The following is a 93,191-nucleotide window of genomic DNA, read 5'->3' as shown; positions in this document are numbered from 1 at the left end:
ATCGGGCTCGCGCTGGCGGTGGGCTTCGGTCTGCTGGTTCTGGTGGGCGGAGTCCAGGTGGCGGCCGGTCCGACCACCTACGCATCCCTCGGCTGACCGCCGAGCGGAATTCCCGCGCAAGCGCGGGAATCGAATTCCGCAAGCGGAATTCCCTTGCTTCGCAAGGGCCCTGCCCTTCGCTGCGCTCCGGGCAGGGCAGTACGCCTCCGCTGCGCTTCGGCGGGATTCCCGCTGCGCGGGAATCGAATCCTCGCGCAAGCGAGGATTGAATTCCGCAAGCGGAATTCCCCTCCGGCAAGCCGGAGGTAGGACACGCAAGCGGGGGAACTGAATTCCGCAAGCGGAATTCAGTGAGCTAACCGGCAGCAGTGCATCACTCCTGCGCTGTGTAAACGCAGGAACTCCGGTCCACATCCCACCATTTGACCTCCCCCCACCTCACAACAGGTCAACACCAACGCCCTTCTATCCTCCTGTCGAGCCTGGTGGACTCCGCTTCGCTCCGCCCACCCTGAGCGCCCGTCACCATTCACCCTGAGCCGTCGAAATGGGGGAAGCGTGCCACCCGAGTTGCGGGTGGCACGCTTCGGTGCATCGCAATGATGCACCGTGTAGGTTCAGTGTTCCTGCCTGGTGTCAGTACTGGACGTCGATCGCCTGGATTCCGGTGAACTCGACTTCGAGTCCGGCGGCGCGTCCGCCGTCCTTGAAGTAGGTTTCCTGGAATCCCTCGGCCATGATGGCGCGCATCTGTTGGTCACCGGCGCCCTGGTCCTGGGCGGTGAAGAGGCGGCCGGCGTAGGCGGGTGGGAGGTGGACGGTCAGGTGCCGTAGCCGGGCCTCGTCGGTGGTGCCGACGGGGGCGGTGTAGCCGAAGTAGGCCCACACCTCGACGGTGATGCCCGTGCTGGTGGCGGCCCTCTTGCGGGCCCGGCGGCGGATGCCGGGCTGCCACACTCGTTGGACCTCGCGCTTCAGGGCTTCGCGCAGTGCGGCCCTGGGGGTCTTGCGTTGGCCGGCGAGGTAGCGCTCGACGGTGCGGCGACTCACGCCGAGCCGGGCCGCCAGGGCGGCGGTGTCGCCCTTGGCCGCCTTGGCGAGCAGCCGCATCTGGGCCTGCGCGCTCTTGGGTGGCGCCTTGGTGAAGTGCTCGGGCGCGGCCCGGTCGATCGCGTCGGTGATCTCCTCCACAGCCTCCTACTTCCCTTCGATGGTGCTGCTGTCGTAGCCCTTGATGTGGCGGGCCGGGTTGATCGGCTGGTCGCGCTCCAGCCAGTCCACGACGGTGAGCATCTGCTGGATGCCCTCGACCTTGGCCAGGCCGGGGGTGGCGCCGAGGCGGAAGGTGCCGGGCAGCACCTTGCCGGAGCCGGTGAGCGGCAGGAAGCCGAGCGGGTCCGTGGTCGGGGAGGCGTAGACGACGCAGTCGTTGTTGACGCCGAGCGGGTAACGGCCGTTGGCCTTCGCCACGTTGGCCATCTTGCGGTGCATGTTGACGCGGGCCTTGGCGATGACCGCGGCCCGGATGTCCGGGCGCCAGGTCTCCCGCTCCAGCGCCGGCCACGGCTCGCCGGGCTTGTAGGTCAGGCCCTGGGGGCGCTCTCGCAGCTTGCCGATCCCGAACTTCACCGTCGACTTCACCGCCGAGAGGACCATGGCGATCTGATGGTGGCGCCAGGTGGCCGAGGCGAGCTGGTCGTCGCCCATCGCGGCCAGGTGGCCCAGGCCCTCGCCGGCGAGCGCGGCGCGCAGCGCGTCCAGGTCGGTGCCCGCGTTCTTGAGGAGGCGGTGGGCGGTCATCGCGGCGAGGAAGGCGCGTTCGTCGGTGTCCTTGTCGGTGGGGATGCCGGCCTCCGCCATGGTGGTGACGTAGGCCTCGCGGAGGCGGTCGTGCCAGGGGTCGAGGTAGGCGCCGCTGTGCTCGCGCAGGTAGGCCTCGGTCGGGGTGACGTCGTGGCCGAGTTCCTGGGCGTAGGCGACGGTGGGGGTGGTGTACCAGGCCGGACCGGTGGGGGGGGTGCCGGTCGGGGTGAACGGGCTGGGCAGGCGGGGGTCGGTGGGGATGTGGGACAGGTCGACGAGCCAGCTGCCCGGGGTCTTTTTGTCGAAGTGTGGGTTGGTGACGTGGAGCGGGCCGGACAGGCCGACGTTGAGGCGGGCGGCGGCGGCGAGGTAGGCGGTGTTGATGTCGATGCCGACCGCGAACGGTTCGATCATCTCCGCTTCGGAGAGGGTCTCGACCGGGCGGATCCACTGGTAGGACTCCTCGTCCAGGAAGCCGCCGGTCCAGCCCTGTGCGGCGGGGTGCTCCGGCGGGACCTCCGGTGGCGCTGCCTGGACGACTTCGGTCAGCGCGCCCGGGTTCGGTCCGGACACCCACCCGCCGCTCTGCTCGTCGCGTACCGCCCTCGTGGGCGGGCGTAGCGCGGTCATCAGTTCCAGGCCGCTGGTGGCGCTGGAGCCGCGGGGGGTGATGACGCGTTGGGCGTAGACGCCGAGGACGCGGGCGAGGTCGGGGGCGGGCAGGTGGGCGGCGTCGCCCCAGGCGCGGGTGTCCAGGGCGCGCCAGGGCAGGACGGCGAGTTGTACGCATTGGCGTCGGCCGTCTTTGACGGGCTTGTAGATGCGGGCCCAGGGGCCGAAGCCGCGGCGGGTGAGCTGCCATTTGGAGCGGGCGAGTGCTTTGACGATCTTGTGGTCGTCGGGCAGGCGCTGGGTGCGGCGGGTGGCCGGGTCGTCGTCCAGGGTGGGTGGCAGGCCGAGTTTCTGGGCGGCGGCGGCGGTGAGGACGATCAGGGGGTCGGAGTCCTTGCCGTTGCGGTGCAGTCGTGGGGTGCCCAGGCCGGATTCGGTCAGGGCCCAGGTGACCAGTTGTGCGAGTGTGGTGGCGGGGCAGTCCAGGAGTAGGCCGCCGACTGCGTAGGCGGTGCCGTCGTCGTCCAGTACTGCGAGTGGGCCGTGGGGGTATTGGGCGTCGCTGTGTGGTGTGGGGCGGGCTGCGGGGCGCAGCGGTTGTGGTTGTGGTTGTTCGGCCGGTTCCGTCGGCGGGATGCGGTCGGGGCGGGGGCTGTCGTCGTCCGGATTCGCGGTGTCGTCGGTGGTGGGTTTCGGCTCGGCCTTTGTGGGGGTGGGGGTTGGGGCGAAGGCGGCCGGGACTTCTTCGACTGTGCGGGCTGCGGGGGCGGGGGTGGGGTGCTGTTGGGCCCAGCCTTCGAGGAGGCGTGCGTAGGCTTCCAGGCGTGGTGGCCTCGGTTCGGAGCGACCGGCTTCCCAGTTCTTCACGGATTGCACCGTTGACTTCAGTACCTGGGCCAGTCGCGCTTGGGTGACTCCAGCGGCCTCTCGGAGGCGTGCTCTTTCGGTTGGCTCCGGCAGTTGTGGGCCTGGGTCGTTCAGTAGTGCGTCCACTGCTGCGAACAGTTCGTCCTGTGTGGGCATCGGAACTCCACCTCCTCGCCCTACACTAGTTCATTTTTAACCCTGGAATTGAAGCTCTTTGGCGGTGGTGTGGCCTTGTCTATGTGGCTGTTCCATGGGGTTTTTGGCTGTCGGGTTGTTCGTTGGCGGAGGTGCTCTTAGCCCTGGAACATCTGGTGTTCGGGGTGTGGTGGCGGCGGTGGTGGTTGGGGGGTGTGGGGCGGGGTCGGGGTGGCTGGTGGTGGGGCGCTGCGCGAGGCGCACGCGGTGGCGCTGCGGCTGGCCGCGCCCGCTCCGCAGGCCGGGCAGGCGCCCGCCGCCGGTCGCCTCCTCGACCTGACGGCGGGGGCGTTGCGCGAGGGCGGGGTGCGCAACAGGAACGGCGGGCACGCGCTGACGCCCGCCGAACGGCGCGTGGCCAAACTGGCGGCGGCGGGGCACACCAACGCCCAGATCTCCTCCGCGCTGTGTCTCACCCGCCGCACCGTGGAGACCCATCTCACCAACGCCTACCGGAAGCTGCGGATCGCCCGGCGTACCCAGCTGGTGGCGGTACTGGGAGGGTGAAGGCGGTAGGCGGCAGGTAGGGGGCGCGGGCGGGCCCGGGGCCACGGCAGGGCGGTCGGCGGCGGGCCGGGGCCGAGCGCCCCCGCCCGGGTCACGGATGGACGTGACCCGGGCGGGGGCGCTGGTTCGGCCCGGCGTGATCAGGACTTCGACAGGTTGAAGGAGATCGCGGTGTTGTCGCCGCTGCCGCCCTGCCAGGTGCACTTGTACCCGGACGGGGCGGAGCAGCTGTAGCCGTTGCTGCCGGTGTAGGGGTTGTTCCAGTACACCCTGACCTTGTTGCTCTCCCCGGACACGTCGAAGGTGACCTCGCCCTCCGTGCCGGTCATGAAGCCGTCCGACTCGCTCGCCCACTTCGCGGTGACACCGGGCTGGACCATGGACGGGGGCAGCATGTTGTCGGACCAGATCCCCCACCGCAGGCTGGAGCCGGAACGGACCAGCAGCTTGCCCGAGTTGTTGGTCAGGTTGATGCTCGTGCTGCGGGCGGCGGTGACGCCGGGCACCACCGCGTCGGCGGTGTCGGCCCCGGCCGACCGGGACGCCGGCCAGACGTCGAACTTGACGCCGGCGTTGTTCCCGCTGCCGCCGCTCTTGTAGCAGGCGTACCCGGCCGGGACGGAGCAGCTGTAGCCGTTGCTGCCCACGTAGGGGTTGTTCCAGTAGATCTTGATCTCGCCGCCGGCGAAGCCGTAGGTGATGTTCCCAGCACGTAGTACGCCGCCTGCGCCTCGACGAACGAGTCGTACCGGCCGGCCCAGCGCCAGATCGCGGACGCCGACGCGCCGTCCTGGGCGGCGGGCGACGCGGAGGCGTGTGCGCGGGCGGGGGAGGCCACGGCGGCGTGCGCCTGGGCGGTGCCGCCGGCCAGGACCGCGGCGGCGATCGCGGCGCAGAGCGAGGCTGAACGAATTTGCCTGTGCATGACAAATATCTCTTCTGGGCGTTCCGCGTGAACGGCCGGCCACCTGCGGCGGATCGGCCCCGCCCCGACCCGGCTGCGGGATGCGGTGGCAGTCACAGGCTGACACGTGACCACCACGCTCGGGCATCGTGGAAAACCGCGAACTTGGCACGGTGTACGTACCGAGGGCCTGCGGACGGGACGGGGCGGGGACGGAGCGGGGACTGAACGGACGGGGCGGAGCGGGGGCGGGGGTGGCGTCCGGTCACATCCCGGCGGCGGCCGGCCAGACGGTCGCGGCCGCGGCCGCGAGGAGCCCGGCGTTGAGCGCGACGCGGCGGTCCCCGCCGGTCAGGTGCACGGCGATCGCGCCGGTCTGCAGGAGCACGAACCCGACGGCCGCGGCCGGGGCCAGCCCCGGCGCGACACCGACCCCCGGCGGCAGCAACAGGCCTGCCGCGCCCAGGAGTTCGACCGCTCCCAGCGCCCTGACGGCGGGCAGCGGTACGCGGTCCACCCAGGCCATCATCGGGCGCAGCCGGTCGCGGTCGCGGGTCGCCTTGAGTGCGCCCGCGTAGAGGTAGAAGGCGGCGAGCGGTGTGGCGAGGAACCAGTAGGCGATGGTCATGACGTCCTTTCACGGTCACCGCCGGCGGGTGACGCGTGGGCTTCAGGCCAGGTCGGCGGCGGGCTCGGTGACGGGCTTAGTGACGGGCTCGGTGGCGGGCTCGGTGGCGTAGCGGCTCATCGTGCGCAGGCCGGCCTCGGGGGTCGGCGGCCCGCCGTCGGCGGCCATGTCCCGCAGGTCCCGGAAGTACTGCAGGTACAGGTCGGGGGTGAACACGCTGAGCATGACGGCGCTGTGGTCGCTCACGTTGGCGAAGGTGTGCGGGGCGCCGGGCGGGACCATCACGAACGTGCCCGCGCTCGCGTCGTGGTGCTGGTCCCCGACGGTGAAGCGCACCGTGCCAGAGATGACGTAGAAGCCCTCGTCGTGGCGGGCGTGGCGGTGCTGCGGCGGTCCGGGGGTGTGCGGGGCGAGGAGGGACTCGGTCATCGCCAGGCGGTGCCCGGTGTGGCTGCCGTCCTCCAGGACGCGCATGCGCGTGGTGCCCATGACGATCGTCTCGCCCTCGCCGGGGGCGACCACCGATACGGTGGGGCCGGCCTGCGGTTCACTGGTCTTCGCTGTGTCGGTCATGTTCCGAGTGCACCGCCGGGGCCCCGCCGGTGTCCAAGACCCGTTCCACCACGCCGATACCCGGCGGGTATCGTCGCAGCGTGGAGCTACGTACCCTGCGCTACTTCGTGGCGGTCGCCGAGGAACTCCACTTCGGCCGGGCCGCCACCCGCCTGCACATGAGCCAGCCGCCGCTGAGCCGGGCGATCAAGCAGCTGGAGAAGGAGAGCGGCGCCCTGCTGTTCGCCCGCTCCCCCGCCGGCGTCACCCTCACCCCGGCGGGAACCGTGCTGCTCGACGAGGCGCGGGCCCTGCTCGACCGGGCCGAGCGCCTGCGCGCGCGCGTGGCCGCGGCGGCCGGCGCAGCGACCCTGACCGTCGGCATCCTGGGCGACGGCACCGACCCCGGCATCACCAGGCTGGCGGCCGCCTTCCGCCGCAGCCACCCCGGCGTCGAGATCCGCGTGCGCGACACCGACCTGACCGACCCGACCTGCGGACTGCGCGCCGCACTGGTCGACGTCGCCCTGACCCGCGCGCCGTTCGACGACACCGCCCTGGCGGTGCGCGTGCTGCGCACCGACCCGGTCGGCGCGGTCCTGCGCGCCGACGACCCGCTGGCCCGGCGCGGCCGCCTGGAACTGGCCGACCTGGCCGAGCGCCGCTGGTTCCAGTTCCCCCCGGGAACCGACCCCCGGTGGCAGTCGTACTGGAACGGCGGCACCCCGCGCGAGGGCCCCGTGGTGCGCGGCGTCCAGGAATGCCTGCAGGCCGTGCTCTGGAACAGCACGGTCGGCCTGGCCCCGCTCGGACACGACCTGCCCGAGAACCTCACCACCGTCCCGCTGACCGACATGGCGCCCAGCCCGGTGGTCGCGGTGTGGAACGACGGCGACACCAACCCGCTGGTCCGCTCGTTCACCGAGATCGCGACGGCCGCGTACCGCCAGGTGTGACAGGTGTGAGAGGAGGCCGCCCTGCGAGAGGGTGGCGTCCGTCGAAAAAAAGTGGTCCCGGATCCGCCCGCCGTGTCGATCCGCGGCCACGCCGTTCGACCTGGGATGGAGAGGGTCGGAAAGCGGCCCCCGAGCAAGGAGTGACGATGTCGAAGTACATGCTGATCATGCGGGGCACGGACGAGAGCGTCGCGAAGATGATGGAGACGCCCTTCGAGGAGATGCTCGAAACGGTGGGCCGCTTCAACGAGGAACTGATCCGGGCGGGCGTGCTCGTCGCCGCCGAGGGCCTGGACGACCCCTCCCAGGGCGTGGTGGTCGACTTCAGCGGACAGAGCCCGGTGGTCACCGACGGCCCGTACGGCGAGACGAAGGAACTGTTCGGCGGCTTCTACCTGATCGACGTCGCCTCGAAGGAGGAGGCCGTCGAGTGGGCCAAGCGGCTCCCGGCCATCACCGGCTCGAAGGTCGAGATCCGCCGCGTGCCGGGCATCGAGGAGTTCCCGCAGGACAACGAGTGGATCGCCAAGGAGCGGGCCTGGCGCGAGCGGACCGGCCAGCACTGATGCCCACCACCCCCGACGGCCCGCCGAGCACCGAATCGGCCCGGCGGGCCGCCGAGGCCCTCTGGCGCATCGAGTCCGCCCGGATCGTCGGCGCACTGGCCCGCTACACCGGGGACTTCGCGCTCGCCGAGGACGTCGCCCAGGAGGCACTCGCCGAAGCACTCGTCAGCTGGGCCCGCGACGGCGTGCCCACCAGCCCGGTGGGCTGGCTGCTGGCGACCGCGCGCCGACGGGCCATCGACGCCTTCCGCCGCGCCTCCGCCCTCGACGAGCGCCACGCCCTGCTCGCGGGCCAACTCGCCGAGGGCCAGTTCAGCTCCGGCCCGACGGCCGCCTCCGGCCCGCCGCACGAACTGCCGTGGGACCCCGACCGGGTCGACGACGACGTCCTCGCGCTCATGTTCACCGCCTGCCACCCCGTGCTCTCCCCCGAGGCCCGGGTCGCCCTCACGCTGCGCGTGGTGGGCGGCCTGTCCAGCGAGGAGATCGCCCGGGCGTTCCTCGTACCCACCGCCACCGTCCAGGCCCGGATCACCCGGGCGAAGAAGACGATCGCCGCGGCACACGTGCCGTTCGAACTGCCGCCGGCCGAGGACCGGCGCGAACGGCTCGGCGCCGTCCTGAGCGTCCTGTACGTGATCTTCACCGAGGGCTCGACCGCGACCGCCGGCGACCACCTGCTGCGCCCCGACCTCGCCTACGAGGCACTCCGGCTGGCCCGGACGCTGGCCGCCCTGCTGCCCGCCGAACCGGAGGCGTGCGCACTGCTCGCGCTGTTCGAACTCACCGCCGCGCGCTTTGCCGCCCGCACCGCACCCGACGGGGAGGCGGTGCTCCTGGAGGACCAGGACCGGCGCCGGTGGGACCGCTCCGCGATCCGCCGCGGCCTGGCCGCACTCGGCCGCGCCGCCGCCACCGGACGGGGCCTCGGCCCCTACGGCCTCCAGGCCGCGATCGCCGCCTGCCACGCGGCGGCGCCCTCGGTACAGGAGACCGACTGGGAACACATCGTGCTCCTCTACGAGGCACTCGGCCGCGTAGCCCCCTCCCCCGTCGTCGAACTCAACCGGGCCGTGGCCGTCGCCATGGCCGACGGACCCCAGCAGGCGCTCCACCTGGTCGACGAACTCGCCACCTCCGGCCGGCTCTCCGGATCGCACCTGCTCCCGGGCGTACGCGGCGAACTCCTGACCCGGCTCGGCCGCACCGCCGAGGCCCGCGCCGAGTTGGAACTCGCCGCCCGGCTGTGCCGCAACACCCGCGAACGGTCGGTACTACTCCGCAAAGCAGCCAACCTGACGTGACCCCCGGGCGGGCGGGCGGCCGTCTCGTGCCCAGCCGGGAGCGTCACGTGCCCGGCCGTCACGAGCCGGGGCAGAACTCCGCCTCCAGCTCGGAGGTGAACACCGCGATCGGCCAACTCCCCTCGACCCAGTCGCCGTTGACGTTGGTGGCGAGCAGGTGCCGGCCGTCGCGGGTGCCGAACACGTAGGACCACGAGCCGTTGATGGCGCCGCCCATGCCCCAGACGGTGGGGCCGCAGTCGAGCCTGACGCCCGCGACGCCCAGACCGTAGTCCGCCTGGTCGATCCACTGGTGCCCGGTCGGGATCATCGTGAACATCTCCCGCTGCTGGGCGGGCGGCAGGAGCCGTCCGCCCAGCAGGGCGGCGAAGAAGGTGTTCAGGTCGCGGACGTCGGAGACCATGTCGCCGGCGGCCCAGCCCCAGGACGGGCTCAGCTCCGTCACGTCGTAGGCGGTGGCGTTCGGCCCGGTGAGCCCCAGACGCGAGTACTCGCGCCCGTGCGGCCCGTGGATGGCGGTGTCGTCGGAGGAGGGTTCGTAGGTGCCGGTGAGGCCCAGCGGGGTGGTGATCCGCTGCTCGATCTGCGCGGCCAGGGTGCCGCCGGAGGCCCGTTCGACGATCAGGCCGGCGAGGACGTAGTTGGTGTCGGAGTAGGTCCAGCCGGTGCCGGGCGCGAAGTCGGGCCGGTGGGCGAGCGCGATCCGGACGAGCTGTCCGGGGGTGTAGCTGTCGAAGCGGTGCCGCAGGAAGGGCAGGCCGCTCGCCTCCTGCCGGACCTTCTCGTCCATCGCGTAGTTGTAGATGCCGCTGGTGTGGTTGAGGAGCTGGCGCACGGTGATCCGGCCGCCGTCGTAGCCGGGGGCGTCGAGGAGGCCGGGCAGCCAGCGCTCCACGCTGTCGTCGAGGCTCAGCCGCCCCTCGGCGGCGAGCTGGAGGACGACGGTGGCGACGAAGGTCTTGGTGGTGCTGCCGATACGGAACCGGTCCTGCGCGAGACGGGCCCGCCCGGTGGCGAGGTCGGCGACACCCGCACTGCCGAACCACCGGCGGTCGCCGTCCCGGACCTCGGCGACCGCGCCGGGCAGACCGCCCGTGGCCACCGCCCGGTCCAGCACCCGCTGGACCCCCGGGTGCCCGCCCCTGCCCTCCGGCGCGGGCGCGGCGAACGCCGGTGCGGCGGCGGCGCCGGCCAGCACGGCCCCGGCGAGCAGGGTGGCGACGGCTGCGCGCGTGGTGGTTCCCATGGCGTGTTCCCCCTCGATGTGGTGTCGCGGTTCGGGAAGAAGCTACGAGCAAATTCACATAATGGTCAATACGAAACCTGCCGATGGTGGATGTATTCGCAGGTAGATACCACAATATTCTTGCAATGAACCTCCCGGTGAATGCAACAGAACGTCGCGACTCCATTGCAACAGTGGGCGAGCCGGACGGATACTGTTCACGCGACGGAAGGAGACGAGGACGGATGCCCGGAGCCAGGCTGACCCCGCAGGACCGCCACCGGATCGCCGCCGGACTGGCCGAAGGGCTGGGCTACGGCGAGATCGCCCGGCAGATCGAACGGCCGACCTCGACCGTCACCCGCGAGATCGCCCGCAACGGCGGGCCCTCCGACTACCGGGCCGAACACGCCCAGCGCGCCACCGCACAGCGCTCCCGCCGCAGCGGCACGACCGCCCGACCGGCCGCCGCCACCACGCCGCCGGCCGAGGGCCGCGACCCGCAGGCGGTAAGCGAATTCGCCGACGAACTGGCCGAGCTGCTGGTGCACAGCGGCCTGCCCCGCATGGTCGCCCGGGTCCTCGCCTGCCTGTACGTCACCGACGACGGCAGCCTCACCGCGGGCGAACTGGTGCAACGGCTGCAGGTCAGCCCGGCCGCCGTCTCCAAGGCCGTCGGCTACCTGGAGGGCCAGGCGCTGATCCGCCGCGAACGCGGCGAACAGCAGCGCCGGGAGCGGTACGTCATCGACGACGACGTCTGGTACCGGGCACTGCTGGCCAGCGCCGAACGGAACACGATGCTCGCCGGCGTCGCCCGCCAGGGAGCCGAAACGCTCGGCCCCGGCACACCGGCCGGCGCCCGGATGGACGACGCCGCAGCCTTCCTGGACCGGATCGGCCAGGACATCGTGCGCTCCGTGCGGCAGTGGCGGGAGGAGAGCCGGCCCGGATCGCAGACCGGCTGATCCCGAGCGCCCCCCGCGGGGCGGTCGGGTGAGACGCGCAATGGTCCGGGCGGGTGGGACTCCGCACCCGATCGGGTGCCGTATCCGCGGACACGCGGCGGGTTCTTCGACAAGGTGGCCACGGTGAGCCGGCCGTCGGCCCCCGGGGCGTGCCGGCGGCCCGGTGGGGGCTGGTTCAGGCCGTGGGGCCGGAGGCCGAACGGGGTAGAGCCGGGTGCGCAGCTGCGTCTCGGCGCTGCCGGGCGACGCCCCGGGAGCCCCGGGAAAGCGTTCGTCCGGGGCGGGTGCGCCGGGCGGGGGGCGACGAACTCGGCGGGAGGGCGCGGCCCCGCGGGGGCGGCCGGAGGGCGGCGACCGGCTGAACCGGGCCTGTCCGGTGCCCCGTTCCTCCGTGAAAGGCAGCTCTGTCGTGCTGCCGTCACTGCCGATTTCCGTGGAGGACCGCAGTGCATCACCGTTCCCGTCCAGTGGCCAGGGTGCTCGGCTCGGGCGCCGCCCTGAGTCTGGCGCTGGCGCTCACCGTGACCGCCTCCCCCGCCCTGGCCGCGCCGCCGGGCCCGACCGCCGAGTCCGATCCCGTCCCCGCCCTGGTGGCCGGTGAGGGCACCGCCGCCCCGCAGTTGGTGACCGGGCTGTCCGAGGCGGCGCCCGGCGGTCCGGTCGAGGCGGCCCGGGCCTATCTCGCGGCCCACCTGGACCGGTACCGGGTCGATCCGGGGCAGCTGACCGAGCTCGCGGTCGAGCGCACGGCCGCCGACCGGCGCACCGTCAGGTTCCAGCAGTACCACGGCGGCATACCGGTGCTCGGCGGACAGTACCTGGTCCGCCTCACCGGCGAGGGGGCCGGCCAGCGGGTGGAGTCGGTCGGCGGCAAATACTTCACCGGGCTGACCGCGCCGACCGCCCCCGCCGTGCCGGACGCGGTGCTGCGCAAGCTCGCGCTCGACTCGCTCCCCGACCCGCGCGCCCGGGCCGGGGCCACCGCCGAGGACCGCGGCCTGGTCGTCCTGCCGGGCGGCACCGGCCGACTCGCCCGGCACTTCACCGTGCACACCGCCGACCCGGGCAACGGCGAACCGCTGGTCCGCGAGGTCTACGCGGACGCCACGCTCGGCGTGGTCGCCCTCGCCCACGACTCCTCGGCCCCCTACCAGGTCAGCGGCGCCGACGACACAGGGGCCGGCGCCGCCCGTGGCGCGGCCGCCGCCGAACCCGCCACCGGGACCGCCCCCGACCTCCTGGGCCGCACCGTGCCGGTGAACATCTCCCGCCAGCCGGACGGAAGTTACCAACTCGTCGACCTCACCCGGCCCGTCACCATCACCACCTACGACGCGACCGGACGGGACTACAACGAGTTCAGCGGCCGACTGCCCGACGACAGCCTCCCCGTCGCCTCCCCGGGCCCGGCCTTCCCCGCCTCCACCGGCACCAGCGGCGCCACCGACGCCCACCTCAACGCCGCCGCCGTGTACGGCTTCTACCACGACCGGCTCGGCCGCGACGGCCTGGACGGCAAGGGCGGCGCGATCACCTCCGTGGTGAACGTGAGCAACCGCGGCAAGCCCTTCCCGAACGCCGCCTGGGACGGGCAGAAGATGCTCTACGGCAACGGCAACGCCAGGTTCCTGCCGTTCTCCGCCGCCCTCGACGTGGCCGGGCACGAGATGACCCACGGCGTCATCCAGCACACCGCCAACCTGGTCGGCGACGGCCAGTCCGGGGCGATGAACGAGGGACTCGCCGACTACTTCGGCAACGCCATCGAGGTCACCGCCCGCGGCATGTCCATGGACGACCCGGCGGCCCCGCTGATGGGCGAGAACCTGTGCCGCACCGGCACCCCCAAGGACTGCGCGAACCGCCGCCTGGACGACCACCGCACCACCGTGGACGACTACCTCGGCGCCGGACTCGACCTGGACAACGGCGGCGCGCACCTCAACGCCACCATCTTCAGCGGCGCCCTGTGGGACATCCGGCGCACCCTCGACCCGCTCACCGCCGACCGCCTCGTCTACCGGGCGATGGCCGAATACCTCACCCCGCTCGACGACTTCGTCGACGGACGCAACGCGGTGCTCGCCGCCGGCCGGGCCCTCAAACTCAGCGGAGCCCAACTGCGCAAGGTGGCCGCCGCGTTCGACGCACACGGGATCAAGGCCGGCTGGCAGAACCGGCTCGGGACGGACACCCGCCCGCTGCTGCCCGCCACCTCCGCCCCGGTCGGACCGGCCGCGGGCGGAGGCCACTGGGTGATGGGCAACACCGACCCGAACGGCAAGGGCGCGACAGCCCTGTACACCGGCTCCACCACCTCCCCCGGCACCCCGACCCGGCTCAGCCCGGACGACGGGCGGATCCACGGCTGGGCCGCCACCGACGGCACGTCCGCCGTCTGGCTGGCGATCGGACCCGACGCCACCGGCACGTGGGGGACGGAGGTGCTGACCCGCCCGCTGTCCGGCGGCCCGGTGCGCAGCGTGTTCCACTCCCCCGACCAGTCGCCCGGCAGCGTCCGGGTGTCCGGCGGGGACATCGCCTTCACGGTGACCGACAACGACACCGGCCGCACCCGGGTCCGCCTCTCCCACGACGGCGCCCCGCCCGTGGAGCTCCCACTGCCCGAGGGCCACAACCTCACGTCCTTCACGTCCCTCGCGTTCAAGGACGGCCTGCTCGGCTGGATCGAGTCCTGGACGGCCGACGGGGCCGGCGTCCAGGCGCCGACGGTCTTCTCGACCGCCACCGGCAAGGTCGCCGCCCAGTACCCGGTGAGCACCCCGAACGGCACCGACCCGCCGTACCTCGCCTCCCCGCTGCTCGCGGGCGACCGGCTGCTCTGGCTGGCCGCCCCGGCCGACCGCACCCGCCCGACCGCCTTGCGCTCCGGCGCCCTGGACGGCTCCGGCGTGCGCGACCTGCTCTCCGCCGACTCGCCGTACACCCCGGCGGACATGGAGCTCACCGCCACCGACCAGGCCATCACCTTCCTGCACCGCAGCGCCCAGCCGAGCAACGGCTGGTCGAACGCCGCGCTGCCCAAGCTGTACCAGCTGCCGGTCGGCGGCGGCACCCCCGTGCGGGTCTCCTGCAACCGGGGCAGCCAGTTCCACGCCGCCGCCGACCAGGGCACCCGGACGGTCTGGCTGGACGCCACCGCCGGGCGCAACGACCTCGTGGTCCGCGACCGCCCGGCCGGGTCCTGCTGATCCGAGCGCGGCCGCGTCGTCCGCCCCGGTGCCGGCGGGCACCGGGGCGGACGGCGAGGCGGACAGCGGATCCGGGGTGGACGGCGGGTGCCAGCGTGCTGTGCGCGGTTTGCCAGCGGCGGGCCACAGGCTGGGGCCGTCCAGATCACCCGGCAACCAGAGGGAACGGATCCATGTCGCCAGCCACTTCTCCTTCTTCTCCTCCTTCTTCGACTGACCCTTCGCCGTCCCGGACGGGGTGGTCGCGCCGCCTGCGGCTGGCGCCGCTCGTGCTGACCGCGTCGGCCCTCACCGTGGGACTGGCCGCCGGTCCGGCGCTCCCGGCCCCCCTGACCACCGCCGGGTCCGCGCCCGCCTCGACCCGGGGCGGGGCCGAGGCGCAGCGGGCTCAACTGGAGAAGTTGGCGCGGCAGTTGGTGGCTGCCGGGGCGCCGGGGGTGGTGGTGCGGGTGGACGACGGCCGGGGCCGGCCCGTCGAGATCGCCGAGCAGGCCCCCTGGGCCGCGGCGGACCAGCGGCTCGCGGTGGGGGACGAGTTCCGGATGGGCTCCAACACCAAGACCATGATGGCCGTGATCGCCCTGCAACTGGCCGCCGAGGGGCGGCTCGCGCTGACCGACCCGGTGGAGGCGTGGCTGCCGGGCCAGGTGCCCGACGGCCGGGCGATCACGCTGCGGATGCTGCTGAACCACACCAGCGGCCTGGCCGACTACACCGAGGACCCCGCCGTCCTGCCGTCGATCCTCGGCAAGGACCCGCACCGGTGGACCTCCGCCGAACTGCTCGCCGTGGGCGTCAAGCGCCCGGCGCTGTTCCCGCCGGGCACCCGGTGGTCCTACAGCAACACCGACTACGCGGCGGTCGGCGCCGTCCTGGAGCGGGTCACCGGGGCGAGCCTCGCCGACCTGGTCCGCGACCGGATCGCCCGGCCGCTGAACCTGAAGCACACCTACCTCGCCACGGACGGCAGCTGGCGCGGCCGCCACGTCCGCGGCTACGAGCCGGACTCCGCCCACATGCCGGCGGGGGTGCCCGCCGCGTTCCGGGACGTGGCCGGGGTGCACCGCGACGGCCGGGTGGACGTCTCCGGCAACGACCCGGGCTGGGGCGGGGCGGCCGGGGCCGTGGTGTCCACCGCGCAGGACTGGTCCCGCTTCTACAACGCGCTGATGTCCGGCAGGCTGCTGCCCGCGGCCCAGCTGGCGCAGCTGCGCACCACCGTGCCGATGGACCCGCAGAACCCGGTGGACGGGCCCGGCTCCGGCCTGGGCATCGAGACGGGCCGCACCCCCTGCGGCACCGTCTGGGCCCACGACGGGGGGATCACCGGCTACTCCAGCACCAACCTCACCGACGGCACCGGCAGCCGTACGGCCACCGTCCTGATCGCGACCGAGTTCCTGTTCGAGTTCGGGGCCGACGCGAAGCTCACCGCGGCCGGCCAGGCCCTGCAGGGTGCGGTGACCTGCGCCATGTTCGGCAAGCCGGCCCCTGCCCCGGCTCCGGATCCGGCTTCAGTTCCGGCTCACTGACGGGGGCGGCCCGGCCACGGGTGCGGGTGCGGTGATGATCGCGGACAGCAGGTCCCTGGCCTCGGTCCGCGCCATCGCCGCACCCGCGGCGTGCGCGGACGCGAACCCGGCGGCTCCCAGGTCGGCCGTGGCCCGCCCCGCGATCCTGTGCACGTCGGTGTCGCCGAGGTCGTCCGAGCCCCGCAGCAGGTCGGCGGCGCCGAGCAGGAGCGCCGCCTCCCCCGGCCGGCCGCGGCACAGCTCGATGTCGGCGGCCGCCACCGCGATCCGGGCCGCGACCGCCGAGTTCCAGGTCAGCACCAGGTGCACCGCCGGGTGGTCGAGCCGGCGCACCGCCGCGTCGGGCAGGCCGTCCGCCGCGTCCAGCTGCGCGAGCACGCCCAGCAGCAGGGCGGTGAGGTGCGAGGGCACCGGCTGGCCGCCGGGGGCCTGGGCCAGGGCGGCCAGGGCGTGTGCGCGGGCCTGCTCCCGGCGCCCGGCCCGCCACTCCAGCTGGGCCAGGCCCAGGCACACCAGGGCCCGGGGCTCGGCCCATCCGGCCTGCGCCACCTGGTCGAGCAGGCCCGCCAGCTGCCGCCGCGCGCCGTCCGCGTCCCCGGCCTGGGCGCGCATCAGGGCGGCCTGGACATCGCTGTCGACCGTGTCCTCCTGCATCCCGAGCTCCTGGAAGTACCGGGTGGCCCGCTCGTTCATCGCCAGCGCGTCGGCCAGGTCGCCGGAGCGCCGCCGCAGCGAACCGAGGGTGCTCAGGGCGGTCGCCATGCCCCACCGCTCTCCGAGCGCCTCGAAACCGGCCAGCGCGTGGGCGAGGAAGCCCGCCGCCTCGGTGACGTCCCCGGTGTGCAGGGTCAGCAGGCCCCGCACGAGCAGGGTGAACGGGCCGCTGGAGGGGTCCTTGCGCTCGCCGTCCGGGAAGTCCGGGGAGCCCGGGGAATCCGCGGGGGCTGGAGGGTCGGGCGTGTGCGGGGGCGGCCCGGTCGCGGCCTGCGGCTGCGGGCCGGCGATGGCCGCGGCCAGCCGGGCCAGCTCCAGCAGGGGATGGACACCGGGGTCGACGCCCGCCATCGCCGCCTCGATCCGGCCGAAGGCGGCCGCCCTGTCCTCCGGCCGGCCGATGGACTCGGTGCCGACCTCGTACGTCGCGATCACCAGCGCGCGGGCCGCCGGATCGGCCGGCCCGGGGACCTCCAGGACCCGTTCGAGCAGGTCCAGCGACTCCGGCGGATAGCCCCGCATGGACCAGAACCAGCACAGCGCGGCGCCGAACCGGACCGCCGTCGCGGCGTCCCCGGACTCCACCGCCCAGCGGATCGCCGCCAGCAGGTCGTCCCGCTCGGCCGACAGCCGGGCCAGCCAGCGCAGCTGGTCGCGGGTGCGCAGCCGCGGCTCCGCGGTCTCGGCCAGGGCGAGGAAGAACCCGCAGTGGCGTTCGCGGGCGGCGCCGGCCTCCCCGTGGCGGGTGAGCTGCTCCAGGCCGTACTCCCGGATGGTCTCCAGCATCCGGTAGCGGGGCTCTCCCGTGGCGGCGGCTCCGAGCGGGTGCAGCAGCGACTTGTCGACCAGCGCCGCCAGTAGCTCCCGGACGTCGGGGGTGGGGACGTCGTGGGCCTCACGGTCGCCGGGGTGGTGGTCGGCGTGCGGGGCGCCGAGCCCGCCGACCGCCTGCGCCGCGTCCTCGGTGAAGCTGCCGGGCGCCACCGACAGCCGTTCCAGCAGCGCCCGTTCGTCGGCGGCCAGCAGCTTCCAGCTCCAGGCCACCACGGCGCGCAGCGTCTGGTGCCGGGGCAGGGCGGTGCGGCTGCCCCGGGTGAGCAGCCGGAACCGGTCGTCCAGCCGGGCGGCGACCACCTCGGCGGGCAGGGTGCGCAGTTGGGCGGCGGCCAGTTCGATCGCCAGTGGCAGGCCGTCCAGGCGGCGGCAGATCTCGACCGCCGCCGCCAGCGAGCCGTGTGCTGTGGCGAAGCCGGGGCACACGGCGGTGGCCCGGTCGTGGAACAGCCGGACCGCCGCGTAGGCGCGGGCCTGTTCGGGCGTCGAGCCGGGTTCGGGCAGTTCCAGGGGGAGTACCGGGTGCAGGTTCTCGCCGTCGATCCGCAGCGGCTCCCGGCTGGTGGCCAGGACCCGCAGCCCGGGGCACCGGCCGAGCAGGGTCTCGGCCAGCGTGGCCGCCGCGTCGATCACGTGTTCGCAGTTGTCCAGCACCAGGACCGGGTCGTCGTGCGTGAGCACCTCGGTCAGGCGGTCCAGGATCTCCTCGGCGGTGCCGGGGCGGCGGGTCGGGGCCGCGGCGTTCTTGGGCAGGTCGGCCTCGCGCGTGCGCAGGGCGTCGAGCACCGCGCGGGGCACGTCCGCCGGGCCGGCCGGGGCCAGGGCGACGAACCACACTCCGCCGGGCGGTGTGAGCCGGCGGCCGGCGGTGGTGGCCAGCCGGGTCTTGCCGGACCCGCCGGGGCCGACCAGGGTGACCAGGCGGGCTCGGCCGAGCAGCTCGGCCACCCGGCGGATGTCGTCCTCGCGGCCCACGAAGCTGGTCAGCGGCGCGTCCGGGTTGCCGGGCGGCCGTGGTCGGCGGGGTTCCGGCCGTTGGGGCTCCGGCCGTTGGGGTGGCGGCTGTTGGGGTGGCGACTGGTCGGCGGGCGTGCGGTGGCCGGGGGGCGGCCGGTGGTCGGGGGGTGCCGGGAGCTCGCCGCGCAGGACCGCGAGATGGGCCGCCCGCAGCTGCGGTCCGGGGTCGCTGCCGAAGGTGTCGGCCAGCCGGGCGCGCAGCCGCTGGTAGGCGGCCAGGGCCTCGGCGCCCCGGCCGCCGGCGGCCAGTGCCCGGATCAGCTGGGCGTGCAGCCGTTCGTGCAGCGGGTGCCGCGCGGTCAGCGATTCGAGTTCGGCGATCAGCTCCGGTCCGGCGCCCAGCGCGAGGTCGGCCTCGATCCGGTCCTCCAGGGCGGCCAGCCGCGCCCGCTCCAGCCGCCGGGCCTCGGCGTCGGCGAACGGCGCCTCGCGCACGTCCGCCAGCGCGGGGCCGCGCCACAGGGCCAGGGCCTCCCGCAGGGCGGCGGCGGCCTCGGCCGGCCGGCCCTGTGCGTGCAAGTGCCTGCCGGAGCGGGCCAGTTGCTCGAACCGGGCGGTGTCCACCGCACCGGCCTCGACGGCCAGCCGGTACCCGGCCGGTCCGAAGGTGAGCAGCCCGGGGTCGCCCAGGACGCCCCGCAGGCGGGACACCAGTGACTGCAGGGCGTTCGCCTGGTCGGCCGGTGGCGCCTCGGCCCACAGCGCGTCCACCAGGGCCTGGGGCCGGACGGCGCGGCCGGCGTCCAGTGCCAGGTAGGCCAGCAGCGCCCGCAGCCGCGCGCCGCCGATCGGCAGCGGGCCCGCTCCGGCGTCCAGTACCAGGGGTCCGAGCAGGCCGACGCGCACCGGGTCACTATCGCAGCAGCACCGGTTTGAGCGTCAAGTCGCCGGGCGGCCCGTCACGGGGCTGCGGCACCGCGTGGGCGGCGCGCTCCCCCGGCTCCGGCGGGCCCGCCCGTCACGTCCTCGGGGCGGCGATGGGGGGCCCGGGTGAACCGGTAGCCCCGGACAGCCATCCCCGGTAGCGCTCCGCATACGCATGTGTGTGGATGGTGACAGGACGCCATTTCGTGGCAGTCCGATCGACCATCACCACCCTTATCTGGAAGGGCTCTTCCCCCATGCGTACTGCGCGCCGCGTCCTGACCGTCTCCGCCCTCTGCCTCCCGCTCGTGCTCGGCGGGGCGACCATCGCCTCCGCCGCCACGCCCGACAACATCCCCTCCCTGAACTACGACCACGGGGCGTTCTCCGTCGGCCCGAACGGCAGCGCCCTACACATCACCGACGTCCAGTTCGGTCCTGACGGTGCCTCGTTCCTCGACGCCGCCGTCGCGGTGGGCCCCAACGGCGTCGCCGGCTACGCCACCGAGACCGGTATCAGCCTCGGGGGCTGATCCCCTCCGCTCCCCCATGCCGGGTGCCCCGGGACGAACCGTCCCGGGGCACCCGCACGCCCGGGGCCGGGGGCCGCGCGGGCCCGCGGCGTTCACCCGCCCCCGCGCGGGCTGACGAGCATGCGGATGTCGTCGGCCGCCCAGAGGACGAACCGTTCGGTCGGGACCACCCGGTGGCCCGGCACGGGCCGAAAGCGCAGGCGCTTGAGGAGGACGGCCAGCAGCAGTTCGCACTCGACCATGGCCAGGGCGGCGCCCTCGCAGCTGCGCGGGCCGAACCCGAAGGGGACCCAGGCCAGCCGCGCGCGTCCGGCCGCCTGCTCCGGGGTGAAGCGCTCGGGGCAGAACCGTTCGGGCTCGGGCCAGTGGTCGGGGTTCAGGTGGATGGCCCAGAACGGGTAGAAGACCACCGCCCCGGCCGGGACCTCGTACGCGCCGAGGGTGAGCGCTTCGGTGGTCTGGCGCGCGCCGTACGGGCCGGGCGGGTAGAGGCGCATCGACTCCTGGAGGACCGTCCGCAGGTACGGCAGGCGCCGCAGGTCGGCGTACCCGGGGGCCGGGCGGTCGCCGAGCACGCGGTCCAGTTCCCCGGTGACGCGTTCGGCCGCCTCGGGGTGGCGGCCCAGCAGGTGCAGGGTCCAGGAGACGGCCACGCCGGTGGTGTGGTGGGCGGCGAGCATCGTCGCGAGGACGGTGTCGCGGATCCGGGCGGGGCGCTCGCCGGCCTCGACCAGTGCGCCGACCAGGTCGCCGCGGTCGGCGCGGCCGCCGTCGCGATGGGCCGCGATCACCCGGTCGACCGTCGCGCGCAGGAGGGCGAGCGCCCGTGCGGTCCGCTCGGCGCGCTCCTGCGGGTCGACGGCGGGGGGCACCTGGTAGAGCCGTTCCAGGTAGTCGGCGAGCACCTCCTCGAAGGCGGCGGCGACGACGTCCGGGCCCTCGACCTCGCCGCCCAGGGCGTACGCGCAGATCATCCGCAGGGACAGGGCGGTCAGGTCCTGCTGCAGCGCGACGGCCTCGCCCCGGGCACCCCGCGCGGCCCAGCGGTCCGCGAGGCCGGTCGCGAGCGCGGTGAAGCGGTCGAAGGCCTGCTCGTGCGAGGGGCGGCCGGCCAGGACCGAGAGCAGGGTGCGGCGCCACGGGGCGTGTTCGTCCGCCGGGAGCACTTGCAGGTTGCCGGCCTCGAACAGCGGGTCCAGGAAGGAGAACAGGCGCTCGGGGCGGCGGTCCAGGTGCGCGGTGGCCTCCAGCAGCACCGGGTCGGCGACCGACACGGCCGTCTCGGCGCCGGGCAGCTGGAACCGTGCCACGGGGCCGTACTCGGCGTGCAGCCGCAGCTGGTAGGCGTGCAGCCCGCCGGCCTGCGCGATGGCGCCGACCCCGCCGTCCGGCCGGGGGTCGGGACCGGGGATCTTCATCGGACCTCCTGGTGACGCATGGTCGGATCCGCCGCCCGGACGGTGGACGCGGGCGGCGCAGCGCCGACGGCCGTGGGGACCAGGATCGCGCGGGAGCGCGTCCGGCCGGCGGTGGCGACTCCGGGTGAAATTGCGAGCGCTTGCAAGCAATCGGCGTGCACAACTATTGTGGTGTCACGCAAAGTGCACCTGCAATCATTCGAGAAGGCTTCCCCTCGCCCCTCCCGCCCCCGCCCCCGCCTCCGCCTCCGCCTCCGCCGACAGGAGTCCGTCCATGAGCACCACCCTCTTCACCCCCTACACCCTGAGGACCCTGACCGTCCCCAACCGCGTCTGGATGGCGGCGATGTGCCAGTACAGCGCCGCTCCGGACGGCGACGCGGCCGGCGCCCCGACGGACTGGCACTTCACCCACGTCGCGGCACGCGCCACCGGCGGCACGGGGATGATCGTCATGGAGGCCACCGCCGTCAGCCCCGAAGGCCGCATCACCCCCTACGACCTCGGGATCTGGAACGACACCCAGGTCGCGGCCTTCCGGCGGATCACCTCCTTCCTGACCGCGCAGGGCACCGTGCCGGCCCTCCAGCTCGCCCACGCCGGCCGCAAGGCGTCCACCGAGCGCACCTGGATCGACCGCGGCCGCGCCCTCGCCCCGGACGAAGCCCACGGATGGACGCCGCTCGCCCCCAGCGCCCTCCCCTTCGCTCCCGCCCGGACCAGGCCCGACGAACTCACCGAGGAACAGATCCGCGGGATCGTCCGGCAGTTCGCCGACGCCGCCCGGCGCGCGCTCGACGCCGGCTTCCGGGCCGTCGAGATCCACGGCGCCCACGGCTACCTGATCCACCAGTTCCTCTCCCCCCACAGCAACCACCGCACCGACGCGTACGGCGGCTCCTTCGAGGGCCGCATCCGCTTCGCCCTGGAGGTCGTCGACGCCGTCCGCTCGGTGTGGCCCGAGGACCTGCCCGTCCTCTTCCGCGTCTCCGCGACCGACTGGCTCACCGAGAACCCGCAGGACGACCGCACCGGGTGGACCTCGGAGGAGACCGTCCGCCTCGCCAAGGAACTCCTGGCCCACGGCGTGGACCTGATGGACGTCTCCACCGGAGGCCTCGTCCCCGACGCCACGATCGACGCCGGACCCGGCTACCAGGTGCCCTTCGCCGAGGCGGTGCGCAGCGGGGCCGGCATGCCCGTGGCGGCCGTCGGCCTGATCACCGACCCCGTCCAGGCCCAGGACATCCTCGCCGCCGGTAAGGCCGACGCCGTCCTGCTCGGCCGCGAGCTGCTGCGCGACCCGTACTGGGCGCGCCGCGCCGCCGCCGAACTGGGCGCCCGGGTCTCCACCCCCGTGCAGTACCACCTCGCGTAGCGGCGCCCCGGTACGGGCGGTGGGGGGCCCTGCGGTTGCGGCGGCCCGGTTCCGGCGGCGCGGTTCCCCGTGGAGGCCCGCCCCGCCGCCCGCCGGTCCCGCGCACCTGTGATCAACTCTTCGGGTACCGCGGCGGGGACCGCGGCACAGGACGAACCATCAAAGGGGGATGGTCACATGGTCGAACTGTCGAACGGTGCGATGACCTGGGTGGCGGCCGGGGACAGCATCACCCGGGCCGCCCTGCACACCCACGGCGCGCGCGGCTGGGTGGAGCACGTGCAGGAACGCCTCTGCTGGCAGCTCGGCCGGCTGACGGACGTCGTGGTCAACACCGGCGTGTCCGGCTGGCGGGCCACCGACGTCCTCGGGGCGTACGACTTCGTCATCGGGCGGTTCGCACCGGACGTGCTGTCGCTCTCGCTGGGGACCAACGACGCCCCCGCCGGGCTGGAGGGGCTCGGGGAGTTCCGCGACGCCATGCGCGAGATCGTCGCCCGGTCCGCCGGCGCGCAGATCGTGCTGCACACGCCGCTCGTGGCCAGCCACGCCGGGCGCGCCGCCCGCCCCGAGCTGCCCGCGTACTGCCAGGCCGTGCGCGAACTCGCCGCGGAGACGGGCGCGTTGCTCGTCGACCACGAGGCGTACTGGCTCGCCGAGTTCCCCGACGGCGAGGCGATCCCGTGGCTGGACGACCCCACACACCCCAACGGCGTCGGCCACCTGCACCTGGCCGACCACACGCTGCGCACACTGGGGCTGGGCGAACTCACCGCCCTGTGAGCGGGCCCCGCCGGGCGGGCCGTCGGGCGGGCCGTCGGGGCGGTTGCCGCTGATCGGGGGCTGGGCGGCGTCCGGAATTTTTGTCGGGTCCCTGTCTAGTTCGCTTGCGTCCTGGTGTGGTGGGATGTGCCCGTCACGGGATTTGAGGGCGCTGACGGGGGTACGCGGTGAGGGGTGGACGGCTGTGCGGGCTGGACGGGGACGCGGCGCGGCTTGCCGCGGCGGGCCTGGTCCGGCTGGGTGCGCAGGAGTGGGTGGGCGACGCGGCCGGGGCTCCGGCGTGGCTGGGGCGGATGCGGGCGGCGTCGTTCGCGGACGCCTGGCTGGCGTTCGGCGAGCCGTCGGCGCCGGGGCTGCGGGTGCCGGCCGGGGAGGTCCTGCGGGCGCTCGCGTACCGGGCGGCGGAGCTGGTGCTCCAGGCCCGCGAGGGGGATGTGCCGGCGGTGCTGGAGTGGCTGGGCCGGCGGTCGGCGGAGGCCCGTGAGCAGGCGGGCCGGGCGGAGGTGGCGCACCCGGCCGAACCGGCCGCGCTCGCCCTGGTGTGGCACGGCGTCCAGGCGGTCACCGCCGACGGCGGGGACGGGTACGGGGGCGGGGGCGCTTCGGCGGCCGAGGGCCGGGAGGCGCACGGCCGGCGCATCGACGAGCGGGGCGAGGCCTACGTCCGGGAGCGGCACCACCGCCGGGACACCCTGGCGCTGATGCTGGCCTGTGCCCGGATCGCGGCCGCCGCGCTGGTGGAGTCGTGCGGCGGCGATCCGGGCCGGGTGGACGGGTGGCTGGAGGAGGACGCGGCCCGGTACATGGCGCTCGGCGGCCCGGTGCCGCTGTGGGTGCCGGGCCGGCCGGGGCAGCCGACGGGGTGAGGCCGGGGGCTCGGCGGTTTAGTCGCCGGGGCTCAGCGGGCCGGGAGGCTGAGGGTCGCGTGCAGGCCGCCGCCGGGGGCGGGGGTGAGGCCGAGGTCGCCGTGGTGGGCGTCGGTGATGGCCGCGACGATGGCCAGGCCGAGTCCGTGACCGCGGCGGGCGGGGTCGGACTGCGCGGTGCGGCCGCGGCCCCGCAGGAAGGGCTCGGTGAGGGTGGGGACCGTCTCGGGGGCCAGACGGGGGCCGGTGTTGGTGACGGTGAGCCGGACCCGGCCGGGGCCGGCGGGGTCCGCCCCGGTGGTGACGGTGACGGATCCGCCGGTCGGCAGGTTGTGGCGCAGCGCGTTCTGCAGCAGGTTGACGGCGGCCTGGCGCAGCAGGACCGGGTTGCCGGTGGCGGGGGCGGGCCGGCAGTCCGTGGTGACGGTGACGCCCAAGGCGGCGGCCTCCTCCTGGACGGCGGCGAGGGCGTCGCGGGTGGTGTGGGCGAGGTCGAGGGGTTCGAGTTCGGGGGCGGTGTGGCCGAGGTCGGCGAGTTGGAGGAGGGCTTCGCTGATCTCGATGCCGCGCTGGTTGGTGTCCTGGAGGCGGGTGACGAGGGTGGTCCAGTCCTGGTGGGCCGGGTCGGCGGCGGCGACCTGGAGCATGGTGCGGGTGATGGCCAGGGGGGTGCGCAGTTCGTGGGAGGCGTTGGCGGCGAAGCGCTGCTGGGCGTCGAAGGAGCGCTGGAGGCGTTCGAGCATCTCGTCGAAGGCGTCGGAGAGGTCGGTGAACTCGTCGCGGGGGCCGGCGAGGGCGATGCGGTGTTCGAGTGCTCCGCCCGCGGCGCGGTGGGCGGCACTGGTGATGTCCTGGAGAGGGCGCAGGACGCGGCCGGCGATGAACCAGCCGCCGATCGTTCCGACGGCGGTGAGCAGGGCCAGGGCGTAGCCGGAGATGGTGAGCAGGGAACGGAGGATCTCCTGGCGGGAGGGGGCGGAGAGGCGGTCGCGGGGGTTGGAGGAGGTGAGCGGGTAGTTGGGGATGTAGCGCATGCCGATGTAGACGACGGCCAGGCAGAGGGTGCCGGTGATGACGGCGAAGAGGGTGTAGCTGAGGGTGAGCCGCAGGCGGGCGGTCAGGCGGCGCGGTCGCGGCACGGGGCGGGTGCGGGGCGGGGCGCTCACGTGGGGGTGCCGTCGGTGAGGCGGTAGCCGACGCCGGGCACGGTCTGGATCACCCAGGGTTCGCCGAGTCGTTTGCGCAGGCCGGAGATGGTGATGCGGACGGCGTTGGTGAACGGGTCGGCGTTCTCGTCCCAGGCGCGTTCGAGGAGGTTCTCGGCGCTGATGACGCCGCCGCGTGCGGTCATCAGGACCTCCAGGACGGCGAACTGCTTGCGGGAGAGGGCGACGTAGCGGCCGTCGCGGTAGACCTCGCGGCGGAAGGGGTCCAGGCGCAGTCCGGCGTATTCGAGGACGGGGGGCGCGGCCTGGGCGGGGCGGCGGGCCAGGGAGCGCAGCCGGACGACGAGTTCGGCGAGGTCGAAGGGTTTGGTCAGGTAGTCGTCGGCGCCGAGTTCGAAGCCGGCGACCTTCTCGTTGAGGCGGGCGGCGGCAGTGAGCATGAGGACGCGGCAGCCCAGGCGGTGCTCGACGATGGTGCGGCAGACGTCGTCGCCGTGGGTGCCGGGGATGTCGCGGTCCAGGACGACGACGTCGTAGGTGTGGACGGCGAGGCGTTCGAGGGCGGCGTCGCCGTCCGTGACGATGTCGCAGGCGATCGCCTCCAGGCGCAGGCCCGCCTGGACCGCCTCGGCGAGGTAGATCTCGTCCTCCACCACCAGGACCCGCACGCGCTGTTCTCCCGTCCCGCTCTCGCTGTCGTTGCCGTTGCCGTTGCCGTTGCCGTTGCCGTTGCCGTTGCCGCTGGTGTCCATTGGACACGAACGGGCCTATCGAAAACGTATCGGTTAGTGCAGACGTCCTGGTAACACCGCATTTCCTCCCATGGTGTGGCCGCCGGGTTTCCCCGTCGCGGCGAGGTGACGAGCGCCGGGAGGCAGCGATGGACGGGACGACGCGCCAGGAGGCGACGCGGTGGCGGACGGCGGGGGGTGGCCGGCGGGCGGTGGCCGTGGGCACCGGGGCGGTGGTGGTGCTGGCGCTGGCCGGCGCCTGCGCGGCCGCCGATCCGCCGGCGACCGAGGCGGCGCTGCGGACCCTGGCGGCCACCGTCGCGCCGTTCTCCTCCTCCCTCGCTCCGGGGCCCGGCTCCTCGGCGGGGGCGGACGGCGACATTCCCGACGGCACGACGCTGACCCCGTTCGACACCGGGGCGCCGGCGGTGGGCAACCTGGACGGGCCGCTGCTGGAAGCCGTCCAGCAGGCCGCCCGGGACGCGCGCGCCCAGGGCATCGAGATGACCGTCACCTCGGGCTGGCGCAGCAAGGAGTACCAGCAGCGGCTGCTCGACAAGGGGGTGGCCAAGTACGGGAGTCTGGAGCGGGCCAGGCAGTTCGTGAACACGCCGGAGAAGTCGGCGCACGTCTCGGGCAAGGCCATCGACATCGGCCCGACCAATGCCGACTACTGGCTGATCCAGCACGGCGCGCGGTACGGGCTCTGCCAGGTGTACGCCAACGAGATCTGGCACTTCGAGCTGCTGACCAGCCCTGGCGGGACCTGTCCGGCCCAGTTGCCCGACGCGGCCGGGTAGGGGGCGTTCGTGACCCGATCGCAGGAGGGGCTCGCGCCGGGGGCGGGGGCGGTCTCAAGGCCGGGGCCGGGACAGGGGACGGCGGGGGGCGCCTCGGCGGGTGTCTCCCGCCCGGGCGGCCGGCGATGCCGTCGGCAGCGGCGCCCGCAGGTCGGGCGCTGGCGGCGCGGCCGCGTGGCCGCCGCCGTGGCCCTGCTGACCGCCCTCGCCCTGGCCGGTCACCGGCAGGTGCCGAGCCTGGGCGTCCACTTGGGGAGCCTGTGGGAGAGCGCCCTGCCCTGGGCCGGCGTCGTGGTGCCCGCCGTCCTGCTCGCCGCCGCGCTGCGCCGCGCGCCGGTGCCGGCGTGCGCCGCGGTGGTGCTGGCCGCGGTGTGGGCCGTCGTGCTCGGGCCGGTGCTCGCCGGCGGCGGCCCGCCGCCGGGGGGCGGTGCGGGCCCGGCCGGCGGTGCGGGCCTGACCGCGGTCACCCACAACGTGAGCGCGCAGAACCCGGACCCCGCCGGCACGGCCCGGGCGCTGCTCGCCGCCCGCCCCGACCTGGTCGCCCTGGAGGAGGTCACCGACGCCGCGCTGCCCGTCTACCAGCACGTGCTGGACGCCGAACTGCCGCACCGCACGCGGATCGGCACCGTCGCGCTGTGGAGCCGCTACCCGCTGACCGACGCACGGCGGCTGACCATCGACCCCGGCTGGAGCCGCTCGCTGCGGGCCGAAGTCCAGGCCCCCGGTGGGCCGTTGGCCGTGTACGTGGTCCATCTCGCCTCCGTGCGGCTCAACGTCACCGGCTTCGCCACCGCTCACCGCGACCGCAACCTCGCCGCGCTCGGCGCCGCGCTGGACGAGGAGCCCCTGCGCCGGGTGCTGCTGCTGGGCGACCTCAACACCGCCGCCGGGGACCACGCGCTCGCCCCGGTCACCAGCCGGCTGAGCTCCGCGCAGGACAGCGCGGGCGGCGGCTTCGGGTTCACCTGGCCGGCGGTCTTCCCGCTGGCCCGGATCGATCACGTCATGACCCGGGGCCTGTCCGCGACCGCCGCCTGGACCCTGCCCGCCACCTCCAGCGACCACCTGCCCGCCGCCGCCCGGCTGACGCCGTGAGGGGCGTGCGGGCGGCGGGCGTAGGGGCGGCGGGCGCGGGGGTGGCAGCGGGCGCGGGGGCCGGTGTCAGGCCAGGAGGTCGGACTGGAGGGTGACCACCTGGCGGAAGGCCGCGTCCGGGACGCCGTCGGGGTTGGTCATCGTGACGACGGCGACGAGGTCGGAGGCGCAGAGGTAGGCGATGCGGGCGTTCGGGGTGCCCTTGGCGCCCTTCGCCGTACTCTCCTGGGCGTCCAGGTGGACGCCCTCGACGGTGTCCCAGGCGCTGTGGGAGGTGCTCTTCGCGCCGGGCAGGGCATTGGGCCTGGCGTCGGAGCGCAGGGAGGAGAAGACGTTCCAGGACTCGAAGGAGGCGCCGAAGCGCAGCAGCCGGATCTGGGTGCGGGTGCCGTCGGAGGCCGTCCACTCCCGGACGGTGGCCGCCCGGCAGGCGTCCTGCAGGAGCAGTGCGCGGAGCTCGGCCGGGTCCCGCTGGTCGGCGAGGATCGCATCGCAGGTGACCCAGTCGGCCGGGGCCTGGCCGGCGGGGGCCGTGGACGGGCTCGCGCCCGCCGAGGCCGACGCCGACGTGGAGGCGGAGGCGGTCGGGGTCTGGCTCGGGGTCGGGGTCGCGCTCGCCGACGGGGTGCCGGTGGCCGCGGCGGTGGGAACCGGGTAGAGCGCCGGGGTGAGGCTGCCGCCGGCCTCCTTGGGGGCGGGCAGCAGCAGATAGCGCAGGTCCGCGGCGTGCAGGGCGTTCTTGCCGCCCGTACGGTCCGGCGTGCTGCTGCCGGAGGGCAGCGGCGGCAGCGTCAGCGGCGGGAAGGTGTAGCGGCCGTCGCCCGGGGTGGCCAGGCCGGGCAGGTCGGTGCGCTCGGGGGCGGTGACGGCCAGCGCGGCGCCGGTGCCCGCGAGGGCGAACACCAGGGTGGCGGTGGCCCAGCGCGCGGCCGCCCTGCGGCGGGCGCTGCGCCGGGCGAGGCGGGCCTCGTGCTCCTCGGGGGTCTCCGCGGCGGGAGCGGCGGGGAACTCGGCGGGGGTGCCCGTGGAGGTCTCCGCGAAGGTCTCCGTGGCGGCCTCGGCGAGGGTGCCCGCGGGGGTCTCGGCGGGAGCGGCGGGCTCGTGCGGGGTGGCGTGGTCGGTCATGCGGACGCTCCCGGGCGGGCGAGGCGGTCGAGCTGCAGGGTGAAGAGGGCGACGATCCGGTCCTTGGGCAGCGGTGCCACGCCCTCGACGTTCATGACCACCAGCAGGTCGCCCTCGGCGGCCGAGCACTCCAGGTAGTCGATCGGCGCGGACGGCGGCGCCGGCATCAGGTAGCAGTGCGCCTCGGGGTGGCCCGGGATCTCCGGGCCGATCCGGAACAGGCCGGTGTCGCCGGTGAAGACCGCGGTGTACTCGTTGAGCTTCTGCACTTCCTGCTGGTTGAACTGGCGCAGCTTCAGGCCGACCACCAGGTCGTCCTCGCTGGTCCGGTACGTCCGCACGCCGGTGGCCTTGACGTGCAGGCCCTCCCAGTAGGAGCGGAGCTTGTCGCGCTTGTCCTTGGGGATCTGCTGGAGTTCGTCGTCCAGTTCGGCGGACAGGAACTCGGCGCCGAGTTCGGTGTCGTTGCCGTAGCCGCCCTCGTCCGGGCCGGGTTCGTAGCCGGCCGGGACGGGCAGCAGCAGGTCGCGCAGCGAGCCGAAGTGGTTGCCGTTGGACTTGGCGCCGAACGGCGTGGCGGTCGCGGTCGGGACGGGCGCGGCGGACGGCCCGGCGGCGACGGCCGGGGCGGGGTCGTCGTACTGGGTCTTGATGATGCCGACGCCGATGGCCACCCCGGCCAGCGCCGCCGCGGCCGTCGCGGCGCCCGCGCGCAGCAGGCGGCGGGAGGCGGGGCGCGGGGCGGCGGGCGCGGCGGGTACTGCGGCGGTCGGCGCGGCGGGCTCGGCGGCGAACTGCTGCTCGGAGACGGGCTGTTCGGCAGCGTCCGGGGCCGCCTCGGGGGCGGTCGGCGCCGGTGTGGCGGCCGGGGTCCCGGTCATGCTGTTGTCGGTCATACCAGCCGCTCCCATTGCTGCTTGGCGAGGTCCTTCACGACGTCGGGGTTCACCGGCTTGGGGTCGAAGACCTCGACCACCATCGCCACCGTGCCGCGTTGGGCTACGGCCTGGCCGTAGTAGTACCGATCGGCGCTGTCGGCCCAGTACCTGGGTGTCTCGTCCACCCGGTAGCCGCCGTTGGCGCCGTCGGCGAACGGCTTCAGGTTGCGGGTGGTGCCGACGGCGTGCGTGGCGGCTTCGTTGGCGCGGTCCGGCGCGTACTGGACCAGCGACACGCGGTACCTGGTGTCGCCCTTCTTCCAGTCCACCTCGGCCGCGCGCCGGAAGCCCCGGGAGTTCAGGTCCTTGAAGTCGCGGACCGCGCTGCCGCTGTGCTCGGCGAGCTCGCCGACCGACACCCAGCTCGGCTTGTCCGGGAATTCTCCCCAGGCGGCGCTGCCGTCCGGGGCACCGATCAGCAGTTTGAGCAGGTCGCCGTCGATGGCCAGCGGTTTGGGCTGCTGGGCGGCGAAGGCGGTCGGGTCGACCGCCGCGGCCGGGTAGGACGGGCGCGCGACCTGGATCGGCGGCAGCGGCGTCGGCGGGCGCTGGGCCTGGACGGCGTAGCCGACGCCGCCGCCGACCAGGGTGCCCAGCACCAGGCCGGACACCGCCAGCAGCACCGGGCGCGGGCGGCGCGGGGCGCGGGGCGCCCGCTCGGGGCCGGCCAGCGGTTCGGCGGTGAACTGCGGTTCAGCGAAAGGAAGTTCATCGGACGGCGGCTCGGCGGAAGACGGTTCGGCGGGCATGGCGGCGGGCCGCGGCGGGGCGGCGGGCGCCGGCGCGGTGCCGGGCGGGGGCAGCGCGGGTTCGGTGGTCACGGGATGGCTCCAGAGGAGGGTGGGGAGGACGGCGTCGGGGCGGGCGGCGGCGCGGGTTCAACCGCGTTCAGCTGCGTTCAGCCGCCGGAGGCGAGCCACTCGCGCTGGCGCTTCATCAGCCCGCTCAGCAGCGCCTTGTCCGGTGTCCCCTTCACCTCGACGTCGATCGTGTACTGGACGTCGCCCTGGCTGGAGATGCCGGTCATCGAGCCGGTGTACGCCTGCTGCTTGGGCTTGTGCAGGTAGCCGTGGGCGTTCGGGTCGCCGTCGATGTCGATCGGGTCCTGCGACTTGAGGGTGTATCCCTGGACGAACTCGCGCGCCATCGAGGTGGAGCCGAAGCGCAGCAGGGTGACGGTCACCTCGGCCTTGCCGTCGGCCGTCCGGTACATCCGGGTGGCGCCCGACTGGTAGCCGTACGAGCCGAGGATGTCCATGATGCCGTCCTGCTTGCCGAACAGGTCGGCGACGTCGTCGTTGGTCATGGTCATCCCGTCCGCGGGCCCGTACGACTCGCCGCCGTCCGGGATCGGGAGCAGGAAGTAGCGCAGGTCGCCCTCGTGCTTGCCGCCGTTGACGGTCCCCTTGACGGTGCTGGCCGGCTTGGGGGTGGTCGGGGCGGCGGTGGGCGTCGGCACCGGTACCGGCACCGGGGTGGCGGAGGGCGTCGGGCTCGGGCTGGAGGCGGTGGCGGTGGTGGCCGGCGCGGGTGCGGCGGCGGCCGGGCGGGTGTCCGGCCTGCCGACGGCGACGGTCACCGCGGCGCTGGTCGCCGTGACGGCGAGCAGGCCGGCGGTGGCCAGCGCGACGCCGACGGCGCGCGGCAGCCGGCGCGCGGCCGGTTCGGGTGCGACGGCGTGCTGCGGCGCGGCGTCGGGCTGCGGTACGGAGGCGTGCTCCGGTACGGCGGGGTGCTGTGGCGCAGCGGGGTGCTGCGGTACGGCGGCCGGTTGCGGCGCAGCGTCGGGCTGCTCCGGAACGGCGGCTGTTTCGTTTTCGGGCGCGGACAAGGAACTCCCCCGGGAGAATGTGGGATCTCGCGCGCGGACTCCCTCGCAAACCGCTCCCCCGGCGGTTCTCCGGACCGTCCATCACGCGTCTCAGCAGGCATTATGAGAGACCGTTCGCACCGCTGCCAACAAAGTTAATCGCCGCACTCCGGTCCAATACTCGATGAATCGGACACGTCGTGATGTAACCGCAACAGGCGATCCGGGCACGGTACCGCGGTACCGTGCCCCTTCCGATGATCGGTCCGGGGTACCACGGATCGCGCCGGCGCCGCACCTAGCGTGGAGTGTGAGGGAGGCCGGGACGGTCCGGCCCCGGAGCGTAGGGGTGAGCGATGATCGAGGCGCACCAGCTGACGAAGCGGTACGGGGAGAAGACCGCCGTCGACCGGCTCGACTTCACGGTCAAGCCCGGCACGGTCACCGGCTTCCTCGGGCCCAACGGCGCCGGGAAGTCCACCACCATGCGGATGATCGTCGGACTGGACGCGCCCACCAGCGGCTCGGTGCGCGTCAACGGGCGCCGTTACGCGGCTCACTCGGCGCCGTTGCAGGAGGTCGGGGCGCTGCTGGAGGCCAAGTCGATCCACCCGGGGCGCTCCGCGTTCAACCACCTCATGGCCCAGGCGCACACCCACGGCATCCCGCGCTCGCGGGTGGAGGAGGTCGTCGAGCTGACCGGGCTGCAGTCGGTGGCCAGGAAGCGTGCCGGGGCGTTCTCGCTGGGCATGGGCCAGCGGCTGGGGATCGCGGCGGCGCTGCTGGGCGACCCGGCGACGGTGATGCTGGACGAGCCGGTCAACGGCCTCGACCCGGAGGGCGTGCTGTGGATCCGCAACCTCCTCACCTCGCTGGCCGCCGAGGGCCGCACCGTCTTCGTGTCCTCGCACCTGATGAGTGAGGTCGCGCTGGTCGCCGACCACCTGATCATCGTCGGGCGGGGCCGGCTGCTGGCCGACACCACCGTGCAGGACCTGGTCCGCCAGGCCGGCGGCGACGTGGTGAAGGTGGCCAGCGCCGATCCGGCCCGGCTGCGCACGGCGCTGGCCGGGCCCGGGGTGGAGGTCACCGGCCGTTCCGGCTCGGAGGAGCTCCTCGTCACCGGCCTGGCCGCGCGGGAGATCGGCCTGCGGGCCGCCGAGCAGGGCATCGCCCTGTTCGAGCTCACCACCCGCACGGTCTCCCTGGAGGAGGCGTTCATGGAGCTGACCAGGGACGCCGTGGAGTACCACGGCACCACCACCGCGACCGGGCCCGCCGCCAGTGCGGGTGCCGGCGCCGAGTCCCCGAGGAGCGCGGCATGAGCACCATCGCACCGAACCAGACGTCCGCGGCCGCCGACCGGCGCCCCGCGCGCCCCGCCTACCGGGTGACGCCCGTGCGCGTGCTGCGCTCGGAGTGGGCCAAGCTGTGGTCGCTGCGCTCGACCTGGATCACGCTGGGCCTGGGCCTGCTGTTCCTGGTCGCGTTCGGGCTGATCGCCGCGTTCCAGTTCAAGTCGAGGATCACCTCGGGGCGCCCGATGGACCGGGGGGACTTCGCCGACGCCAGTGCCCTGAGCCTGTCGCTGTTCGGCACCAACTTCGCGCAGCTGGCGTTCGGCGTCCTGGGCGTGCTGGTCGCCGCGGGCGAGTACTCCACCGGCATGATCCGCTCCACCCTGGCCGCAGTGCCGCGCCGGCTGCCGGTGCTGTGGTCCAAGGCGGCGGTGTACGGCGTGGTGGTGCTGCTGCTCGGCACCATCGGGGTGTTCGTCGCCTTCGCGGCCGACAGCGGCATCCTCTCCGGCACCCGCGCGGCGATGACGTTCTCCGACGCCGGCGTCCTGCGCGGCCTGCTGGGGGCCGGGCTCTACCTCGCCCTGGTGGGCGTGATCGGCGTCGCGCTGGGCGCGCTGCTGCGGTCGGTGGCGGGCGGCATCTCGGTGCTGGTGGCCTCGCTGATGCTGGTCCCCGGCCTGATCTCGCTGCTGCCCTCGTCCTGGCAGGACCACATCAGCCCCTACCTGCCCAGCCACGCGGGCGAGGCGATGTTCGCCCTGCACCACGACGCGACCACGCTGTCGCCCGCCGCGGGGCTGGCGGTCTTCCTGCTGTGGACGGTGCTCGCCCTGGCGGGCGCGGCCGTGCGGCTGGTGCGCAGCGACGCCTGAGGACTGGGAGACTGCGTGGACGTCCCGGTGCGGTGCCCGTTCGAGTCGGGTGCCGCACCGGGCGCGTTTCGTATCCGTTTTCGTGTCCGTTTTCGTGTCCGTTCCGGGATGAGGTTGGACGAAGGTGACGACCGTTGCGGATGAGCTGGACGAAGGTGACGACCGTTGCGGATGAGCTGGACGAAGGTGACGACCGTTGCGGATGAGCTGGACGAAGGTGACGCCGTGAGCGAGCACGACACCGCCGCGGGGGCGGGGGGCGACCCGCTGTCGGGGCACCCGGTGTTCGCGCGCCTGGCCCGGCTGGGGCAGCGGGCGCGGCAGGCGGACCGCGACCACCCGTGGGTGCTGGACACCGCGGTGGTGGCCGCGGTCTTCCTGCTGTTCTGCCTGCCGGACCTGCTGCCCTTCCACGACGGCGGGGAGCGGGCGCGCGAGCACCGGATCGTCTTCGCCCGCCCGCCGCTGGCGGCGATGCTGGCCTTGCAGGCGGGGCTGCTGCTGCCGCTGCTGTGGCGCCGGCGGCGCCCGGCGGCGGCGTTCGCGGCGGTCGCGGCGGTGTTCGTCCTGCAGTGGTCGCTGGGGGTGGCGCTGCGCGCGGACGTCGCGCTGCTCGTCGCCCTCTACAGCCTGGCCCTGCACGGGAGCCTGCGGCACCTGGCGTGGGCGTGCACGGCGATGGCTGGCGCGTCGGCGCTGGTCGCGGTGGAGCTGTCCGGCGGGCTGCCGGTCGGGGACGCGCTGTTCTTCCTGTTCAGCGCGGCGACGGCGGCGGTGGCCGTCGGCATCGCGGTGCGCATCCGCCGGGCCCAGCTCGCCGGGCTGCGCGAGCGGGCGGCGCGGCTGGAGGTCGAGCGCGACCAGCGCAGCCGGCTGGCCACCGCCACCGAGCGCACCCGGGTGGCCCGGGAGATGCACGACATCATCGGCCACAACCTGTCCGTGATCATCACCCTGGCGGACGGCGGCGCGTACGCGACCGAGGCCTCCCCCGAGCGGGGCCGGGAGGCGCTGCTGCTGATCGGGGAGACCAGCCGCCAGGCGCTGGGCGAGCTGCGGCGCATGCTCGGCGTCCTGCGCGACCAGGGCGGCGAGCAGGGCCCCGAGTTCACGCCGCAGCCGGGCATCGCCGACCTCGACGGGCTGTGCGCGCGCATCCGGGCCGCCGGGCCGCAGGTCGTGTACACCGCGCGCGGCGAGGTGGGGCGGCTGGACCGCGGGGTGCAGCTGATGGCGTACCGCATCGTCCAGGAGGCGCTCACCAACACCCTCAAGCACGCCGGGCCCGACACCCGGGCGCACGTGACGCTGGCCGCCGAGGGTGGCCGGCTGCGGGTGCGGGTACGGGACGGCGGTCCACCCGGCGGTCCACCCGGCGGGGCGGTGCGGGGCGGTCCGGCGGGCGAGGAGGGCCACGGTCTCACGGGCATGCGCGAACGCGCGGCCCTGTACGGGGGCACCGTCACCGCCGGGCCCGGGCCCGGGGCAGGATGGACCGTGGAGGCCGTCCTCGACCTCACCCCCGACGGGCCCGACGGACCCGACGGCCTCGGCGGCCCCGGCGGCCTCGGCGCCTTCACCCCCGATCCCGATCCCGACCCCGACCCGACAGGCGGCCTGACGTGACCACGGTCCTCATCGTCGACGACCAGCCGCTCCAGCGGTACGGCTTCCGGATGCTGCTGGAGAGCCAGCCCGGCACGGAGGTCGTCGGCGAGGCCGCGCACGGCGCCGAGGCCGTACGCCTGGCGGCCGACCTGCGGCCCGACGTCGTCCTGATGGACATCCGGATGCCCGGCATGGACGGCATCGAGGCCACCCGCCGCATCGTCGCCACCGGCGGGCGCTCGCGCATCCTCGTCCTGACCACCTTCGACCTCGACGAGTACGCCCACGCCGCGCTGCGCGCCGGCGCCAGCGGCTTCCTCCTCAAGGACGCCCGCCCGGAGGACCTCCTGGCCGGGATCCGCGCCGTCTCCGAAGGCGACGCCGTCGTCGCCCCCGCCATCACCCGGCGCCTCCTGGACGCCTACGCCCACCACCTGCCCGTGCGCCCGCCCGGCGCGGCCGCCGAGGACGACCCGCGGCTGAACGCCCTGACCGAGCGCGAGCGCGAGATCCTGGTCGCGGTCGGCCGGGGCTGGACCAACGGCGAGATCGCCCAGCGCCTGGTGCTCGCGGAGTCGACCGTCAAGACGCACGTCAGCCGGGTGCTGGCGAAGATCGGCGCCCGGGACCGGGTGCAGGCCGTGATCTTCGCCTACGACCGCGGCCTGAACCGGCCGAACCCGCCGGCCTGAGCCGTCCCGCTCCTGCCGCGCGGGACGCGGCTGCGGGGCGGCGGCGTCAGGGGCGCTTCTTCGGGGCGGCTTCGAGGTCGGTGGCGGCGGCGGCCAGGATGGCGCCGAAGACGTGGGCGATGACGGGCTTGCCGACCCGGCGGGCCAGGGCCGCGCCGACGAGGGGGACGGGGATCGCGAAGCCGGTCGCCCAGACGACCAGGGTGCCCTCGGGAACCTCCTCGAACGTCATCCGGCCGAACTCGTGCCGGGCCGGCGGGAAGCTGCGGTCGACGGTGTAGTCGAAGCCGTGCGGGGCGTTGTAGGCGGTGATCCGCTCGTTGAACCAGCCGATCAGCCAGGTGTGCAGCCGCACGGCGCCCACCCCGTAGGGCGCGCCCTCCCCGGGCCGGGCCAGGCGCGCCCTGAGCACGAACGGGGAGCGGGTGTAGTTGGTGCTCGTGGCGCACCAGTCGAACACCTCGGCGATCGGCGCCGCGACGACCCGTCGCACGGTCACGGTTTCCATGGCTCGTCCCTCTTCTGCAGCGGGGGGCGCGGGTGTCGGCCGCGCCCTGTTCACCGATGAAGACCGGACGCGGCCCGAAACCGTGACATCGGGCGGGGGCGTCCTCGGGGTGGCGATGCCGCCTGCCTACCGCTCGGCTCTGGGCGTGCGGGCCATGAGCAGGTCGACGGCGCGGTCGGTGGTGACGGTGCCGTCGAGGATGGCGACGACGAGTGCGGTGATGGGCATCTCGACGTGGTGCCGTCGGGCGAGGTCGAGGACGGCGTAGGCGGACTTGGCCCCTTCGGCGGTCTGGCCGGTGGCGGTGGCGGCCTGGTCGATGGTCAGGCCGCGGGCGAGGTGTTCGCCGAAGGTGCGGTTGCGGGAGAGCGCGGAGAGGCAGGTCGCGGTGAGGTCGCCGAGGCCGGCCAGTCCGGCGAAGGTGGCAGGTTCGGCGCCGAGCGCGATTCCCAGGCGGGCGGTTTCGGCGAGTCCGCGGGTCAGGAGGGTGGCCTTGGCATTGTCGCCGAGGCCGAGTCCGGCGGCCAGGCCGACGGCGAGCGCGATGACGTTCTTGACCGCGCCGCCGAGTTCGCAGCCGATGACGTCGGTGTGGGTGTAGGGGCGGAAGTACGGGGTGCGGCAGGCCACTTGGAGTCGGCGGGCCGCGTCGTGATCGGTGCAGGCGATGACGCTGGCGGCGGGCTGGCGGGCGGCGATCTCGCGGGCCAGGTTCGGGCCGGACAGGACGGCGACGCGGGCGGGGTCGAGAGCGGCGCCCTGGGCGATGACCTCGCTCATGCGCCGGCCGGTGCCGAGCTCGATGCCCTTCATGAGGCTGACGACCAGGGTGTCCGGCTCGATCAGGGGCGCCCACGCGGCCAGGTTGGCCCGCAGGGTCTGGGAGGGGATGGACAGGATGGCGACGTCTGCTCCGGCCAGGGCAACGTCGGCTTCGGTGGTGGCCTTCACCGTGCCGGGCAGCGTGACGCCGGGCAGGTAGTCGGGGTTGACTCCCCGGGTGTTGATGCCGTCGGCGACCTCGGGGCGGCGCGCGTGCAGGACGACGTCGCATCCGGCGTCGGCGAGAACCAGCGCGAAGGCGGTCCCCCACGATCCTGCCGACAGTACGGCGACCCGGGTCATCCTCTACCTCCGCGTGCTGGTGGGGAGCTGAGGGGCAGCGTACTGGCGCCTTGGGGGCTGAGGCGCCGGTCAGCAGCGGCGCAGGGTGAGCGCGACGGCGCGGCGCCCGACCAGGGTGGGGAGCATGCGGGCGCGGGCCGAAACCGTGGCATCGGGCGGGAGCGGGCCCGAGTGCGACGACGCCGACCGCCTACCGTTCGGCTCTGGGCGTGCGGGTCATGAGAGAGACAGGCTTCCCGGCGGTTTCCCGGGTGGCGGGGCCTCGGGGCGGCACGCGTGCGTCAGACGTTGCCGAACTCTCCGGAACGGACGGCGGCGACGAAGCTCGACCAGGCGTCGGCAGGGAAGACCAGCGCGGGACCGTGGGGATCCTTGGAGTCACGGACCGGGATGGTGTGGACGACGTTCGCACCGACCTCGACGCAGTTCCCTCCCTGGGTGCTGTAGGAACTCTTGTGCCAGGTGGCATTGCGATCATCCATGCTCAAAGCCCTTCCGCACGTTTCGAATGAACTCGATGCTCGCTGCTCGGCGCAGCGCCTCGGCCTGGAGATGATCGTACTCACCGGCCCACTCGGCCAGCGTCTCCGGATCGCGTTCGAGGTAGCCGCGCCGCTGCGTCTCGCCGTACCCCACGATGGCCCTGTTCGGCATGGTCAGCAACGTAATTGGATGCCCGAACGGGCGGTTCTCGCCTGCTGCGGTAGGACACACCTGCACCAGGAAACGGGGACGTGAAGCGAGTGCTTCCAGGTGCCTGAGTTGCGCCACCATGACGTCCCGACCACCGATCGGCCGCCGTAGCGCCCCCTCGTCCATCACCACCTGGACGTGCGGCGCCGGATCTCGGGCGAGGGCCTGCTGTCGGAGCAGCACCTTCTCGATTCGTTCGTCGGCCTGCTGCTGAGTTGCGACCCCCCGCAGGACAGCCGCCTCCTGAAAAACTCGGCTGTACTCGGGCGTTTGGAGCAGACTCGGAACCAGGTTGATCTCGAACAGCCTCAGGGCGATGGCCTTCGCTTCATTGCGCAGGTACTCGTCGAAGCCTTCGAACAAGACCCGCCGACCGGACGTACTCCACTCCCTGAGGAACTGCTCTCCCGACTCGAACACTCGATCAAGTGCCGTTGAGATCTGTTGACTTGGTTTCCTTCGGCCGTGTTCGAGCGCGGAGATGTACGACGATGTGCAGCCGATCAGCTCGGCAAGGTGTTCCTGAGTCCAGCCTCGCTGCTCGCGCGACGTGCGAAGCAGTACGCCGAACTCGGCGGCCGGGGATGTCGGGGGGTCAAGTTCCCGCTTGTTCAAGGCTGTTCGTCCTACCAATCTGACACTGTGGGACAAGTTGAACAGCTCCGCAGCCTAGAGGACAGTTGGCACCCCCGGTAGTCGTCGAACTACGGAACGGAGCCGCTGTCGTGGCGCGCAAAAACACCCCCGCGCCCCCGAAGCCGCGATACCGCCCGCAGGCCGGCGAACTCGTCACGGACTTGAGGTCCGTTCCGCTCGGATCGGGCTCCCAAGCCCCCACCCCGGCCGCCCCGACCCCGGACAGGTCGAGCGACCGGGGTGGGCTTGCGCAACTCGGCCAACCGGCCCAGTTGTTGACCCTGTCAGCACCACCACGAAATGGAGGCGCAGCACAGATGACAACCGCACCGTGGGGTACCACCCGGATGGGGCCGTTCACGGCTACCGTCCCGGTCCCGCAGCACACGCCCGTCATCGACCCCGAGACGCAGATTGCGGTGATCGTGGACGAGCACGGGCGCACGGTCGAGTTGGGCGGGCACGGCACCAGCACGAACGGCCTGACGCCCACCACGACCACGCCCGACGGAAACCCGGGCGGGCCGACCGACGCCGACAGCACCGAGTCCTACGACCAGGACCAGAGCAACGGCTGATGAACGACCGAAGCGGGTCGGTGCTGGTGCTGACCAATCCCCTTGACGTGACCACGGATGCGGTACTGCGGGTGCTCGCCGAGCGCCGGGTTCCGGTGGTCCGGCTCGATCCCGGCGCCGACCTGCACACGGGTGCCTCGCTGATCGCCACGTACCGCACGGGCCAGCAGCGGGGCACCCTGCGCACCGCCAGCCGGGACCTCGACCTCTCCGCCGTCCGGTCCGTCTGGGTGCGCCGGGCCTCACCCTACGAAGGGCCCTCCGAACTGGACGGCCAGGACCGCCGGTTCGCCGCCTCGCAATCCCTGTGGGGTGCGGGCGGCATCCTCGCCTCGCTCCCCGCCGCACACTACGTGAACCACCCCTGGGCCAACCGTGCGGCCGAGCACAAGCCGGCACAACTGGCGGCCGCGCAGCGCTGCGGGTTCCCGGTCCCCGACACGGTGATCACGAACAGCGCGGACGAGGCGCGGGAGTTCGTGGCGGCCCAGGCCGCCGGGGCGGTGTACAAGCCGTTGTGGAACATCCCCTACTCGGTCGACGGGCAGCCTCACGCCGTGTGGGTGCGCGAGGTCGATCCGGCCGACATCACCGGCGCCGTGTCCGCCTGCCCGCACCTCTTCCAGGCGAAGGTGCCGAAGCTGTTCGACGCAAGGGTGACGGCCGTCGGCAACCGCCTGTTCGGCGTCCGGATCGACAGCCCCGACCTTGACTGGCGGCGCCGCCAGGACCGGATGACGTGCACCCCGATCGACGTACCCGAGCCGGTCGCACGTTCGGTCGCCGCCTACCTCGGAGAACTTCGTCTGGTCTACGGCGCGTTCGACTTCGCCGTGACCGCCTCGGGCGACTGGTACTTCCTCGAATGCAACCCGAACGGCCAGTGGGCATGGCAACCGGCCGAGACCACCGAGGCGATTGCCCACGCCCTCGCCGACCAGCTACAGAAAGGCCGTGACGCATGAGCACACCGGCTGAACTCCGCACCGCTCTGGCCGACAGGCTCACCGAGGACGGCACGCTGACCGAACGCGAGTGGGACAGCGCGGCGAGGGCCGTTCCGCGAGAGCTCTTCGTCGGAACCTACTTCGCTCCGGTCGCCGGCAGCGTTCCGACCAGCTACCGACCCGTCCGTCGGGGCGAGCCCGGGTGGCTGGCGGGGATCTACGACGACCAGACGCTGGTGACCCAACTCGACGGCCGCATCGGGCCCGAGGACACCGCTGGGGAGACCGTGACAGGTATCCCGTCATCGTCGTCCACCCTCCCGTCCGTCGTACTGCGCATGTGGCAGCAGCTGGGCGCCGAGGCCGGGCACCGGGTACTGGAGATCGGTACGGGCACCGGGTACTCGACCGCCCTCGGCGCGCACCGCCTCGGGGACGCCGGCCTCACCAGCATCGAGTACGACCCCGCGGTCGGCGCGGCAGCGGCGGCGGCGATCAGGGCTGCGGGATTCTCCCCCCGGCTGATCATCGGTGACGGGCTGCGCGGCGACCCGGACGGCGGGCGGTACGACCGGATCATCGCCACCTGTTCTGTCCGGTACATCCCTCTCTCCTGGCTCCACCAGGTCAAGCCCGGCGGTCGAATCCTGGTCACCCTCTCCGGGTGGAGCTACGCGAACGCCCTCGTGCTGCTCGACGTGACCGGACCTGGCGAGGTCACTGGCCGGTTCCTGACCGGCCAAACCGGTTTCATGATCGCCCGCACGCACGACCGACCGCCCCGCCCGACGCTGGACCTCCTGCCCGGCAAGGAGCGTCCGACCCGCATCGACCCGGCGAAGCTGGACAGTTGGACGGGCGCTTGGGTAGCCCAGCTTGCCGCACCCGGGGCAATCCGCATGGGTGTGGGGGCTCAACAGATCCTCTGGGACCTGGCCACCGGATCGCAGGCCCGGACGACGCCCGACCCCGCCGGCGGGTGGACCGTGACCCAGCGCGGGCCCGTCGCCCTGTGGGACCAGGTCGAGCAGACGGTTGAGACCTGGCAGGCGGCCGGTGAGCCGCACCAGGATCGCTTCGGGATCACCGTGTCGGCGGCCGGACAGCGGGTCTGGCTCGGCACCGAGGACGGGCCCGGATGGGATCTGCCCGTATAAGCCTGGCTCAGCCCCGCACCGAGCCGTGTCGCACCGGACCGAAACCGTGGCTTCGGGTGAGGGCGTCCTCGGGGGTGGCGAGGTCGGGCGGGCGGCTGGGAGAGGGGGCGGGGTGGTGCGCGAGGCTTCCGTGGCGTGGGGGGCGCTGCACCGGCGGTGTGCGGTGGGTGTGGTGGCGGGGGTGGCGGTGCTGGGGGGCGCGGCCGGGCCGGTGGTGTGGGCGGGGTCGCAGGACCTGCCGGGCGATCGGCGGTGGTGGCTGGTGGTGTGCGGGGTCGCGCTGGTGGCGGCCGTCGGCGCCTCGCTGCCGCTGCTGCGTCGGGCCTCCACCACCGACTACGTCGTCTCCTGTGTGGCGCTGGTGCTGCTGCTGACGCTCGCCCTGGGCACGGTGTTCGCGGCGGCGCAGGCCGCCTACGCCGTCCGCACCCGGCTGCACGAGCCGCCCCACGTCACGGCCACCGTGACGGGCTGCCGGACGACGGGCCGGGAGCTGGACGACCAGAACCAGGGCCACGACGTCTACGGCTGCACGTACCACTGGAGCGCCGGCGGACGGGAGTTCAGCGAGGAGCGGCCCACCGGGAAGCTGTATCCGGACGGCCACGAGACCAGGGTGTGGCTCGCCGGCGAGCGGATGATCACGAGCCGGCCGAGCCTGCTCGGGATCCCGCTGTGGATCGTGCTCGCCCTGGCCGGGCTGGTGGGCACGGTCCGGTTCTCGGCGTTCCTGGCCTGGAAGGCCCGCGACGTGGGCTTGAGGGGCTAGGGGGTGGCCGGAATCCGGGGTGGCGGGCGCGGAGCTCTGGCAGCATCGGGCGGATGGGGCAGCGGGAGGGGATCGGGCGGCGCTTCGTCGTGGGCGCGGGGTACGCGCTGTACCGGGGGCCGTTGGCGGACAGTACGTCACATCGGCACGCCGCGTTCCAGGTCGCCGTCGCGGCGGCGGGCGGCGAGGTGACGATCGTGGACGGGGCCGGGGTCCGCCACCGGGGCGCGGCGGTGGTGGTGGCGCCGATGGTGTGGCACCGGATGGCGCCGGTCCGGGGGGTGTCGGCGTTCTTCGTCGATCCGCACTGCGCGTTCGCGGACCGGCTGCGGGCGGGGTGCGGTAACGGTGTCACCGTGGCGCCCCAGTGGCGGGACCTGGTGGAGGAGGACCTGTGTCCGTCCGGGGTGCTGCCGTCGGCCGAGGTGGACGTGCGGCTGTGGGCGGCGATGGAGGCGCTGACGGACCACCGGGTCGCGCTGCCGGGGCTGGCGGCGCGGGTGGGACTGTCGCCGCAGCGCCTGCGGGCGCTGGCACGACGGCAGTTGGGGGTGCCGCTGGCGCGCTGGCGGATCTGGCGGCGGCTGGCCCGCGCCGCCGACGCGCTGGGCGAGGGGCGCACGCTCGCCGAGGCGGCGCTGGCGGGCGGCTTCGCGGACCAGGCGCACTTCAGCCGGCAGATGCGGGAGATGACGGGGCTGACGCCGTCGGCGGTGCTCCCGGTGCTGCGCGCCTCGGGCCGGGCGGGTGCCTCGGGCCGGGCGGGCAGTCCGGCGGGTGCCTCGGGCCCGGCGTAGCCTCGTCCGCATGTGTCTGATGGTGTGGATCGGAACCGAACAGCCCGTGCTGCCGATCCCCTGCGCCGGTCCCCAACTCGGGACCTGCTACTGCGAGGTTCGCGAGATCGCCGCCGACGCGCCCGTTCGAGCCCGCTTCACTTCACCGCACGTGACCTACGTCGGCTCGCACGAGGGCTGCGGCTGCGGGTTCGACAGCTCCCGGTTCGAGTGGGAGGGGTTCACCGACACGGCCGACGCGATGGCGCTCGTCGACGCGATGCGGGACGAGGAGCGCGAGGAGTTCCTCGCGCAGAAGCACTCACGGGAGTTCCTGGCGGCGCTGGTGTCCGCGGCCCTTTTGCACGGGACGGTCGACATCTACATGTGCTGGGCCGGAGACGAGGACGAACCGCCCGACCGCGTGGAGAGCATCGAGGCACGCCGGCTGACGGAGTGCCTGACTCCGCTCCAGGAGCGGGTGAAGTACACGGCGCTCGGCTGAGCAGGAGGCGCGGGCCTGTCGGCGCGTCATCTCCCCCGGTCGCACGGGGAACCCGGCGGGCGGGGAACCCGACGGGCGGGGAACCCGACGGGCGGGGAACCCGACGGGCGGGGAACCCGACGGGCGGGGAACCCGACGGGCGGCGCGGGCGCGGCCTACGCGCGGCGGGCGACGTAGAACGACAGCGAGCCGGTGAGCGTGGCGACGGTCTCGGTCTCGCGCACGCCGTGGAAGCCGGCCTCGGTGATCAGCCGGGGCAGGATGCCGTCGGCGTTGGGCTGGGTGTCCTCCTTGCCGTCCGCCAGTTGCACGATGCGGAACGCCAGGCGCATGGCGGCCGTGCGCTGGCGCCCGAAGTCGGCGATGACGAGCTTGCCGCCGGGGCGCAGCGCGGTGTGCATGGAGGCGAGGACGGCCTGTTTCATGGGGATGGGGCACTGGTGGAGGACGAGGCTGGAGACGACGGTGTCGGCTGTTTCGGCGCCCACGAGGTCGGCGACGGCGTCGCCCATGCCGAGGTGCCATTCGGGGGTGACGCCGGCGGCGGCGGCCTTGCGGCGGGCCACTTCGAGGGTGGTGGGGTCGGGGTCGACGCCGATGACGCGGGCGCGTGGTTCGACGCGGCCGAGGAGGACGGCCAGGGAGCCGGTGCCGCAGCCGACGTCGAGGATCACGTCGTCGGGGCGGGGGGCCACGTGCATGGCGAGCAGGCTGCGCCACAGGCGTTCGCGGGTGAGGGAGACGATGGGGTCGTAGAGGCGTACGGGGCCGAGGCGGCCGGCGGCGGGGGTGAAGGCGCGATCGGTCATGGGGGTCAGTGTCGGTCGGGGGGTGTGGTGGCGTCTTGAACGAATCGCTCGCCGGGCGGGGCGGGTTGGGGTTTCCGGGGCTGGTTGCGGGGCCGGTTGCGGGGCTGGTTGCGGGGGTCGGGTTCCGGCCCCCGGGGGCACATAGAAAGTCTATCGACATATGACGTTGGATGACTTATCGTGATCGTCGCGGTGGTCGGCGCGACCGGCCCGCCGCGACCACCGTTCGGCCCTGCGAGAGGACCTCCGTGCCCCGTCGTTCCCGCACGTCCACAGCACTCGGCATCAGCGCCACCGCCGTGGTGGCGCTGGCCCTGGCCGCGCCGCCCGCGCTGGCCGGGCCCGCGGCCGCCCCCGACCCGGTGCCCTCCCTGGTGGCCGGTCAGGACACCGCCGCCCCGCAGCTGGTCACCGGCCTGGCCGAGTCGGCCGTCGGCAGCCCCGCCGACGCCGCCCGCGCCCACCTCGCGGCCCACGCCGACCGCTACCACGTCGACCCCGGCGAGCTGGCCGAGGTCGGCTCCGAGAGCACCCCCGACGGCCGGCGCACCGTCAGGTTCGAGCAGCGCCACGACGGCGTGCCCGTGTTCGGCGCGCAGTACCTGGTGCACCTGACGGGCGAGGGCGCCGGGCAGCGCGTCGAGTCGGTCGGCGGCAAGTACTTCACCGGCCTGACCGTGCCGACCACCGCCACCGTCCCGGCCGCCGCCCTGCGGGACCTGGCGCTCGGCTCCGTCCAGGACCCGAAGGCCCGGGCCGCGGCCACCGCCGAGGACCACGGCCTGGTCGTCCTGCCGGACGGCGCCGGCCGGCTCGCCCAGCGCTTCACCGTGCACGCCGCCGACCCGGCGACCGGGGGGCCGGCGGCCCGCGAGGTCTTCGTGGACGCCAACGTCGGCGTGGTCGCCCTCGCCTACGACACCCGCGCCCCGCTCCCGGCGGGCGGCACCGACCAGCGCGCCGCCGCGGCCGGCCTCGAACCCGCCACCGGGACCGCGCCGGACGCCCGCGGCAACTCCGCCAAGGTGAACATCGCCCGCCTGCCGGACGGCAGTTACCAGCTCACCGACCTCACCCGGCCCGCCACCATCACCACCTACGACGCGGGCGGCCGGGACGAGATGGACTTCGGCGGCGGCATCCCCGCCGACCTCCCCCCGGCCCACTCCCCCGGCCCGGACTTCCCGGCCTCCGCCGGCACCAGCGGCGCCACCGACGCCGGCGTCAACGCCGGTATCGTGTACGACTTCTACCACGACCGGTTCGGCCGCAACGGCCTGGACGGCAAGGGCGGCGCGATCACCTCCGTCGTCAACGTGTCCCAGGGCGGCGCCCCCTACGCCAACGCGTACTGGGACGGGAAGAAGATGGTCTACGGCAGCGGGGGCCCCAACTACTACCCGTTCTCCGCGGCCCTCGACATCGCCGGGCACGAGATGACCCACGGCGTCATATCGAACACCGCCGACCTGGTCGGCATGGGTCAGGCCGGCGCGATGAACGAGGGGCTCGCCGACTACTTCGGCAATGCCATCGAGGTCACCGCCCGCGGCATGTCCATGAACGACCCGGCGGCGGCGCTGCTCGGCGAGAGCAAGTGCCGCACCGGCACCCCGCAGGCCTGCGCGGACCGCCGGATGGACGACCACCGCACCACCGTGAACGACTACCTCGGCGGCACGGTCGACAACGGCGGACAGCACCTCAACGCCACCATCTTCAGCGGCGCCCTGTGGGACATCCGGCGCACCCTCGACCCGCTCACCGCCGACCGGGTGGTCTACCGGGCGCTCACCGCCTACCTCACCCCGCTCGACGACTTCGTGGCCGGGCGCAACGCGGCACTCGCGGCCGGCCGCGACCTCGGCCTCAGCCACGCCCAACTGCGCACCGTGGCAGCCGCGTTCGACGCGCACGGGATCAAGGCCGGCTGGGAGAGCCGGATCGGTATGGACAGCCGCACGCTGGCGCGCAACCTCTCCTACTCGATGGCGCCCCCGGCCGCCGGCGGCGGGCACTGGGTGGCGATGGCCCCCGCCCCCGACCCGGTCAAGGGCACGGGCGGCACCCTGCCCGGCACCACCGCGCTGTACACCGGCTCCACCACCGGGCGCGGCGCCCCCGTCCGGCTCAGCCCCGACGACGGCCGCTACCACAGCTGGCCCTCCACCGACGGCACCAACGCCGTGTGGAAGGCCATCGGCACCACCGCCAAGGACCACAGCCGGGAGCTGCTGACCGCACCGCTGTCCGGCGCCGGCCCGGTCCGCAGCCTGTTCCTCGCCGACGGGAAGGAGCCCGGCAACCCGCAGGTCTCCGGCGGCGACATCGCCTTCACCGTGCACGACTTCGCCGCCGGCCGCACCAGCCTGTGGCTGTCCCACGACGGGGCCCCCGCGGTCGAACTGCCGCTGGCCGACGGGCACCACCCTGACGACCTCACCCTCAAGGACGGCTACCTCGCCTGGACCGAGTCCTGGCAGGACGGGCAGCAGTACGTCACCGCGCCGACCGTCTACTCGATCGCCGCCGGCAAGGTCACCGCGCAGTACACCGCGCACGCCGCCCCCGGCGCCGCGAGCACCGCCTCCTCCGCCCGGCTCGCCGGCGGCCGGCTGCTGTGGCTGGACACCCCCGCCGGCGCGACCGCCCGCGCCTCCATCCGCTCCGGCGCCCTGGACGGCTCCGGCGTGACCGAGGTGCTGGCCGGCGATTCGCCGAACGCCCCGACGCGCTACAGCGACCTCACCGCCTCCGACCAGGCCGTCACCTACAAGGTCGAGAGCACCAAGCCCGCCGGCGGCTGGACCAACGCCGCGCTGCCCAAGCTCTGGCAGCTCCCGACCGGCGGCGGCACCCCGCAGCGCCTCTCCTGCGACCGGGGCGGCCAGGACCAGCCCGCGGCCGACCAGGGCACCCGGGTGGTCTGGCTGGACTCCACCCCCGGCCGCACCGACCTGGTCGTGCGCGACCGCGCGGCGGGCACCTGCTGACCACTTTTCCCTGACCCCCACCCCCCAGGGGTCCGGCCCGGCGCGGACGGCTCACAGCCAACCGCGCCGGGCCGCCTGCACGCCCGCCTGGAAACGCGTGGTGGCCCCCAACTGGGCCAGCAGCGCCGAGACCCGGCGCACCACCGTGCGCCGCCCCAGCCCCAGCCGCCGGGCGATGGCGTCGTCCGTGGCACCACTGGCCATCAGGGTCAGGATGCGGCGGTCCCGCTCACCGATCTGCAGGTCGACGGCGGACACCGACGCCGGGACGGCCAGCCGCCAGAGCGTCTCGAACACCGCGGCCAGCGCCCGCAGCAGGCCCGAGGGCCGGATCAGCAGCGAGACGACGCCCGGGCGCCCGTCGGCCGCCAGCGTGACGATCGCCAGGTCGTCGTCGCCCAGGGCCAGCTTGAGCGGCGGCTCGTCCAGCGTGCGGGCCTGCTCCCCCGCCTCGACCATGCGCGCCATATTGGGGCCCGCGACCGGGTCGTCGAAGGCGCAGCCGTGGTAGATCGAGCGGTAGACGACCCCGGCGGCCATCCGCTGGCGTTGCAGCACCTCCTGGTCGAGGTAGTAGGCCGAACTGCCGGAGTAGGGCGGCACGTCGATGACCCGCACCTGGTGGCGGGCGGCGAGCTGGAGGCGCCGGCTGGCCGCCAGCACCTGGGCGGCGTCCTCGACCACCTCCAGGGCGCCGTAGGTGCCGGCGTCGCGCCGGGCGAAGCGGTAGAGGCGCTCCAGCTCCGCCCCGGCCCGGCGCGCCGTGGCCTGCCGGACGGCGTCGCTCTGCAACACCGCCTCGACCACCCGGCCGGGCGGCAGCGCCTCCCAGGCGCGGTCGCGGTGGCCGTCGCCGCAATGGCCGTCGTCGCGCGGGCCGTCGCCGTTGCAGGCCACGACGACGCCCTCGTCGGCGAGTTCCCTGAGCACGGCCAGGACGGCGCCCTCGCCGAGGCCGACCCCGGCCGCCAGCTCCGCCGCCCGCGCCTGCGGACGGCCGACCAGGCAGCGGTAGACCCGGCCGCGTTCGGAGTCGGGATCCAGCACGTCGTGCACGACGTCCCCCGTCATCGTGTCGGTGTATCGGTGTGTCGGCGTATCGGTGTGTCCGTCTGCCGGCGTGTCGGCCCGTCCGCTCGTCGGTTTGTCGGCTTGTCGTCGTGCCGGCGCCGCCCGGACGGGCCGTCGGAGGCTACCCACGCCGGTGGCGCACATGCGCCAATGGCCCAGGTGCGCCGCAGGGCGCTCTGGCGGACCGCGAGGTGATCTCGCAAGAGTTGTCGGTGTTCAGACAGCTCCAGCGGTTCCCCCCGGGAACGGCGGCACCCTCACGGCCAAGGACTACTCATGACACCAGCCCAGCCCGCCCGGCGCCCGCCCGTACGGCCCCTGCGCGCCCGGCTCCGGCACGCCAAGGCGGCCGTCGCCGCCCTGGCCGCCTGCCTCCTGCTGCTGGGCGTGCCCGCCGCGCACGCCGAGGCCCCCGCCCCGCCGCCGATGAAGGACGGCTTCGGGCTCACCCAGGTCGGCGCCGCCACCGGCAGCGCCACCAACTTCGTGCTCACCGTCACCACACCCCAGGTCGCCGGGGAGCACACCATCCGGATCCTGCTGCCCGCCGACTACGCGGCCAGCCCGGCCAAGCGCTACCCGGTCCTGTACTTCCTGCACGGCGCCTCGGACAACCCGAGCGACCCGGCCCTGGCCTACCCCGCCCTCACCGCCGCGCAGTCGATGATCACCGTCATCCCGGACGGCGGCCTGCGCGGCTGGTACACCGACTGGCTCGACCAGAACACCGCCGCCGGGGCGCAGAACTGGGAGACCTTCCACCTCGACCAGGTGGTCCCGTTCATCGACGCCAACCTGCGCACCCTGACGGGCCGTAAGAGCCGGGCCGTCGGCGGCCTGTCGATGGGCGGCTTCGGCGCGCTGCACTACGCGCAGGACCGGCCCCAGCTGTTCGGCCAGGTCCTCACCATGTCCGGCGCGAACGACCTCTCCGTGAACGAGATGATCATCCGCGGGGCCGTGGTCGCCACCCTGACCAACGCCGGCACCGTGCTGTGCGGGCCCAGCGACGGGAAGCCCTGCGGCCTCGACTTCGGCCCCACGGTCTCCAGCGACGCGATCTTCGGCTCGCCGTACCCGGTGTTCAACGCCGACTGGCGCTGGAACGCCGCGGACCCGGTCTCCCGCCTGGGCGCGCTCACCGACACCGGCATCGCGGTCTACACCGGCAACGGCAACGGCAGCGCCTCCGACATGGAGTTCTGGGCCGAGGGCACCGCCAAGCGCCTCAAGGACCGCCTGGACGCCCTCGGTTACCGCTACCACTACGTCGACTACGGCAACGGCGCCGGCTGGGGCACCGCCTGCAACGGCGGCCACAGCGCGGGCTGCTGGGCGCAGGACCTCGTGGACTACGTCCCCCGCCTGGAAGCGGCCTTCGCCGCCGCCTGACCGGCCCGCCCTCCTGCTTTCCGTTCCCTCTCCCTTCTCCCTCTCCCTGTTCCCGACGAAAGGACCCGACCCCGTGCTTTCCGCCACGACCCCGAGCCGACCGGCTCCCTGGCTGCGCCTGATCGCGGCCGTCCTGGTGACCTGTTGCGCCGCCCTGGGCTTCACCGCCGCCCCGTTCGCGACCGCGCGGGCCCACGCCGCCACGGCGCCGGCCGCCGCCTGCGCCTCCCCGCAGCAGTGCCTGACCATCAAGTCCCTCAGCAACGGACGCCAACTCGACGTCCAGAACGGCACCATGGGCGACGGCGCCTACATCGTCACCAACTCGGCACCCGGCTACCACCAGTCCTGGCGGCTGAGCGTCGACCCCTCCGACTCCTCCTTCACCATCGTCAACAACGACACCGGCAAGTGCATCGACCTGGCCTTCTTCACCCCGGCCCTGCGCCAGCAGACCTGCGCCGGACAGGCCAGCCAGCGGTGGTTCCTGCAGCCGGTCGCCGGGGCCGACGACGCGTTCATGATCCGCCACCTGGGCGACAACACCTGCCTGGACCTGCTGCTCGGCGCCCAGTACGACGACGCCTGGACCGACCAGTACACCTGCAACGGCACCGCCAACCAGCAGTGGTCCACCGGCTTCCCGCTGGCCGCCCGCAACCTGGCCGTCGACCACGCCGCCAAGCAGTGCCAAAAGGACGTCTCCTCCTGCTCCTGGGCCCTGAAGAGCGAGGCCCCCGCGGCGCCGCTGCCCAAGGTCTGCGTCTCCTCGATCTGGTTCAACAACACCAGCAGCGCCGCCCAGCAGAACTTCGCGGTCACCACGATGAGCGGCTGGTCCAACAGCATCGGCGCCGACATGGGGACGCAGATCTCCGCCGGCGCCCCCGGCGGGGTCCTGACCGGGACGATCAGCTCCGCCCTGCACTACACCAACATCTGGCAGGGCTCGACCACCGTCAACAACAGCGTCACCGTCAACGTCCCGCCCCAGCAGTACGGCTGGGTGACACTGGCCGAACTCGCCCGCAAGGTCACCGGCACCTGGACCTTCGACGCCCGCGGCATCCCGTGGACCGCCGAGGACACCATCACCGTCCCGCTCACCTCCGACCCCACCGGCGGCGCCACCCTCTACATCGCCAACACCAGCCCCACCTTCACCAGCTGCACCTGAGCCCCACCGCACGACCGACAGCCAGCCGCCGCCCGGCCCCGCCGGGCGGCGGCCCCGCTTTCCCCGGCCCTGACCAGCCCTTCCCCGCCCTGACCTGCCCCGCCTTGACCCGCCCTGACCTGCCCTGACCTGCTGACAATTGTCACGGTCGGCCGGTGCGCCAGCACACTGCCGGGCGGGGGCTCGGCGCGGACAGCATGGGGGCATGACCTCCACCGATGTGAACCACCCCGACACCGTTCGGGCCTTCCGCACCATCCGGCGGCTGGTGTTCGCCTACCTGGGCCTCAGCGTCGTCACCCTGGCGGCCGCCTACGCCCTGCGCGACCACCCCGACCTGGTGAACCCGGCCGTGTGGATCCGCGGCAGCCTCGTCGTGGCCAGCGCCGTGGTCACGTCCCTGTTCACCACCCGGGCCGCCCGCGGCTCGCACGCGGCGTACCGGCGGCTGCGGATCATCTCGGCCGTCATGATCGCCGCGATCGTCGTGATCATCTGCGTGCCGGGGACCTTCCCGTTCTGGATGAAGGCCGAGCAGGCCCTGTGCGGGCTGGTGCTGGCGGGGGTGGCCGCCGTGATCAACGGACGCCACCTGCGTACCCTGTTCGCGCGATCCGACGCGACGTGAGGCAGGCGAGGGTGGACCAGGACACGGAGGCGACCCTCCCCGGGCACGCCGCCGCGGAGCGCGCCACAGGGGAGCGCGCCCCGCAGCGGTGGGTGCAGGGCTGGCGGCGGATCATGCTGGGCGCCGGGATGCTGGTCTACCCGTGCCTGACCGCCGTCGCCGTGAGCGGCAACGTGTCCGGGGCGGCCCTGGTCGCCGGGTACGCGGTCGTCGGCGCGTTCTGCCTCTGCTTCGTCCTCACCGCCACCGCGATGGTCCACGGCCGGCGGCGGCAGGTGCTCCTGCTGCTGGCGGTGATGAGCGCGCTGTTCCTGGCCGCGCTGCCGTTCGCCCACGAGAACGCGTTCTACCTCGCCACCGTCGTGGTCTCCTTCGTCGCCGTGCTGCGGCGCCGCCACGCCACCCGGGTGACCGTCGCCGCCACCCTGGCCGCCCTGCTGGTGCCGTGGGCGGTGCCCGCCTGGCACACCGGGCCCGGCACCTTCCAGGCGCTGGCGCTGCTGTTCACCGTGCTCACCACGGGGGCGTTCGCGGAGATCGCCACCACCAACCAGGCCCTGGTGGCCGCCCGGGCCGAGGTGGCGCGGCTGGCCTCGGAGGCCGAACGCAACCGGATCGCGCGCGACCTGCACGACCTGCTCGGGCACTCGCTCACCGCGATCACCGTCAAGTCCCGCCTGGCCCAGCGCCTCGCCGCCAAGGACCTCGACCAGTCGCTGGCGGAGATGGCCGCGGTGGAGTCGCTGTCCCGGCAGGCGCTGGCCGACGTCCGGGCCGCGGTCACCGGCTACCGCGACGTCACGCTGGCCGGCGAACTGGCGCGCGGACGCGAACTGCTGCGCGCCGCCGGGGTGGTCGCCGACCTGCCGACGTCCACCGACCCCGTCGCCACGCAGGACGGGGAACTGTTCGGCTGGGTGGTGCGCGAGGGCCTGACCAACGTGGTCCGGCACGCCCGGGCCGACCGCTGCACCGTCACCGTCACCGGCTCCTCCGTGGAGATCCGCGACGACGGGACGGGCGCGGACGGCAGGACCGGCAGGACCGCCGGGGGCGGCGGGACCGGCGAGGGCAGCGGGACCGGCGGGACCGGCGAGGGCAGCGGGATCGGGAAGGGTCTGAGGGGGCTGCGGGAACGGGTCGCGGCGGCCGGCGGTACCGTCGAAGCCGGCCCGCTGAGCCCGCGCGGGTGGCGGCTGCTGGTCACCGTCCCGCCGGGCGCCCGCCACCGGCGCGCCCCCGCCCGGAAAGGGACGACATGACGATCCGCCTGCTGCTCGCCGAGGACCAGGAACTGGTCCGCACCGCGCTGTGCGCCCTGCTCGACCTGGAGGACGGCTTCGAGGTGGTCGCCGCCGTCGGGCGCGGCGACCAGGTCGTCGACGCGGCCCGCGAACACCGGCCCGACGTGGCCCTCCTGGACATCGAGATGCCCGGCCTCGACGGCCTGGCCGCCGCCGCCGTCCTGGCCCAGCAGGTACCCGGCTGCCGGGTCGTCATCCTCACCACCTTCGGACGCGCCGGCTACCTGCGCCGGGCGATGGAGGCGGGCGCGGTCGGCTTCGTCGTCAAGGACGCGCCGGCCGAAGTGCTCGCCGACGCCGTCCGCCGGGTCGCGGCGGGCGAACGCGTGGTGGACCCGGAACTGGCCGCGGCCACCCTGGCGGCCGGCGCCTCCCCGCTCACCGCCCGGGAACGCGACGTGCTGAACGCCTCCCGCTCCGGGGCCGGCGTCGCCGAGATCGCCGGCAAGCTCTACCTCTCGGAGGGCACCGTGCGCAACTACTTCTCCTCCGCCATCACCAAGACCGCCACCCGCAACCGCACCGAGGCCCTGCGCACCGCCGACGACCGCGGCTGGCTCTGACACCGCCGGACGACGGGCGCAGGGCTTCCCGGGACGGGCGTCAGAGCCGCTCGACGGTGACCTCGGTGATCACGACGTCGTCGACGGGGCGTTCGCCGTCCGTGGAGACGGCCGCGAGGGCGTCGACGACGGCCCGGGAGTCGGCGTCGGCGACCTGGCCGAAGATGGTGTGACGGCGGTTCAGGTGGGCGGGCGTGCCGACCGTGATGAAGAACTGCGAGCCGTTGGTGCCCGGGCCGGAATTGGCCATGGCGAGCAGGTACGGCTTGGTGAAGTGCAGTTCGGGGTGGAACTCGTCGGCGAAGGCGTAGCCCGGGCCGCCGGTGCCGCTGCCGGTGGGGTCGCCGCCCTGGACCATGAAGCCGGCCACCACGCGGTGGAAGAGCGTGCCGTCGTAGTACGGGCCGCTGCCCGGCTCGCCGGTGCGCGGGTCGGTGTACTCCCGGGCGCCCTCGGCGAGTTCGACGAAGTTGCGGACCGTCTTCGGCGCGTGGAACTGGAACAGCTCCAGCCGGATCGGGCCCAGGGTGGTGTGCAGGGTCGCGAACAGGCCCTTGGCCATGGCGGACTCCTTTGCTCGGATGGTCGGGAGAGGGGATCAGCGTCGGCATCCTGGCACACAGCGGGTTCGTGACCGCACCCGGCGCCGGGCCGGGGCGCGGGTCGGACGGGGGCGATTTCCGCCGGTCACACCGGCGCGGGGCCCCGACCCCGGCAAATGCCGCGCGGCACCAACTTCCCTGCACGGCAAGCGGACTGTCTGCTTGCATGGCGGATCGGCCCGGTTTCGGGCGGGTCGGGGGCGCGGGCGGGGCGCTCGGCTTGAGAGGATCGGCCCGGAAACGGGATGGACGGGAGAGGGGTGAGACGTGGTCGGTACCGTGCTGGTCGGTGTCCTGGTGATCGTGGTCGGCGGGTGCGTGTGCGTGGTGTGGGCCGAACGCGGCGGCCCCCGCTGGGTGCGCGCCGTGGCGTCCGCGACGCTCGTCTCGGGGTCCCTGCTGCGCCGCTCCGCGCGCAGCCGGCGCCGGAACCGGAGCCTGAGCGGCGGTGACAGCGGCGACGGTGGCGGCGGGGATGGCGGTGGCGGCGGCAGCAGCGATGGCGGCTGAGCGCCCCGCCCGCGGGCGCGACGACGACGAGCGGCTGCGGCGGGTCTTCGAGGCGGTGCTGGCCGAGACCCTGTCCGGGACCGGGCCGCTCACCTGCACGGGCCTGGACGAGGACACCGAGAACGCGCTCTGGGCGGTCTGGGAGGCGTACCCGAACGCTTCGGCCGAGCTGGTGCAGGCCGCGCGGCGCGCCTTCGCCGACCAACTGGACGGCGGCAACGCGGCCCGCTGGCGCGCAGAACTCGCCGCCCGGGCGATCGCCGGGCGCCGCCCCCGCGGCTGAGCGTGCGGCCCCGGACGTCCGTGTGCCCCGGCCGCGTGGGCGGCCGGGGCGCGGGGGCGTCAGCTCTCGGTAGAGCGGCGGCGGGAGGCGACGACGAGCGCCGCACCCGCGGCCAGGGCCGCGGCGGCGCCGCCGGCCTCCCAGCCGAGGCCCTCGGTGCCGGTGGCGGCGAGCTGACCGGGGCGGGCGGTGACCGTGGTGGCGCCCGTGGTGGCCGTGGCCGTCCCGGCGGTGGTGCCCGCCGCGGTCGTGGCCGTCGCGGTCGTGTCCGTCGTGGTGGTCAGGGCGGCGGGCCGGACGGCCGGCTGGGCGCCGGTGGCGGTCTGCGGCTGCTCGGCGGGCCGGGCCGGCTGCGGGGCCGGCTTGTTCGCGGCCTCGTCCTCGGCGCGGGCCGTGAACTGCCCCTCCTTCAGGAAGTCCAGGATGTCCTGGTAGCTGCCCCGCAGCGCCTTGTCGGCCGCCTTGCTCAGTGCCGGTCCGGCGCCGTCGGAGATCCGGACGACCTTCAGCCGGTTGTCGGTCTGACGCCACTCGTCGAGTTCGACGTCCAGGAAGTGCCGCACGTCGGCGGCGGTGCCCGCGAGGGCCTTCTCCCCCGCCGCGCGCACGCCCGGGCCGGTCTCCTTGTCGTCGAGGATGCCCTGCACCTCGGCGCGGGCCTCGTCCTCGGCGCGGGCGATGAACTGGCCCTCCTTCAGGAAGGCCAGGACTTCCTGGTTGCTGCCGGATATCGCCTTCCGGGCGGCCGCCTTCACCGCCGGCCCGGCGCCGTCGAAGATCCGGGCGACCATCACCCGGTTGTCGGCCTGACGCCGCTCGCCGAGCTCGACGTCCAGGAAGTGCCGCACGTCGGCGGCGGTGCCCGCGAGGGCCTTCTCCCCCGCCGCGCGCACAGCCGGGCCGGTCTCCTTGTCAGCCAGGATGCCCTGCACCTCGGCCCGGTCCTCGTCCTCGGCGCGGGCCGTGAACTGACCCTCCTTCAGGAAGTCCAGGATGTCCTGGTAGCTGCCCCGCAGCGCCTTGTCGGCCGCCTTCTTCAGTACCGGCCCGGCACCGTTGGTGATCCAGACGACCTTCAGCCGGTTGTCGGGCTGGCGCCGCTCGTCGAGTTCGACGTCCAGGAAGTGCCGCACGTCGGCGGCGGTGCCCGCGAGGGCCTTCTCCCCCGCCGCACGCACGGCCGGGCCGGTCTCCTTGTCGGCGAGGATGCGCCGCACCTCGGCGCGGTCGTGCTCCTCCTGGCCCGTCCCCTGGTCCTCGGTGCCCTTGGACGCGATGTCAGGGCCGGAGACGCCGGCCGGCTGGGGGTTGTCGGCGGCGGAGGCCATCGACGGGAAGAGGACGGTGGGGGCCAGGACGGCGGCCGCGACGACGGCGGACACCCGGGGCAGCTTCATTCAGCACCTTGCGTTGTGCGGAGAGATTGTGAACGACCGTCAGCATAGATCTTCTTTTACGGTTGCCATACCAAATATTTGCCGCCGCCCGCACCGCACCTCCCTCAGCACCCACGGCACCCGCAACATCCACGGCCCCAGACCCTAGGGTGGGGCGGATGAGCTTCCACGTGGTTGTCGGATACGGGCCCGCCGGGGCCGCCACCGCCCGTCTGCTGGCCGGGCAGGGGCACGCCGTACGGGTCGTCACCAGGGCGGGGAGCCCCGCGCGGGGCGAGACTCCGGTGCCCGGCATCGAGCACGTGGCGCTGGACGCGGGCGATCGCGCGCGACTGACGGAGGCCGCACGCGGCGCAGCGGCGATCTACGGCTGCGCGGCGCCGCCGCTGCCGCAGTGGGCGGCGCGGTGGCCGGCGCTGGCCTCCTCGCTGTGCGCGGCGGCCGAGGCCACCGGGGCGGTGCTGGTCATGCTCGGCAACCTCTACGGCTACGGTCCGGTGCGGGGTCCGATGACCGAGGACCTGCCGCTGGCCGCGGCCGGCCCCAAGGGGCGGGTGCGGGCGGCGGCGTGGGAGCAGGCGCGGGCGCTGCACGGGGCCGGGCGGATCCGGGCGGTCGAGGTGCGGGCCTCGGACTTCTTCGGCCCCGGGGTGACGGACGGCGGGTACCTGGCCTCGCGGGTGATGCCGGGCCTGCTGAAGGGCCGGAACATCGCGGTGCTCGGCGACCCGGACGCGCCGCACAGCTGGACGTACCTGCCGGACGTGGCGCGGGCGTTGGCCGAGGTCGCGGGCGAGGAGCGGGCCTGGGGGCGGGCCTGGCACGTGCCGACGGCCCCCGCGCTGCCGGTGCGCGCGATGGTGGAACGGCTGGCCGCGCAGGCGGGCGTCGGACCGGTCGCGGTGCGCCGGCTCCCGCAGGCGCTGCTGGGCGCGGCGGGGCTGTTCTCCCCGCTGCTGCGTGAACTGTGGGAGGTCCGTTACCAGTTCGACCGCCCGTTCGTGGTGGACGCCTGCGCCTACGAGGCCGCGTTCGCGGTGCGCGCGACCGCGCTGGAGGAGCAGGTGGAGGCGACGGTGCGGTGGTGGCGCGAGCGGGCGCAGGGGCGTTGAGCCCCCGGGCCGGTCAGTGCTTGAGGGCGTCGGCGCCGCGGTAGCCGGCGGGCACGCCCTGGGCGAAGACCACGTCGGCGGTCATGTGGCGGGTGCGCAGCGGGAGGATCTCCTGGTAGGCGGGCGAGTCGTACCAGGCGCGCAGGCGTTGGTGGTCGGGGAACTCGATGAGGATGAGGTCCTGTCCCCAGGTGCCTTCGACGGTCTCGATCCGGTCGCCGTGGATGAGGAAGCGGCCGTCGAAGGGGTCCAGGGTGGCGTCGATGCGCTGGAGGTACTCGACGATGTCGGGGCCGAACTCGACCGAGTGGACCTGGGCCATCGCGTAGGCGGTCATCGCTGTTCTCCTGGGGGTTGGTCCGGTGTCCGTGGTCTCCGACGGTACGGGCGGGGGCGGAGGGGGCGAATCCGTCGCGGATCGGTAGGGGGTACGTAATCTGGGCCGCCCCTGGCCGCGCCCCTGACCAGGCGGGGTGTCGGACGACCCCCCAGAAAGCTGGGATACCGGCGATTGATCGGACGCTGACAAGCTGACGGCGGTGGACGGACCGGGTGGCCCGGGGGGCCCTCCGGACCGGCCGCCGCCCCTCGTCGTCCCCCTCCTTGGAGAGCTCTGTGCGTTCGCTAGTCCGGCGTATCGTCCTCGGCATCGCGCTGGCCCTGACCGGCCTGGTGCTGGTCCCGGGCGGCTCGGCCTCGGCCGACACCCCCTCGACGGTCCTGTTCAACCAGAAGTCCGAGCGCTGTCCCAACGGCGCGATATGGGGCGGGCAGGGTCTGCACCCCTGCGCGCCGTCCGACAACCCGGGCCAGTGGGTGTTCAAGCCCGTCCCGGGCCTGCCGAGCGTCTACACCCTCAACAACGCCGCCGACCAGCGCTCCTGCCTGACGGTCGACAGCACCCCCTCCGGCGTCCAGTGCTACGCCAACAACACCTCGCAGATGTGGCGGGTCACGCCGTGGACCGCGGCCGACAGTGTCTCGCGCTACGGCATGCTCGGGATACGGCTGCAGAACATCTCCACCTCCCAGTGCCTGGACAACACCGAGCACAGGATCGGCGGCGGCTGGCGGCTCTACATGTTCGACTGCAACGACGGCGGGTACCAGGAGTGGGACATCTACCGCAGCACCTACGAGGCCCTGTTCGGCGGGGTCGCCACCCACAAGGGCATGACCTGGGCCGCCCTTGAGCAGCGCGCCGACAACGTCGTGCACGTCGGCAACGACAACAGCAGCAACGCGTACAGCGGCGACACCCCCGCCTCCGCGCAGCTGCCCGTGCTGTGCCTCAAGCAGGACGGCCGCCCCGCCCCCGCCGGCGTGCCCACCAGCGGCTTCCACAGCTGGGCCGGCGGCGAGGTGAAGGCCACCATCCCCACCTCCGGCAGCCAGCTCACCAGCCGGGCCACCGCCGACCAGCTCTGCGCCGGCTACTTCGGCGCCGGCTTCCGGATGGCCGAGTTCCACGACGCCTCGGGCTGGGGCCTGTGGGCCAACGGCACCCTGCCCGTCGGCGGCCGCTTCTGGACCGCCATCACCGACCAGCCGGCCAACCCCTGGAGCTGACCGCACCCGGACGAGGGAGGGCGGGCGCCGATCCCGGCGCCCGCCCCTTCTCATTGCCGAAGTGCCGAAGTGCCGAACGCGTCACCGCCTGGGCCGATGTGCGCACTGACCACCCCAACCCGGCGGTGCCGATCAGGTCGCGCGCTGTCCGTGGAGGAGGACGGGCAGCGCGCGGCCCGCCAACGCCTCCGTGGCACGGGCGGCTTGGGAGGGCGCCATGACGTCGTGGAGTTGGCGGACGGGGACGAAGCGGGCGCCGAACAGGCCGCTGCGGTGCCGGGGCGGGACGGTGAGGTGGGTGTCGTCGTGCACGGTGCCGCCGTCGAAGACCAGGTTGAGGCGCTCCAGGTAGCGGTCGGCGGGGGTGAAGTCGACCGCGAGGACGTCGGCGAGGCGCAGGTCGAGCCCGGTCTCCGCGTGCAGGTTGCGGGCGGCGGCGAGGTGCGGGGGCTCGTTCGGCTTCGCGGCGCCGCCGGGCAGGATCAGCCCGTCCATGTAGTCCGGGTCCACGAGGAGAACGTCGCCGCGCGGGTTGCGCACGAGGACGAGGCAGCCGAGCCGGCACACCGGCGGCTTGGCGAGCAGACGGGGGTCTTGCATCGGGCGGTTCACTTCCTGAGGGCGGCGAGGAGTACGAGGGAGAAGCCCGCCAACCACAGGAGGCGGACAAGGAGTTCAGCCGTCACGCGTCAGGCGCTCGTAGCGCAGCCCCTTGCGGAGCAGGTCGACGACCCGCAGGAGCGCGGACGGGCTGGCCGAGCCCAGGCCGATGAGGTAGCAGCCCGTCCTGCGGCCGTGCTCCCAATCCACCCCGACGGACGGCAACTTCACCCCGCCCAGGGCGAGGACGGCCGTCAGGTCGTCCAGGACGTCGGCGGCCTGCCGCCGCTGCTCGGCGGTCACGCGGGAGAGCATCGAGGCCACGCTCACTCCCCCGGCCGCTTGTGGACCTCGAAGACGCGCCAGGCGCTCCAGGCCTCGGAGAAGGACCTGAACCCGCGGAGCTCACCGTCCGGTTGGCGCAGCCACTCCCCGGTGACCTCGTTGCGGACCCGGTAGAGGCGGGCCCCGGTGTCCCAGCGCACGCCATAGCCGTGGAGCTTGGCAGGCTGGGGTGACTTCATGGTCATGACTGATCGCCTTCCACGCGAATCTGCAGTCCCGCGAGCCGATTCACGATCGACTTCACTTTCTGCGCCCCAATCGTTACTCACCGCAGCTAGGCTGACCAGCGTGGACGTGTGCCACGTTGTGGTTGGACACACTGGAGGGGCTCCATGGCCTTCAAACCCAATAAGTTGGATCCGGGGCGCTCGGCCCGCGACCTGTTCGGCTGGGAGATGCGCAATCACCGAGAGCTCGCCGGCTCCATGTCGCTTGATCAACTGACCGAGATCCTCGGCTGCTTCTCGAAGGGGCACCTGGCCAGGATCGAGCGCGCCGAGTCGATGCCGCCGCCGGACCTGCCGGCCAAACTCGATGTCGCGTTCGGCACCAACGGACTCTTCGGCCGCATCTACATACTTGCCAAGAAGGAGAAGTTCGCCGGCAAGTACCGGCGGCCAGCCGAACTTGAAGCCAAGGCTTCGGTCATCGAGGAATACGCTGCAGCGACGATTCCTGGTCTTCTACAGACCCCTGAGACCGCGCGCTGGTCACTGCAAGCTGGCTGTCCGGATATCACCGCCCAGGAGCTCAGTGCTTCAGTCGACGCCCGATTGGATCGCCAGAAGCGTCTGCTCTCTGACACACCGCCCCACTGCTGGTTCATCATTGATGAATCCGCGCTTCGTCGCCCCATCGGCGGAGCCGCAGCGATGCAGCGGCAACTCATGGCGCTGGCCTCGGACCGCCGTCCCCACGTCACCGTGCAAGTACTTCCGTTTTCAGCTGGTGCCCATCCCGAGATGGGCGGCTCCCTTTTCCTCTACACCGTCCCCGGTAGCCCTTCGCTCGCATGGGAAGAAGGAGCACGGAGCGGTGAACTCATCGAGGGTGCAGAGGGTGTTGCCGCTCGCCGCAGGTCATACGATCTCCTCAGGGCCATGGCCCGGTCGCCCCGGGGCTCCAGGGCGATGATCAGGCGCATCTCACAGGAGTTCGGTCGTGCCAGCAGGGAACCAGGAGAGATGGCGGAAGAGTAGCCACAGCAACAACGACGGCGGCATGTGCATTGAGGTGGACGATGCCCAGCCAGGTCGCGTGCGGGACAGCAAGGACCCCGACGGCCCCCGCCTCAACTTCCCACCAACCGCTTGGCAGGCATTCATCACCGCCATCCGAGCCGGGGAGTTCAGCACCAACTGATCCACCTGCGCGGCGCAGCCATCGCGGATGGCTGCGCCGCACAACCCAGGACCCCAAGCATCCGGAAGGAACTGGCACCATGAGCTCCCGCCCCGACCTGTCCTCTGCCCACTGGGTCAAGTCCTCCCACAGCACTGACGGGGGGCAGTGCGTCGAGGTCGCGCCCGACTTCCCGAGCGTCATGCCCGTCCGCGACTCCAAAGACCCCCACGGCCCGGCCCTCCTCTTCCCCACCCCCGCCTGGCAGGCCTTCGTCACCGCCGTCCGCACCGGCGAATTCGGCACCAACTGATACTGCTCGATGGCGCCGCCGACCCGGCCCGGGGCGGCGGCACCTGACACTCTCGCTCTGGATCCGGCAGCCCTTCGCCTGCATGGGAAGAAGGAGCACGGAGCGGTCAACTCATCGAGGCTGCAGTGGGTGTTGCCGCTCGCCGGCCGCTGTCCCCGCTCACCGAAGGTAGACCGGTTCTCACTGAAGTCCGATCGGATCTGCTGTTGTCGTGAGCAGGACTCGAGCGAGAAATCGCAGGCGCCGCCAAGGGGCGTCTCGTACCCTCGTCCTCACCGGTTCGCCGAATAGCCACTGAGGATTGTGTGAAGCACTTCGATCTCCACGCCAGGATTCCGTTGCTCGTGAAGACCATGGCCGCTGCCGACCACAGCCCGGACGCTCAGCTGGTACAGACACGCCACCGCGCTTCACTCGTGGAGAGCTGGGACATCGAGCCCGGATCCACCGTCCTCGAACTGGGTTGCGGGCAGGGCGATATGACCGCCGTCCTCGCGGAGGCTGTCGGACCCCAGGGACGCGTGGTGGCCGTCGATGTCGCCGATCCGACCTACGGGGCGCCGGTCACGCTCGGGGAATCGGCGGCCCGGCTCGCGGCGAGCCCGGTCGGGCCGCGCATCGACTTCCGCTTGAGCACGGATGTCCGCGACCCGTCGGTCGACTTCCCCTCCGACACCTTCGACCACGTCGTGCTCGCCCACTGCTCCTGGTACTTCGCCTCGCTCGGGCAGCTGCGCGACACGCTGGCCCGGGTGCGGCCCTGGGCGCGGCGGCTGTGGTTCACCGAGTGGGACCTGACGCCCTCCTGCGGCGACCAGCTGGCGCACCTGCTCGCAGTATTGATCCAGGGCCAGATCGAGGCTGCAGGCTCACACGGCGAGGGCAACATCCGCACGTCCTTCTCCCGCGAGGCGCTGCTGCGGCTCCTGCCCGAGGCGGGCTGGACAGCGGACGGCGACGGGCCGGTCGACACCGACGCACTCCAGGACGCGGACTGGGAGATCACCGCCTGTCTCGACCTGATCACCGGAGGAGAACGGTTGGCCGCGCTGTCCGAACCGGTACGGCAACTCGTCCTCAGCCAGAGCGACGTCCTGCGGGCCGTCGCCGCACCGCATGGCAACCGCCCGCTCGCAGCGTACTGGGTCACCGCACGCTGAAGTGCCACCCCGGCCAAACCTTCCGACCTCAGTCGGATCCCGCAGCCCTTGCACTTCCGCAACCCAGCCGGCCCGGCCCGGCGCCCTCGAACACCGAACCAGGTTAGAGCTTCAGGCTACCCAAGGTGTACTGATGGCATCGCGTATCAGGTTGTCGTGAATTGGCCATGCTGGCAGTGGAGTTAAGAGGAAATCTCATTTGGGGGGCCTTAAATCGAGTGCGAGAGTTCCGGTCCGGGTGATACAAGGTCTGCGTGACTGAGCAATTCTCCTTCCCCACCCTGCTGCAGATGATCGACGAGCGGTCCGCCGCGTTCCGCGCCGCCGTCGCCACTGCCCCCAACCTCGACGCCGACGTCCCGTCCTGCCCGGGCTGGACGCTGTACGACCTGGCGAACCACCTCAGTGAGGGGGACCGCTTCTGGGCCTACATCGTGCTGAACACCGCGCCGGGCGACGAGCGGCCGAGCAAGGACGGGCTGGCGGCGCCCAGGGAGCGCGAGGCCCTCATAGCCTGGCTGGCCGACTCGACGGAGCAGCTGCTTGCCGCTCTGCGCGAGGCCGGCCCGGACCGGGCCTGCTGGGCCTGGTGGGAGCCGCTGGCCTCGCCGCACACGGGGGCCGCCGTGGCCCGCCGCCGCGTCCACGAGTCGCTGATCCACACCTACGACGCCCAGCTGGCCTCCGGTACGCCGCAGGAGCTGCCGACGACCGAGGCGGTCGACGCCATCGAGGAGTTCCTCGCCACCGTCTGCACCGTCACCGTCCCGTGGCCGCACGAGCCCGCCACCATGGACTACCACGCAGCCGAGGCCGGCTCCTGGCGCCAGACGGTGGACGCAGCCGGTTCCCGCTTCACCCGCCTCACCGCGGCGGAGGCCGCCGAGAGCAAGCCCACCGCCGCCATCTACGGCACGGCGAGCGAGATGGCCCTGCTCATGTACATGCGCATCCCGAACGGCTCGCTGCGGATGGAGGGCGACGCCGACCTGCTCCAGCAGCTGCAGAACGGGGGCTAACGGCTTGGGGAGCGATAAGAATCTGGGCAGGCTCGGCTGAGCAATCCGCCTGGGATTGATCAGCAGGACGTCGGGCGGGCGTCGGCGGCGAGGACGAGTTCTTTGCTCGTCTTGCGGGTGGCCCGGCGGGCTGACCGGTCGGAGACCAGGCCGGCTATGGCGGCTTGGGTCTCGGCGAAGTATTCGCGGCGGCCGGTGTAGCGCTGCGCCACTGCTTGTACTCGGCGTTGGCGTGTTCCACGCAGATCCGGTTGGAGGACTGCGCTCGGCGTTCGTGCCGCCAGGCGTGCTGCTCGCCGAGGGTCGCGTCCTTCTTCGGCTTGCGGGGTGGGGCGGTGACCTGGCGTGGGAACTGGTTGGCGAGGCCCCGGTAGCCCTCGTCGACATGCACCTTGACGCCGGGGCGGCAGCGCAGTTGCTCGGCAGGATGCTGCCGGGATATGCCCGATAGGGCGTGATGAGACAAGGCCGCGCGGGCCGATGACTTCACATCCACGGGCGCCGCGCCTCGCGCCGCCTACGCCTGCCGCCGCTCCCACTGCTCCTTCGTGATCTCGTACCGCACACCCCCGTGCTCGGAACCCTCGACCGCCATCATGTCGTCCGGCGTGGGGATGTTCTCCGCGAGCGTCATCCCGAGCTTCTCCATGACGTTACGCGAAGGGCGGTTCACGGTCATCGTCTCGGCCCAGACCATGCGGATGCCGAGCTCGGCGAACCCCTTCGCCAGCAGCGCCTGCGAGACTTCGGTGGCGTAGCCCCGGCCCCAGGCCGCCTGGCGCAGGCGATAGCCGAGTTCGGCCTCCTCACGCGGGCCGCTGCGCCGCGGACGCAGGCAGAACCAGCCGACGAACGCGCCGCCGTCCTTCTCGTGCGCGGCGAACAGGCCGAGGTCATGGTTCCAGCGCTCGTAGCCGGCGAGGATGCTGGGGATGGCGAGGTCGCGGACCTCCTCTGGCGGGGTTGGAGCGCCGCCGTTCAGGTAGCGCATCACCGCCGGGTCGCTGTCCAGCTCGATCAGCAGGTCCGCGTCGGCGGCGGCGAAGGGGCGGAGGGTCAGGCGCTCGGACTCGAGGTAGGTGGCCACGTGAGGATCATGGCCGAGACGGGTCGGACGGTCCAGGGAGTTTCGGGCCGCGTCTGTCACCGGGTGGCGTTCTGACCGCAGTTCCGTGAATGATCTTCAGGTAGGCCGCGAGGGCTGTGGTCAGCTCGTTCGACCACTCTTGTGCAGCGCGGCGCTCGCGCGGAAGCGGATACGGCCGCAGCGGTCTTTCACCTCCTCGGTCGCGTCATCCGGGCAGCAGCAGTGCCGAGCCAGCCAGGCCAGATCGCCAGGATCCAGCCAGAGTGCCACGCGCCCACGGTCGGCTTCGGTCTGAGGATTGGTCGGCTTGATCTCGGTCATGGCGAGAGGCTACTCAATCCGCAGCAAGCGCCTCGAAGATCATTCACGAAAGCGCGGGCAGAGCCTCTTTCAGACCGCCATCCGAGCCAGCGAATTCAGCACCAACTGATCCACCTACGCGGATGGCTGCGAGGGTGGCTCTCGCAGTACCTGTATCACCAGGGGCTCCCAGACGTTCAAAACGCCTGTCACCATGGACACACGCTGCAGCTTCACCCCCATCAGTTCAATTCAGCTGCCCCGAATGCGCGACCGTGTCGGCGCGTTCTTCGACGGCAGAAGGGACGGAGACCAATGGCGGACAATCAATTCACCACTCACACGGAACTTTTCGATCTGAGCGGGAAGTACGCCCTTGTCACCGGCGGCACCAGGGGAATCGGGCTGATGATAGCGCGCGGCCTTCTCCAGGCGGGCGCCCGCGTCGTCATCAGCTCGCGCAAGGCAGACGCGTGCGCGGAGGCACAGCAGCTGCTGTCCGAATTCGGCGACGTTCAAGCGATCCCCGCCGACCTTTCCAGGCACGACGAGTGTCAGCGCCTCGCCGATCTTGTCGAGGCCGGCTCGGGACGCCTGGACATCCTTGTCAACAACGCGGGGGCGATGTGGCGCGAGCCGCTGGCGACGTTCCCGGACGAGGCCTGGGACGCGGTGATCGATCTCAACCTCAAGTCGCCGTTCTGGCTGGTGCAGGCGCTGCTCCCGGCACTTCGCAGGGCGGGCACCGCGGATGATCCCGCGCGGATCATCAACATCGGCAGTATCGCCGCCATCCACGTCGCCCAGTCGCCCAACTACTCGTACGCCAGCAGCAAAGCGGCTCTTCATCAACTCACCAGGGTGCTTGCCAGGGAACTGGGCCCGCAGCACGTCACGGTGAACGCGGTGGCACCGGGAGTGTTCCCGTCGCAGATGACGGCGTCCACGCTCGATGCCGTCGGCGACACGATCGCGGCGGCGGCCCCTCTGCGCCGGATCGGCCGCGACGACGACATGGCGGGTGTCGCCGTGTTTCTCGCCAGCCGGGCCGGGTCCTACCTCACGGGCACCGTCATCCCGGTGGACGGCGGCATCGCGACGACCGCATCGGGCACCCCTTAGACTGCGGGACCGGCTTACGGTGAGGGGATGGCCACGATGGATCTGCGCACCGAGATCCGGGAGTTCCTCAGCTCGCGTCGCGCCCGCATCGCACCCGCGCAGGCGGGCCTGCCCGCTTACGGCGGCAACCGTCGGGTCAAAGGTCTGCGCCGCGAGGAGGTGGCGCTACTGGCGGGGGTATCGGTCGACTACTACGTGCGCATGGAGCGCGGCAGGCTCGCCGGTGCCTCCGATGGCGTGCTCGACGCGTTGGCCTCCGCCCTGCAACTCGACGAGGCCGAGCGCGACCACCTGTTCCACCTCGCGCGCCGATCCACGGCGCCCAGCGGCCCACGCCGGCGCAGGCCTGCCGTGACGGTGCGCTCGACGCTGCAGCAGGTGCTCGACGCGATCTCCGCTGCGCCGGCCTGGATCGGTAACGGCCGTTATGACGTGCTCGCCATGAATCAACTCGCTCGCGCGCTGTATTCGCCGGTGCTGGCCGACTCGCGACGGCCCGCGAACACGGCGCGGTTCGTCTATCTGAACCCCGAGGCGGCCAGGGATTTCTTTGTCGACTACGACCACATTGCCGGTGGCGTGGCCGCGAAGCTGCGCATGGAAGCCGGCCGCGATCCGCACGACGAGGAGCTGATCACCCTGGTCGGCGAACTGTCGACGTCCAGTGAGCTGTTCCGGCAGCGGTGGGCATCTCAGGACGTGCGGCTGCACCGGTCCGGCCGCAAGCGTGTGCGCCATCCGATCGTGGGCCGGCTCGACTTGGACGTCGAGTCCCTGGGACTGCCCGCCGAACCCGGCCTGCACCTCAACGTCTACACCGCACCCGCGGGCACACCGGCCGCTGACAATCTGGCGCTCCTGGCGTCGTGGGCGGCCACCCAGCAGGCGCCGGCGACCGAGCTCGAAGCGCACAACGGATAGTCCAGCCCCTTCAGCCGTACTGGTCCGGTGGATCCGGGCCCGGCGGCGGGAACGGGGGCCGGGTCAGTCCCACCAGAACGACCACTGGTGGGCGGCGACGAGGCCTTCGGCGTAGGCGGTCAGGGTGCCGGTGCCCTGGAAGACGAGGTCGGGACAGAAGGCGGTGTGCTCGGCGGCCAGCGGGAGGGCCTCGGCGAGCGTGGCGGGCGGGGCGGCGACGCTCAACTCCAGGGTGTCGAACCCGACTTGGATGACCTGGGCGCCGAAGCGGCGCTCCCAGTCGGCGAGCACGGCGGCGATCTTGGCGGTGTCGTCCTCGTGGTTGAGCGGGCCGCTCCAGCCGCAGGCGGCCAGCGCCTCGGCGCCGCTGCCCGCCTCGACCAGGCCCAGGCGCGCGTCCCGTACGGACAGCAGCACGTCGGCCAGGCCGCGGGCCTCGATGCCGGGGGCGCCGTCGGGGACGGCCGCGGCGGGGGCGGTGCCGGGCCAGGCGGGGCCGAAGGGGGCCAGGGCGGCGTGGAGTTCGGCGGCGTCCTCGGAGCCGAGCGGGCCCTCGGGCGCGTCCTCGTCGGCGCCGCCGAGCTGCTGCCACCAGCGGCGCAGCAGGGCGTCGGGGTCGTAGAGGGTGGGGTCGGAGGCGGAGGCCGGGAAGAGTTCGCCGGACAGCCAGGGGCGGTAGTCGGCGCCGTCGCCGAGGGGGACGATCAGCAGCGGCCACAGGCCGGACTGCGGGTGGGCGCGGTGGAGTTGCTGCCACAGGCCGGCGGGGGCGGGGGCGTCGCTGATCCACAGCAGCGGCTCCGGCCCGTCCTCGCCGCCGACCAGGCGGCCGGGCGGGAGGGTGGCGGGCAGGAGACGGGACAGGTCCGAGGTCATGCGGCCACCGTAGGGGCGGTCACTGACACGGGAGTTCGGGCAGGGGGGTCGGGCGGCGGGGTTCGGGCCCGCGGTGCGGCGGGGGCGGTTCAGGCCCAGGGCAGGGCGGCGCGGGTGCGCCAGTACGCCGGGGCGGGTTCGGCCAGGACGGCGAGGGCGGCCAGGTCGTCGGGGGTGGGGTGCAGGGTGGCGGCGGTGAGGTTGGAGGCGAGCTGGTCGACGGTCGCCGCGCCGGACAGGACGAGGTCGGCCCAGGGCTGGGCGGCGGCCGCGGCCAGGGCGAGGGCGTCGAGGGGCGCGCCGGTGCAGGTGGCGAGGGCGCGCAGTGCGGCGGTGTCGTCCCCGGTGGCGTTGCGCCCGGCGAGGCGGCCGTTGGCCATGCCCTCCTTGACGACGACCAGCCAGCCGGCGGCGTGGGCTTCGGCCAGGGCGGGGGCGGCGGAGGGTTCGAGCAGGTTCCAGGTGGCCTGGACGGCGGTGAACAGCGGGCGGCCGTCCACGGTGACGGCCAGGGCGGCACGGATGGTGTCCGCCTGGGCCGGACCGCTGGTGGACAGGCCGACCCGCACGCCCTGCCCGGCCAGGTCGGCCAGGCGGGCGTGCAGGGCGGTGTCGGTCAGGGCGGGGCTGTCGGGGGTGACGGAGTGGACCAGGTAGACGTCCAGGTGCGGGCCCAGCAGGGAGCGGGTCTCGTGGATCTGACGGTCGAACACCGCCGTGGAGTGCTCCTTGACCTCGTGCGCGGCCACGCCGGTGGTCTGCCAGTCGGCCGTGTAGGTGTAGCCCCACTTGCTGCCGACCGTCACCTCGGCGGCGGCCTCGGGGTGTTCGGCGAGCCACTGGGCGACGAACTCCTCGGCGCGGCCGTAGGAGCGGGCGGTGTCGAGGTAGCGCACGCCGGCGGCGTAGGCGGCGTCGAGCAGGGCGTGGGTGCGGTCGCGCAGTGCCTCGACGGTGCGTTCGGCGGGCAGGTCGCCGTCGCGTCCGAGGGTGATGTAGCCGGGCCGGCCGACGGCTGCGGTGCCCAGGCCGTACCGCGCGATCGGCGGGCGGTCGGCGGCGGCTCCGGTGGCGGGGTCGGTCGGCATGGCGGGGTCTCCTCGGGCGCGACGGTGCTCACCTGGGACTTTACCGTCGGGTCGGCCGGCGCATCCGGCCGCCGGGGTCGGGCGGTCGGCCGGATACGCCGGTCAGCCAGGCCGGTCAGTCAGTCAGTCAGGCCAAGGCCGGCCGGGTCAGCCGGCGGCGATGGTGGCCCGGATCCAGTCGGCGTAGGCGCGCACGTCGGTGTACAGGCCCGGGCCTTCGGAGCAGGGCACGCCCGGGGCGCCGGGGCCGGAGGTGGTGCCGATGAGTTCCCAGCGACCGCCGCGGCCGCGCTGGATCTGCGGGCCGCCGGAGTCGCCGAAGCAGGCCATGGCCTTCGGGGTGGGGCTGGTCGTGCACAGGCGGGTGGGGCCGGCGTAGCCGGGGGCGCAGTCGGCCGCGGCGGCGCGGCGGGTGTCGAGCTCCTGGAGGCGGTCGGGGAAGACCATCTCCTCGAACTTGGGGGTGTCGACGACGGTGCCGAAGCCGAGCAGCCGGGTCGGGGTGCCGGGCGGGCCGGGGCGCTGGGCGACGGGGATGGGCCGCTGGGCGACGGGGTGGTCCAGGCGCACCAGGGCGAGGTCGTCGTAGTTGGGGCGGGTCTGGCCGTCGCCGAAGCTGAAGCCGGGGTGGACGACGGTGCGGGTGATGGCCCGGACGGTGCCGCCGCTCTTGCGGTGCGCGCTGCCGATGCGCACGGTGCCGTCGAGCGTCAGCTCGCTGCCCGGGTAGCCCTGGACGCAGTGGGCGGCGGTGAGGACCCACTGGGGGTCGATCAGTGTGGCGCCGCAGGTGCCGTCGGCTATCTGCTTGGCGCTCATCGGGATCGTGGCCATGAACGGGTAGCGCTCGGTGGAGTCGTGGCCGTTGACGATCGCCTGGGCGCTTCCGGTCATGGCGGTGGCGCCCAGGGCGGCGGCGAGGGCGGCGACGGCGGTGGCGCGGGCGGCGCGGCGGCGGACGGTCTTGCGCAGGAGCACGGGTGACGGCCTTTCGGATCGGTTGGTTCGGATGCGTCCAGCCAACCCTGCGGCGCCCGTCCGGGACATCCGGGCAGCGGGCCGCCGGGCCCGGGGGACAGCCCCCGGGCGCGGCGGCGGGCTACCAGGGGGTCGCGGCGGGCCGGGCGTTGGTGCCCGGGGCCTGCGCCGGCCTGGGCGCGGGGTTGGCTGCGGGCCGGGTGGCGGGGGCGGGCCGGGTGGCGGGGGCGCCGAAGTCGCCGACGTCGCCGGAGGAGGAGGTGCGGATGGCCCGGGGCGCGGAGGGCTGCAGGGAGTCGGCGGCGCGCACGGCCCGGACGGGGGCGAGGACGGGGGCCGGGGCGAGGCTCTGGTCGAGGCGGACGACGAAGTTGACGTAGTCCAGGGGCTTGTCGGGCCAGTGGCAGTCGTTGCTGGTCAGCAGGCGGCTGCGGACGCCGTCGCGTTCGGTGACGGGCCCGGGGGTGACGCGCAGGTTCGGCTGCCAGCTGCGGCCCCACAGGTGGTGTTCCAGGGTCAGCGTCCAGCTGTCCTCGTCGACTTCCAGGGTGGCGCCGACCCGGCCGGGCAGAATCCGGGTGCCGTAGGGGCCGCGCACCACCGCGCGCTGGTCGAAGCTGGCGTTCTTGCCGACCACGGTGATCCGCCACGCGCCGTGGAACCTGAGCATCGCCGCACTCCTGACGTCCTGGCGCGCCGTCCGGGCGGGCGCGCTTCCGTCGGGGTCAACGGCTGCGGGGCGGTGGGCGGCTCAGCGGTGGGCGGCTCAAAGGGCCGGGCCGGCCGGGGCGGGCGGCGCGGACCCGGCTCGGGCGGTTCGGGCCCGGTTCAGGCGGCGTCGGGGCGGGCGGCGGGCCGGGCGGTGCGGGCGGGTTCGCCGGGGGCGGTGTGGGCGAGCGCCGGGTAGCCGTGCGCGGTGAGGACGAGGTCGGCGTAGCGGCGGTCGTCGAAGGGGACGCCGTGGCGCCGGAGCAGGTCGAACAGTTCGGCGAGGCGGCGGTGTTCGGTGCCGCGCGGCAGCCCGTCGCGGGTGGTGCCCAGGATGCCGAGGACCGGCCCGTACAGGCGGGCGCCGCGGGCGATGCGGACGATACGGGCGGTACGGCGGGGGGCCGGGGTCAGGCGCAGCAGCAGGACGAGCCGGTGGGCGCCGGAGTCGGCGTCCTGCCCGGCGTCCATCGTGAGGCCCTGGATGTCGCGCCACCGGTAGCGGCGCGGGACGAACGCCCGGACGAGGGTGAGGCCGTGGTCGTCGGCGCGCAGCCAGAAGCCGTACGGGACGGGCAGGGCCACGCCCAGGACGGCCGCGCTCGACAGCAGCAGCGCGGGGACGGCGCCCATCCGGCCGGCGGCCCCGGTGTCGGCGAGCACGACGCCCATCGCCAGGGCGAGCACGCAGCCGACGGGGGCGCCGGCGGCTCGCCACAGGAAGCCCAGCCGCACCGTCTGGTGTCGCGGCGCCGTGTTCACGGGCGCTCCCTTCCCATGTCGTGCCGTCGGTGGGGCCGGCCGGTCCGGCCGGTCCCGTCTCGGGTGTCGATGCCTGGTGGTCCCAGGGGAGTCGGTCACACTACCGGCCTGCCGAGATCATTCGGATGATCCGGGGGAAACGTCAAATGTCTTTAACACGAACGGACTTGATGGCTAGTCAGTTCGACCGGCCGGCCTGCGGTCCAGGATGTCAGCCACCGGTGGAGGGGTCAACTGACGTTGATTGGCGGTATCTTGTGATCCACGCCAGCTGATGCCGTTGGGCTATCGTGACCTGGCCGGCCCTGCCCGCCCGCCAGGAGGAGACGTGCGGGGCCCCGGTGAGGAGGGCGGGCCATGGCGGAATCGAACCGGGAGGACGGACCGGTGGAACTGTCCGGGCTCGCGGCCAGGATCGAGGCGCTGTTCCACACCGTCCGCAGGCCCGACCGCGAGCAGTACACCAACGAAGAGGTGGCCCGGGCCTGCCGCGAGGCGACCGGGGAGTCGTTCTCCACCACCTACCTGTGGCAGTTGCGCACCGGGCGCCGGGACAACCCGACCAAGCGCCACCTGGAGGCGCTCGCCCAGTTCTTCCAGGTCCCGCCCGCGTACTTCTTCGACGAGCGGCAGGGCGCGGAGATCGCCAAGGAGCTCGCCCTGCTCGGCGCGCTGCGCGACGCGGGCGTGCGCAGCCTGGCGCTGCGCGCGGTCGGCCTCTCCTCCGAGGGCCTGGACACGGTCAGCGAGCTGATCGACGTCATCGCCCGCCGGGACGCGGCCCGCCGGCACCCGGCGCCCTGACGCCGGCGGCGCGGGCGCGGACGGGGGTACGGGCCGCGGGCGGGGCTGACGGGGCGCGGGGCTACGAAGACGGGGGCGCAGACGGGGGCCAGGCACGGAGGCGGAACCACGGCGGTCGGGAGATCGGGGGGAACGGGGCCGCTGATCGAGAAGGGGAACACAGCGTGCGGGACGACAGGTGCTACCGATCGGCGCTGCGCCGCTGCCGGCGGATGGCCGAACAGCTGGAACTGCCAAACCCGTTCGACACCACCGTGCTACTGGAGCAGATCGCCCGCCGGCGGGGGCGGCCGATCGACCTGCTGCCGGTGGCCGCCCGGCCCAACGCGCCCTGCGGGCTGCTGGTGTCCACCCGGGAGGCGGACTACATCCTGTACACCGCCGACACCAGCGCGCTGCACCGCCGGCACATCCTGGTCCACGAGATCGCCCACCTGCTCCTGGACCACGCCGGCTCCGCGCCGCTCGGCCCGGCCGCGGAGCTCCTGCCGCACCTGTCCCCCGACCTGGTCCGGCGGGTGCTCGGGCGCACCGGCTACGACGAGCCCCAGGAGCGCGAGGCCGAGCTGCTGGCCTCCCTCATCCTCAGCCGGGCCGCCAAGGCCGACGCCGCGCACCCGCCCGGCCCCGCCCCGCACCCGGACTCGCTGGACGTCCTGGACGTCCTGCTCACCGGCGAGCCCGGACCCGGACCCGCCGGCGACCGGGCGGCCGGCGACCGGGCGGCGGGGCGTCCGTGAGCGGCCTCGTCCTCTACGGCGTCGCACTGTTCTTCGCCCTGAGCGCCTGGCACTTCGCCCGCGGCCGCCGGACCAACCCGCGCGCCATCGCCCGCTACAGCTGCTACGCCACCGCGCTGCTCGCCGCCGCCCTGCTGCTGCTCGCCCCGCCCACCGTCCAGGCCGCCGACCGGCTGCACCGGCTCGGGATCGCGCCCGCCCTGCCCGTCCTGCTCGGCGACACGCTGCGCATCGGCGCGGCCTGCGCGATCCGGCTGCTGGCCGGCGTCCTGCGCACGCCCGAGCCCGCTCGCCGCGCGGTGCGGCGCCAGCTGGCCCTGCTGGCCGGTGTCCTGGGGGTGCGGGCGGTCCTGTTCGTCGCCGCCGCGCCGGGCCTGGACGCCTCCGACCTCACCGCCGCGCCCTCCACCGGCGCCCGCCTGGCGCTGGCCGGGTACACCGCCGCCGGCGTGCTCTACCTCGCCTACTGCCTCACCGCCCTGCTGCGCCAGCTCGCCCGGCTCGCCCGCGCCGCCGCGCCCGGGCGGCAGCGCAGCGGGCTGCGGCTGCTCACCCTGAGCCTGGTCGCGGGCCTGCTGTGGAACGCCTGGGGCGTCGACGACGTCGTCCAGGCGGCGGCCACCGGCACCCAGGCCGGCGCCGAGGACGCCCTGTGCGGCGTCCTGGGCCTGCTGTGCGTGGCGCTGCTGGCGACCGGCCTGGGCACCACGGTGTGGCCGGCCGCGCACGCCGCCGTCCGCGGCTGGCTGCGCGCCCACCGCCGCTACCGGGCGCTGGCCCCGCTCTGGCGGGACCTGCACACCGTGCTGCCGGAGATCGCGCTCGCCCCGGCCCGCCGTCTGCCGCTGCTGCCGCCGCGCGACCCGCAGTTCGCCCTGTACCGGCGGATCATCGAGATCCACGACGCCCGGCTGATCCTGCGCCAGCACCTCGACCCGCGCACCCCGCAGTGGCTCGCCGCCGCCACCTCGCGCTTCCCCCCGTCCGCCGCCCGGGCCGACGCCACCGCCAAGGCCGCCACCGCCGAGGCCGCCGCGCTGGCCGCCGCACTGGAACGCGCGGCCGCCGGCGCCCGGCCCAACCCCGACACCCCGCGCACCGCCCCGACGGCCGAACCGCCGCACGCCCTGGGGCCGGACCTGGAGTCCGAGGCCGACCACCTGGCCCACCTCACCCGCGTCTACGCCACCTGCCCGGCCGTCGCCGAGGTCCGCGCCTGCGCCCGCGCCGCCGCCCCCTCCCCCAGCGCCCCCGACCCGGTCGCGAGCCCCGTGCGGTGAGCCGCCGGACCGGCCGGGGGCAACCCGGCCGGTGGAACGGCGGGAGCAGACCGGGGCGGCGGCCGCTACCGGCGGACAGCCGCCAGCGAGCGCAACTGCACGTGGACGGCGCCCGGTTCGGTACCGGTCAGCGCGGCGACCTCGGCGGCGGGCAGGGCGAGGACCAGGTGCAGCAGCAGGACGTCCTGCTGGGGGGCGGTGAGGTGGGCGACCGGGCCGAGCGGGCGCGGGCCGGCCAGGGCGCAGACGCGTCGGCGGACCGCCTGCCAGGCGCAGGCGGCCGGGCTGGCGGTGGCCAGGGCGTCGAGCCAGTGGCCGCTGAGGTCGTCGAAGGCGCCCTGGACGGCCAGCGGGGCGTCGGCCGCGGGGAGCAGCAGGGCGGCGTAGTCGAGGTAGTGGCGCAGGTGGAGGTCGTACAGCGCCCACAGGCCCAGCGCCGGTCCGGTGGCGGTGGTCGTGGCGGTGGTCGTGGCGGTGGCGGTGGTCGGCTGTCGTGGTGGTGTCGGCATGGTTGATTCCCGAGGTGGCGCGGGTGGGTGCTGGTCCGCGGACGGGGCGCTGGTGGCGCGTTCCCGTCCGCGGACCGGGTCACACGAGTACCGGTGGGCTGTCGCCGGTGCCGTCGCGGCCCGTCGCGGCGGAGTGGCCGGAGTGGCCGGGGTAGCCGGGGTGGCCGGCGTCCTCGGCGCGGTCGGCGGCCAGGCTGTTGCGCAGGGTCACCCACAGTTTGAACAGGGTGTCCGTCGGGGTGCCGCTGCTGGAGGACTGCATGGCCCGGGTGAACTCCCGTTGGTACGTGCGGGAGTTGACCGGTGCCGGGGTGCGGGCGTTGTTCGTCCGCTCCCAGGCCGCCGCCCACAGTGCGCGGCGGGCCTCCTTGACCCCGCAGACCTCCATGTAGGTGAGGAACACCGCCTTGCGCAGCGGGGCCTCACCCCTGAGGACCAGCGCCAGGGTGCTGGAGGGCAGGCGCCCTCCCCCGGCCCGGGCCCGGCGGTCCAGTTCCTCCAGGGAGGGCCAGTCGGCCTTGCGCCGCATCTCGTGCATCGCCCGTCGCAGGTCGGCGAGGGAGTCGACCTGCTCGGGGTTGAGCCGTCGGGGCGCCCGGCGCTGGGTCCCGGAGGGGCGCGGGACGTGGGCCCAGTAGTTGGCCAGGGTCCACTTGCGGCGGGCCGCCTTGAGGTCGCCGTCGCAGGCCCGGGTGAGGGCCTCGACGACCTCCCAGTTCGGCATGGTCCGGCCGCTGGTGGCCCGTTGCAAGGTGGTCGGGTGGTAGTTGGTCCGGTCGGCGAGCTGACGGTAGGTCAGCCCTGCCTCTTCACGCTGCTCGCGCAGCAACGCGGCGAGCCGGCCCAGGGCCGGCTCGGTCGCCGCGATCGGTTTCTCCTGGCGTCCCATCGCGGTCCGGCGTTCCTTCTAGGCCCGCCCCTGCTGGAGCCTGGCATTCAACAGCAGTCCGCCGGTGGCCAGTTCGAGCGCCGCTCCCGCCGACATGCCCGTCCTCACCAGGGCGGCGGCCACGACGACCACGACGACGACCACGGCCGTCCGCACGGGGCCGGACGGCCAGGGCAGGCCCGGTCGCGGCGGCGCCGGGTGGCCGGCGGCGCAGTGGGCGGGGGCGCGCTTCTTCTTCCGCTTCCTCGTCATCGAGGACCTCCTATATCACCGTCTACTCCAACGGACGGGAACTTCGGTGGTTGGCGTCACGCGAGGAACCCGTTTCGCGCAACACTCTGTCAGGCGTACGGGTGATTCCCAATCGGTTCGGTGAACATCGCGAAGATTGATGCGCCAGAATCCCGGGCCCGGCCCGCAATCTCGTCACAACCCTGTGACATCAGTGCAGTTCAGGAACTCGAAACCGGAATTTGATGCATTTTTGTGCAACTCGCCCTTGTAGCCGTCCTGGCTGAATGTGACGATGTGCAGCAGCGTCATCCAGACCTGCGGGTCAGGAGCCCGGGGGCGCTGTCTACTCCAAATTCTCGGGAACACCGGCAGCGGGCCGTGTTGGCGCATGGGCCCGTCCGAACAGCAGAGACCGCCCGGCCCCAGCGGCCCGAGCGGTCTCTCTGTGTTTGTCCGCCGGGAAAAGGCGGCGGGCAGCGAACACGGCAGCCGACGGAAGGGGTTTCCGGGAAGCGGTGGTCCGGAATCCGGTGGCCCGGGGCGGCGGGGTGTTGGCACAGTGGGCCCCATGACGACTCCCGATGATGGTGGCGCGTTCGTCCCCGGCCTGGAGCTGGCTCGGACGCTGCACGAGGAGGCGGTGCGCCCGCTGCTGGCCGAGGCGTTCCCCGGACTCGGGTACGCGGCGGCGCGGGTGGGCGCGGGCTCGGAGGTGCTGGGCTTCGACACCGCCCGCTCGACGGACCACGACTGGGGCCCGCGCCTGGAGCTGTTCCTCTCCCCCGGCGACGCCGCCCGCCACGGGGAGCGGCTGCGCGAGGTGCTGGCGCACCGGCTGCCCCGGCAGGTGCGCGGCCGCTCCACGCACTTCCGGCGCGGCCCGGACCCCCTCGACCCGGTGCGCCACCCCGACTGGACCGAGGGCCCGGTGGACCACCTGGTCGAGGTCCACGACGTGCCCTCCTGGCTGGCCGCCCGGCTGGGCCCGGCGGCGGCCGGGTGGTACCGGACGGACCCGGGGGCCGGTGACTGGCTGGCACTGCCGCAGCAGCGCCTGGCCGAGGTGACCGGCGGCGCGGTGTTCCACGACGGCCCGGGCGACCTCACCGCGGCCCGGCGCCACCTGGCCTGGTACCCGGAGCAGGTGTGGCGCTACCTGCTGGCCTGCCAGTGGCGGCGGATCGAGCAGGAGGAGGCGTTCGTCGGGCGCTGCGCCGAGGTCGGCGACGAGCTCGGCTCGATGGTGGTGGCCGCCCGCCTGGTCCGGGAGGTGATGCGGCTGTCCCTGCTGATGGAGCGCCGCTACGCCCCGTACGGCAAGTGGCTGGGCAGCGCGTTCGGGCGCACCGGCGCCGCCGGGGAGCTGGGGCCGCTGCTGCACGGCGCGCTGACGTCCAGTCATGTCGCGGAGCGGGAGCGGTACTTGTGCGAGGCGTACGAGGCCGCGGCACGCCGGCACAACGCCCTGGGGCTGACCGCACCGCTGGCGGCGGCCCGCCGGCCGTTCCACGGCCGCCCCTACCTCGTCCTGGACGCCGGCCGCTTCGCCCGGGCACTGCTGGATACGGTCACCGACGCGCGGCTGCGCGCCCTGCCGCCGGTGGGCGGCGTGGACCAGTGGACGGACAGCACCGACCTGCTCGGCCTGCCGCAGGCCGTCCGGACGGCGGTCGGCACCCTCGACTGAACCCGGCGGCCGGCGGAATTCGGGTACGGCGGCGCATTGCGGTGCGGGCCGCCGCCGGGCCAGCCTGTGGGGCGGACGCCGCGACCCGCGCGGGCGCCACCCGGCCCGAGAGGACCCCGCCCGGTGAACGGCTTCGAGTACCTGGTCGGCATGCTGCTGGCCCAGCCCGTACGGGCCCGGGACGCGCTGCGCGCCCGCCTGCCCACCACCCGCCGGCTGCGCGCCCTGGCCTCCTCGCCGCGGGTCGAGGCGCTGCGGGCCGCCGAGCGCGAGCGGATCCGCCGGATGGTCGAGGGCCTGGCCGCGGTGGAGGGCGTGGCGCACCTGCTGACCCGCGTCGCCGACCACTGCAACCGCCCCTCCTCGCTCGGCCTGCTCACCACCACCGCCGAGGGCCGCGGCGTGCTGGTCTGCCGGATGAGCGCCGCCGCCTACTTCGCCACCGGCGAGGACATCACCGCCGTCCTGCCCAGGATCGAGGCGGCGGGCCTGGCCGACTGGGGCTTCCCGAACACCTGGGGCGACGAACCGCCGTACTCACCGGGCACGGTCGGCTACGCGCTGCGCTACCACCGCGACCGCGGCCTCTTCCCCGACGGCCGGCGGATGCCCGGCCCGAACCTGTCCACCGCCGACGCCACCCTGGCCTGGGACCTGCCCGGCATCCCCCGCCCGGACCCGTACTGGCCGCGCCCGGGCAGCGACGTGTACTTCCGGCACGAGCAGATCCCGGCGGACGGCGACCCGGCCGCGCTGCTGCGGGCCGCCCGCGCCGAGGGGCGGGGCCCGGTGCTGGTGCTCACCTTCGGCCGCGACTGGACGGACACCTGCACGTACCACGCCGTGCCGCGCGGGCGCGGACGCAAACACGGGCGCGGGCGCGGGCGCGAACTGGGCTGAGCGCCCGGTGCGGCCGGGGGCGGCGCCCCGGCCGCGCGCACGGTTCAGGCGCTCAGCACTGGGGCCGGCGGCCGTGGTTGGCCCCGCGCCGGGCCCGGGCCTTCTTCTTGCGGCGACGCTTCGACGACATGGCCACTCCTCTCGCAACCAGGACACCCCCGGCTTCCACCGTTCCACACCCGGCCCGCACCGGCCCGCCGGGATCGGCCGTCACGGGCCCCGGGCGGGGCCTCAGGCGGGGGCGGCGCTCCGGTCGAGGGCGGCGCGCCAGGCAGGACTGTCGACGTAGTGGTTGTCGAAGCGCCCGGCGGAGGCGGCGATCGCGCCCGGGTCGGTCTCGCCGCGCATGACGCTGCCCAGCAGGCGCAGGTAGTCGAAGCGGTCCATGCCCGGGGTGAACACGAACAGGACGTCGGCCTCGGCGCCCGGGGCGGCGGCGAAGGCGTGCGGGGTGTGCGGCGGCACAGCGAGGAAATCGCCCTCGCCCAGGATCGTGACCTCCTCGCCGACCAGCACCTGCAGCGAGCCGCCGATCACGAAGAACAGCTCCCACGCCCGGGTGTGGAAGTGCGCGGGGGCCCCGACGGCGCCCTTGGCGAAGGTGGAGCGGTAGCTGGTGAACCCGCCCTCGGTGTGCGCCGAGTCGGCGAGCAGGGTCATGGTGCTGCTCGGGTCGGCGCAGGTCTCGGCCTCGGCGTGGCGGGTCAGCACGGGGGCGGCGGTGGCGGTGTTGCTCGTCGTCGTCATGGGACCAGGCTAGAACCGGAAAGACCCGCCATCAGGTGGCAATTGAATGCCACTTTCACGGGTCAATTCCCGGGCCGGCGGCCGCTGGCAGACCGGCCCGATGACGACGGACGATCTTCTGCGGCACCAGGACGAACGGCAGGCCGAGGCCGCGTCCGCCTGACCCGTCCGTCCGCGCTACTCCCCCGGGCCCGGGCTCGCCGCGGCCCGCAGGTGGGTGAGGAAGGCGGTGACGGCGGGTGGGGGCCGGTGGGGGTGGCGGGTGGCGGTGTGGACGTGGCGCACGGAGGTGTCGTCGGGGTGCAGGGCGATGAGGGCGACGTCGGGGCGGGCGGCGCGGGCGGCGAGGGAAGGGATCAGGGTGGCGCCCAACCCGGCGGCGACGAGGCCGAGTTTGGCGGTCCAGCCGGCGACCTCGTACTCGATGCGGGGCTGGAAGCCGCTGCGCACGCAGGCGGCGAGGAGGGTGGATTCGGTGCGGCGGCTGGCGGCGATCCAGGGTTCGTCGGCGAGTTCGGCCAGCCGCAGGCGCCGGCGCGAGGCGAGCCGGTGCCGGCGGGGCAGGGCCACCAGGACCGGGTCGTCGATGAGCTGCTGGAGGTCGAACTGCTCGGTGTCATAGCGGTGTTCGGGGTAGGCGGCGACCACGGCGAGGTCGATGGCGCCGTCGCCCAGCAGGGTCAGCAGGTGGGCGGAGAGCCCTTCGGTGAGGGTGATGGCGACGTCGGGGTGGGCGGCGCGGAAGGCGGCGAGGGCGCCGGGGACGAGGGCGGCGTTGGCGCTGTCGAAGGCGCCCACGCGCAGCCGTCCGGCGCTGAGTTCGGTGAGCGCGGCGAGGTCGCGGCGGGTGCCGTCGAGGCGTTCGAGCAGGGCTTCGGCGTGCGGCAGGAGGGTGCGGCCGTGCTCGGTGAGGCGGACGCCGCGGGCGAGGCGGTCGAAGAGCACCGCGCCGAGTTCGGCCTCCAGGGTGGAGATCTGCCGGGAGACGGCGGACTGGGTGTAGCCGAGGCGTTCGCCGGCGGCGGTGAAGGAGCCCAGGCGGGCCGCGGTGCGGAAGACGTCCAGCCAAGCCATGTCCATCCGGCATGGCTATCATGCGGGACATTCGTTTGTCGCCTGGCTGGTGGCTGCCTAGCGTGGTGGCCATGGAGAAGATCGCTTTTCTGGGACTGGGCCGGATGGGCCTGCCGATGGCCCGTCGCCTCGCCGCCGCCGGCCACCCGTTGACCGTCTGGAACCGCACGCCGGGCCGCGCCGGCGGCCTCGTCGAGGCGGCCTGCCCGGCCGAGGCCGTGCGGGGGGCGGGGGTGGTGGTCACGATGCTGTCCGATCCGGCGGCGGTGGCCGACGTGGCCGGCCGGTTCGGGCCCGGGCTGGCGCCCGGCACGCTGTGGATCGACATGTCCTCGATCGGCCCGCGCGCGGCCGGCGAGTTGAGGGCCGGGCTCCCGGCCGGGGTGGCCATGGTGGACGCGCCGGTGCTGGGCAGTGTGGGCCCGGCGGCCACCGGCGACCTGGTCGTCTACGCGGGCGGCGAGGACGCCGACCTGGACCGGGCGCAGCCCGTCCTGGAGCAGCTGGGCCGGGTGCTGCGCTGCGGCGGGCCCGGTTCGGGGGCGGCGTTGAAGGTGGTGGTGATCGGCGCCGTGGTGGCGTCGGTGGCGGTGGTGGGCGAATCGCTGGCGGTGGCCGGGGAGTTGGGCGTGCCGCGGGAGCTGGCGATGGAGGCGCTGGCGGCCGGGCCACTCGCGGGGGTGGTGGCCCGGGCGCGCAGCCGGGAGGCGGATTTCCCGATCCGGCTGGCGGCCAAGGATCTCGCCCTGGCGGGTGGCGGCCCGGTGCTGTCGGCGGCGCGCCAGGTGCTGCTGGCCGATCCCTCGATCGCGGAGGAGGACCTGTCGCGCGTGGTCGGGTGAGGCGGCGCGGGCCACGGCCGGGCCCGCCTCCCGTCAACGCGGACGGCGCGGGGGCACCCGTTCGGGGGGCGGACGTGCGGCGCGGGCCGCTGTGCCCGTAGCGTCGTCGCTGCACACGGCGTAGGTCCTGTCCGGGGAGGGTGTCAGCGATGGCGGGAGTGCCGGTCATGAGGGGTGGGCGGCGGCCCGGGCGGGCCGCTGCGGCCCTGGCGGTGGCGGCGGCGCTGCTGACGGCGTCCGCCTGCGGCGCCTCCCCCGTGCCGGACGGCGCGGCCGACGACGCGGTCGCCGCCGCCGACGGGCGGCCGCTCGCTCTGGTCTACCGGGGCCCGGCGGCCTGCGAGGGCTGCCCGGAGGCGGCGCGGGAGCTGCTGGAGCGCGACGGCTTCGCGGTGCGCTACGTCGGGCCCGAGGAGCGGCTGCGCTTCGGCGCGGGCGTGCTGGCCGGCGCCGCGCTGTACGTGCAGCCGGGCGGCACCAACGGGCAGGAGGTGAGCACCGCGTGGGGCCTGCTGCGGCGCGACCCCGGCTTCTCGCCGGAGCTGGTGCGCGACTTCGTCCGGGGCGGCGGGCGCTACCTGGGCCTGTGCATGGGCGGCTACCTGGCCGGCGACCCGGGCTACGACCTCCTGCCGGGCGACTCCGGGCAGTACATCCACTCCCGGGGGGCGACCGTCACCGACGAGCAGGACCGCCTCGTCGACGTCGCCTGGCGCGGCCGCCCGCAGCGGATGTACTTCCAGGACGGCCCGTACTTCGACGTCGACGGCCCGGGCGTGGACGTCCTGGCCCGCTATTCCAACGGCCGCGCCGCCGCCGTCACCGCCCCCTACGGGGCCGGCCGGGTGGCGGTCAGCGGCCCGCACCCGGAGGCCCCCGCGGACTGGTACCGCGACTACCACCTGCCCGACGAGTCGAAGACCGGCCTGGGCCTGGGCGACGACCTGCTGCACGACCTGATGGCGGCCCCCGCGTCCTGACGTTCCGTCAACTCGCCTGCGGGTGGGCTGCGGTGTCACGCCCGCTCGGCGGGTCCGGCGGGGAACTCGGCGCGCAGCCGGGTACGGGTGCGCATCAGGATGCGGCCGAGCATGTTCCTGCCGGTGCCGGTGCGTCCGCGACCCCAGTAGTGGTCGGTGCCGGTGTCCTCGACGAGTTCCTCGTCGCCGGTGGCGAGCAGGACGGCGCGGATGTCCGGGTGCTCCCGGAACTTGGCCGCCACCGCCCGGCGCATCACGTCGTCCTTGACGCGCTCCCAGTCGCGGCGCAGCGGTCCGGCCGGGTCGCGGCCCAGTTCGGCGGCGCGCAGCGGGGTGCGGGCGCGGCGGACGAGGTCGGCGTGGCGGGTGCCGGCGAACTTCTGGGCCTGGAAGTAGTGCTCGGAGGTGGGCCAGAGGTGTCCGTCGAGGTGGAGGGGGTGGGGGGAGAAGTTGGAGAAGCAGCCGTGCGGGGCTTCGTCGGCGCCGTAGAAGTAGATGGTCATCGGGGCCTCGTGGAGGGGGTGTTGGCGGGAGCCGTACGGTCGCAGGCGTGCGGCCGCGCCCGCAACCGGTTTTCGTCCGGTCGCGGGCACGGGCTCGGGTTCGACGGGCCTCGGCAGGGCTCGGCGCGGTTCACGTGGTGCTCCGTCAGCGGGACGGTGCGCAGCGGGAGCCCCCGGGGGCGGCCGGTGGCGCTACCGCCCGGCGGGGTGCAGGACGCGGTCGGCCACCAGGTCCGGCCGGTCGGTCGGCAGGGCGTGGCCGGCGCCGGGCACGATCTCCGTCCGGGCCGAGGGCACGAGGCGGCCGAGGCGTTCGGCGACCGCGTGCGCGTCGTGCATGGCGCTGCGCTCCCCGAGCAGGAACAGTGCGGGGACGTCCAGGCGGCGCAGTTCCTCGTCGGAGAGGACCGGGGGCACCGGGAGGGCGCGGCGGAACCCCATCGACGCGCGCATCAGGGCCATCAGTTCGGTCTCCAGGATGGCGCTGTTGCCGACCAGGCGGGCCAGTCGGGGGCGCAGCGCCCGCGGCGCGGTGGCGGCGAGGCCGCCGGCGATCACCCAGGCGTAGAACCGGGCGCCCATGTCGGCGAAGCCCGCCGGGTCCACCAGGGTGAGGGAGGCGACCCGCCCGGGGTGGTGGATCTGGTGGTGGAGCGCCAGCCAGCCGCCGTAGGAGCAGCCGACGACCTGGGCGTCCGTCACCTCCAGTGCGGCCAGGAGTTCGTCCAGCCAGGCGGCCGCGTCCCGGCCGTCGGCGATCGGGGCGCTCTGCACGCTCGCGCCCGGTTCGCCGACCGTGTCGACGGCGATGACCGGGCGGTGGCGGGCCAGCGTGTCGATGTAGCGGTGCCACATCAGTGCGTTTCCGCCCGAGCCGGGCAGCAGCACGATCGGCTCGCCGTGCTGCGGGCCGGTGCGGTAGACGCGGGTGGTCCCGAACGCGGTCGTGAGGTCCAGCGCCGTCCGAGGCCCGGGCCACAGTTCCGTCAGGGCCCGCTCGTAGGCGGCGCGAAACCGGTCCCCGGCCTGGTCGTTCTTGAACTGGCTGATTCGCATGATACATGTGTATCACGGCATGATACGGGTGTACCAGGGAGGTCGTACATGAACGCGCGGGTCGATCACGAGGAACGCCGGCGACAGATCGCCGAAGCACTGCTGCGCATCGCCGACACCCAGGGGCTGCAGGCCGCCAGCATGCGGGCGGTCGCCACCGAGGCGGGCGTCTCCCTGCGGCTGGTGCAGTACTACTTCACGACCAAGGAGGGGCTGCTGCTGGACGCGCTGGAGCGGCTCGGCGCCCAACTCCAGGCCCGCATGGCGGCGTGGATCACCGCGGCCGCCACCCCGTCCACGCCGCGCGGCCTGGTGACCGCGGTCCTGTCCAGCATCCTGCCCACCGACCCGGAGAGCCGCCGGATCACCCGCACCTACGCCGCGTACTACACGCTGGTGCTCAGCGATCCCGCGCTGGTGGAGAAGCACGGGACGCCCCAGCCCGACCTGCTGGAGGGCTTCCTCGCCAAGCAGGTCCGCACGGCCCAGCAGGCCGGGCAGATCGACCCCGCCAGGGACCCGGAGATGACCGCCGCCGGGCTGCTGGCCATGGTCAACGGCCTCGGCTCCAGCGTGCTCGGCGGCCAGCGCACCGGCGACGCCGCGCTGGCGATCCTCACCCACCACCTGGACGAGCTGTTCCGCGGCCGCCCCCGCGGTGACGCCCCGGCCCTGCCGACCGCCTGACCGGCGTCCCCCCGACCGGCCGGCCTCCCGCCGCCGCCGGGGCGGGCCGCCGTTCGGCCGGATCGCGTCCGGCCGCCCCGCAGGCGCCCTGTCCGCCCCGGCGCCGGTGCACGAGAATGTGCCGGTCCCGCGCGAGGGGCTGGCGAAGCGGCCAACTCCCGTACCGGGCACTCCTTTTCCGTTACCGAATGGGGAGGTTCACCGACCGTGTACAGGAGACTTCCGCAAGCCGTGTTGTCGGGTGTGCTGGTCGTGGCCTTCGCGGGGACGACCGCGTGGGCCACGACGACCACGGCGAGGGGCGCGGGCACGGCCCCCGCGCCGGGCGTCGCCGCCGGGTGCGGGGCCGACGCGGCCGCCCAGGGCCTGGCCAGCACCGCCCTCCCGAACACCCTGGTGGAGACGCCGCGCTCCGACGGGCGGACCGAACAGTTCCAGCAGTTCTACGACAGTTCGGCGGCCTCGCTCCTGCCCTTCGTCTGGCACCGCTCCCAGGACGCGCCCGGGGGCGCCTACGGCGGCTGGGAGCGCGTCAGCGCCACCCCCGTGGGCCCGAAGCTGTACCAGGTGAGCGCCGTCGAGAACAGCGCCGGCGGCCTGGAGGTGTTCTTCGCCTCCTACGGCGGCTTCTGCCACACCGTCCTGCCCGCGCCCGGCGGCTCCTGGACCCCGACCGAGAACTTCGAGCTGTCACCGCCGCCGTACCACGGCGGGCTCACGCTCTTCAGGGAACGCGACGGCCGGCTGCACGCCTTCGCCTCCGGCGCCGGCACGAACGCGGCGATGGAGGTGCGCAGCCAGGACGTCGACGCCCAGGACTCCTGGGGCCCGGTGCGCCGGCTGCCCAGGCTGCCGGACCCCAACGCGGGCCTGGGCGCGCCGACCTCGGTCGTCCAACTGCCGGACGGGCGGCTGCGGGTGACCGTCCGCGAGTGGAACCGCGACCGCTACTGGCGGACCACCGAGGTGGACCGGTTCGTCTCCTGGGAGCCGTGGCAGCTCTGCGCGGACAGCACCTGCGCCTGACGGCCGGGCGGCGGGCAGCCGGGCGCCGGGCGTCCGGGCCCGGGCGGGCGCTCGCCCGTCCGGGCGGGCTGCGCTGGCGGCCGGGTGGGGCCGCCGGTATGCCTGGGGGGACGGCGAGGCGGCGGAGAGGACGGCGGGGTGGGCGGCGCGGACGCGGACGGGAGCGGGGACCGGGACGACGGGGGGACGCGGGCGCCGGGCAACCGGGCGGTGGTGCTGGGGGTGCTGGCCTCCACCGCGGTGGTGCTGCTCGCCCAGGCGGCGAGCGGCACCAGCGCCCGGCTGGTGCTGCTGCTGGTGTTCCTGCCGGCCCTGCTGGCGGGGCTGGGCACCGTCGCGCAGACGGTCGCGGTCTCGGTGTGGGTGGCCGGGGTGGTGGCGGTCAGCACGGTGCTGTTCCCGCCGTCCTCGCTGGCCGCCCGGATGGGCACCCTGGTGGGGGTGATCGGCGCCGAGGCGGCCGTGGTCGGGCTGTGCGCGCGACGGGTGCGGCGCGAACAGGAGCTGTTCCGGATGCGGCAGACCGCCGTCGCCCTGCAACGCCAGCTGCTGCGCCCGCTGCCGGTGCTCACCCCCGACGTCCAGCTGTACGGGCTGTACCGGCCGGTGGAGGAGGACGCCCTGGTCGGCGGCGACCTGTACGACGTCGCCGACACCCCGTACGGCACCCGGGTGCTGGTGGGCGACGTGCAGGGCAAGGGCCTGCCGGCGATCGGCGCGGGCTTCGCAGTGCTGAGCGCCTTCCGGGAGGCGGCCTTCCGGGAGCCGGCGCTGACCGGCGTCGCGGACGCCCTGGAGGCGGCGGTGGAGCGGCACAACGCGTACGCGGTGCAGGGCGGCGAGAGCGAGCGCTTCGTCACCGCGACCGTGCTGGGCGTGGAGCGCGGCACGGACGTGCAGGCCGTCAACTGCGGCCACCTCGCCCCCTACCTGCTGCACGGCGGCCGGGTCGAGGCCGTGCCGCTGCCGGCCGGGGTGCCGCTCGGGCTGGCGGAGCTGACCGACGAGGTGCGCACCGTCCGGTGGTTCGCGCTGCCCGAGGACGGCGTGCTGGTGCTGCTCACCGACGGGATCACCGAGGCCCAGGACGCCACCGGCGCGTTCTACCCCGTCGAGCGGGGCCTGGCCGCCCTCGCCGCCGCCCCCGCCGCCCTGCTGCCCGAGGCCCTGGACCGCGAGGCCCGCCGCTGGAGCGGGGGCCGCAGCCGCGACGACGTCACGGCGCTGTCCCTGCGCCGCGCGCCCTGAGGCTGCCCTGAGGCGCCCTCACCGCTTGAGGAACTCCAGCAGGTCGGCGTTGAAGCGCTCCTTGTCGCCGGGGACCATCGCGATGCCGTGCGAGCCGTTCTCGTAGACCTTCAGGACGGCGCCGGGGATGATCCGGGCGGCCCGGCGGGCGGTGGCCTCGACGGGGACGATCCGGTCGTCGTCGCCGTGCACGATCAGGGTGGGGATGTCGAACCCGGCCAGGTCCTCGTGGAAGTCGGTGTAGCCGAAGGCGTCCACGCAGTCGACGCCGCCCTCGATGGTCTGGTGCATCGCCATGAACCAGAACGCGTCCCGGTTGCCCTGGGTGGCGCGGGAGCCGGGGCGGTCGGCGGAGAAGAAGTTGACGGAGGTGTCCTGCCAGAACTGGGAGCGCTCGGTGAGGATGCCGGCCTTGATGTCGTCGAAGACGCTGCCGGGCACGCCGTGCGGGTTGTCGGGGCCCTGCAGCATGGACGGGGTGATCGCCGACAGCAGGACGGCGGAGCGGATCCGCCCGGTGCCGTGGCGGCCGATGTAGCGGGCGAGCTCGCCGCCGCCCATGGAATGGGCCACCAGGGTGACGTCGCGCAGGTCGAGCCCGGTGAGCAGGCTGTCGAGGTCGTCGGCGAAGGTGTCGAAGTCGTAGCCGCCGTAGACCGGGGCGGAACGGCCGTGGCCGCGCCGGTCGTGGGCGATGGCCCGCAGGCCGGCGTCCGCGACGGCCTTCAGCTGGTCCTGCCAGGCGTCGCCGTTGAGCGGCCAGCCGTGGATGAACACGACGGGGCGCCCGCTGCCCCAGTCCTGGTAGAAGATCTCGACGCCGTCGCGGGTCCTGGAGATGGGCATGCTCCTGCTCCTTCGGGTGGTGCGCCGGGGGTGGGGCGGCCTGTCGGCGTGACCTGCCGGGGCGGCCTGCCCGGCGGCCTGCCGGGCCGCGGGTTTCATCCAACGGGAGGCGGGTGGGGCCCGCATCCCGCGGCGGCCGGGGCCCGGGCGGGAGCGGACGCGGCGCTACGCCGTTCGGGTGAGTTCGGGCGAGGGCGGATGAGTTTCGGGTCAGGGCGGATGAGTGCGGGTGAGGACGAGGGCGGTTCAGCCGCTCTCGCGCAGGCGGGTGCCGAGGGCGTCGGGGGGCAGCAGGGGCGCCGGGTAGCCGGCCGGGGGCTCGGCGAGCTCCCAGGGGCGGTGGACGGCGCGGGCGGGCAGGTGGGCGAGCTCGGGGACCCAGCGGCGCACGTAGGCGCCGTCGGGGTCGTAGCGGTCGGCCTGGCGCAGCGGGTTGAGGACGCGGTTGGGGCGGGTGTCGGTGCCGGTGCCGGCGGCCCACTGCCAGTTGAGCTGGTTGTTGGCGAGGTCGCCGTCGACGAGCAGGGAGAGGAAGTGGGCGGCGCCGGGGCGCCAGTGGTGGCGCAGGCTCTTGGTGAGGAAGGAGGCGGTGAGCAGGCGGGCCCGGTTGTGCATCCAGCCCTCGTGGGCGAGTTGGCGCAGGCCGGCGTCGACGATCGGGTAGCCGGTGCGGCCCTCGCGCCAGGCCTGGAGCTCGCGTTCGTCGTCGTACCAGCGGACGGGGCGGGGGCGGTAGTCGGCGTGGGCGGCGTCGGGGCGGGCCGCGAGGACCTGGTGGTGGAAGTCGCGCCAGGCGAGTTGGCGCACCAGCGCGGCCGCGCCGGGGGTGTCGGACTTCCCGGCGCGGTGGGCGAGTTCGGTGGCGGACAGGCAGCCGAAGTGCAGGTACGGCGAGAGGCGGGAGGTGGCATCGGCGGCGAGGTCGTCGTGCAACTGCTCGTAGTCGTCCGGGTTCCAGGCGCGCAGGCGGCGGCGGGCGGCGCTCTCGCCGCCGGGGGCGCGGCCCGGGGAGGTGCCGGCGGGGGCGGCAGGCAGCGGGGCGCTCGCGGGGCCGTCGGGGGTGGCGAGGGTGCGCGGGGCGGGCAGGACGGTGCGCCGGGGGGCCTGCTGCCAGGCGCGGTGGTAGGGGGTGAAGACGGCGTAGTGGTCGCGCCCGGCCGGGGTGACGAGGCCGGCGGGGACGATGGTGAGCGCGGCGTCGTGCAGGTGCAGGCGCTCGCCGAGGGCACGACGCAGGGCGTGTTCGCGGCGGGTGGCGAAGGCGGAGACGCCGGCGTTGGTGTGGACGGTGTCGGCGCCGCACTCGGCGGCCAGGCGGGCGGCCTGTTCGGCGGGGTCGCCGTGGCGCAGGACCAGGCGGGAGCCGGCGGCGCGCAGCGCCCGGTCGAGGTCGGCGAGGCTCTCGGCGAGGAAGGCCTGCCGGTTGGGGGCGGCGAAGCCGGCCCGGGCGATGGCCGGGTCGAGGACGAACAGGGGGACGACCTGGTCGGCGCGGGTGCGGGCGGCGTACAGGGCGGGGTTGTCGTGCAGGCGCAGGTCCTGGGTGAACAGGACGACGGCGGTGCTCATCGGGGGCCTCGTGCGGTGGGGTGCGGGTGCGGGTGGGGATGGGGACAGGGGTGTCAGGCGGCGGGTCGGGCGCGTTCGGTGATGTTGCGGGCCATGGCGCCGAACACCAGGGCGTGAAAGGGCGCCACCGACCACCAGTAGAGGTGGCCGGCCAGTCCGTGCGGGTGGAACAGCGCCCGCTGCTGGTAGAGCGCGCCGCCGTCGCCGTCGGGTGTCACGCGCAGTTCGAGCCAGGCCAGGCCCGGCAGGCGCATCTCGGCGCGCAGCCGCAGCAGGTGTCCGGGTTCGATCTCCTCGACCCGCCAGAAGTCGAGCGCGTCGCCGACCCGCAGCCGGTGGCGGTCGCGGCGGCCCCGGCGCAGGCCGACGCCGCCGGCCAGGCGGTCCAGACGGCCCCGCAGGGCCCAGGCCAGCGGCAGGGAGTACCAGCCGTTCTCGCCGCCGACGCCCTCCACCACCCGCCACAGCGCGGCCGGGTCGGCGGCCACCCGGCGTCGGCGCAGGTCCTGGTAGAGGCTGCCGCCGGCCCAGTCGGGGTCGGTGGGCAGCGGGTCGCTGGGCGCGCCGGGCAGGGAGGCGGAGGACCAGCGGGTGGAGACCTGGGCGTCGCGGATGCGCCGCAGGGCCAGTTCCACGGCCCGGTCGAAGCCGGTCAGGCCCCCGGGCGGGTCGGGGATCCAGCGGGCGATGTCGTGTTCGCGGCACACCACCTCGTGGCGCAGCGACTCCACCAGCGGGCGGGCGAGCGAGCCCGGTACGGGGGTGACCAGGCCCACCCAGTGGCTGGACAGGCGCGGGGAGAGCACGGGCACCGGCACGATCAGGCGCCGGGGCAGGTCGGCGACCTCGGCGTAGTGGCGCATCATCAGCCGGTAGGTGAGCACGTCGGGCCCGCCGATGTCGAAGGTGCGGTCGACCTCGGGGGGCAGGGCGGCGGCGCCGACCAGGTAGCGCAGCACGTCGCGTACGGCGATCGGCTGGATGCGGGTGTCGACCCAGCGGGGGGTGACCATCGCCGGGAGCCGTTCGGTCAGGTGGCGCAGCATCTCGAAGGAGGCCGAGCCGGAGCCGATGATCACCGCGGCCCGCAGTTCGGCGGTGGGGACACCACCCGTGCGCAAGGCGCGGCCCACTTCGGCGCGCGAGCGCAGGTGGGCCGACAGGTGCGCTTCGGGCACGCCTGCGGGCAGCAGCCCGCCGAGGTAGACGATGCGCCGGGTGCCGGCGGCGGCGGCCGCCTCGGCGAAGGCCTCGGCGGCCTGCCGGTCCCGGGTCTCGAAGCCGGGCCCGGTGCCCAGGGAGTGGACCAGGTAGTAGGCGGCGTCGATGCCGTCGAAGGCCGCGGGCAGGGTCTCGGCGCGGGTGACGTCCCCGGTGACGGCCTCCACGTCGGCCCGCCAGGGCTGGTCCCGCAGCCGGAGCGGGTCGCGGACCAGGCAGCGCACCCGGTACCCGGCGGCGAGCAGTTCGGGCACCAGGCGCCCGCCGATGTAGCCGGTGGCGCCGGTGACCAGGCAGTGCGGGCGCGTCCGGGTCGGCTCGTCCACCTGCGGCTCCTCTCGTGCGGGCGGGTGCGCCCCCCGTGCCCCGCCAGGCGCGGGGGGCGCTGCCGGGGTGTTCGGAGCGGACGCGGCCAGAGATTGGACGGGGGCGGGGATTCGAGTCTTCCAGGGGTCTCCTGCGGGCGCCTGGGCGTGCGGGCGCAGGGCCGGGAATCCGGTGTCCTTCGCGGGCAATCCGCGCCGGGTGCGGCTTCGAACGCCTGACGTCGCCGTGCCACCGTGCACAGGAAGTCGGACCCGCCGACTTCCTGTGCACGGTGGCATGGTGGGCATGGCGGCTGACGCGGCACGGCAGCTCTCGCCAAGAAAAATATGTAGACCGACCGGCATATTTCTTCTACGCCACGATTCCAGCCGCGCGAGAAGTCGGCAGGTCCGACTTCTCGCGCACGCCGAACCGCTCCCGCTTTCCGGCTCCCCGCCCGCCCGCCGTACGCGCAGCCGAATATGTAGACCGACCGATATATTTTTCCGTTTCGCAGGCCCGTTCGAGGCCCCGCCGCGTGGCGAAGCCGAGGGGCGAGGCGCCCCGCACAGGAAGTCGGGCAGGCCGACTTCCTGCGGGCACTGCGGGCACGATCAAATCTGTAGACCGGTCGGTATATTCATGCCCGAAGCCAGCGGCACGAGCCGGCCTGTGGAACCGCGCCACATGACCACACCGGCAGGCGGGGTTCAGCGCAGCAGGTGCTCCAGCTGGTCGAGAGCGGTGGGCAGGTCGCGGGGGCGCAGGGCGCCCGGGGGGCGGCGGGGGCCGGTCCAGCCGGGGCCGGCGGTCAGGACGACGGGACGGGTGCGGGCACCGTGGGGGCCCCAGGCGGTCTCGGCGACACGGCGGGCCAGGGCCCGGTCGGCGGTGCGGGCGACCTGGGACCACAGCAGGACGGCGGGCGGGCCGGTGCGGCGGACCGCTTCCAACAGGGCTTCGGTCGGCAGGGCCGGGCCGAACATCCGAAACGGCAGACCCCGTTCGGCCAGTCCCGCGGCCAGCGCCTCCAGTGGCAGGGCATGCAGTTCGGCGGGCATGCCCGCGAGCAGGACGGCCGGACCCTGCGACGGCTCGGCCCGGTCGGCGGCGCGGCGCAGAGCGGCGGCGACGTGCCAGGACAGCAGGTGCTCGACCTCGACGTAGCGCTCGCCCTCGGCGGCCCACTTGCGGCCGGCGGCGCGCAGGGCGGGCATCATCACCTCGGTCCAGGCGGCGACCGGGCCGAAGGTGTCGACGCTGTGTCGCAGGATCCGGGCGAGCTCGGGGGCGTCGAGGCGAACGGCCGCGCGGGCCAGCCCCCGGCATTCGGGGCGGACGGTGCCGACGGGCAGGGTGTTCCCGCCGCCGCGGGCCGGCCCGCCGGCAAGCGACCCCGACGGCTCGGACGGCCCGGACACCTCGGACGTCTCTGGCGGCCCCGGCGGCCCCGGCGGCCCCGGCGGCTCGGACGGCCCGGATCGCCCGGGCGGCCCTGGGGCCTCGGCGGCGAGGGCGAGGCGGGCGGCCTCGGCCGGGGTGACGCCGCGGGCGGTCAGGCGGCACATCTCCGCCAGGACGGCGACGTCCCGCGGACTCCACTGGCGGTGGCGCCCGGGGTCGCGCCGGGCGGGGCCGACGCCGTAGCGGCGTTCCCAGGAGCGGACGGTGGCCGGGGAGACGCCGAGCATGCGGGCGAGGGCACCGGTGGTCAGGCTGGCCTGGGCCGGCGGCCGACCGGCGGAGGCAGACACGGGGACTGGGACCGGGACGGGGACAGGCACATGCGTGAGCCTATGCGGGGCAGGACGGGGCAGCGGGCGTCGCGGATGCGGGCGGCAAGCAGTGCTCGTTCCGCGGAAGCCATCGGTGTGCGCAGGAAGTCGGACCCGCCGACTAAGGTGGCGGCTGACCATCAGTCGAAGGGGCTGGTCCGGTGG

Annotated in this window: 94 protein-coding genes and 1 pseudogene; 50 read left to right on the top strand and 45 right to left on the bottom strand. The window is 74.1% G+C overall.

The features are described 5' to 3' along the window. Positions 1 to 636 precede the first annotated feature (636 nt). Together AB0R04_RS28455 and AB0R04_RS28450 are read right to left on the bottom strand one after the other, a co-directional pair. Positions 637 to 1,191: an XRE family transcriptional regulator gene (locus AB0R04_RS28455; protein ID WP_363376182.1), complete on the bottom strand. Its 555-nt coding sequence runs from the start codon at positions 1,189 to 1,191 to the stop codon at positions 637 to 639. A gap of 6 nt (positions 1,192 to 1,197) precedes the next feature. Then, positions 1,198 to 3,438, bottom strand: a complete 2,241-nt coding sequence (locus AB0R04_RS28450) for a helix-turn-helix domain-containing protein (RefSeq protein ID WP_363376179.1) — start codon at positions 3,436 to 3,438, stop codon at positions 1,198 to 1,200. A gap of 327 nt (positions 3,439 to 3,765) precedes the next feature. On the opposite strand from AB0R04_RS28450, the pseudogene AB0R04_RS28445 reads away from it, so the two are divergent. After that, positions 3,766 to 3,984, top strand: a pseudogene (locus AB0R04_RS28445) (helix-turn-helix transcriptional regulator); the annotation flags it as partial. Positions 3,985 to 4,124: 140 nt separating this feature from the next. Here the strand turns inward: AB0R04_RS28445 and AB0R04_RS28440 are convergent. The 3 genes from AB0R04_RS28440 to AB0R04_RS28430 form a co-directional block, all read right to left on the bottom strand. Beyond that, positions 4,125 to 4,631 carry an aegerolysin family protein gene (locus AB0R04_RS28440; RefSeq protein WP_363376176.1) on the bottom strand — a complete coding sequence of 169 codons (507 nt, stop codon included), beginning with the start codon at positions 4,629 to 4,631 and terminating at the stop codon, positions 4,125 to 4,127. 522 nt (positions 4,632 to 5,153) lie between these two features. Next, positions 5,154 to 5,516 carry a DoxX family protein gene (locus tag AB0R04_RS28435; protein WP_363376173.1) on the bottom strand — a complete coding sequence of 121 codons (363 nt, stop codon included), beginning with the start codon at positions 5,514 to 5,516 and terminating at the stop codon, positions 5,154 to 5,156. 42 nt (positions 5,517 to 5,558) lie between these two features. Then, the gene (locus tag AB0R04_RS28430) at positions 5,559 to 6,089 is read right to left on the bottom strand and encodes a cupin domain-containing protein (RefSeq protein ID WP_363376170.1); all 531 of its coding nucleotides are present in this window, start codon (positions 6,087 to 6,089) and stop codon (positions 5,559 to 5,561) included. Positions 6,090 to 6,169: 80 nt separating this feature from the next. Between AB0R04_RS28430 and AB0R04_RS28425 the strand changes: the two genes are divergently transcribed. From AB0R04_RS28425 to AB0R04_RS28415, 3 genes are all read left to right on the top strand, one after another. Continuing rightward, positions 6,170 to 7,024, top strand: coding sequence for a LysR family transcriptional regulator (locus AB0R04_RS28425; protein ID WP_363376168.1), 855 nt, complete (start codon positions 6,170 to 6,172; stop codon positions 7,022 to 7,024). A gap of 146 nt (positions 7,025 to 7,170) precedes the next feature. Continuing rightward, positions 7,171 to 7,590 carry a YciI family protein gene (locus tag AB0R04_RS28420; RefSeq protein WP_363376165.1) on the top strand — a complete coding sequence of 140 codons (420 nt, stop codon included), beginning with the start codon at positions 7,171 to 7,173 and terminating at the stop codon, positions 7,588 to 7,590. Continuing rightward, a complete protein-coding gene (locus AB0R04_RS28415; RefSeq protein WP_363376190.1) occupies positions 7,563 to 8,894 on the top strand; it encodes a sigma-70 family RNA polymerase sigma factor in 1,332 nt (443 codons plus the stop codon). Before AB0R04_RS28420 ends, AB0R04_RS28415 begins: the two co-directional genes overlap by 28 nt. Before the next feature lie 58 nt (positions 8,895 to 8,952). Here AB0R04_RS28415 and AB0R04_RS28410 read toward each other — a convergent pair whose 3' ends face one another. After that, positions 8,953 to 10,140 carry a serine hydrolase domain-containing protein gene (locus AB0R04_RS28410; protein WP_363376162.1) on the bottom strand — a complete coding sequence of 396 codons (1,188 nt, stop codon included), beginning with the start codon at positions 10,138 to 10,140 and terminating at the stop codon, positions 8,953 to 8,955. Between the two features lie 224 nt (positions 10,141 to 10,364). On the opposite strand from AB0R04_RS28410, the gene AB0R04_RS28405 reads away from it, so the two are divergent. The 3 genes from AB0R04_RS28405 (at position 10,365) to AB0R04_RS28395 (ending at position 15,831) form a co-directional block, all read left to right on the top strand. Continuing rightward, positions 10,365 to 11,087 carry a MarR family transcriptional regulator gene (locus AB0R04_RS28405; protein ID WP_363376160.1) on the top strand — a complete coding sequence of 241 codons (723 nt, stop codon included), beginning with the start codon at positions 10,365 to 10,367 and terminating at the stop codon, positions 11,085 to 11,087. A gap of 467 nt (positions 11,088 to 11,554) precedes the next feature. Further along, on the top strand, positions 11,555 to 14,299 hold the full coding sequence (locus tag AB0R04_RS28400; protein WP_363376157.1) for a M4 family metallopeptidase: 2,745 nt from the start codon (positions 11,555 to 11,557) through the stop codon (positions 14,297 to 14,299). A gap of 269 nt (positions 14,300 to 14,568) precedes the next feature. Beyond that, positions 14,569 to 15,831: a serine hydrolase domain-containing protein gene (locus AB0R04_RS28395; protein WP_363376155.1), complete on the top strand. Its 1,263-nt coding sequence runs from the start codon at positions 14,569 to 14,571 to the stop codon at positions 15,829 to 15,831. Here the strand turns inward: AB0R04_RS28395 and AB0R04_RS28390 are convergent. Further along, a complete protein-coding gene (locus tag AB0R04_RS28390; protein ID WP_363376152.1) occupies positions 15,814 to 19,242 on the bottom strand; it encodes a BTAD domain-containing putative transcriptional regulator in 3,429 nt (1,142 codons plus the stop codon). The two genes, AB0R04_RS28395 and AB0R04_RS28390, sit on opposite strands and share 18 nt — an antisense overlap. A 275-nt stretch (positions 19,243 to 19,517) precedes the next feature. Here AB0R04_RS28390 and AB0R04_RS28385 point away from each other — a divergent pair, with 275 nt between their 5' ends. Next, positions 19,518 to 19,793 carry a hypothetical protein gene (locus tag AB0R04_RS28385; RefSeq protein ID WP_363376149.1) on the top strand — a complete coding sequence of 92 codons (276 nt, stop codon included), beginning with the start codon at positions 19,518 to 19,520 and terminating at the stop codon, positions 19,791 to 19,793. 92 nt (positions 19,794 to 19,885) lie between these two features. Here the strand turns inward: AB0R04_RS28385 and AB0R04_RS28380 are convergent, their stop codons facing one another. Further along, the gene (locus tag AB0R04_RS28380) at positions 19,886 to 21,211 is read right to left on the bottom strand and encodes a cytochrome P450 (protein WP_363376148.1); all 1,326 of its coding nucleotides are present in this window, start codon (positions 21,209 to 21,211) and stop codon (positions 19,886 to 19,888) included. Positions 21,212 to 21,485: 274 nt separating this feature from the next. Here AB0R04_RS28380 and AB0R04_RS28375 point away from each other — a divergent pair, with 274 nt between their 5' ends. From AB0R04_RS28375 to AB0R04_RS28365, 3 genes are all read left to right on the top strand, one after another. After that, positions 21,486 to 22,589: an NADH:flavin oxidoreductase/NADH oxidase gene (locus tag AB0R04_RS28375; protein WP_363376145.1), complete on the top strand. Its 1,104-nt coding sequence runs from the start codon at positions 21,486 to 21,488 to the stop codon at positions 22,587 to 22,589. Positions 22,590 to 22,766: 177 nt separating this feature from the next. Continuing rightward, positions 22,767 to 23,372, top strand: a complete 606-nt coding sequence (locus AB0R04_RS28370) for an SGNH/GDSL hydrolase family protein (RefSeq protein WP_363376142.1) — start codon at positions 22,767 to 22,769, stop codon at positions 23,370 to 23,372. A 167-nt stretch (positions 23,373 to 23,539) separates the two neighbouring features. Then, positions 23,540 to 24,238, top strand: a complete 699-nt coding sequence (locus tag AB0R04_RS28365; RefSeq protein ID WP_363376139.1) for a hypothetical protein — start codon at positions 23,540 to 23,542, stop codon at positions 24,236 to 24,238. 32 nt (positions 24,239 to 24,270) lie between these two features. Here the strand turns inward: AB0R04_RS28365 and AB0R04_RS28360 are convergent, their stop codons facing one another. Together AB0R04_RS28360 and AB0R04_RS28355 are read right to left on the bottom strand one after the other, a co-directional pair. Then, positions 24,271 to 25,404 carry a HAMP domain-containing sensor histidine kinase gene (locus AB0R04_RS28360; RefSeq protein ID WP_363376136.1) on the bottom strand — a complete coding sequence of 378 codons (1,134 nt, stop codon included), beginning with the start codon at positions 25,402 to 25,404 and terminating at the stop codon, positions 24,271 to 24,273. Next, a complete protein-coding gene (locus AB0R04_RS28355; protein ID WP_063353004.1) occupies positions 25,401 to 26,072 on the bottom strand; it encodes a response regulator transcription factor in 672 nt (223 codons plus the stop codon). Before AB0R04_RS28355 ends, AB0R04_RS28360 begins: the two co-directional genes overlap by 4 nt. 212 nt (positions 26,073 to 26,284) lie before the next feature. On the opposite strand from AB0R04_RS28355, the gene AB0R04_RS28350 reads away from it, so the two are divergent. Together AB0R04_RS28350 and AB0R04_RS28345 are read left to right on the top strand one after the other, a co-directional pair. Then, the gene (locus AB0R04_RS28350) at positions 26,285 to 26,935 is read left to right on the top strand and encodes a M15 family metallopeptidase (RefSeq protein ID WP_363376134.1); all 651 of its coding nucleotides are present in this window, start codon (positions 26,285 to 26,287) and stop codon (positions 26,933 to 26,935) included. A gap of 174 nt (positions 26,936 to 27,109) precedes the next feature. Further along, positions 27,110 to 28,033: an endonuclease/exonuclease/phosphatase family protein gene (locus tag AB0R04_RS28345; RefSeq protein ID WP_363376132.1), complete on the top strand. Its 924-nt coding sequence runs from the start codon at positions 27,110 to 27,112 to the stop codon at positions 28,031 to 28,033. Positions 28,034 to 28,099: 66 nt separating this feature from the next. Here AB0R04_RS28345 and AB0R04_RS28340 read toward each other — a convergent pair whose 3' ends face one another. From AB0R04_RS28340 to AB0R04_RS28325, 4 genes are all read right to left on the bottom strand, one after another. After that, positions 28,100 to 29,158, bottom strand: coding sequence for a hypothetical protein (locus AB0R04_RS28340; RefSeq protein ID WP_363376131.1), 1,059 nt, complete (start codon positions 29,156 to 29,158; stop codon positions 28,100 to 28,102). After that, the gene (locus tag AB0R04_RS28335) at positions 29,155 to 30,054 is read right to left on the bottom strand and encodes a hypothetical protein (protein WP_363376128.1); all 900 of its coding nucleotides are present in this window, start codon (positions 30,052 to 30,054) and stop codon (positions 29,155 to 29,157) included. The genes AB0R04_RS28340 and AB0R04_RS28335 overlap by 4 nt, the downstream gene beginning before the upstream one ends. Beyond that, entirely contained in the window at positions 30,051 to 30,917 is an 867-nt protein-coding gene (locus AB0R04_RS28330) for a hypothetical protein (RefSeq protein ID WP_363376126.1), read from the bottom strand. The genes AB0R04_RS28335 and AB0R04_RS28330 overlap by 4 nt, the downstream gene beginning before the upstream one ends. Before the next feature lie 77 nt (positions 30,918 to 30,994). Then, positions 30,995 to 31,927: a hypothetical protein gene (locus tag AB0R04_RS28325; protein ID WP_363376124.1), complete on the bottom strand. Its 933-nt coding sequence runs from the start codon at positions 31,925 to 31,927 to the stop codon at positions 30,995 to 30,997. Positions 31,928 to 32,262: 335 nt separating this feature from the next. On the opposite strand from AB0R04_RS28325, the gene AB0R04_RS28320 reads away from it, so the two are divergent. The 4 genes from AB0R04_RS28320 to AB0R04_RS28305 all read left to right on the top strand — a co-directional run bounded on the left by AB0R04_RS28320 (position 32,263) and on the right by AB0R04_RS28305 (position 36,379). Further along, positions 32,263 to 33,231: an ATP-binding cassette domain-containing protein gene (locus AB0R04_RS28320; RefSeq protein ID WP_363376121.1), complete on the top strand. Its 969-nt coding sequence runs from the start codon at positions 32,263 to 32,265 to the stop codon at positions 33,229 to 33,231. Next, on the top strand, positions 33,228 to 34,079 hold the full coding sequence (locus AB0R04_RS28315) for an ABC transporter permease (protein WP_363376119.1): 852 nt from the start codon (positions 33,228 to 33,230) through the stop codon (positions 34,077 to 34,079). The genes AB0R04_RS28320 and AB0R04_RS28315 overlap by 4 nt, the downstream gene beginning before the upstream one ends. A gap of 225 nt (positions 34,080 to 34,304) precedes the next feature. Further along, the gene (locus AB0R04_RS28310) at positions 34,305 to 35,705 is read left to right on the top strand and encodes a histidine kinase (protein WP_363376117.1); all 1,401 of its coding nucleotides are present in this window, start codon (positions 34,305 to 34,307) and stop codon (positions 35,703 to 35,705) included. Further along, positions 35,702 to 36,379 carry a response regulator transcription factor gene (locus tag AB0R04_RS28305; RefSeq protein ID WP_063352848.1) on the top strand — a complete coding sequence of 226 codons (678 nt, stop codon included), beginning with the start codon at positions 35,702 to 35,704 and terminating at the stop codon, positions 36,377 to 36,379. The genes AB0R04_RS28310 and AB0R04_RS28305 overlap by 4 nt, the downstream gene beginning before the upstream one ends. A 46-nt stretch (positions 36,380 to 36,425) precedes the next feature. Here AB0R04_RS28305 and AB0R04_RS28300 read toward each other — a convergent pair whose 3' ends face one another. From AB0R04_RS28300 to AB0R04_RS28285, 4 genes are all read right to left on the bottom strand, one after another. Next, positions 36,426 to 36,887 (bottom strand): SRPBCC family protein, encoded by a 462-nt coding sequence (locus tag AB0R04_RS28300; RefSeq protein ID WP_363376114.1) that lies wholly within the window; start codon positions 36,885 to 36,887, stop codon positions 36,426 to 36,428. A gap of 126 nt (positions 36,888 to 37,013) precedes the next feature. Further along, positions 37,014 to 38,012: an NAD(P)H-dependent glycerol-3-phosphate dehydrogenase gene (locus tag AB0R04_RS28295; protein ID WP_363376112.1), complete on the bottom strand. Its 999-nt coding sequence runs from the start codon at positions 38,010 to 38,012 to the stop codon at positions 37,014 to 37,016. 281 nt (positions 38,013 to 38,293) lie between these two features. Next, complete coding sequence (locus AB0R04_RS28290) at positions 38,294 to 38,494, bottom strand: DUF397 domain-containing protein (RefSeq protein ID WP_363376109.1); 201 nt, start codon at positions 38,492 to 38,494, stop codon at positions 38,294 to 38,296. Then, positions 38,487 to 39,320 (bottom strand): helix-turn-helix transcriptional regulator, encoded by an 834-nt coding sequence (locus AB0R04_RS28285; protein ID WP_363376107.1) that lies wholly within the window; start codon positions 39,318 to 39,320, stop codon positions 38,487 to 38,489. Before AB0R04_RS28285 ends, AB0R04_RS28290 begins: the two co-directional genes overlap by 8 nt. A gap of 338 nt (positions 39,321 to 39,658) precedes the next feature. Here AB0R04_RS28285 and tgmA point away from each other — a divergent pair, with 338 nt between their 5' ends. From tgmA to AB0R04_RS28255, 6 genes are all read left to right on the top strand, one after another. Continuing rightward, positions 39,659 to 39,919, top strand: a complete 261-nt coding sequence (tgmA, locus tag AB0R04_RS28280; RefSeq protein WP_363376105.1) for a putative ATP-grasp-modified RiPP — start codon at positions 39,659 to 39,661, stop codon at positions 39,917 to 39,919. Further along, complete coding sequence (tgmB, locus tag AB0R04_RS28275; RefSeq protein WP_363376102.1) at positions 39,919 to 40,884, top strand: ATP-grasp ribosomal peptide maturase; 966 nt, start codon at positions 39,919 to 39,921, stop codon at positions 40,882 to 40,884. Before tgmA ends, tgmB begins: the two co-directional genes overlap by 1 nt. Continuing rightward, positions 40,881 to 42,023, top strand: coding sequence for an ATP-grasp peptide maturase system methyltransferase (gene tgmC / locus AB0R04_RS28270; protein WP_363376099.1), 1,143 nt, complete (start codon positions 40,881 to 40,883; stop codon positions 42,021 to 42,023). Before tgmB ends, tgmC begins: the two co-directional genes overlap by 4 nt. Before the next feature lie 115 nt (positions 42,024 to 42,138). Further along, positions 42,139 to 42,792: a hypothetical protein gene (locus tag AB0R04_RS28265; protein WP_363376096.1), complete on the top strand. Its 654-nt coding sequence runs from the start codon at positions 42,139 to 42,141 to the stop codon at positions 42,790 to 42,792. A 53-nt stretch (positions 42,793 to 42,845) separates the two neighbouring features. Continuing rightward, positions 42,846 to 43,589: an AraC family transcriptional regulator gene (locus tag AB0R04_RS28260; protein ID WP_363376093.1), complete on the top strand. Its 744-nt coding sequence runs from the start codon at positions 42,846 to 42,848 to the stop codon at positions 43,587 to 43,589. Between the two features lie 10 nt (positions 43,590 to 43,599). Further along, positions 43,600 to 44,073: a hypothetical protein gene (locus tag AB0R04_RS28255; RefSeq protein ID WP_363376090.1), complete on the top strand. Its 474-nt coding sequence runs from the start codon at positions 43,600 to 43,602 to the stop codon at positions 44,071 to 44,073. Positions 44,074 to 44,228: 155 nt separating this feature from the next. On the opposite strand, the gene AB0R04_RS28250 is transcribed toward AB0R04_RS28255, so the two are convergent. Beyond that, entirely contained in the window at positions 44,229 to 44,882 is a 654-nt protein-coding gene (locus tag AB0R04_RS28250) for a methyltransferase domain-containing protein (protein ID WP_363376087.1), read from the bottom strand. A 248-nt stretch (positions 44,883 to 45,130) separates the two neighbouring features. Between AB0R04_RS28250 and AB0R04_RS28245 the strand changes: the two genes are divergently transcribed. Continuing rightward, positions 45,131 to 47,875, top strand: a complete 2,745-nt coding sequence (locus AB0R04_RS28245; protein WP_363376084.1) for a M4 family metallopeptidase — start codon at positions 45,131 to 45,133, stop codon at positions 47,873 to 47,875. Between the two features lie 51 nt (positions 47,876 to 47,926). Here the strand turns inward: AB0R04_RS28245 and AB0R04_RS28240 are convergent, their stop codons facing one another. Next, positions 47,927 to 48,946 (bottom strand): LuxR C-terminal-related transcriptional regulator, encoded by a 1,020-nt coding sequence (locus tag AB0R04_RS28240; protein WP_363376081.1) that lies wholly within the window; start codon positions 48,944 to 48,946, stop codon positions 47,927 to 47,929. Between the two features lie 276 nt (positions 48,947 to 49,222). Between AB0R04_RS28240 and AB0R04_RS28235 the strand changes: the two genes are divergently transcribed. The 5 genes from AB0R04_RS28235 to AB0R04_RS28215 all read left to right on the top strand — a co-directional run bounded on the left by AB0R04_RS28235 (position 49,223) and on the right by AB0R04_RS28215 (position 54,010). Next, positions 49,223 to 50,338, top strand: coding sequence for an alpha/beta hydrolase-fold protein (locus AB0R04_RS28235; protein ID WP_079136646.1), 1,116 nt, complete (start codon positions 49,223 to 49,225; stop codon positions 50,336 to 50,338). Positions 50,339 to 50,411: 73 nt separating this feature from the next. Next, on the top strand, positions 50,412 to 51,515 hold the full coding sequence (locus tag AB0R04_RS28230; protein ID WP_363376078.1) for an RICIN domain-containing protein: 1,104 nt from the start codon (positions 50,412 to 50,414) through the stop codon (positions 51,513 to 51,515). Positions 51,516 to 51,720: 205 nt separating this feature from the next. Then, the gene (locus AB0R04_RS28225) at positions 51,721 to 52,143 is read left to right on the top strand and encodes a hypothetical protein (RefSeq protein ID WP_363376075.1); all 423 of its coding nucleotides are present in this window, start codon (positions 51,721 to 51,723) and stop codon (positions 52,141 to 52,143) included. An 11-nt stretch (positions 52,144 to 52,154) separates the two neighbouring features. After that, on the top strand, positions 52,155 to 53,405 hold the full coding sequence (locus tag AB0R04_RS28220) for a histidine kinase (protein ID WP_363376073.1): 1,251 nt from the start codon (positions 52,155 to 52,157) through the stop codon (positions 53,403 to 53,405). Then, the gene (locus tag AB0R04_RS28215; RefSeq protein WP_363376070.1) at positions 53,402 to 54,010 is read left to right on the top strand and encodes a response regulator transcription factor; all 609 of its coding nucleotides are present in this window, start codon (positions 53,402 to 53,404) and stop codon (positions 54,008 to 54,010) included. Before AB0R04_RS28220 ends, AB0R04_RS28215 begins: the two co-directional genes overlap by 4 nt. Positions 54,011 to 54,050: 40 nt before the next feature. On the opposite strand, the gene AB0R04_RS28210 is transcribed toward AB0R04_RS28215, so the two are convergent. Continuing rightward, the gene (locus AB0R04_RS28210; RefSeq protein ID WP_363376067.1) at positions 54,051 to 54,572 is read right to left on the bottom strand and encodes a peptidylprolyl isomerase; all 522 of its coding nucleotides are present in this window, start codon (positions 54,570 to 54,572) and stop codon (positions 54,051 to 54,053) included. A 307-nt stretch (positions 54,573 to 54,879) separates the two neighbouring features. Between AB0R04_RS28210 and AB0R04_RS28205 the strand changes: the two genes are divergently transcribed. Both AB0R04_RS28205 and AB0R04_RS28200 read left to right on the top strand, forming a co-directional pair. Continuing rightward, positions 54,880 to 55,122, top strand: a complete 243-nt coding sequence (locus AB0R04_RS28205) for a hypothetical protein (RefSeq protein ID WP_363376064.1) — start codon at positions 54,880 to 54,882, stop codon at positions 55,120 to 55,122. Next, positions 55,112 to 55,405 carry a hypothetical protein gene (locus tag AB0R04_RS28200; protein WP_363376062.1) on the top strand — a complete coding sequence of 98 codons (294 nt, stop codon included), beginning with the start codon at positions 55,112 to 55,114 and terminating at the stop codon, positions 55,403 to 55,405. The genes AB0R04_RS28205 and AB0R04_RS28200 overlap by 11 nt, the downstream gene beginning before the upstream one ends. A gap of 59 nt (positions 55,406 to 55,464) precedes the next feature. Here AB0R04_RS28200 and AB0R04_RS28195 read toward each other — a convergent pair whose 3' ends face one another. Next, positions 55,465 to 56,802 (bottom strand): ALF repeat-containing protein, encoded by a 1,338-nt coding sequence (locus AB0R04_RS28195; RefSeq protein WP_363376061.1) that lies wholly within the window; start codon positions 56,800 to 56,802, stop codon positions 55,465 to 55,467. Positions 56,803 to 56,960: 158 nt separating this feature from the next. Between AB0R04_RS28195 and AB0R04_RS28190 the strand changes: the two genes are divergently transcribed. Then, entirely contained in the window at positions 56,961 to 57,914 is a 954-nt protein-coding gene (locus AB0R04_RS28190; protein WP_363376058.1) for an NAD-dependent epimerase/dehydratase family protein, read from the top strand. Positions 57,915 to 57,927: 13 nt separating this feature from the next. Here the strand turns inward: AB0R04_RS28190 and AB0R04_RS28185 are convergent, their stop codons facing one another. Then, positions 57,928 to 58,251 carry a DUF1330 domain-containing protein gene (locus tag AB0R04_RS28185; protein ID WP_363376056.1) on the bottom strand — a complete coding sequence of 108 codons (324 nt, stop codon included), beginning with the start codon at positions 58,249 to 58,251 and terminating at the stop codon, positions 57,928 to 57,930. A 278-nt stretch (positions 58,252 to 58,529) separates the two neighbouring features. On the opposite strand from AB0R04_RS28185, the gene AB0R04_RS28180 reads away from it, so the two are divergent. Continuing rightward, entirely contained in the window at positions 58,530 to 59,483 is a 954-nt protein-coding gene (locus AB0R04_RS28180) for an RICIN domain-containing protein (protein WP_363376054.1), read from the top strand. A gap of 132 nt (positions 59,484 to 59,615) precedes the next feature. On the opposite strand, the gene AB0R04_RS28175 is transcribed toward AB0R04_RS28180, so the two are convergent. The 3 genes from AB0R04_RS28175 to AB0R04_RS28165 all read right to left on the bottom strand — a co-directional run bounded on the left by AB0R04_RS28175 (position 59,616) and on the right by AB0R04_RS28165 (position 60,613). Next, positions 59,616 to 60,083, bottom strand: coding sequence for an NUDIX domain-containing protein (locus tag AB0R04_RS28175; RefSeq protein ID WP_363376051.1), 468 nt, complete (start codon positions 60,081 to 60,083; stop codon positions 59,616 to 59,618). A gap of 75 nt (positions 60,084 to 60,158) precedes the next feature. Continuing rightward, positions 60,159 to 60,398, bottom strand: a complete 240-nt coding sequence (locus tag AB0R04_RS28170) for a hypothetical protein (RefSeq protein WP_363376049.1) — start codon at positions 60,396 to 60,398, stop codon at positions 60,159 to 60,161. An 11-nt stretch (positions 60,399 to 60,409) separates the two neighbouring features. After that, positions 60,410 to 60,613 carry a hypothetical protein gene (locus AB0R04_RS28165; RefSeq protein WP_363376047.1) on the bottom strand — a complete coding sequence of 68 codons (204 nt, stop codon included), beginning with the start codon at positions 60,611 to 60,613 and terminating at the stop codon, positions 60,410 to 60,412. 147 nt (positions 60,614 to 60,760) lie between these two features. Between AB0R04_RS28165 and AB0R04_RS28160 the strand changes: the two genes are divergently transcribed. The 5 genes from AB0R04_RS28160 to AB0R04_RS28140 all read left to right on the top strand — a co-directional run bounded on the left by AB0R04_RS28160 (position 60,761) and on the right by AB0R04_RS28140 (position 64,261). Continuing rightward, positions 60,761 to 61,627, top strand: a complete 867-nt coding sequence (locus AB0R04_RS28160) for a DUF5753 domain-containing protein (RefSeq protein WP_363376046.1) — start codon at positions 60,761 to 60,763, stop codon at positions 61,625 to 61,627. A 22-nt stretch (positions 61,628 to 61,649) separates the two neighbouring features. Then, a complete protein-coding gene (locus tag AB0R04_RS28155) occupies positions 61,650 to 61,790 on the top strand; it encodes a DUF397 domain-containing protein (RefSeq protein WP_079136649.1) in 141 nt (46 codons plus the stop codon). Between the two features lie 79 nt (positions 61,791 to 61,869). Next, positions 61,870 to 62,082 carry a DUF397 domain-containing protein gene (locus tag AB0R04_RS28150; RefSeq protein ID WP_363376044.1) on the top strand — a complete coding sequence of 71 codons (213 nt, stop codon included), beginning with the start codon at positions 61,870 to 61,872 and terminating at the stop codon, positions 62,080 to 62,082. Between the two features lie 353 nt (positions 62,083 to 62,435). Next, on the top strand, positions 62,436 to 63,242 hold the full coding sequence (locus tag AB0R04_RS28145) for a class I SAM-dependent methyltransferase (RefSeq protein WP_363376186.1): 807 nt from the start codon (positions 62,436 to 62,438) through the stop codon (positions 63,240 to 63,242). Positions 63,243 to 63,496: 254 nt separating this feature from the next. Then, positions 63,497 to 64,261: a maleylpyruvate isomerase family mycothiol-dependent enzyme gene (locus AB0R04_RS28140; RefSeq protein WP_363376042.1), complete on the top strand. Its 765-nt coding sequence runs from the start codon at positions 63,497 to 63,499 to the stop codon at positions 64,259 to 64,261. 154 nt (positions 64,262 to 64,415) lie between these two features. Here the strand turns inward: AB0R04_RS28140 and AB0R04_RS28135 are convergent, their stop codons facing one another. The 3 genes from AB0R04_RS28135 to AB0R04_RS28125 form a co-directional block, all read right to left on the bottom strand. Further along, complete coding sequence (locus AB0R04_RS28135) at positions 64,416 to 64,652, bottom strand: hypothetical protein (RefSeq protein ID WP_363376039.1); 237 nt, start codon at positions 64,650 to 64,652, stop codon at positions 64,416 to 64,418. Between the two features lie 126 nt (positions 64,653 to 64,778). Further along, the gene (locus AB0R04_RS28130; RefSeq protein ID WP_363376038.1) at positions 64,779 to 65,348 is read right to left on the bottom strand and encodes a GNAT family N-acetyltransferase; all 570 of its coding nucleotides are present in this window, start codon (positions 65,346 to 65,348) and stop codon (positions 64,779 to 64,781) included. Positions 65,349 to 65,468: 120 nt separating this feature from the next. Then, positions 65,469 to 65,669 carry a hypothetical protein gene (locus AB0R04_RS28125; protein WP_363376036.1) on the bottom strand — a complete coding sequence of 67 codons (201 nt, stop codon included), beginning with the start codon at positions 65,667 to 65,669 and terminating at the stop codon, positions 65,469 to 65,471. 294 nt (positions 65,670 to 65,963) lie between these two features. Here AB0R04_RS28125 and AB0R04_RS28120 point away from each other — a divergent pair, with 294 nt between their 5' ends. Together AB0R04_RS28120 and AB0R04_RS28115 are read left to right on the top strand one after the other, a co-directional pair. Beyond that, positions 65,964 to 66,770: an SDR family oxidoreductase gene (locus tag AB0R04_RS28120; RefSeq protein WP_363376034.1), complete on the top strand. Its 807-nt coding sequence runs from the start codon at positions 65,964 to 65,966 to the stop codon at positions 66,768 to 66,770. Between the two features lie 36 nt (positions 66,771 to 66,806). Beyond that, on the top strand, positions 66,807 to 67,691 hold the full coding sequence (locus tag AB0R04_RS28115) for a helix-turn-helix transcriptional regulator (RefSeq protein ID WP_363376184.1): 885 nt from the start codon (positions 66,807 to 66,809) through the stop codon (positions 67,689 to 67,691). Between the two features lie 63 nt (positions 67,692 to 67,754). Here the strand turns inward: AB0R04_RS28115 and AB0R04_RS28110 are convergent, their stop codons facing one another. From AB0R04_RS28110 to AB0R04_RS28090, 5 genes are all read right to left on the bottom strand, one after another. After that, positions 67,755 to 68,567, bottom strand: coding sequence for a DUF4253 domain-containing protein (locus AB0R04_RS28110; RefSeq protein ID WP_363376032.1), 813 nt, complete (start codon positions 68,565 to 68,567; stop codon positions 67,755 to 67,757). A gap of 89 nt (positions 68,568 to 68,656) precedes the next feature. After that, on the bottom strand, positions 68,657 to 69,655 hold the full coding sequence (locus AB0R04_RS28105) for an aldo/keto reductase (protein WP_363376029.1): 999 nt from the start codon (positions 69,653 to 69,655) through the stop codon (positions 68,657 to 68,659). A 147-nt stretch (positions 69,656 to 69,802) separates the two neighbouring features. Continuing rightward, positions 69,803 to 70,633, bottom strand: coding sequence for a serine protease (locus tag AB0R04_RS28100; RefSeq protein ID WP_363376027.1), 831 nt, complete (start codon positions 70,631 to 70,633; stop codon positions 69,803 to 69,805). 121 nt (positions 70,634 to 70,754) lie between these two features. Continuing rightward, positions 70,755 to 71,303, bottom strand: coding sequence for a hypothetical protein (locus AB0R04_RS28095; RefSeq protein WP_363376025.1), 549 nt, complete (start codon positions 71,301 to 71,303; stop codon positions 70,755 to 70,757). A gap of 158 nt (positions 71,304 to 71,461) precedes the next feature. After that, entirely contained in the window at positions 71,462 to 72,103 is a 642-nt protein-coding gene (locus AB0R04_RS28090) for a hypothetical protein (protein ID WP_363376022.1), read from the bottom strand. Between the two features lie 357 nt (positions 72,104 to 72,460). Between AB0R04_RS28090 and AB0R04_RS28085 the strand changes: the two genes are divergently transcribed. The 3 genes from AB0R04_RS28085 to AB0R04_RS28075 all read left to right on the top strand — a co-directional run bounded on the left by AB0R04_RS28085 (position 72,461) and on the right by AB0R04_RS28075 (position 74,927). Beyond that, complete coding sequence (locus tag AB0R04_RS28085) at positions 72,461 to 72,907, top strand: helix-turn-helix domain-containing protein (protein ID WP_063352883.1); 447 nt, start codon at positions 72,461 to 72,463, stop codon at positions 72,905 to 72,907. A 164-nt stretch (positions 72,908 to 73,071) separates the two neighbouring features. Then, a complete protein-coding gene (locus AB0R04_RS28080) occupies positions 73,072 to 73,647 on the top strand; it encodes a ParH-like protein (protein WP_363376019.1) in 576 nt (191 codons plus the stop codon). Beyond that, positions 73,644 to 74,927: an MAB_1171c family putative transporter gene (locus tag AB0R04_RS28075; protein ID WP_363376018.1), complete on the top strand. Its 1,284-nt coding sequence runs from the start codon at positions 73,644 to 73,646 to the stop codon at positions 74,925 to 74,927. Before AB0R04_RS28080 ends, AB0R04_RS28075 begins: the two co-directional genes overlap by 4 nt. A gap of 65 nt (positions 74,928 to 74,992) precedes the next feature. Here AB0R04_RS28075 and AB0R04_RS28070 read toward each other — a convergent pair whose 3' ends face one another. The 3 genes from AB0R04_RS28070 to AB0R04_RS28060 form a co-directional block, all read right to left on the bottom strand. Beyond that, positions 74,993 to 75,436: a hypothetical protein gene (locus AB0R04_RS28070; RefSeq protein ID WP_363376016.1), complete on the bottom strand. Its 444-nt coding sequence runs from the start codon at positions 75,434 to 75,436 to the stop codon at positions 74,993 to 74,995. Between the two features lie 79 nt (positions 75,437 to 75,515). Continuing rightward, complete coding sequence (locus tag AB0R04_RS28065) at positions 75,516 to 76,325, bottom strand: helix-turn-helix domain-containing protein (RefSeq protein WP_363376014.1); 810 nt, start codon at positions 76,323 to 76,325, stop codon at positions 75,516 to 75,518. A gap of 18 nt (positions 76,326 to 76,343) precedes the next feature. Next, positions 76,344 to 76,577, bottom strand: a complete 234-nt coding sequence (locus tag AB0R04_RS28060; protein WP_363376012.1) for a hypothetical protein — start codon at positions 76,575 to 76,577, stop codon at positions 76,344 to 76,346. A gap of 550 nt (positions 76,578 to 77,127) precedes the next feature. On the opposite strand from AB0R04_RS28060, the gene AB0R04_RS28055 reads away from it, so the two are divergent. Both AB0R04_RS28055 and AB0R04_RS28050 read left to right on the top strand, forming a co-directional pair. Continuing rightward, positions 77,128 to 78,246, top strand: a complete 1,119-nt coding sequence (locus AB0R04_RS28055; RefSeq protein ID WP_363376009.1) for a DUF4037 domain-containing protein — start codon at positions 77,128 to 77,130, stop codon at positions 78,244 to 78,246. Positions 78,247 to 78,369: 123 nt separating this feature from the next. After that, complete coding sequence (locus tag AB0R04_RS28050; RefSeq protein ID WP_363376007.1) at positions 78,370 to 79,146, top strand: hypothetical protein; 777 nt, start codon at positions 78,370 to 78,372, stop codon at positions 79,144 to 79,146. A gap of 231 nt (positions 79,147 to 79,377) precedes the next feature. Here AB0R04_RS28050 and AB0R04_RS28045 read toward each other — a convergent pair whose 3' ends face one another. Together AB0R04_RS28045 and AB0R04_RS28040 are read right to left on the bottom strand one after the other, a co-directional pair. Next, a complete protein-coding gene (locus tag AB0R04_RS28045; RefSeq protein ID WP_363376006.1) occupies positions 79,378 to 79,893 on the bottom strand; it encodes a cupin domain-containing protein in 516 nt (171 codons plus the stop codon). Positions 79,894 to 80,070: 177 nt separating this feature from the next. Next, positions 80,071 to 80,973 (bottom strand): LysR substrate-binding domain-containing protein, encoded by a 903-nt coding sequence (locus AB0R04_RS28040; RefSeq protein ID WP_363376004.1) that lies wholly within the window; start codon positions 80,971 to 80,973, stop codon positions 80,071 to 80,073. Between the two features lie 65 nt (positions 80,974 to 81,038). On the opposite strand from AB0R04_RS28040, the gene AB0R04_RS28035 reads away from it, so the two are divergent. Together AB0R04_RS28035 and AB0R04_RS28030 are read left to right on the top strand one after the other, a co-directional pair. Continuing rightward, positions 81,039 to 81,809 carry an NAD(P)-dependent oxidoreductase gene (locus AB0R04_RS28035; protein ID WP_363376002.1) on the top strand — a complete coding sequence of 257 codons (771 nt, stop codon included), beginning with the start codon at positions 81,039 to 81,041 and terminating at the stop codon, positions 81,807 to 81,809. Between the two features lie 167 nt (positions 81,810 to 81,976). Next, positions 81,977 to 82,789 carry a BPL-N domain-containing protein gene (locus tag AB0R04_RS28030; RefSeq protein WP_363376001.1) on the top strand — a complete coding sequence of 271 codons (813 nt, stop codon included), beginning with the start codon at positions 81,977 to 81,979 and terminating at the stop codon, positions 82,787 to 82,789. 35 nt (positions 82,790 to 82,824) lie between these two features. Here AB0R04_RS28030 and AB0R04_RS28025 read toward each other — a convergent pair whose 3' ends face one another. Together AB0R04_RS28025 and AB0R04_RS28020 are read right to left on the bottom strand one after the other, a co-directional pair. Then, a complete protein-coding gene (locus AB0R04_RS28025) occupies positions 82,825 to 83,292 on the bottom strand; it encodes an NADAR family protein (protein ID WP_063352891.1) in 468 nt (155 codons plus the stop codon). Between the two features lie 192 nt (positions 83,293 to 83,484). Continuing rightward, positions 83,485 to 84,348 (bottom strand): alpha/beta fold hydrolase, encoded by an 864-nt coding sequence (locus tag AB0R04_RS28020; RefSeq protein ID WP_363375998.1) that lies wholly within the window; start codon positions 84,346 to 84,348, stop codon positions 83,485 to 83,487. Positions 84,349 to 84,396: 48 nt separating this feature from the next. Here AB0R04_RS28020 and AB0R04_RS28015 point away from each other — a divergent pair, with 48 nt between their 5' ends. The 3 genes from AB0R04_RS28015 (at position 84,397) to AB0R04_RS28005 (ending at position 87,309) form a co-directional block, all read left to right on the top strand. Next, complete coding sequence (locus AB0R04_RS28015) at positions 84,397 to 85,035, top strand: TetR/AcrR family transcriptional regulator (RefSeq protein ID WP_363375996.1); 639 nt, start codon at positions 84,397 to 84,399, stop codon at positions 85,033 to 85,035. Positions 85,036 to 85,266: 231 nt separating this feature from the next. After that, positions 85,267 to 86,061 (top strand): hypothetical protein, encoded by a 795-nt coding sequence (locus AB0R04_RS28010; RefSeq protein ID WP_363375994.1) that lies wholly within the window; start codon positions 85,267 to 85,269, stop codon positions 86,059 to 86,061. 138 nt (positions 86,062 to 86,199) lie between these two features. Then, positions 86,200 to 87,309 carry a PP2C family protein-serine/threonine phosphatase gene (locus tag AB0R04_RS28005; protein ID WP_363375991.1) on the top strand — a complete coding sequence of 370 codons (1,110 nt, stop codon included), beginning with the start codon at positions 86,200 to 86,202 and terminating at the stop codon, positions 87,307 to 87,309. Between the two features lie 18 nt (positions 87,310 to 87,327). On the opposite strand, the gene AB0R04_RS28000 is transcribed toward AB0R04_RS28005, so the two are convergent. The 4 genes from AB0R04_RS28000 to AB0R04_RS27985 all read right to left on the bottom strand — a co-directional run bounded on the left by AB0R04_RS28000 (position 87,328) and on the right by AB0R04_RS27985 (position 93,005). Further along, positions 87,328 to 88,155 carry an alpha/beta hydrolase gene (locus tag AB0R04_RS28000; RefSeq protein WP_363375989.1) on the bottom strand — a complete coding sequence of 276 codons (828 nt, stop codon included), beginning with the start codon at positions 88,153 to 88,155 and terminating at the stop codon, positions 87,328 to 87,330. A gap of 246 nt (positions 88,156 to 88,401) precedes the next feature. Next, a complete protein-coding gene (locus AB0R04_RS27995) occupies positions 88,402 to 89,724 on the bottom strand; it encodes a deoxyribodipyrimidine photo-lyase (RefSeq protein ID WP_363375987.1) in 1,323 nt (440 codons plus the stop codon). A gap of 53 nt (positions 89,725 to 89,777) precedes the next feature. Then, on the bottom strand, positions 89,778 to 91,271 hold the full coding sequence (locus AB0R04_RS27990) for an SDR family oxidoreductase (RefSeq protein ID WP_363375985.1): 1,494 nt from the start codon (positions 91,269 to 91,271) through the stop codon (positions 89,778 to 89,780). A 690-nt stretch (positions 91,272 to 91,961) separates the two neighbouring features. Beyond that, positions 91,962 to 93,005: a MerR family transcriptional regulator gene (locus AB0R04_RS27985; RefSeq protein ID WP_363375983.1), complete on the bottom strand. Its 1,044-nt coding sequence runs from the start codon at positions 93,003 to 93,005 to the stop codon at positions 91,962 to 91,964. Positions 93,006 to 93,191: the final 186 nt, after the last annotated feature.

The sequence above is a fragment of the Kitasatospora sp. NPDC056731 genome (assembly GCF_040687675.1).
GTDB lineage: Bacteria > Actinomycetota > Actinomycetes > Streptomycetales > Streptomycetaceae > Kitasatospora.
The sequence above is the reverse complement of the archived record's forward strand: the minus strand, read 5'-3'. Positions and strand labels throughout refer to the sequence as shown.

Excerpts from the sequence above, each read along its gene's own strand:
- AB0R04_RS28215 (WP_363376070.1), top strand. The coding sequence starts at position 53,402 with ATGACGATCCGCCTGCTGCTCGCCGAGGACCAGGAACTGGTCCGCACC.
- AB0R04_RS28200 (WP_363376062.1), top strand. The coding sequence starts at position 55,112 with ATGGCGGCTGAGCGCCCCGCCCGCGGGCGCGACGACGACGAGCGGCTG.
- AB0R04_RS28055 (WP_363376009.1), top strand. The coding sequence starts at position 77,128 with ATGACGACTCCCGATGATGGTGGCGCGTTCGTCCCCGGCCTGGAGCTG.
- AB0R04_RS28020 (WP_363375998.1), bottom strand. The coding sequence starts at position 84,348 with ATGCGAATCAGCCAGTTCAAGAACGACCAGGCCGGGGACCGGTTTCGC.
- AB0R04_RS28125 (WP_363376036.1), bottom strand. The coding sequence starts at position 65,669 with ATGACCGAGATCAAGCCGACCAATCCTCAGACCGAAGCCGACCGTGGG.
- AB0R04_RS28385 (WP_363376149.1), top strand. The coding sequence starts at position 19,518 with ATGCGTACTGCGCGCCGCGTCCTGACCGTCTCCGCCCTCTGCCTCCCG.
- AB0R04_RS28095 (WP_363376025.1), bottom strand. The coding sequence starts at position 71,303 with ATGCTCAGGTTCCACGGCGCGTGGCGGATCACCGTGGTCGGCAAGAAC.
- tgmB (WP_363376102.1), top strand. The coding sequence starts at position 39,919 with ATGAACGACCGAAGCGGGTCGGTGCTGGTGCTGACCAATCCCCTTGAC.
- AB0R04_RS28320 (WP_363376121.1), top strand. The coding sequence starts at position 32,263 with ATGATCGAGGCGCACCAGCTGACGAAGCGGTACGGGGAGAAGACCGCC.
- AB0R04_RS28430 (WP_363376170.1), bottom strand. The coding sequence starts at position 6,089 with ATGACCGACACAGCGAAGACCAGTGAACCGCAGGCCGGCCCCACCGTA.
- AB0R04_RS28315 (WP_363376119.1), top strand. The coding sequence starts at position 33,228 with ATGAGCACCATCGCACCGAACCAGACGTCCGCGGCCGCCGACCGGCGC.
- AB0R04_RS28340 (WP_363376131.1), bottom strand. The coding sequence starts at position 29,158 with ATGACCGACCACGCCACCCCGCACGAGCCCGCCGCTCCCGCCGAGACC.
- AB0R04_RS28450 (WP_363376179.1), bottom strand. The coding sequence starts at position 3,438 with ATGCCCACACAGGACGAACTGTTCGCAGCAGTGGACGCACTACTGAAC.
- AB0R04_RS28225 (WP_363376075.1), top strand. The coding sequence starts at position 51,721 with ATGACCTCCACCGATGTGAACCACCCCGACACCGTTCGGGCCTTCCGC.
- tgmC (WP_363376099.1), top strand. The coding sequence starts at position 40,881 with ATGAGCACACCGGCTGAACTCCGCACCGCTCTGGCCGACAGGCTCACC.
- AB0R04_RS28170 (WP_363376049.1), bottom strand. The coding sequence starts at position 60,398 with ATGCTCTCCCGCGTGACCGCCGAGCAGCGGCGGCAGGCCGCCGACGTC.
- AB0R04_RS28210 (WP_363376067.1), bottom strand. The coding sequence starts at position 54,572 with ATGGCCAAGGGCCTGTTCGCGACCCTGCACACCACCCTGGGCCCGATC.
- AB0R04_RS28175 (WP_363376051.1), bottom strand. The coding sequence starts at position 60,083 with ATGCAAGACCCCCGTCTGCTCGCCAAGCCGCCGGTGTGCCGGCTCGGC.
- AB0R04_RS28405 (WP_363376160.1), top strand. The coding sequence starts at position 10,365 with ATGCCCGGAGCCAGGCTGACCCCGCAGGACCGCCACCGGATCGCCGCC.
- AB0R04_RS28045 (WP_363376006.1), bottom strand. The coding sequence starts at position 79,893 with ATGACGACGACGAGCAACACCGCCACCGCCGCCCCCGTGCTGACCCGC.
- AB0R04_RS28255 (WP_363376090.1), top strand. The coding sequence starts at position 43,600 with ATGTGTCTGATGGTGTGGATCGGAACCGAACAGCCCGTGCTGCCGATC.
- AB0R04_RS28185 (WP_363376056.1), bottom strand. The coding sequence starts at position 58,251 with ATGACCGCCTACGCGATGGCCCAGGTCCACTCGGTCGAGTTCGGCCCC.
- AB0R04_RS28190 (WP_363376058.1), top strand. The coding sequence starts at position 56,961 with ATGAGCTTCCACGTGGTTGTCGGATACGGGCCCGCCGGGGCCGCCACC.
- AB0R04_RS28115 (WP_363376184.1), top strand. The coding sequence starts at position 66,807 with ATGGATCTGCGCACCGAGATCCGGGAGTTCCTCAGCTCGCGTCGCGCC.
- AB0R04_RS28240 (WP_363376081.1), bottom strand. The coding sequence starts at position 48,946 with ATGACGGGGGACGTCGTGCACGACGTGCTGGATCCCGACTCCGAACGC.
- AB0R04_RS28375 (WP_363376145.1), top strand. The coding sequence starts at position 21,486 with ATGAGCACCACCCTCTTCACCCCCTACACCCTGAGGACCCTGACCGTC.
- AB0R04_RS28235 (WP_079136646.1), top strand. The coding sequence starts at position 49,223 with ATGACACCAGCCCAGCCCGCCCGGCGCCCGCCCGTACGGCCCCTGCGC.
- AB0R04_RS28160 (WP_363376046.1), top strand. The coding sequence starts at position 60,761 with ATGGCCTTCAAACCCAATAAGTTGGATCCGGGGCGCTCGGCCCGCGAC.
- AB0R04_RS28085 (WP_063352883.1), top strand. The coding sequence starts at position 72,461 with ATGGCGGAATCGAACCGGGAGGACGGACCGGTGGAACTGTCCGGGCTC.
- AB0R04_RS28420 (WP_363376165.1), top strand. The coding sequence starts at position 7,171 with ATGTCGAAGTACATGCTGATCATGCGGGGCACGGACGAGAGCGTCGCG.
- AB0R04_RS28065 (WP_363376014.1), bottom strand. The coding sequence starts at position 76,325 with ATGGGACGCCAGGAGAAACCGATCGCGGCGACCGAGCCGGCCCTGGGC.
- AB0R04_RS28435 (WP_363376173.1), bottom strand. The coding sequence starts at position 5,516 with ATGACCATCGCCTACTGGTTCCTCGCCACACCGCTCGCCGCCTTCTAC.
- AB0R04_RS28105 (WP_363376029.1), bottom strand. The coding sequence starts at position 69,655 with ATGCCGACCGACCCCGCCACCGGAGCCGCCGCCGACCGCCCGCCGATC.
- tgmA (WP_363376105.1), top strand. The coding sequence starts at position 39,659 with ATGACAACCGCACCGTGGGGTACCACCCGGATGGGGCCGTTCACGGCT.
- AB0R04_RS28155 (WP_079136649.1), top strand. The coding sequence starts at position 61,650 with ATGTGCATTGAGGTGGACGATGCCCAGCCAGGTCGCGTGCGGGACAGC.
- AB0R04_RS28110 (WP_363376032.1), bottom strand. The coding sequence starts at position 68,567 with ATGACCTCGGACCTGTCCCGTCTCCTGCCCGCCACCCTCCCGCCCGGC.
- AB0R04_RS28165 (WP_363376047.1), bottom strand. The coding sequence starts at position 60,613 with ATGACCATGAAGTCACCCCAGCCTGCCAAGCTCCACGGCTATGGCGTG.
- AB0R04_RS28295 (WP_363376112.1), bottom strand. The coding sequence starts at position 38,012 with ATGACCCGGGTCGCCGTACTGTCGGCAGGATCGTGGGGGACCGCCTTC.
- AB0R04_RS28380 (WP_363376148.1), bottom strand. The coding sequence starts at position 21,211 with ATGAAGATCCCCGGTCCCGACCCCCGGCCGGACGGCGGGGTCGGCGCC.
- AB0R04_RS28120 (WP_363376034.1), top strand. The coding sequence starts at position 65,964 with ATGGCGGACAATCAATTCACCACTCACACGGAACTTTTCGATCTGAGC.
- AB0R04_RS28000 (WP_363375989.1), bottom strand. The coding sequence starts at position 88,155 with ATGCCCATCTCCAGGACCCGCGACGGCGTCGAGATCTTCTACCAGGAC.
- AB0R04_RS28040 (WP_363376004.1), bottom strand. The coding sequence starts at position 80,973 with ATGGACATGGCTTGGCTGGACGTCTTCCGCACCGCGGCCCGCCTGGGC.
- AB0R04_RS28250 (WP_363376087.1), bottom strand. The coding sequence starts at position 44,882 with ATGACCGATCGCGCCTTCACCCCCGCCGCCGGCCGCCTCGGCCCCGTA.
- AB0R04_RS28370 (WP_363376142.1), top strand. The coding sequence starts at position 22,767 with ATGGTCGAACTGTCGAACGGTGCGATGACCTGGGTGGCGGCCGGGGAC.
- AB0R04_RS28145 (WP_363376186.1), top strand. The coding sequence starts at position 62,436 with ATGGCCGCTGCCGACCACAGCCCGGACGCTCAGCTGGTACAGACACGC.
- AB0R04_RS27995 (WP_363375987.1), bottom strand. The coding sequence starts at position 89,724 with ATGAGCACCGCCGTCGTCCTGTTCACCCAGGACCTGCGCCTGCACGAC.
- AB0R04_RS28030 (WP_363376001.1), top strand. The coding sequence starts at position 81,977 with ATGAGGGGTGGGCGGCGGCCCGGGCGGGCCGCTGCGGCCCTGGCGGTG.
- AB0R04_RS28060 (WP_363376012.1), bottom strand. The coding sequence starts at position 76,577 with ATGACGAGGAAGCGGAAGAAGAAGCGCGCCCCCGCCCACTGCGCCGCC.
- AB0R04_RS28260 (WP_363376093.1), top strand. The coding sequence starts at position 42,846 with ATGGGGCAGCGGGAGGGGATCGGGCGGCGCTTCGTCGTGGGCGCGGGG.
- AB0R04_RS28300 (WP_363376114.1), bottom strand. The coding sequence starts at position 36,887 with ATGGAAACCGTGACCGTGCGACGGGTCGTCGCGGCGCCGATCGCCGAG.
- AB0R04_RS28350 (WP_363376134.1), top strand. The coding sequence starts at position 26,285 with ATGGACGGGACGACGCGCCAGGAGGCGACGCGGTGGCGGACGGCGGGG.
- AB0R04_RS28025 (WP_063352891.1), bottom strand. The coding sequence starts at position 83,292 with ATGACCATCTACTTCTACGGCGCCGACGAAGCCCCGCACGGCTGCTTC.
- AB0R04_RS28335 (WP_363376128.1), bottom strand. The coding sequence starts at position 30,054 with ATGACCGACAACAGCATGACCGGGACCCCGGCCGCCACACCGGCGCCG.
- AB0R04_RS28035 (WP_363376002.1), top strand. The coding sequence starts at position 81,039 with ATGGAGAAGATCGCTTTTCTGGGACTGGGCCGGATGGGCCTGCCGATG.
- AB0R04_RS28150 (WP_363376044.1), top strand. The coding sequence starts at position 61,870 with ATGAGCTCCCGCCCCGACCTGTCCTCTGCCCACTGGGTCAAGTCCTCC.
- AB0R04_RS28015 (WP_363375996.1), top strand. The coding sequence starts at position 84,397 with ATGAACGCGCGGGTCGATCACGAGGAACGCCGGCGACAGATCGCCGAA.
- AB0R04_RS28070 (WP_363376016.1), bottom strand. The coding sequence starts at position 75,436 with ATGCCGACACCACCACGACAGCCGACCACCGCCACCGCCACGACCACC.
- AB0R04_RS28195 (WP_363376061.1), bottom strand. The coding sequence starts at position 56,802 with ATGAAGCTGCCCCGGGTGTCCGCCGTCGTCGCGGCCGCCGTCCTGGCC.
- AB0R04_RS28290 (WP_363376109.1), bottom strand. The coding sequence starts at position 38,494 with ATGGATGATCGCAATGCCACCTGGCACAAGAGTTCCTACAGCACCCAG.
- AB0R04_RS28410 (WP_363376162.1), bottom strand. The coding sequence starts at position 10,140 with ATGGGAACCACCACGCGCGCAGCCGTCGCCACCCTGCTCGCCGGGGCC.